98 protein-coding genes (1 of these 98 running past the window's edge) are annotated in these 115,343 nt (G+C 53.8%); 57 read left to right on the top strand and 41 right to left on the bottom strand.

Annotated elements, in window-relative coordinates; translation table 11 throughout:
• A protein-coding gene (locus tag ACRDCA_RS10965) for a helix-turn-helix domain-containing protein (protein WP_438689536.1) crosses the window boundary here: on the top strand, nucleotides 1-780 show its 3' portion. It extends 114 nt beyond the left edge of the window; 780 of the gene's 894 nt are visible here — the last part of the coding sequence; the start codon falls outside the window, past its left edge; it ends in the stop codon at nucleotides 778-780.
• Nucleotides 781-805: 25 nt separating this feature from the next.
• Here the strand turns inward: ACRDCA_RS10965 and rsxC are convergent, their stop codons facing one another.
• The 7 genes from rsxC to ACRDCA_RS10930 all read right to left on the bottom strand — a co-directional run bounded on the left by rsxC (nucleotide 806) and on the right by ACRDCA_RS10930 (nucleotide 9,654).
• The gene (rsxC, locus tag ACRDCA_RS10960) at nucleotides 806-2,872 is read right to left on the bottom strand and encodes an electron transport complex subunit RsxC (protein ID WP_438689535.1); all 2,067 of its coding nucleotides are present in this window, start codon (nucleotides 2,870-2,872) and stop codon (nucleotides 806-808) included.
• Complete coding sequence (gene rsxB / locus ACRDCA_RS10955) at nucleotides 2,865-3,440, bottom strand: electron transport complex subunit RsxB (RefSeq protein ID WP_438689534.1); 576 nt, start codon at nucleotides 3,438-3,440, stop codon at nucleotides 2,865-2,867. The genes rsxC and rsxB overlap by 8 nt, the downstream gene beginning before the upstream one ends.
• Nucleotides 3,440-4,021, bottom strand: coding sequence for an electron transport complex subunit RsxA (gene rsxA / locus ACRDCA_RS10950; RefSeq protein WP_021178056.1), 582 nt, complete (start codon nucleotides 4,019-4,021; stop codon nucleotides 3,440-3,442). The genes rsxB and rsxA overlap by 1 nt, the downstream gene beginning before the upstream one ends.
• A gap of 144 nt (nucleotides 4,022-4,165) precedes the next feature.
• Complete coding sequence (locus ACRDCA_RS10945) at nucleotides 4,166-4,606, bottom strand: DUF2569 domain-containing protein (protein ID WP_438689533.1); 441 nt, start codon at nucleotides 4,604-4,606, stop codon at nucleotides 4,166-4,168.
• A gap of 289 nt (nucleotides 4,607-4,895) precedes the next feature.
• Nucleotides 4,896-6,308 (bottom strand): glycoside hydrolase family 1 protein, encoded by a 1,413-nt coding sequence (locus ACRDCA_RS10940; RefSeq protein ID WP_438689532.1) that lies wholly within the window; start codon nucleotides 6,306-6,308, stop codon nucleotides 4,896-4,898.
• A 103-nt stretch (nucleotides 6,309-6,411) separates the two neighbouring features.
• Nucleotides 6,412-7,917, bottom strand: a complete 1,506-nt coding sequence (gene araA, locus ACRDCA_RS10935; RefSeq protein WP_438689531.1) for an L-arabinose isomerase — start codon at nucleotides 7,915-7,917, stop codon at nucleotides 6,412-6,414.
• A gap of 57 nt (nucleotides 7,918-7,974) precedes the next feature.
• Nucleotides 7,975-9,654: a ribulokinase gene (locus tag ACRDCA_RS10930; protein WP_438689530.1), complete on the bottom strand. Its 1,680-nt coding sequence runs from the start codon at nucleotides 9,652-9,654 to the stop codon at nucleotides 7,975-7,977.
• 359 nt (nucleotides 9,655-10,013) lie between these two features.
• On the opposite strand from ACRDCA_RS10930, the gene ACRDCA_RS10925 reads away from it, so the two are divergent.
• The 4 genes from ACRDCA_RS10925 (at nucleotide 10,014) to araC (ending at nucleotide 14,758) form a co-directional block, all read left to right on the top strand.
• Nucleotides 10,014-10,997 carry an arabinose ABC transporter substrate-binding protein gene (locus ACRDCA_RS10925; protein ID WP_438689529.1) on the top strand — a complete coding sequence of 328 codons (984 nt, stop codon included), beginning with the start codon at nucleotides 10,014-10,016 and terminating at the stop codon, nucleotides 10,995-10,997.
• Between the two features lie 60 nt (nucleotides 10,998-11,057).
• Complete coding sequence (araG, locus tag ACRDCA_RS10920; RefSeq protein WP_438689528.1) at nucleotides 11,058-12,581, top strand: L-arabinose ABC transporter ATP-binding protein AraG; 1,524 nt, start codon at nucleotides 11,058-11,060, stop codon at nucleotides 12,579-12,581.
• Between the two features lie 17 nt (nucleotides 12,582-12,598).
• Nucleotides 12,599-13,582, top strand: coding sequence for an L-arabinose ABC transporter permease AraH (araH, locus tag ACRDCA_RS10915; RefSeq protein WP_438689527.1), 984 nt, complete (start codon nucleotides 12,599-12,601; stop codon nucleotides 13,580-13,582).
• 258 nt (nucleotides 13,583-13,840) lie between these two features.
• Nucleotides 13,841-14,758, top strand: a complete 918-nt coding sequence (gene araC / locus ACRDCA_RS10910; RefSeq protein WP_025118896.1) for an arabinose operon transcriptional regulator AraC — start codon at nucleotides 13,841-13,843, stop codon at nucleotides 14,756-14,758.
• Between the two features lie 140 nt (nucleotides 14,759-14,898).
• On the opposite strand, the gene tnpA is transcribed toward araC, so the two are convergent.
• Nucleotides 14,899-15,318: an IS200/IS605 family transposase gene (gene tnpA, locus ACRDCA_RS10905; RefSeq protein WP_438690140.1), complete on the bottom strand. Its 420-nt coding sequence runs from the start codon at nucleotides 15,316-15,318 to the stop codon at nucleotides 14,899-14,901.
• 22 nt (nucleotides 15,319-15,340) lie between these two features.
• Between tnpA and ACRDCA_RS10900 the strand changes: the two genes are divergently transcribed.
• The 4 genes from ACRDCA_RS10900 to ACRDCA_RS10885 all read left to right on the top strand — a co-directional run bounded on the left by ACRDCA_RS10900 (nucleotide 15,341) and on the right by ACRDCA_RS10885 (nucleotide 19,203).
• Nucleotides 15,341-16,549, top strand: coding sequence for an RNA-guided endonuclease InsQ/TnpB family protein (locus ACRDCA_RS10900; protein WP_438689526.1), 1,209 nt, complete (start codon nucleotides 15,341-15,343; stop codon nucleotides 16,547-16,549).
• A 220-nt stretch (nucleotides 16,550-16,769) separates the two neighbouring features.
• The gene (locus ACRDCA_RS10895; RefSeq protein ID WP_438689525.1) at nucleotides 16,770-17,810 is read left to right on the top strand and encodes an oxidoreductase; all 1,041 of its coding nucleotides are present in this window, start codon (nucleotides 16,770-16,772) and stop codon (nucleotides 17,808-17,810) included.
• A gap of 74 nt (nucleotides 17,811-17,884) precedes the next feature.
• The gene (locus ACRDCA_RS10890; protein ID WP_438689524.1) at nucleotides 17,885-18,877 is read left to right on the top strand and encodes a bile acid:sodium symporter family protein; all 993 of its coding nucleotides are present in this window, start codon (nucleotides 17,885-17,887) and stop codon (nucleotides 18,875-18,877) included.
• Between the two features lie 20 nt (nucleotides 18,878-18,897).
• Complete coding sequence (locus tag ACRDCA_RS10885) at nucleotides 18,898-19,203, top strand: NIPSNAP family protein (protein WP_438689523.1); 306 nt, start codon at nucleotides 18,898-18,900, stop codon at nucleotides 19,201-19,203.
• A 46-nt stretch (nucleotides 19,204-19,249) separates the two neighbouring features.
• Here ACRDCA_RS10885 and add read toward each other — a convergent pair whose 3' ends face one another.
• Together add and ACRDCA_RS10875 are read right to left on the bottom strand one after the other, a co-directional pair.
• On the bottom strand, nucleotides 19,250-20,248 hold the full coding sequence (gene add / locus ACRDCA_RS10880) for an adenosine deaminase (RefSeq protein WP_438689522.1): 999 nt from the start codon (nucleotides 20,246-20,248) through the stop codon (nucleotides 19,250-19,252).
• A 165-nt stretch (nucleotides 20,249-20,413) separates the two neighbouring features.
• Nucleotides 20,414-21,169, bottom strand: coding sequence for a DeoR/GlpR family DNA-binding transcription regulator (locus tag ACRDCA_RS10875; RefSeq protein WP_438689521.1), 756 nt, complete (start codon nucleotides 21,167-21,169; stop codon nucleotides 20,414-20,416).
• A 100-nt stretch (nucleotides 21,170-21,269) separates the two neighbouring features.
• On the opposite strand from ACRDCA_RS10875, the gene ACRDCA_RS10870 reads away from it, so the two are divergent.
• Entirely contained in the window at nucleotides 21,270-21,860 is a 591-nt protein-coding gene (locus ACRDCA_RS10870; RefSeq protein WP_438690139.1) for an NUDIX domain-containing protein, read from the top strand.
• A gap of 38 nt (nucleotides 21,861-21,898) precedes the next feature.
• Here ACRDCA_RS10870 and ACRDCA_RS10865 read toward each other — a convergent pair whose 3' ends face one another.
• Complete coding sequence (locus ACRDCA_RS10865; RefSeq protein WP_438689520.1) at nucleotides 21,899-23,080, bottom strand: MalY/PatB family protein; 1,182 nt, start codon at nucleotides 23,078-23,080, stop codon at nucleotides 21,899-21,901.
• Between the two features lie 45 nt (nucleotides 23,081-23,125).
• Nucleotides 23,126-24,709: a maltose/glucose-specific PTS transporter subunit IIBC gene (malX, locus tag ACRDCA_RS10860; protein WP_438689519.1), complete on the bottom strand. Its 1,584-nt coding sequence runs from the start codon at nucleotides 24,707-24,709 to the stop codon at nucleotides 23,126-23,128.
• 224 nt (nucleotides 24,710-24,933) lie between these two features.
• Here malX and ACRDCA_RS10855 point away from each other — a divergent pair, with 224 nt between their 5' ends.
• On the top strand, nucleotides 24,934-25,965 hold the full coding sequence (locus ACRDCA_RS10855) for a Mal regulon transcriptional regulator MalI (protein WP_438690138.1): 1,032 nt from the start codon (nucleotides 24,934-24,936) through the stop codon (nucleotides 25,963-25,965).
• On the opposite strand, the gene ACRDCA_RS10850 is transcribed toward ACRDCA_RS10855, so the two are convergent.
• A complete protein-coding gene (locus ACRDCA_RS10850) occupies nucleotides 25,946-26,863 on the bottom strand; it encodes a LysR family transcriptional regulator (protein ID WP_438689518.1) in 918 nt (305 codons plus the stop codon). The genes ACRDCA_RS10855 and ACRDCA_RS10850 overlap by 20 nt on opposite strands.
• A 100-nt stretch (nucleotides 26,864-26,963) precedes the next feature.
• Between ACRDCA_RS10850 and ACRDCA_RS10845 the strand changes: the two genes are divergently transcribed.
• A complete protein-coding gene (locus ACRDCA_RS10845) occupies nucleotides 26,964-28,106 on the top strand; it encodes a serine hydrolase domain-containing protein (RefSeq protein WP_438689517.1) in 1,143 nt (380 codons plus the stop codon).
• A 38-nt stretch (nucleotides 28,107-28,144) separates the two neighbouring features.
• Here the strand turns inward: ACRDCA_RS10845 and ACRDCA_RS10840 are convergent, their stop codons facing one another.
• On the bottom strand, nucleotides 28,145-28,885 hold the full coding sequence (locus ACRDCA_RS10840) for an SDR family NAD(P)-dependent oxidoreductase (RefSeq protein WP_438689516.1): 741 nt from the start codon (nucleotides 28,883-28,885) through the stop codon (nucleotides 28,145-28,147).
• Nucleotides 28,886-29,014: 129 nt separating this feature from the next.
• Here ACRDCA_RS10840 and ACRDCA_RS10835 point away from each other — a divergent pair, with 129 nt between their 5' ends.
• Nucleotides 29,015-29,923 carry a LysR family transcriptional regulator gene (locus tag ACRDCA_RS10835; RefSeq protein WP_438689515.1) on the top strand — a complete coding sequence of 303 codons (909 nt, stop codon included), beginning with the start codon at nucleotides 29,015-29,017 and terminating at the stop codon, nucleotides 29,921-29,923.
• Between the two features lie 36 nt (nucleotides 29,924-29,959).
• On the opposite strand, the gene ACRDCA_RS10830 is transcribed toward ACRDCA_RS10835, so the two are convergent.
• The 3 genes from ACRDCA_RS10830 to manA all read right to left on the bottom strand — a co-directional run bounded on the left by ACRDCA_RS10830 (nucleotide 29,960) and on the right by manA (nucleotide 34,487).
• The gene (locus ACRDCA_RS10830; protein ID WP_438689514.1) at nucleotides 29,960-31,426 is read right to left on the bottom strand and encodes a YdgA family protein; all 1,467 of its coding nucleotides are present in this window, start codon (nucleotides 31,424-31,426) and stop codon (nucleotides 29,960-29,962) included.
• 187 nt (nucleotides 31,427-31,613) lie between these two features.
• Entirely contained in the window at nucleotides 31,614-33,176 is a 1,563-nt protein-coding gene (locus ACRDCA_RS10825) for a YdgA family protein (RefSeq protein WP_438689513.1), read from the bottom strand.
• A gap of 132 nt (nucleotides 33,177-33,308) precedes the next feature.
• Nucleotides 33,309-34,487 carry a mannose-6-phosphate isomerase gene (manA, locus tag ACRDCA_RS10820; protein ID WP_438689512.1) on the bottom strand — a complete coding sequence of 393 codons (1,179 nt, stop codon included), beginning with the start codon at nucleotides 34,485-34,487 and terminating at the stop codon, nucleotides 33,309-33,311.
• 204 nt (nucleotides 34,488-34,691) lie between these two features.
• Between manA and fumC the strand changes: the two genes are divergently transcribed.
• The 3 genes from fumC (at nucleotide 34,692) to ACRDCA_RS10805 (ending at nucleotide 37,351) form a co-directional block, all read left to right on the top strand.
• The gene (fumC, locus tag ACRDCA_RS10815) at nucleotides 34,692-36,089 is read left to right on the top strand and encodes a class II fumarate hydratase (RefSeq protein ID WP_438689511.1); all 1,398 of its coding nucleotides are present in this window, start codon (nucleotides 34,692-34,694) and stop codon (nucleotides 36,087-36,089) included.
• Nucleotides 36,090-36,202: 113 nt separating this feature from the next.
• Nucleotides 36,203-36,892, top strand: a complete 690-nt coding sequence (locus ACRDCA_RS10810) for a helix-turn-helix transcriptional regulator (protein WP_438689510.1) — start codon at nucleotides 36,203-36,205, stop codon at nucleotides 36,890-36,892.
• 81 nt (nucleotides 36,893-36,973) lie between these two features.
• A complete protein-coding gene (locus ACRDCA_RS10805) occupies nucleotides 36,974-37,351 on the top strand; it encodes a VOC family protein (protein ID WP_438689509.1) in 378 nt (125 codons plus the stop codon).
• A gap of 43 nt (nucleotides 37,352-37,394) precedes the next feature.
• Here ACRDCA_RS10805 and tus read toward each other — a convergent pair whose 3' ends face one another.
• The 5 genes from tus to ACRDCA_RS10780 form a co-directional block, all read right to left on the bottom strand.
• Nucleotides 37,395-38,330, bottom strand: coding sequence for a DNA replication terminus site-binding protein (tus, locus tag ACRDCA_RS10800; protein ID WP_438690137.1), 936 nt, complete (start codon nucleotides 38,328-38,330; stop codon nucleotides 37,395-37,397).
• A 182-nt stretch (nucleotides 38,331-38,512) separates the two neighbouring features.
• Nucleotides 38,513-39,580 carry a metal-dependent hydrolase gene (locus ACRDCA_RS10795; protein ID WP_438689508.1) on the bottom strand — a complete coding sequence of 356 codons (1,068 nt, stop codon included), beginning with the start codon at nucleotides 39,578-39,580 and terminating at the stop codon, nucleotides 38,513-38,515.
• On the bottom strand, nucleotides 39,568-40,008 hold the full coding sequence (locus ACRDCA_RS10790; RefSeq protein ID WP_438689507.1) for a hypothetical protein: 441 nt from the start codon (nucleotides 40,006-40,008) through the stop codon (nucleotides 39,568-39,570). The genes ACRDCA_RS10795 and ACRDCA_RS10790 overlap by 13 nt, the downstream gene beginning before the upstream one ends.
• Before the next feature lie 153 nt (nucleotides 40,009-40,161).
• The gene (locus ACRDCA_RS10785; RefSeq protein ID WP_438689506.1) at nucleotides 40,162-41,409 is read right to left on the bottom strand and encodes an MFS transporter; all 1,248 of its coding nucleotides are present in this window, start codon (nucleotides 41,407-41,409) and stop codon (nucleotides 40,162-40,164) included.
• Entirely contained in the window at nucleotides 41,402-42,121 is a 720-nt protein-coding gene (locus ACRDCA_RS10780) for an SDR family NAD(P)-dependent oxidoreductase (protein WP_438689505.1), read from the bottom strand. The genes ACRDCA_RS10785 and ACRDCA_RS10780 overlap by 8 nt, the downstream gene beginning before the upstream one ends.
• Nucleotides 42,122-42,228: 107 nt before the next feature.
• Between ACRDCA_RS10780 and ACRDCA_RS10775 the strand changes: the two genes are divergently transcribed.
• On the top strand, nucleotides 42,229-42,816 hold the full coding sequence (locus ACRDCA_RS10775) for a TetR family transcriptional regulator (RefSeq protein WP_438689504.1): 588 nt from the start codon (nucleotides 42,229-42,231) through the stop codon (nucleotides 42,814-42,816).
• Between the two features lie 127 nt (nucleotides 42,817-42,943).
• Here ACRDCA_RS10775 and ACRDCA_RS10770 read toward each other — a convergent pair whose 3' ends face one another.
• Nucleotides 42,944-44,230: an MFS transporter gene (locus tag ACRDCA_RS10770; protein ID WP_438689503.1), complete on the bottom strand. Its 1,287-nt coding sequence runs from the start codon at nucleotides 44,228-44,230 to the stop codon at nucleotides 42,944-42,946.
• A 114-nt stretch (nucleotides 44,231-44,344) separates the two neighbouring features.
• Here ACRDCA_RS10770 and ACRDCA_RS10765 point away from each other — a divergent pair, with 114 nt between their 5' ends.
• The 3 genes from ACRDCA_RS10765 (at nucleotide 44,345) to bioD (ending at nucleotide 47,577) form a co-directional block, all read left to right on the top strand.
• The gene (locus ACRDCA_RS10765; RefSeq protein WP_438689502.1) at nucleotides 44,345-45,247 is read left to right on the top strand and encodes a LysR family transcriptional regulator; all 903 of its coding nucleotides are present in this window, start codon (nucleotides 44,345-44,347) and stop codon (nucleotides 45,245-45,247) included.
• A 143-nt stretch (nucleotides 45,248-45,390) separates the two neighbouring features.
• Entirely contained in the window at nucleotides 45,391-46,608 is a 1,218-nt protein-coding gene (gene mlc / locus ACRDCA_RS10760; protein WP_438689501.1) for a sugar metabolism global transcriptional regulator Mlc, read from the top strand.
• Between the two features lie 288 nt (nucleotides 46,609-46,896).
• Nucleotides 46,897-47,577, top strand: coding sequence for a dethiobiotin synthase (gene bioD, locus ACRDCA_RS10755; RefSeq protein ID WP_438689500.1), 681 nt, complete (start codon nucleotides 46,897-46,899; stop codon nucleotides 47,575-47,577).
• Here bioD and clcB read toward each other — a convergent pair.
• Both clcB and ACRDCA_RS10745 read right to left on the bottom strand, forming a co-directional pair.
• Entirely contained in the window at nucleotides 47,565-48,845 is a 1,281-nt protein-coding gene (gene clcB / locus ACRDCA_RS10750; protein WP_438689499.1) for a voltage-gated ClC-type chloride channel ClcB, read from the bottom strand. The two genes, bioD and clcB, sit on opposite strands and share 13 nt — an antisense overlap.
• Before the next feature lie 108 nt (nucleotides 48,846-48,953).
• Nucleotides 48,954-50,327 (bottom strand): cytochrome c peroxidase, encoded by a 1,374-nt coding sequence (locus ACRDCA_RS10745; protein ID WP_438689498.1) that lies wholly within the window; start codon nucleotides 50,325-50,327, stop codon nucleotides 48,954-48,956.
• Between the two features lie 341 nt (nucleotides 50,328-50,668).
• Between ACRDCA_RS10745 and ACRDCA_RS10740 the strand changes: the two genes are divergently transcribed.
• Nucleotides 50,669-52,162, top strand: coding sequence for an MDR family MFS transporter (locus tag ACRDCA_RS10740; protein WP_438689497.1), 1,494 nt, complete (start codon nucleotides 50,669-50,671; stop codon nucleotides 52,160-52,162).
• 41 nt (nucleotides 52,163-52,203) lie between these two features.
• On the opposite strand, the gene ACRDCA_RS10735 is transcribed toward ACRDCA_RS10740, so the two are convergent.
• Both ACRDCA_RS10735 and ACRDCA_RS10730 read right to left on the bottom strand, forming a co-directional pair.
• A complete protein-coding gene (locus ACRDCA_RS10735; RefSeq protein ID WP_438689496.1) occupies nucleotides 52,204-52,506 on the bottom strand; it encodes a DUF1161 domain-containing protein in 303 nt (100 codons plus the stop codon).
• Between the two features lie 77 nt (nucleotides 52,507-52,583).
• Nucleotides 52,584-52,916 carry a DUF1283 family protein gene (locus ACRDCA_RS10730; RefSeq protein ID WP_438690136.1) on the bottom strand — a complete coding sequence of 111 codons (333 nt, stop codon included), beginning with the start codon at nucleotides 52,914-52,916 and terminating at the stop codon, nucleotides 52,584-52,586.
• Between the two features lie 161 nt (nucleotides 52,917-53,077).
• Between ACRDCA_RS10730 and ACRDCA_RS10725 the strand changes: the two genes are divergently transcribed.
• A complete protein-coding gene (locus tag ACRDCA_RS10725) occupies nucleotides 53,078-53,404 on the top strand; it encodes a YnfA family protein (RefSeq protein WP_438689495.1) in 327 nt (108 codons plus the stop codon).
• 40 nt (nucleotides 53,405-53,444) lie between these two features.
• Here ACRDCA_RS10725 and ydfG read toward each other — a convergent pair whose 3' ends face one another.
• The 4 genes from ydfG to ACRDCA_RS10705 all read right to left on the bottom strand — a co-directional run bounded on the left by ydfG (nucleotide 53,445) and on the right by ACRDCA_RS10705 (nucleotide 57,386).
• Nucleotides 53,445-54,191: a bifunctional NADP-dependent 3-hydroxy acid dehydrogenase/3-hydroxypropionate dehydrogenase YdfG gene (gene ydfG, locus ACRDCA_RS10720; RefSeq protein ID WP_438689494.1), complete on the bottom strand. Its 747-nt coding sequence runs from the start codon at nucleotides 54,189-54,191 to the stop codon at nucleotides 53,445-53,447.
• A 64-nt stretch (nucleotides 54,192-54,255) separates the two neighbouring features.
• Nucleotides 54,256-54,780, bottom strand: coding sequence for a GNAT family N-acetyltransferase (locus tag ACRDCA_RS10715; protein WP_438689493.1), 525 nt, complete (start codon nucleotides 54,778-54,780; stop codon nucleotides 54,256-54,258).
• Nucleotides 54,781-54,879: 99 nt separating this feature from the next.
• Nucleotides 54,880-55,938 carry an aldo/keto reductase gene (locus ACRDCA_RS10710; RefSeq protein ID WP_438689492.1) on the bottom strand — a complete coding sequence of 353 codons (1,059 nt, stop codon included), beginning with the start codon at nucleotides 55,936-55,938 and terminating at the stop codon, nucleotides 54,880-54,882.
• A gap of 2 nt (nucleotides 55,939-55,940) precedes the next feature.
• The gene (locus ACRDCA_RS10705) at nucleotides 55,941-57,386 is read right to left on the bottom strand and encodes an MFS transporter (protein WP_438689491.1); all 1,446 of its coding nucleotides are present in this window, start codon (nucleotides 57,384-57,386) and stop codon (nucleotides 55,941-55,943) included.
• A gap of 542 nt (nucleotides 57,387-57,928) precedes the next feature.
• On the opposite strand from ACRDCA_RS10705, the gene ACRDCA_RS10700 reads away from it, so the two are divergent.
• The 5 genes from ACRDCA_RS10700 to ACRDCA_RS10680 all read left to right on the top strand — a co-directional run bounded on the left by ACRDCA_RS10700 (nucleotide 57,929) and on the right by ACRDCA_RS10680 (nucleotide 65,953).
• Entirely contained in the window at nucleotides 57,929-59,692 is a 1,764-nt protein-coding gene (locus tag ACRDCA_RS10700; protein ID WP_438689490.1) for a glycosyl hydrolase family 28 protein, read from the top strand.
• Between the two features lie 285 nt (nucleotides 59,693-59,977).
• Nucleotides 59,978-62,140 (top strand): peptidyl-dipeptidase Dcp, encoded by a 2,163-nt coding sequence (dcp, locus tag ACRDCA_RS10695; RefSeq protein ID WP_438689489.1) that lies wholly within the window; start codon nucleotides 59,978-59,980, stop codon nucleotides 62,138-62,140.
• Between the two features lie 411 nt (nucleotides 62,141-62,551).
• Nucleotides 62,552-63,655, top strand: a complete 1,104-nt coding sequence (locus tag ACRDCA_RS10690) for a PfkB family carbohydrate kinase (protein WP_438689488.1) — start codon at nucleotides 62,552-62,554, stop codon at nucleotides 63,653-63,655.
• Nucleotides 63,640-64,578, top strand: a complete 939-nt coding sequence (locus ACRDCA_RS10685; protein WP_438689487.1) for a pseudouridine-5'-phosphate glycosidase — start codon at nucleotides 63,640-63,642, stop codon at nucleotides 64,576-64,578. The genes ACRDCA_RS10690 and ACRDCA_RS10685 overlap by 16 nt, the downstream gene beginning before the upstream one ends.
• Before the next feature lie 115 nt (nucleotides 64,579-64,693).
• Nucleotides 64,694-65,953 carry a NupC/NupG family nucleoside CNT transporter gene (locus ACRDCA_RS10680; protein ID WP_438689486.1) on the top strand — a complete coding sequence of 420 codons (1,260 nt, stop codon included), beginning with the start codon at nucleotides 64,694-64,696 and terminating at the stop codon, nucleotides 65,951-65,953.
• A 59-nt stretch (nucleotides 65,954-66,012) separates the two neighbouring features.
• On the opposite strand, the gene nudI is transcribed toward ACRDCA_RS10680, so the two are convergent.
• From nudI to ACRDCA_RS10655, 5 genes are all read right to left on the bottom strand, one after another.
• Nucleotides 66,013-66,441: a nucleoside triphosphatase NudI gene (gene nudI, locus ACRDCA_RS10675; RefSeq protein WP_438689485.1), complete on the bottom strand. Its 429-nt coding sequence runs from the start codon at nucleotides 66,439-66,441 to the stop codon at nucleotides 66,013-66,015.
• A 151-nt stretch (nucleotides 66,442-66,592) separates the two neighbouring features.
• Nucleotides 66,593-67,792: a TCR/Tet family MFS transporter gene (locus ACRDCA_RS10670; protein WP_438689484.1), complete on the bottom strand. Its 1,200-nt coding sequence runs from the start codon at nucleotides 67,790-67,792 to the stop codon at nucleotides 66,593-66,595.
• Between the two features lie 264 nt (nucleotides 67,793-68,056).
• On the bottom strand, nucleotides 68,057-68,590 hold the full coding sequence (locus ACRDCA_RS10665) for an SRPBCC family protein (RefSeq protein WP_438689483.1): 534 nt from the start codon (nucleotides 68,588-68,590) through the stop codon (nucleotides 68,057-68,059).
• A gap of 3 nt (nucleotides 68,591-68,593) precedes the next feature.
• Entirely contained in the window at nucleotides 68,594-68,941 is a 348-nt protein-coding gene (locus ACRDCA_RS10660) for an ArsR/SmtB family transcription factor (protein ID WP_025118848.1), read from the bottom strand.
• Between the two features lie 88 nt (nucleotides 68,942-69,029).
• Nucleotides 69,030-69,626, bottom strand: coding sequence for a TetR/AcrR family transcriptional regulator (locus ACRDCA_RS10655; protein ID WP_438689482.1), 597 nt, complete (start codon nucleotides 69,624-69,626; stop codon nucleotides 69,030-69,032).
• Nucleotides 69,627-69,764: 138 nt separating this feature from the next.
• On the opposite strand from ACRDCA_RS10655, the gene ACRDCA_RS10650 reads away from it, so the two are divergent.
• From ACRDCA_RS10650 to ACRDCA_RS10630, 5 genes are all read left to right on the top strand, one after another.
• The gene (locus ACRDCA_RS10650) at nucleotides 69,765-70,820 is read left to right on the top strand and encodes a sugar phosphate isomerase/epimerase family protein (RefSeq protein ID WP_438689481.1); all 1,056 of its coding nucleotides are present in this window, start codon (nucleotides 69,765-69,767) and stop codon (nucleotides 70,818-70,820) included.
• 15 nt (nucleotides 70,821-70,835) lie between these two features.
• Entirely contained in the window at nucleotides 70,836-71,735 is a 900-nt protein-coding gene (locus tag ACRDCA_RS10645) for an alpha/beta fold hydrolase (RefSeq protein WP_438689480.1), read from the top strand.
• The gene (locus ACRDCA_RS10640) at nucleotides 71,722-72,639 is read left to right on the top strand and encodes an alpha/beta hydrolase (protein WP_438689479.1); all 918 of its coding nucleotides are present in this window, start codon (nucleotides 71,722-71,724) and stop codon (nucleotides 72,637-72,639) included. The genes ACRDCA_RS10645 and ACRDCA_RS10640 overlap by 14 nt, the downstream gene beginning before the upstream one ends.
• A gap of 93 nt (nucleotides 72,640-72,732) precedes the next feature.
• Nucleotides 72,733-73,557: an AraC family ligand binding domain-containing protein gene (locus ACRDCA_RS10635; protein WP_438689478.1), complete on the top strand. Its 825-nt coding sequence runs from the start codon at nucleotides 72,733-72,735 to the stop codon at nucleotides 73,555-73,557.
• 95 nt (nucleotides 73,558-73,652) lie between these two features.
• Complete coding sequence (locus ACRDCA_RS10630; RefSeq protein WP_438689477.1) at nucleotides 73,653-74,618, top strand: DMT family transporter; 966 nt, start codon at nucleotides 73,653-73,655, stop codon at nucleotides 74,616-74,618.
• 56 nt (nucleotides 74,619-74,674) lie between these two features.
• On the opposite strand, the gene fusA is transcribed toward ACRDCA_RS10630, so the two are convergent.
• The gene (gene fusA, locus ACRDCA_RS10625; protein WP_438689476.1) at nucleotides 74,675-76,780 is read right to left on the bottom strand and encodes an elongation factor G; all 2,106 of its coding nucleotides are present in this window, start codon (nucleotides 76,778-76,780) and stop codon (nucleotides 74,675-74,677) included.
• A gap of 449 nt (nucleotides 76,781-77,229) precedes the next feature.
• Here fusA and ACRDCA_RS10620 point away from each other — a divergent pair, with 449 nt between their 5' ends.
• Both ACRDCA_RS10620 and ACRDCA_RS10615 read left to right on the top strand, forming a co-directional pair.
• Nucleotides 77,230-77,775: an Ail/Lom family outer membrane beta-barrel protein gene (locus ACRDCA_RS10620; protein ID WP_438689475.1), complete on the top strand. Its 546-nt coding sequence runs from the start codon at nucleotides 77,230-77,232 to the stop codon at nucleotides 77,773-77,775.
• 263 nt (nucleotides 77,776-78,038) lie between these two features.
• Complete coding sequence (locus tag ACRDCA_RS10615) at nucleotides 78,039-79,514, top strand: alpha/beta hydrolase (protein WP_438689474.1); 1,476 nt, start codon at nucleotides 78,039-78,041, stop codon at nucleotides 79,512-79,514.
• A gap of 967 nt (nucleotides 79,515-80,481) precedes the next feature.
• On the opposite strand, the gene ACRDCA_RS10610 is transcribed toward ACRDCA_RS10615, so the two are convergent.
• The 3 genes from ACRDCA_RS10610 to ACRDCA_RS10600 all read right to left on the bottom strand — a co-directional run bounded on the left by ACRDCA_RS10610 (nucleotide 80,482) and on the right by ACRDCA_RS10600 (nucleotide 83,340).
• The gene (locus ACRDCA_RS10610) at nucleotides 80,482-82,209 is read right to left on the bottom strand and encodes an ABC-F family ATP-binding cassette domain-containing protein (protein WP_438689473.1); all 1,728 of its coding nucleotides are present in this window, start codon (nucleotides 82,207-82,209) and stop codon (nucleotides 80,482-80,484) included.
• Nucleotides 82,210-82,536: 327 nt separating this feature from the next.
• Nucleotides 82,537-82,767, bottom strand: a complete 231-nt coding sequence (locus tag ACRDCA_RS10605; RefSeq protein WP_021804454.1) for a helix-turn-helix domain-containing protein — start codon at nucleotides 82,765-82,767, stop codon at nucleotides 82,537-82,539.
• 12 nt (nucleotides 82,768-82,779) lie between these two features.
• On the bottom strand, nucleotides 82,780-83,340 hold the full coding sequence (locus ACRDCA_RS10600; protein WP_438689472.1) for a DUF2975 domain-containing protein: 561 nt from the start codon (nucleotides 83,338-83,340) through the stop codon (nucleotides 82,780-82,782).
• Nucleotides 83,341-83,676: 336 nt separating this feature from the next.
• On the opposite strand from ACRDCA_RS10600, the gene ACRDCA_RS10595 reads away from it, so the two are divergent.
• From ACRDCA_RS10595 to ACRDCA_RS10550, 10 genes are all read left to right on the top strand, one after another.
• Complete coding sequence (locus ACRDCA_RS10595; RefSeq protein WP_438689471.1) at nucleotides 83,677-86,100, top strand: DUF3772 domain-containing protein; 2,424 nt, start codon at nucleotides 83,677-83,679, stop codon at nucleotides 86,098-86,100.
• Between the two features lie 13 nt (nucleotides 86,101-86,113).
• Nucleotides 86,114-86,719, top strand: coding sequence for a class I SAM-dependent DNA methyltransferase (locus tag ACRDCA_RS10590; protein WP_438690135.1), 606 nt, complete (start codon nucleotides 86,114-86,116; stop codon nucleotides 86,717-86,719).
• 46 nt (nucleotides 86,720-86,765) lie between these two features.
• On the top strand, nucleotides 86,766-87,281 hold the full coding sequence (locus tag ACRDCA_RS10585; RefSeq protein ID WP_438689470.1) for a hypothetical protein: 516 nt from the start codon (nucleotides 86,766-86,768) through the stop codon (nucleotides 87,279-87,281).
• Between the two features lie 51 nt (nucleotides 87,282-87,332).
• Nucleotides 87,333-88,517 carry a voltage-gated potassium channel protein gene (kch, locus tag ACRDCA_RS10580; protein WP_438690134.1) on the top strand — a complete coding sequence of 395 codons (1,185 nt, stop codon included), beginning with the start codon at nucleotides 87,333-87,335 and terminating at the stop codon, nucleotides 88,515-88,517.
• Nucleotides 88,518-89,029: 512 nt separating this feature from the next.
• Complete coding sequence (locus ACRDCA_RS10575) at nucleotides 89,030-89,557, top strand: fimbrial protein (protein WP_438689469.1); 528 nt, start codon at nucleotides 89,030-89,032, stop codon at nucleotides 89,555-89,557.
• 138 nt (nucleotides 89,558-89,695) lie between these two features.
• Nucleotides 89,696-92,293 carry a fimbria/pilus outer membrane usher protein gene (locus ACRDCA_RS10570; protein WP_438689468.1) on the top strand — a complete coding sequence of 866 codons (2,598 nt, stop codon included), beginning with the start codon at nucleotides 89,696-89,698 and terminating at the stop codon, nucleotides 92,291-92,293.
• Between the two features lie 121 nt (nucleotides 92,294-92,414).
• Entirely contained in the window at nucleotides 92,415-93,152 is a 738-nt protein-coding gene (locus ACRDCA_RS10565; RefSeq protein ID WP_438689467.1) for a fimbrial biogenesis chaperone, read from the top strand.
• A gap of 86 nt (nucleotides 93,153-93,238) precedes the next feature.
• Nucleotides 93,239-94,303: a fimbrial protein gene (locus ACRDCA_RS10560; protein WP_438689466.1), complete on the top strand. Its 1,065-nt coding sequence runs from the start codon at nucleotides 93,239-93,241 to the stop codon at nucleotides 94,301-94,303.
• A gap of 562 nt (nucleotides 94,304-94,865) precedes the next feature.
• Nucleotides 94,866-95,396 carry a fimbrial protein gene (locus ACRDCA_RS10555; RefSeq protein ID WP_438689465.1) on the top strand — a complete coding sequence of 177 codons (531 nt, stop codon included), beginning with the start codon at nucleotides 94,866-94,868 and terminating at the stop codon, nucleotides 95,394-95,396.
• Between the two features lie 130 nt (nucleotides 95,397-95,526).
• Nucleotides 95,527-98,136, top strand: coding sequence for a fimbria/pilus outer membrane usher protein (locus ACRDCA_RS10550; protein WP_438689464.1), 2,610 nt, complete (start codon nucleotides 95,527-95,529; stop codon nucleotides 98,134-98,136).
• Between the two features lie 32 nt (nucleotides 98,137-98,168).
• On the opposite strand, the gene ACRDCA_RS10545 is transcribed toward ACRDCA_RS10550, so the two are convergent.
• The gene (locus ACRDCA_RS10545; protein WP_438689463.1) at nucleotides 98,169-99,233 is read right to left on the bottom strand and encodes an efflux RND transporter periplasmic adaptor subunit; all 1,065 of its coding nucleotides are present in this window, start codon (nucleotides 99,231-99,233) and stop codon (nucleotides 98,169-98,171) included.
• A 333-nt stretch (nucleotides 99,234-99,566) separates the two neighbouring features.
• Here ACRDCA_RS10545 and evgA point away from each other — a divergent pair, with 333 nt between their 5' ends.
• The 13 genes from evgA to ACRDCA_RS10480 all read left to right on the top strand — a co-directional run bounded on the left by evgA (nucleotide 99,567) and on the right by ACRDCA_RS10480 (nucleotide 115,137).
• Nucleotides 99,567-100,199: an acid-sensing system DNA-binding response regulator EvgA gene (gene evgA, locus ACRDCA_RS10540; RefSeq protein WP_438689462.1), complete on the top strand. Its 633-nt coding sequence runs from the start codon at nucleotides 99,567-99,569 to the stop codon at nucleotides 100,197-100,199.
• A 4-nt stretch (nucleotides 100,200-100,203) separates the two neighbouring features.
• A complete protein-coding gene (locus ACRDCA_RS10535) occupies nucleotides 100,204-103,803 on the top strand; it encodes a response regulator (protein WP_438689461.1) in 3,600 nt (1,199 codons plus the stop codon).
• Between the two features lie 303 nt (nucleotides 103,804-104,106).
• Nucleotides 104,107-104,613: a fimbrial protein gene (locus ACRDCA_RS10530; RefSeq protein ID WP_438689460.1), complete on the top strand. Its 507-nt coding sequence runs from the start codon at nucleotides 104,107-104,109 to the stop codon at nucleotides 104,611-104,613.
• A gap of 89 nt (nucleotides 104,614-104,702) precedes the next feature.
• A complete protein-coding gene (locus tag ACRDCA_RS10525; RefSeq protein WP_438689459.1) occupies nucleotides 104,703-105,419 on the top strand; it encodes a fimbrial biogenesis chaperone in 717 nt (238 codons plus the stop codon).
• Nucleotides 105,403-105,939 (top strand): fimbrial protein, encoded by a 537-nt coding sequence (locus tag ACRDCA_RS10520; protein WP_438689458.1) that lies wholly within the window; start codon nucleotides 105,403-105,405, stop codon nucleotides 105,937-105,939. The genes ACRDCA_RS10525 and ACRDCA_RS10520 overlap by 17 nt, the downstream gene beginning before the upstream one ends.
• Nucleotides 105,940-105,961: 22 nt before the next feature.
• Nucleotides 105,962-106,525, top strand: coding sequence for a fimbrial protein (locus tag ACRDCA_RS10515; RefSeq protein ID WP_438689457.1), 564 nt, complete (start codon nucleotides 105,962-105,964; stop codon nucleotides 106,523-106,525).
• Between the two features lie 10 nt (nucleotides 106,526-106,535).
• Nucleotides 106,536-107,282, top strand: coding sequence for a fimbrial biogenesis chaperone (locus ACRDCA_RS10510; RefSeq protein ID WP_438689456.1), 747 nt, complete (start codon nucleotides 106,536-106,538; stop codon nucleotides 107,280-107,282).
• The gene (locus ACRDCA_RS10505) at nucleotides 107,279-108,034 is read left to right on the top strand and encodes a fimbrial biogenesis chaperone (protein ID WP_438689455.1); all 756 of its coding nucleotides are present in this window, start codon (nucleotides 107,279-107,281) and stop codon (nucleotides 108,032-108,034) included. The genes ACRDCA_RS10510 and ACRDCA_RS10505 overlap by 4 nt, the downstream gene beginning before the upstream one ends.
• Nucleotides 108,035-108,124: 90 nt before the next feature.
• Nucleotides 108,125-110,674: a fimbria/pilus outer membrane usher protein gene (locus tag ACRDCA_RS10500; protein WP_438689454.1), complete on the top strand. Its 2,550-nt coding sequence runs from the start codon at nucleotides 108,125-108,127 to the stop codon at nucleotides 110,672-110,674.
• 91 nt (nucleotides 110,675-110,765) lie between these two features.
• Nucleotides 110,766-111,950, top strand: coding sequence for a hypothetical protein (locus tag ACRDCA_RS10495; RefSeq protein WP_438689453.1), 1,185 nt, complete (start codon nucleotides 110,766-110,768; stop codon nucleotides 111,948-111,950).
• Nucleotides 111,951-112,106: 156 nt separating this feature from the next.
• The gene (locus ACRDCA_RS10490) at nucleotides 112,107-112,826 is read left to right on the top strand and encodes a LuxR C-terminal-related transcriptional regulator (protein ID WP_438689452.1); all 720 of its coding nucleotides are present in this window, start codon (nucleotides 112,107-112,109) and stop codon (nucleotides 112,824-112,826) included.
• Between the two features lie 142 nt (nucleotides 112,827-112,968).
• A complete protein-coding gene (locus tag ACRDCA_RS10485; protein WP_438689451.1) occupies nucleotides 112,969-114,285 on the top strand; it encodes a ferredoxin reductase family protein in 1,317 nt (438 codons plus the stop codon).
• Nucleotides 114,286-114,831: 546 nt separating this feature from the next.
• The gene (locus tag ACRDCA_RS10480) at nucleotides 114,832-115,137 is read left to right on the top strand and encodes a lysozyme inhibitor LprI family protein (protein WP_438689450.1); all 306 of its coding nucleotides are present in this window, start codon (nucleotides 114,832-114,834) and stop codon (nucleotides 115,135-115,137) included.
• Nucleotides 115,138-115,343: the final 206 nt, after the last annotated feature.

Raw genomic sequence — 115,343 nt, 5'->3', positions numbered from 1 at the left:
CACCTGCAGCGTAAGTTCAAACGGATCACCGGCATTCAACTTGCCACCTATATTCGCTCTCGTATTCTTACCCGGGCGGCTGTTGCGTTGCGCATCACGAACCGTACGATTATCGATATCTCCGATGAACTCGGTTTTGATTCACAGCAAACCTTCACCCGGATGTTTAAGCAGCGTTTTGGCATCACGCCTAACCGTTACCGCACCATGGATAAATGGGATGTGAAGAGCCTGATGCCGCGCTTCGACTTTGAAGCGGTGTACGAGGCCGGTTTTTACCCGGAAATACAACGGCTGAGGTTGCCGGATACGCATTTGGTCGGGTTTACGCGCGAGTTGGAGTTTGATGCCGGGCAGGAGATAGCCGTTTCTTCCTGTATCGCCATGAAGGGTGAAATCTTCAATGACTTCTTCAAAGGGTTGAATATGGAGTGCCACAAGGTTTACAGCATTCATTCAGCCCCTCAGCGTAGTGATGGCGAATGCTCGGTCGCGCATACGATGGCGGTGGAGCCGGAATTTAAAAAAGACATTCTGTCCGGCCACAAGATTGACGACATTCATCTGCCAACGCGTGAATATATTGCTATCGCCCATCAGGGGACGGCCAAAGAGTGCGTGAAATTTGTCTCTTATCTGATCTCACATGTGATGCCAGGGTTGCGTAACGAAGTGCGTGGGAGCGTGGAGATGGAGATGATCGAAGCCAAGGCGTGGAACCAGGATGCCAAATTGCGTCAGATCGATGTCAATTACACCTACCTGATTTCTATTGATTAAAGCGGGGTCTATGACCCCGCTTTAATCACTCTTTATCTACCGTTGCCAACTGCTGAGCAGCCTTTTTCGCCTTCACGCGGGCTAACGCTGCGGCAACCGCAGCCTTGCGAGGATCTTCAGTCTCAACCGTGGGTTCTGGCTGCGCAGCCGCTTCCTGCTGCGCCGCTTTCTTCGCTTTCACGCGGGCCAATGCTGCAGCAACCGCCGCCTTGCGGGGATCTTCTGCCTCAACCGTGGATTCTGGTTGCGCAGTCGCTTCCTGCTGCTGCGCCGCTTTTTTTGCTTTCACACGGGCTAATGCTGCGGCAACTGCGGCCTTGCGGGGATCTTCAGGCTCAGCGGTTGCTACCACGCTGTCAGCGTCTTGCGTCTGTGCCGCTTTCTTGGCTTTGACTCGAGCCAATGCCGCAGCCACGGCTGCTTTGCGTGGGTCTTCCTCTTGCCCGGCTGGTCGCGCAGAAATTTCATTTGCCTGCTCAAGCTTGCGCTCTCTGGCCTGTGCCTTACGCGCTTCGCGAGCAGCAATGGCGGCGCTGTTGTCCGGCTCCTGCCCGTTAACGGCGATGCCGGCAGCTTCACTGTTTTTACTGCGCACGCGAGCCAGCGCCGCCTGAACGGCATCTTGATCGCTATCGGTCAGTTTCACCGCGGCTTTTTTATGCCGCTCTTCGCGTGCCAGTTTCTCTCGCTCTAAACGAGCCTGCTTGGCTTCATAACGCGCCTTGGCTTCGGCGGTACGCGCCGCTTCCTGATCCAACGCGTTAATTTCGGCCTTCTCCTGGCGATAATATTGCACTAACGGAATATTGCTAGGGCAGACGTAGGCACAGGCACCACATTCGATGCAGTCGAACAGATTGTGCTGGCGCGCCTTCTCGTGTTCTTCGCCACGGCTGAACCAGTAAAGCTGCTGTGGCAGCAGCCCGGCAGGGCAGGCATCAACACACAGGCCACAGCGGATACAGGATTGCTCCGGTTCCTGCACGGCCATTTCGTCAACCGTAGGGGCCAGCAAGCAGTTGCTGATTTTGACGATCGGTACGTTCAGCGCGGGCAGCGTAAAGCCCATCAGTGGGCCACCCATGACCACCATCTGCTGGGGTTGAGGCTGATAACCGCCAAAGGCCAGCAAGTGTTGTACCGGCGTACCGAGGCGGGCCCAGACGTTGCCCGGTTGACTCATGGCCTCGCCGGTCAAGGTGACGACGCGTTCAATCAACGGCTCGCCATCGACAATCGCCCGCTTGATGGCAAAGGCGGTGCCCACGTTCTGCATCAGCACGCCGATGGTGGACGAGCGCTTGCCGTGAGGCACTTCTTTGCCCGTCAGGATCTTGGTTAACTGTTTAGCCCCGCCGGAAGGGTATTTGGTAGGGATCACCCGCAGGACGATATCATTCTGCCCGCGCAAGGCGACTTGCAAGGCGGCGATGGCTTCCGGTTTGTTATCTTCGATGCCGATCAGCGTCACCTTGGGTTGCAACAGGTGGCGCAGGATCTGGGTGCCCTCGATAATTTGCGCGGCCTGCTCTTGCATCAACCGATCGTCGGCGGTGATGTAAGGCTCGCATTCGGCGGCGTTGAGGATCAGCGTTTCTACTTCTTCACGCCCGCCTTGCAGCTTGCTGGCCGTCGGGAAACCCGCGCCCCCCAGACCGGCAATCCCGGCCTGATGAATACGTTGGATCAGCTCTGCCGCATCCAGTTGGCGATAGTCGGACACCGGCGTTAATTCGCACCAACGATCTTCCCCGTCAGGGTCGATAATGACGCACAGCTCTGCCAGCCCTGAAGGGTGGGCGGTAACGTGAGGCTCAATGGCGCGGATAGTGCCGGAGGTGGGCGCATGTACCGGTAAGGTGCGGCCACGGCCAAAGGTCAGTGGTTGACCTTTCAGGACGTGGTCACCGGCTTTGACGCACAGCTCACCTTCCGGCCCCAAATGCTGCTGCAAGGGGACGATAAAAATTTCTGGCAGGGGAGCCACGCGCAGTGGCACACCGCTGGACTGGGTCTTCATTTCTGGCGGATGGATACCGCCGTCAAAGTCCCAGATCCGATCTTTTTTCATAGCGGCGAACAGATTAAACATGTTGCTCCACGGGGATCACTTGCACCGGAATGGTTTTCATATCCCATTTCCAACTGGCGGTCGTGGTGGCGACCGGTTTCATTTCAATACAATCGGTTGGGCAGGGTGCAACGCACAGATCGCAGCCGGTACAGAGATCGGTAATGACCGTATGCATGGCGCGGGTAGCGCCCACGATGGCGTCGACCGGGCAGGCCTGAATACACTTGGTACAGCCGATACAATTGGCTTCGTCGATAAAGGCGACCTTGCGTACAGGTTCGGCCACGGCGGCACCGCCATCCAGCGGTTGTGGCTCGACATTAAGTAACTCGGCCAGTTTGAGCATGACCTGCTCGCCGCCAGGCGCACACTTGTTGATCATCTCACCGTTGGCCACGGCCTCGGCATATGGGCGGCAGCCGGGATAACCGCATTGGCCACACTGGCTCTGCGGCAGGATCTCGTCGATCTGTTCGGCAACCGGATCTTCTTCCACTTCAAAGCGGCGCGCGGCAAAGCCCAGCACCAGACCAAACAGCAGGCCCAGAGCGCTTAATGCCGCCACCGCAATCCACAACGCAGTCATTAGAATCGCACCAGCCCGGTAAAGCCCATAAAGGCCAGAGACATCAGGCCAGCGGTGATCAGGGCGATGGAAGAACCGCGAAACGGTGCGGGAACATCGGCCACGGCCAGGCGTTCACGGATGGCAGCAAACAGCACCATCACCAACGAGAAGCCCGCGGCGGCACTGAAGCCATATACCGCAGATTGCAGGAAGTTATACCCCAGGTTGACGTTGAGCAGCGCCACGCCCAATACGGCACAGTTGGTGGTGATCAACGGCAGGAAAATCCCCAGCAGGCGATACAGCGCCGGGCTGGTTTTACGCACCACCATTTCGGTGAACTGCACCACCACGGCGATCACCAGGATAAACGACAGCGTACGCAGGTAGACCAAATCCAGCGGGATCAGGATGAAGCTGTTGATCAGCCAGGCGCAGACCGAGGCCAGCGTCATCACAAAAGTGGTCGCCATGCCCATGCCGATGGCACTTTCCAGTTTTTTGGAAACGCCCATAAAGGGGCACAGGCCCAGGAATTTCACCAGGACAAAGTTGTTCACCAGTACGGTGCCAACAAACAACAGCAGGTATTCGGTCATTGCAAGGCCTAAAAAAAGAAAAGCCGCCTATTATCGGGAATCAGCGGCGTAACGACAACATACTAATCGCAAGGGTATTGCGCTTTTTTGCCAATTTTGCTGAAAATTTACACAGCAAGGCGTGCAAAACGTGCGTTGCTGCGGTTATTGCTCGGTGAAGGTGCCTTTCACCCGCTTGGAACGCTTGAAATACGGCACCAGCAGGGCCGCCATCACCAATGGCCATAACAGGCTACGAACGGCAAGCTCGTCGGGCACCGGAGCAAAGGCGAACGCTTTGATCGCCAGTAGCACGGTGATCAGCAACCAGACCAGAAACAGCTTCGGGAAACGTTGCGAACGTTGGCAGAACAGCCACAGCAGGTAAAGCGTAAAGCACCACATCACCAGCGTAGTCAGCACTGACAGATACCACTGGGTGGAGAAGGCCTGAGCATTGGTACTCAGATACTCGCGGGATTCCGGCATAAAAATGGCCATACCGTACAGGGCCAACATCAGGCTGGCGCTGAGCAGGGTAACGATCAGATAGGCCATCGGGGCGAGTAACCAACCGCCAATGCGCGTATATTCAGCTTGGGTCATACGGGATCCTGAGTGGTATTCCAACGAAGTAAGCCGCATAGCTTACTTAAATATGTGTCAATGCGCGAGGAGAAGGCGTTTTCACCACAAGAATGCCAGTCAGGAGGGGAGCGGCGAGAAAGGGTGCAACAGGTGGAAATCATGCAGAACGCCGACACGTTGTGAACCCGTCCCTGGGGGCTCGCAATTGCGCATCCCTGCGCTCAGCGGTCGGCTAACCTGCCATGAACCCCACCTGCCTCAAACTTCAGGTGCAGCGGTATTATGCCCAGCAACACCAGGAACGCGATTAACGTTCCGCACCGTTGCTGGCGATCAGCTTCTGGTACCAGAAGAAACTCTTCTTGCGCTGGCGAGCCAGATCCTGGTTGTGGTCAACGTAGATGAAACCGTACTGCTTCTGGAAGCCGTTGAGCCAGCTCAGCAGATCGATAAACGACCACGGATAATAGCCGCGTACGTCGGCACCCTGTTTGATGGCGTCTTCGATGGCGCCAATGTGCTGGCGCAGATAGTCGATGCGATCGTCATCCACTACCTCACCATCAATAATCGGGTCTTTGGCTCCCAGACCGTTTTCGGTGATGTAGATAGGAATATCGCCGTAACGTGCCTTGATGTTCATGATGCCTTCGGTAAGGCCCTGCGGATAAATCTCCCAGTCCCAGTCGGTATACACGCCGTTCGGGTTGCGCACGAACTTGAATAGCCCTTTAAAGCCGAATTCGTTGCCCTGCTGGTGGCCGCTGCCTTTCTCGCCGGTGGTGTTGATGGTCAGGCGTGATTCCTGATGATTGGCCGCAATGGTTTCACGCTTGTAGTAGTTCAGGCCAATGAAATCGCAGATATTGTCGCGCAGCAGTTGTTCATCACCCGGTGCGAATTGGGGTACGCCCCACAGCGCTTGAGTCTGGGCCAGCAGTTCGGCCGGATATTCGCCTTTCAGCACCGGATCGTACAACCAATGGGTAAAGATCCCTTCGGCCAATTGATAGGCCGCCAGGTCTTCCGCCGACTGGCTGAGCGGGGTATGGGTCTGCAACACGTTGACGAAGCCGATTTGGCCATCGATGCCGCTGGTGCGGAATGCCGCTACGGCTTTGGCGTGTGCCACAAATACGTGATGGCAGGCCTGGATGGCGCGCGCCGGGTTCTGTACGCCCGGTGGGTGACCGCCGGTGATGTAACCGAAGCCAATAAAGCACACGGTTTCATTGAAGGTAGACCACAGCTTGACGCGATCGCCGTAACGCTCATAACACAGGCGGGCATATTCTTCGAAGGCCTCGGCGGTGCTGCGTGCTTCCCAACCGCCTTCATCTTGCAGCGCCTGCGGCAGATCCCAATGATACAGGGTGATCATCGGTTCAATGTTGTGCTCCAGCAGCGCATCGATCAGATCGCTGTAGAACTTGACCCCGGCCTCATTGATGGCGCCACGGCCCTGTGGCAGCAGGCGTGGCCAGGAGATAGAGAACCGGTAGCTCTGCATCCCCATTTCGGCCATCAGCGCCACGTCCTCACGGAAGCGATGATAGTGATCGACGGCGACGTCGCCGTTGGTGCCTTGGTAGGTGGTACCCGGCAGGTGGGAGAAGGTATCCCAGATGGATGGGCCCTTACCGTCGGCATCGTGCGCGCCTTCAACCTGATACGCCGCGCTGGCCGCGCCCCAGAGGAACTCTTTCGGGAAAGCAGACATAACTATTCTCTCTCTGTACGTAAAATATAGAGTCTAGTTTAGGTCGGTTTGAAATGAGTTTGCAACCGGTTTCTGAAACCGGTTGCAGTATTGATATGGAAGATTAGCGACGGTTGATTTGATAGTAGGTTTCGTTCCAGCGGATTTCGTTCTTGAACGCTGGCAGGGTGGTGGCGTTGTCGATCAGCAGGAATTCGATGTTATGCATCTCGGCATACAGGCGCAGATAGTCGGCGTTCAATGAATGTGAGAACACCGTATGGTGCGCGCCGCCCGCCAGGATCCAGGCTTCGGCCGCCGTTTCCAGGGAAGGTTGAGCGCGCCAGATAGCCCGGGCGACCGGAAGTTTCGGCAACGGTTTCGGTTGTTCGATGGTATCAACCTGATTAACCAGCAGACGGAAACGGTCACCCATATCGATCAGGCTGGCGTTCACCGCCGGGCCTGCCGGGGTCGAGAAGATCAGACGAGCCGGATCGGCCTTGCCACCAATGCCCAGATATTGAATATCCAGCAGCGGTTTCTGCTCTTTGGCGATGGACGGGCAGACTTCCAGCATATGGGAACCCACCACCAGATCGTTACCCGGCTGGAAGTTGTAGGTGTAATCCTCCATAAACGAGGTCCCGCCGTTTAACCCGCTGCCCATCACTTTCATAATGCGCAGCAGGGCGGCGGTTTTCCAGTCGCCTTCGCCGGCAAAGCCGTAGCCTTGCTGCATCAGGCGCTGTACAGCCAAGCCTGGTAACTGCTTCATGCCGTGCAGCGTTTCAAAGTTGGTGGTGAAGGCGTGGAACTTACCCTGTTCGAGGAAGCGTTTCATGCCCAGTTCGATAGCGGCAGCGTCGATCAGATTCTGTCGTTTGGCCCCGTTAAGTTTTGCCACGTCGCTCAGCTCATAGCTGGCTTCGTACTCTTCGATCAGGGTAGCGATATCGCCTTTGCTCACTTCGTCGATCACGCTGACTAAATCGCCGATGCCGTAAGCATCCACGGAGTAGCCAAACTGGATCTGCGCGGCCACTTTGTCGCCATCGGTTACGGCGACCTGGCGCATGTTGTCACCAAAACGCGCGACTTTCAGCTGTTGGCTTTCCTGCTTGGCGGCAGCAACGCGCATCCATTGGGCAATGCGCTCCTGGGCGCGGTTGTCCTGCCAGTGGCCGGCGATCACGCTATGCTGTTGGCGCATACGCGCGCCGATAAACCCGAACTCACGGCCACCGTGGGCGGTCTGGTTGAGGTTCATAAAGTCCATATCCATGGTGTCCCAAGGCACCTCGGCGTTGAATTGGGTATGGAATTGCAGCAGCGGTTTATCGAGGATCGACAGGCCGGCGATCCACATTTTGGCCGGTGAGAAGGTGTGCAGCCAGGTCATGATGCCGATACAGTCCTGGTGATAATTGGCCTCCCGACAGACGGTGGTGATTTCGTCCGGCGTGGTGACCAGCGGCTTCAATACCAGCTTCACCGGTAAACCGGCTTCACGATTCAGGCTGTTCACCACCTGCTCGGCGTTGGCCGTCACCTGTTGCAGGGTTTTTGGCCCATAGAGATGCTGGCTGCCGATCACGAACCACACTTCACGTTGCTTAAAGATGTTCATCAAAAACTCCTGAATCTAGAGGTTTTATTGAGCCGGGGCAGAGCGCACCCCGGCGTATTAATTTTTGCCGGTTGGCGCAAAGCGCGGCTCGGCGGCCTGACACCACTGTTGGTAGCGTTCATAAAGTTGTTGATAGCGTGCGACATTGGCCGGGTCGGGCTGCAAAGTGCGTTCAATGCTGCAAGCCATATGCTGCTGGGCCTGCGGCACGTCGCTGAAATGCCCGGCGGCAACGGCGGCGAAGATGGCAGCCCCCAGCGCGCAACACTGGTCGGAGGCCACAATCTGTAGCGGGCGGTTCATCACGTCGGCACAGACCTGCATGATCACCGGTGATTTACGGGCGATGCCACCCAAAGCCAGCACGTTTTCAACCGGGATATCCTGCTGTTCAAAGCATTCCATGATGGCGCGAGCGCCAAAGGCCGTTGCGGCGATAAAGCCACCAAACAGCGTGGGAGCATCGGTACCGAGGTTGAGGTCGGTGATCACGCCTTTCAGGCGCTGGTTGGCGTAAGGAGTACGGCGGCCATTGAACCAGTCCAACACCACCGGCAGATGATCGAGCGACGGGTTTTTGGCCCAGGCAGCGGTCAGAGCGGCCAGCATGTCATGCTCGATTTGTTGCAACTGTGCCTGAAGCTGTGGCTGAGTCTTGGCTGCCTCACGCAGTGGCCAGCTCAGCAGGCGGCTGAACCAGGCGTACATATCGCCAAAAGCGGACTGTCCGGCCTCCATCCCGATGGTTTGTGGCACCACGCTGCCGTCTACCTGGCCGCAAATGCCGCTAATGGCACGATCGCCCACGCGCTCACGATCGGCGATCAGAATGTCGCAGGTCGAAGTACCTATCACCTTTACCAGCGTATAGGGCTGCGCACCGGCACCTACGGCCCCCATATGGCAATCGAAGGCTCCCCCGGACAGTACGACACTTTCTGACAGCCCAAGCCGCGCGGCCCACTCTTTGGTCAAGGTTCCCACCGGCAGATCGGCAGTATAGGAACCGGTGAACAGCGGATAGGGCAGATCTTCCACCAGCAATGGATCCAGCGCCGCAAAGAAGGCTTCTGGTGGCAAACCGCCCCAGTCTGGATGCCATAACGTTTTATGCCCAACGCTGCAACGGCCGCGCTTTAAGCTATCCGGCGCGGTGGTACCGGAAAGCAGTGCCGGTACCCAGTCACACAGCTCGACCCAAGAGGCAGCGGCGTGGCGCACCGCCTCATCCTGACGTGAGACGTGCAGGATCTTGGCCCAGAACCATTCAGAGGAGTAAACGCCGCCGATATAGCGCGAATAGTCGGGGAAATCGCCACGGCGGCACAGTTGGTTAATCTCCTCGGCTTCTTCAATGGAGGTGTGATCTTTCCACAGCACAAACATGGCGTTGGGATTACTGGCAAACTCAGGCCGTAACGCCAACACGTCGCCATGTTCATCGATTGGGGCGGGAGTTGAGCCGGTGCTATCTACGCCGATCCCGACCACCGCCTGCCGCTGCTCCAGAGTCATGCGCTGCACCACGGCGACGACGGCTTGTTCCATGGCGTCGATATAATCGAGCGGGTGGTGGCGGAACTGGTTCTGCGCGGCGTTACAGAAATCACCACGCTGCCAGCGAGGGTAGTAAACCACCTCGGTATCCAGTTCGTTGCCGTTATGACAGTCGACCGCCAGTACCCGCACTGAATCGCTGCCGAAGTCTAAACCCAGGGCAATAGCGCCTGCCGTCATGATGCTGACTCCTTACTTGTTAGATTGAGGTTAACGATAGGAGCGGGACGAGCAGGCAGGTGAGGAATCATTGGCTGGAAGTATGCACTTTTCTGCTTGCTACAGTGATTTTGTGATGGGTGTCAAAAGTTATCGCTTGGTTAAATTTGCTAAATGTATGCACATACCTGCTGTTATTCCGAGATGTGATAGCGCTCTACATTTAGGTAACAAATACCCGCTAAAACTGTTGGCGTCTTATCTGTGTCGACGACAAAGAACGCGGTGTAGAGCGACTGTCGTGACGAGAACCCATAATGATAACGTTTTCACGGCGGCCCGGTTTTTCCCCCGATGAAAGCCAAACAGCGGAGAGTACCATGCGTAAATTCACTAAGACGTTGGCAGTGATCGGTCTGGCGGCGGTTATGTCACATTCGGCTGTCGCAGAAACCATGAAACTGGGCTTTTTGGTTAAACAGCCTGAAGAACCCTGGTTCCAGACCGAATGGAAATTTGCCGACAAGGCGGGTAAAGACCTGGGCTTTGAAGTGATCAAGATTGCCGTGCCGGACGGCGAGAAAACCCTCAATGCCATCGACAGCCTGGCGGCCAGCGGGGCCAAAGGGTTTGTTATCTGCACGCCAGATCCCAAACTCGGCTCGGCGATTGTCGCCAAGGCGCGGAGTTACGATCTGAAAGTGATCGCGGTTGACGACCAGTTTGTAAACGCCAAAGGCAAACCGATGGACAGCGTGCCGCTGGTGATGATGGCCGCCACCAAGATTGGTGAACGCCAGGGTGAAGAGCTGTGGAAAGAGATGAACAAGCGCGGCTGGCAAGTGGCAGAGACGGGGGTCATGGCCATCACCTCTGATGAACTGGATACCGCACGTCGTCGTACCGGTGGTTCGATGGATGCATTGAAAGCTGCGGGCTTCCCAGAAAAACAGATCTACAAGGTACCGACCAAATCCAACGATATTCCAGGGGCGTTCGATGCCGCCAACTCAATGCTGGTGCAGCATCCTGAAGTGAAGAACTGGCTGATCGTCGGCATGAATGACAACACCGTGCTGGGCGGCGTGCGCGCCACCGAAGGTCAGGGCTTCAAAGCGCCTAACGTGATCGGTATTGGTATCAACGGCGTCGATGCGGTGAGCGAGCTTTCCAAGAAACAGGCCACCGGCTTCTACGGCTCGCTGCTGCCAAGCCCGGACATTCATGGCTACAAAAGCATCCAGATGCTGCATGACTGGGTAGAGAAAGGCGTGGAACCGCAGAAATTCACCGAAGTGACCGACGTGGTGCTGATCACCCGCGACAACTTCCAGGTGGAACTGCAGAAAAAAGGTCTGATGTAAGCCGTGTGCCGCCTGGTTCATTCAGGCGGCCGTCTATCGCACAGCATTGAGGAAAGCACTATGACTGCCGTCACGCCCTATCTGGCATTCAAAGGCATTGGTAAAAGCTTCCCTGGCGTCAAAGCGCTGGATGATATCAGTTTCAGCTGTCAGGCCGGGCAGATCCACGCGCTGATGGGGGAGAACGGCGCGGGGAAATCGACGCTGCTGAAAATTCTCAGCGGCAATTACGCCCCAAGCCAAGGGGAAATTCACCTTCAGGGGCAAGCGGTGCAGTTTGCCAACACCACCGATGCGTTGAACGCCGGGGTGGCGATTATCTATCAGGAACTGCATCTGGTGCCGGAAATGACCGTGGCAGAGAACATCTACCTGGGTCAGTTGCCGACCAAATATGGCCTGGTCGATCGCCAACTGCTGCGTTATGAGTCCCGCTTACAGCTGGAACACCTGGGGTTGGATATCGATCCGGATACTCCGTTGAAGTATCTGTCGATTGGCCAGTGGCAGATGGTGGAAATTGCCAAGGCCTTGGCGCGCAACGCCAAAGTGATTGCGTTTGATGAGCCGACCAGTTCGCTGTCGGCGCGTGAGATTGAGCAACTGTTCCGGGTGATCCGCGAGCTGCGGGCCGAAGGCAGGGTGATCCTGTATGTCTCACACCGTATGGAGGAGATCTTCGCGCTGAGTGATGCCATAACCGTGTTCAAGGATGGCCGCTATGTACGCACCTTCGACGATATGCAGCAGGTTAACAATGAAGTGCTGGTGCAGGCGATGGTTGGCCGCGATCTCGGCGATGTGTATGGCTACCAGCCACGAGAGCTGGGGGAAGTGCGGTTGCAACTCACCGCTTTGCAGGCCAGTGGGGTGAAAACGCCGATCAGCCTTGACGTGCGTGCGGGGGAGATTGTCGGTCTGTTTGGCTTGGTGGGGGCCGGGCGTAGCGAATTGATGAAAGGGATCTTTGGCGCGACGCGGGTCACCGCAGGCCAACTGACGCTGGATGGTCAGCGGCTCGATGTCCGTTCACCGATTGACGCCATCCGTGCTGGCGTAATGCTGTGCCCGGAGGACCGCAAAGCCGATGGCATCATTCCAGTCCATTCGGTGCGCGACAATATCAACATCAGCGCACGCCGTAAAAGTATCAAGGCGGGTTGCCTGATCGATAACGCCTGGGAAACCAGCAATGCCGATCACCATATCCGTGCGCTGAATATCAAAACCCCAACGGCCGAACAGCTGATCATGAACCTGTCCGGCGGCAATCAACAGAAGGCGATCCTGGGCCGCTGGCTGTCGGAAGAGATGAAAGTGATCCTGCTGGATGAGCCGACACGTGGCATCGACGTTGGCGCAAAACATGAAATCTACCACGTGATTTATCAACTGGCGCAACAGGGCATTGCCGTGCTGTTCGCTTCCAGCGACCTGCCCGAAGTGCTGGGGCTGGCGGATCGCATCATCGTGATGCGTGAAGGGGCGATTTCAGGCGAGTTGACTCATAGCGATGCCACTGAGGAAAAAGCCCTCAGCCTGGCGATGTTACGTACCCCCGATATTGCAGCGGCGATGGCCTGATTGTGAAGGAGTAAGAGATGTCGAGCATGACAACCAATTCTGTGAAAAACCGTGGCGGCTTTAGCCTGGCACGTATCTGGGATAGCTACGGTATGCTGGTGGTGTTCGCCGTGCTGTTTGTTGCCTGCGTGGTGTTTGTGCCGAATTTTGGCAGCTTTATCAATATGAAGGGCCTGGGGTTGGCGATCTCCATGTCCGGCATGGTGGCGTGTGGCATGCTGTTCTGCCTGGCCTCCGGCGATTTTGACCTGTCGGTCGCGTCGGTTATCGCCTGCGCCGGCGTCACCGCCGCCGTGGTGATCAACATGACCGAAAGCCTGTGGATCGGCGTGGCAGCCGGTTTGTTGTTGGGCGTGCTCTCGGGGCTGATCAATGGTTTTGTGATTGCCCGGCTGAAAATTAACGCGCTGATCACCACCTTGGCCACCATGCAGATCTTCCGTGGCCTGGCCTACATAATATCCGATGGTAAAGCGGTGGGGATCGAAGACGAGCGCTTCTTTGCGCTGGGCTACGCCAACTGGTTTGGATTGCCTGCGCCGATCTGGATCACCGTCGGGTGCCTGATCCTGTTCGGTTTCCTGCTCAATAAAACCACCTTTGGCCGTAATACCCTGGCTATTGGCGGCAACGAGGAAGCGGCCCGTTTGGCCGGGGTGCCGGTGGTACGCACCAAGATCATCATCTTTGTGCTTTCCGGGCTGGTATCCGCCGCGGCGGGTATCATTCTGGCTTCGCGGATGACCAGTGGCCAGCCGATGACCTCGATAGGCTATGAGCTGATCGTGATCTCCGCCTGCGTGCTGGGGGGCGTTTCGCTCAAGGGCGGCATCGGCAAGATTTCTTACGTTATCGCCGGGATCCTGATCCTGGGCACGGTGGAAAACGCCATGAACCTGCTGAACATCTCGCCGTTCTCGCAGTACGTGGTGCGCGGCGTGATCCTGCTGGCGGCGGTGATTTTTGACCGTTACAAGCAAAAAGCCAAGAGCAGGGCGTAAAGAGACATCACATTTTTGCGATTAGCTTCAGCAGTATTTTACCGGATGGGTAAACTTGTTGAGGGTGAGATAGCGTTCTGCCGGTTCGGCGATCCCTATTTCCTCCTTTCCCAACCCTCTCCGGTGTTGTGGGCAGACACCGGAGTCAACATGTAGCACGGACAGTCCCCTCACCCTGTGGAAGAGGGTTAGGGTGAGGGGAACAGACCACACATTTCGCCAAGTTTAGGCCAGTGACACGACACTTTTGGAGGCCAGATGTATCATCGCATGGTTCAGGAACCCCAACCGAACCCGTTGTTGCCGGGTTACACCTTTAACGCCTACCTGGTCGCCGGGCTGACGCCGATCATGGCGGACGGGCCGCTGGATTTCTTTATCGATCGCCCTGGCGGTATGAAGGGGTACATCCTCAACCTGACCATTAAAGGACAGGGCAAGGTGTTTGACGGCGAGGAAACACTTTACTGTAATCCTGGCGATCTACTGCTGTTCCCGCCCAAGGCGGCGCATAACTATGGCCGATCGCCGGATAGCGACTGCTGGTATCACCGTTGGGTCTATTTCCGCCCGCGTGCCTACTGGGCTGACTGGCTGGAATGGCACAGCAAGGCGCATCAGGTGGGGCGTCTGACGTTGCCCAATAATCAACTGCTGACCGAATTTGACCGCTTGTTTGCCAACATTGAGCAGACCCAGCGCTCAGGCCGGCGTTTTGCCGAAGAGATAGGCATGAACCTGCTGGAACGGCTCCTGCTTCGCGCGATGGAAGAGGATCCTCTCAGCCCGCAGAAGATTATGGATCCGCGGGTGATTGAAGCCTGCCAGTTTATTACCGGCAATCTGGCAGGGGAACTGCGTATCGATGAAGTGGCACGTCACGTTTGCCTTTCGCCTTCGCGGCTGGCCCATCTGTTCCGCGACCAGGTTGGGATAAATATTCTGCGTTGGCGTGAAGACCAGCGGGTGATCCGCGCCAAACTGTTGCTGCAAACCACTCAGGAGTCGATTGCCACCATTGGCCGGGTGGTGGGTTACGACGATCAGCTCTATTTTTCACGGGTGTTCCGCAAGCGGGTTGGCGTCAGCCCGAGCGATTTCCGCCGTCGTAGCCTGGAGATCAATTATCCTGCCAACCATTTCCAGGAGCGGCCATTGGTTACCGCGGTCCGTTAGCTGAATTCCTCTGTAGGGGCGCAGCATGTTGCGCCCGCTTGGTTGCCTATCACGTATGCTTCGCTGTATTGCCGGTTTGTTATCAGGTGCGCCGTAAAACCCCATCCTTCAGGGCGGGGATATAAGGCGCGGTTTTCCGACTAACTTGGTGTTTGCTGCTGCTGCTCGATGTATTGCCGGACGATCGATATTGGCGCTCCGCCACAACTGCTTGCAAAATAACTCGGTGTCCACAGAACGCCTTTGTAGTAATAGCGTTGGGCGATATCTGGGCGATCACGGCGAAGCAACCTGCTGGATACGCCCTTAAGACTGTTAACCAGATTCGATACTGCGAGCTTTGGCGGATAGTTGATCAGTAAATGCACGTGATCGCATTCGCCGTCCATCTCAACCAGTTTAACATCAAAATCAGCGCATACGCTGGCAAAGTAGCTGCGCAGCTTTTCGATGGCATCCAGATCAAATATCTTTCGTCGATATTTGGCGACGAATACCAAGTGAACATGCATCAGGAAAACACAGTGTCTTCCACGGCGAATATCAGTTTCTTTTGTCATAGACCAAAGTATAATGATAGCCATGAAACGATTTCAAGCCTTCAAATTCCAGTTAAGACCAAATGGTCAGCAGGAGCGCGATATGCGGCGCTTCGCAGGGGCTTGTCGGTTCGTTTTTAACCGTGCGCTGGCACTTCAGAATGAGAACCATGAAGCGGGGAATAAATATATCCCCTACACCAAAATGGCTTCATGGCTCATTGAGTGGAAATCACACCCTGATACCAAATGGCTAAAAGACGCTCCATCACAACCGCTGCAGCAGTCGCTGAAAGATCTGGAGCGCGGCTACAAAAATTTCTTCCAGAAGCGTGCTGCATTCCCTCGTTGCAAAAAACGAGGCCAAAACGACGCATTCCGCTACCCGCAAGGCGTGAAGTTCGATCAGGCCAACAATCGTATATCGCTTCCAAAGTTGGGATGGGTGCGCTACCGCAATAGCCGTGAAGTCATTGGCGAAGTGAAGAACGTCACGGTCAGCCAGTCATGCGGTAAATGGTACGTCAGTATCCAGACGGAATACGAAGTCGCTGATCCGGTTCACAACTCAGAGTCAATGGTCGGACTGGATGCCGGAGTCACGAAACTCGCAACGCTTTCAGATGGCACGGTCTATCAGCCCGTCAATAGCTTTAAAGGTAGCCAGCGCAAGCTGGCAGTGCTTCAGAAACAATTAAGTCGCAAAGAAAAGTTCAGTGCAAACTGGCAAAAACAGAAGCGAAAAATCCAGCGTCTTCACTCGCATATTGCCAATATCAGGCGCGACTACCTTCACAAAGTCACCAGTGAAATCAGCAAAAACCACGCGATGATCGTCATTGAGGATTTGAAGGTCAGTAACATGTCGAAATCGGCAAAAGGCTCGGCAGAGCAGCCTGGAAGAAATGTCCGAGCCAAATCTGGCCTGAACCGCGCGATACTTGATCAGGGCTGGTATGAAATGCGCCGCCAGCTTGAGTACAAGCAGCTCTGGCACGGTGGTCAGGTACTTGCCATACCTCCGGCATACACAAGCCAGCGTTGCGCCTGCTGCGGTCATACTGCGAAGGATAATCGTCAGTCACAAAGTAAATTCGAGTGCCAGATATGCGGCTACACCGCGAATGCTGATATCAACGGTGCCCGTAATATTTTAGCGGCAGGACATGCCGTGCTTGCCTGTGGAGGGATGGTGCAGTCAGGCCGCCCGTTGAAGCAGGAACCCGCTGAGGCGAGTCAGGCTTCGGTTTGAACGCTGTAGGAATCCCCGTCCTTTAGGACGGGGAGGATGTCAACAATCTGCATTTAGCGCTTGTTCCTGCCTGCATCATGGTGTCAAATCGAAGCCATCTCTAGTTCATCTTTTTCTAGCGGCAACACTCAGGGAGCGGGTTTTTCGTCCCAACTGACATGGACGTAGCATTTCAACTGCCTGGAAATGATGCGTATATCGCCCTGTATGAGGAAACAAGATGTCTGAAAAAATCCGCGTTGGTCTGGTGGGCTATGGTTACGCCAGCAAGACCTTTCATGCTCCGCTGATCGCGGGAACGTCTGGCATGGAATTGGCCGCCGTATCCAGCAGCGATGCTGGTAAAGTCCACGCTGACTGGCCGACGATGACGGTGGTCAGCGATCCGCAGGTATTATTTAACGATCCTACCATTGACCTGGTTGTGATCCCAACGCCGAACGATACCCACTTCCCGCTGGCGCAACAGGCGATGGCGGCAGGTAAACATGTGGTGGTGGATAAGCCGTTTACCGTGACACTGTCACAGGCACAGCAGTTACAACAGCAAGCGCAGCAGAGTGGACAGCTGCTTTCGGTGTTCCACAACCGCCGCTGGGACAGCGACTTCCTGACTTTAAAGGCGTTGCTGAAAGACGGCACGTTGGGCGAAGTCGTCTATTTTGAATCTCATTTCGATCGCTTCCGCCCGCAAGTGCGTCAGCGCTGGCGTGAGCAAGGTGGCGCTGGCAGCGGCATTTGGTATGATCTGGGGCCACATCTGATCGACCAGGCCTTGCAGCTGTTTGGCAAGCCACAAACGCTGTTTGTCGATCTCGGTGAGCTGCGCCCAGGATCACAATCGGTGGATTACTTCCATGCGGTGCTCAATTACGGCCACCGGCGTGTGGTGCTGCATGGCACGGTACTGGCTGCGGCGGAAACCGCCCGTTATATCGTGCATGGTACACAGGGCAGCTTCATCAAATATGGTCTGGATCCACAGGAAGACCGTCTGAAAGCCGGTGAGCGTTTGCCGCAGGCCGACTGGGGCTATGATATGCGTGATGGAGTCGTGACGTTGTCACGTGATGGCTTGCTGGCGGAGCAACCGCTGCTGACCATTCCGGGCAATTACCCGGCGTATTACGCCGCCATTCGTGATGCGATTTCCGGGGCTGGCGCCAATCCGGTTCCGGCCAGCGAGGCTATACAGGTAATGGAAATGATTGAGCTGGGCATCGAATCGGCCAAACAACAAAAAGCGCTGCCGGTGGTGTAACCGCAGCAACGACAATAGGGTTCAGGCTGGTTGCTGAACCTTTTTTACGTTTTAATGGCAAGGAATTGTGCAGGATGTCTTGGTTGCAACGTCTACGTATCGACAAGTTTTTACTGGTTCTGCTGATGGTGGTGCTGTTGGCCTCGTTATTTCCCTGTGAAGGGATTTGGCAGACCTTCTTCGAACATTTGACTACCGCCGCGATAGCCCTCTTGTTTTTCATGCACGGGGCAAAGCTCTCCCGTGAGGCAGTGGTCGCCGGGATGAGCCACTGGAAACTGCATCTGGTGGTGTTTCTCAGTACCTTCGCGCTTTTCCCGCTGTTAGGCTTGTCGATGAACCTACTGGTGCCGGGCTTGATGACGCCCACCGTGTATCTGGGTTTCCTCTACCTGTGCGCTCTGCCTGCCACGGTGCAATCGGCGATCGCTTTCACCTCTGCTGCCGGAGGGAACGTGGCGGCGGCGATTTGTAGCGCTTCGGCCTCCAGTATTCTTGGCGTATTTCTGTCTCCGCTATTGGTTGGCGCGTTGATGCATACGCAAGAAGGCAATACCGACGTGTTGCACGCTATCGGATCGATTATTCTGCAACTGATGGTGCCGTTTGTGATTGGCCATCTGGCGCGTCCGCTGATTGCCAAATGGATCGATCGCCACCGTAAACTGATTAACCTCACCGACCGTTCCTCGATCCTGCTGGTGGTATATACCGCGTTCAGCGCGGCGGTGGTTGAGGGGATTTGGCACACCATTGACGGCTGGTCACTGCTGACGATCCTGGTGATGTCGCTGGTGCTGTTGGTGGTGGTACTGGTTGTCAACACCTATGCCGCACGTTGGCTGGGCTTTGATACCGCCGATGAGATCACTATCGTGTTTTGCGGTTCGAAAAAGAGCCTGGCCAACGGTATTCCGATGGCCAACGTGCTGTTTCCGGCCGCCGCCGTTGGGGCGATGGTATTGCCCTTGATGATCTTCCATCAGGTACAACTGATGGTGTGTGCGGTGCTGGCTCAGCGCTATGCGCGCAAAACGGCCCAGCAGCAGGCTGCGGTCAATAAATAACGCAACAGACAGGGATGCCAATGAATCAGGTGGTAGAGATATTACAGTATCGGCTACAGGCAGGCAGTGGTGAGCGGTTTCACCACATCATGCAGCATGTCAGCGTGCCGTTACATAAAGAGGCCGGGATCACCGTGTTGGAGTGCGGTATTTCACTACACGATCCCGATGCCTATTACCTGCTGCGGCGGTTTGACGGTATGGCGGCAATGGAGCAGGTATTGCATGACTTCTACCGTAGCCAGGCCTGGTTGACAGGGCCACGTACGGAGATTGTGGCCCTGATTGAGGCGAGCCACCGGGTGGTATTGCCGTATCTACCTTGAGGTACAGGCTCAGTGACCCACCAGGCCGCTGAGCCTACGGCTGACTTTAGCCAAGCACTTTTGCGCGTAGCGCCTGCTTTTCCTGCTCGCTGAGGAAGGCCATCTTCAGGCCGTTTTCCTGCGCGGTACGGATTTCCTGTGGCGTTAACCCGGCCTGCGGGGCTGCTACGCGGTATTCATGCTCAATCTCTATACCCTGAACGGCCGGATCGTCGGTATTGATTGAGGCCACCACGCCGTGGCGCAGGAAGGTAGCCAGCGGATGTTGTGCCAACGAAGCGACGGTACTGGTCTGGATGTTCGACGTCAGGCAGGACTCAATGCCAATGGCATGCTCTGCCAGGAAATCCATCAGTGCCGGATCTTCCACTGCTTTAACGCCGTGGCCGATACGTTCGGCACCCAACTCGCGGATCGCCTGCCAGATGCTTTCCGGGCCAGCGGCTTCACCGGCATGCACGGTAATGCGCAGGCCAGCGTCGCGGGCACGATTGAAATGGCTGAGGAACAGACTGCCAGGGAAGCCCAGTTCATCACCGGCCAGATCCAGCGCGGTAATGCCATCGCGGTGGGCCAGCAAGGCGTCCAGCTCTTGCAGACAGGCGGCTTCGCCGAAGGTGCGGCTCATGATACCGATCAGGCGTACGTCAATATCGCGATCGCGGCAACCGGAGCGAATACCGTCAATCACCGCTTCCACCACGCCAGCGACCGGCAACTGATGCTTCATCGCCATGTAATACGGCGAGAAACGCAGTTCGGCATAGTGCAACCCGGCGTTGGCCGCGTCTTCCACGTTTTCATAGGCCACGCGACGGCAGGCATCCAGGTCGCCCAATACCGCCACGCCCCAATCCAGCTTTTGCAGGAAGCTCATCAGATCCGGTTCGGCATGGGTGATTTGTACGTGTGGCAGCAGGGCGGTAAGCTCGTTGGCAGGCAAGGCCAGATTGAACTGACGGCCCAGTTCGAGAATGGTTTGCGCACGGATGTTGCCGTCCAGGTGACGGTGAATATCGGTGAGAGGGAGACGGCGATCGATCATGATAGGCACTCGTTATTTGTTTAGATTAAGTGCAGAGCAGTATAAAAACAAATGGATGAAAATAGCCATTTAGTTGCATAAAAAAGTGATGGTAATCACGTTAAATCGCGATGCCGATCGCAGTTTCAGACAATACTGAGTGGGATGGTCTGCCCCACGCAGGCTTCAGGCTTTAATCACGGTCATGCCCGCCTGTTGTAGCGGTTCAATCAAGGCGTTATCGGTACTGCCTTCCACAATGATCGTCTGCGCCAGGGTCAGTTCGCCAATAGCGTATTGCGAAGCCGCATTCAGCTTGGCGGCAGAGGCTAGCACTACCGTTTCCGCCGATCGTGCGGCTAATGCACGCTTGATATAGGCTTCCTCCAGATCACCCGTGCTCAGCCCGGCAACGGGATGCACACCGGTGACCCCCATAAAGTACATATCTGCACGAATATGCGACATGGCTTCTACCGCTGCGGCACCCACGCAAACGATGGAGTGCTTGTACAAGCGTCCACCAATCATGATGACCTCAATGTTGGGGTATTCGACCAAACCCACCGCAACGCTCGGGCTGTGGGTCACAATCGTGGCCTGCAAATTGTGCGGCAGGTGCCGAACCAGCTCGGCTGAAGTGGTGCCACCATCCAGTATCACCACCTGCCCAGGCATAATCATGGCGACCGCCGCCTTGGCAATGGCGGTTTTGGCGGCGGATTCCAGGGTATTTCTTTCGGCAAAGCTGGCAATCGCGGATGAAACCGGCAGGGCGCCGCCATGGACCCGTTGTAGTAACCCCTCGCTGTCTAACTCCCGCAGATCCCGCCGTAAGGTATCTTCGGAAAGGCCAAAAAACTCACTCAGTTGCTTGGCAACAACCTGCCCATCCTGAGCCAGTTTTTCCAGAATGATTTTTTTGCGTTGGCTGGTAAGCATGGAGGATCCCTTGTTATTGCTGTTGCATGAATTATCTTGATCATACACGAAATTGCACGATAGTATCACTATTCCTTCCGGCGATAACGAGGTTGAACAGATGGTGACCACCAAAGACAGAGTGCGTATTGTTGCCAGCCAGGTGTTGTCTGATGATTGGTATGTGCTGAAAAAAACCACCTTTGATTTCCTGCGTAGCGATGGCCAATGGCAACGGCAAAGCCGTGAAACCTACGATCGGGGCGACGGAGCAACCATCTTGTTGTTTAATCGCCAACAGCAGACGGTGGTGCTGACGCGCCAGTTCCGTTTCCCGGTGTTCGTCAATGGCCACGACGGTATGCTGATAGAAGCGGCAGCCGGATTATTGGACAACGCTTCACCTGAAGCACGTATCCGGGCCGAGGCGGAAGAGGAAACCGGCTATTTCGTGCAAAACGTGCAGAAGGTGTTTGAGGCCTACATGAGTCCGGGTTCGGTCACTGAAAAGCTGCACTTTTTTATTGGCGAATACGATGCGCAAAGCAAAGTGGCCGCCGGTGGTGGCATTGAAGCGGAAGGTGAGGATCTGGAAGTACTTGAAATGTCGCTTGCAGAGGCGCTGAACGCAATTAGTCAGGGCGTGATCGTCGATGCCAAAACCATCATGCTGCTGCAATTTGTGGCGTTAAACCGCACGCTGGAAAAATGAGGGACAAACCAGGGGCGCAATACCCCTGGCGTTCAGAGCTATTTATTGTTCAGGACAAATTGCAACGCGGCAATCAGTTTATCCATCCCGGCTTCGACCTTGCTGCGTGGGCAACCGACATTCAGACGCAGGAAACCACGGCCTTCTTCACCGTAGGTGAAGCCTGGCATGATGGCAACTTTCTCGCGCTCGATCAGCACCTGCTGGAGTTGTTGGTCATCAATGCCCAATGGGCGAATATCGATCCATGCCAGATAGGTAGCCTGCGGTGGCTGCCAGTTTAGCTGCGGCAACGCCTGATTGAGGCGCTCGGCCACGTAGGTCAGGTTATCTTGCAGATAGTCGCGCAGGGCATCCAGCCAAGGTTCGCCGTGCCGGTAGGCTGCGATATGGGCCGCCACGGCCAACACCGCCGGGGAAGAAAGACCATCGCGGCTTTTTAGCGCCTGAACGTAACTGTCACGCGTGCTGTCATCGCTGATAATGCCATAGGCACCGGTAAGCGCCGGAATGTTGAAGGTTTTCGAACCGGAAGTCAGCAATGCCCACGGGGTCGTCGCCACCTGGCTCCATGGCGTATGACGATGTTCTCCCCACACCATATCCATATGGATCTCATCGCTGATCACCTTCACATCATGGCGTTCACAGAGTTCTGCCATCTGCTCCAGCTCTTGCTGAGTCCACACCTTGCCGGTAGGGTTCTGCGGGCTGCACAATAACAGGATCTTGGTTTGTGGCCGGGCCAGCAGGGCTTCAAGATGAGCCATATCACACTGCCAGTCGTTATCCACTTTGTGCAGCGGGCAAGGCAGTACCTGACGTTGATTACCCAGGATCACCTTATAGAACGCGTCATAGGCTGGCGTATGGGTAACCACGTATTCACCGGGAGCCGACCAGATGCGCACCAACTGCGCCACCATGTAAATTACCGAAGGGCCATAGACGGCTTTGCTGGTATCGATTGGGGCATTGAAACGCTGTTGATACCAATGGCGCACCGCGCCAAGAAAGTCTTCATGCTGCCAGCGGCTGTAGCCCAGCACGCCGTGTTGCAGGCGCTGTTGCAGGGCTTCAAGGATGCAGGGGGCGGTGGCGAAATCCATATCGGAAATGGTGAAAGGCAGCAGATCTGCAGTGCCAAACCGGTCGGCGATGTAGTCCCACTGGGTGCACCAGGTACCGTGACGATCTACCGGGGTAGAAAAATCAAACATGTGAAACTCCGAGCAAGGGCGCAGCAGGCTGCGCCCGGGGGAAGGTTATGCGGTGGCCATCAGCGATTCTAGCTCATCTTTCACCGATTGTACCTGCGGGCCGATCACCACTTGCAGGTTATGGTCATTAAGATGAACAACACCGATTGCCCGGTTGGCTTTCAGCAGTGCGTCATCCACCTTGCTCATGTCGTTAACCGACATACGCAGACGGGTAATGCAGTTATCCAGCGAGACGATGTTCTCTTTACCGCCCAACGCCGCCAGGATAGCAGGCACGTTATAACCGGACTTACCTACGGCGCCTATAGGAGCGCTCTGTGTCGCGGTAGTTTCAGTCTCACGGCCCGGCGTTTTGATGTTCCAGCGCTGGATGGCGAAACGGAAGATCGCATAGTAGGCAACAAACCAGATGGCGGCCACCAACGGTACCAGATACCACTTGGTTGCGGTGCCGTGCAGGATGCCAAATACCACGAAGTCGATGATGTTACCGTCGGTGTTACCGATGGTAACGCCCAGCAAGGCCATCACGGTGAAGCCCAGGCCGGTCAGGATGGCGTGGATCAGGTACAGGAACGGGGCCACAAACAGGAACAGGAATTCGATCGGTTCGGTAGTACCGCCGACCACACAGGCAACCACACCGGAAATCAGCAGCCCTTTGATCTTGTGACGGTTCTCTGGCTTGGCACAGTGGTACATGGCCAACGCCGCACCCGGCAGACCACCGAGGAAGGCCGGCATCTTACCCTGTGACAGGAAACGAGTGGCGCTTTCGGCAAAGCCGTGGGTGGTAGGGCAAGAGAGCTGCGCCTGGAAGATGGTCAAAGCACCGCTAACCTCGCGGCCACAGACGTCCAGCGTACCGCCCGCTTCGGTAAAGCGGATCAGCGCCACCAGAATGTGGTGCAGACCGAACGGCAGCAGCAGGCGCTCGCCGGAACCGAAAATCATCGGTCCAAACATGCCTGCGCCGTTAATCATCCGACCCAAACCGTTAATACCGGCAGCGAACCAAGGCCAGATCAGTGGAATGATCAGGCCGCACAGGCCCAGCACCACGGTGGTGACGATTGGCACAAAGCGGGTACCACCGAAGAACGCCAGTGCATCCGGCAGACGGATGGTGTTGAAACGCTCGTGCAGCAGGTAAACGATGATCCCGACGATCACCGCACCGAGGATGCCGGTATCGATAGACTGAATACCCAGGATGTTCTGGATGTTGTTGGCTTTCAGCACCAGCGGATCGACGGTAGGCAGCACACCTGAGGTGGTCAGGTAGAAGTTGGTCGCCAGGTTCAGCACGGCAAAGCCGACAAAACCAGAGAAGGCGGCCACGCCTTTGTTCTCACGCGCCATGCCCAGCGGAATGGCAATGGCGAACATCACCGGCAGGAAGCTGAAGGCAAAGGAGCCGATCTTGCTCATCCAGGTGAACAGCAGTTGGAAAGCCGGATGACCAATGAAAGGCAGCAGGGTGATCACGTCACGGCTGCTGAGTGAGCTACCGATCCCCAGCATGATGCCGCAGAATGAAAGCAGTGCGACGGGCAACATAAAAGTCTTGCCCAGGCTTTGGAAAAACTCCCAAAGCGTAATTTTTTGTTTTTTAGACGCTGGCATAACCGACGACTCCTGGCGAAAAAGCATGCAATGTTGTGTGTACCCGATTAGGTAAAAATAAGATAAAACGTTTTACCTAGTAAAAATGCGTCGCTAATCACAATTATGAACAGCGTTTTGCGGCGACAATACGAAAGGCGGTAAATCGTTTTACTGCATTGATAGATTAGGTATACCATTTGTTATCAGGGTGAAGCCCGCCCTGATAGGGCATTGCAGAGGTTATTCCCATCAAAAAGATCACTATCACTGACGTCGCACAGTTGGCAGGCGTTTCCGTCACTACCGTTTCCCTGGTATTGAGCGGTAAAGGTCGCATTTCTCCCACCACCATGACCCGTGTGAATCAGGCGATCGAGCAGCTTGGCTATGTCCGCAATCGCCAGGCCGCCACGCTGCGCGGTGGCGAGTCGGGCGTCGTGGGGCTGATCCTGCGTGATATCTGTGAGCCGTTTTATGCCGAGATGACCGCCGGGGTCAGTGAAGTACTGGAAGCCAATGGCAAAGTGCTGTTTCTCACCCAAAGCGGGCGCGAAGGCAAAGGGCTGATGCGCTGCTTTGATATGCTGCTGGAGCATGGCGTTGACGGCATGGTGCTGGCGGGGGGAGTGCGTACCGCGAAAGGGCTGAAAGAGAAAGCCGAAGCTCAGGGGGTGCCGCTGGTCTGTGCCGCGCGCTCCAATGGCTTGGAAGGCGTAGACGTGGTGCGGCCCGATAATATGCAGGCGGCGAAAATGGCCACCGAATTTCTGATCAAACGCGGCCATAGCCAGATCGCCTACCTCGGTGGGCAAAGCGATTCGCTCACCCGTGCCGAACGGCTGGGGGGATTCTGCGCCACCCTGGTGCAATATGGGCTGCCATTCCGTTCGGAGTGGATCGTCGAATGCGATTGTCATCAACGTGCGGCTGCAGAAGCCGCCGAAAACCTGCTACGTCAGTATCCTAATATCAGCGCGTTGGTGTGTCATAAGGCTTCAGTAGCGTTGGGAGCCTATTTTGGCATTGTGCGCAGTGGCCGCAGTATTGGCTCGGAAGGGATGGACAGTTTCTATGGTCAACAGGTGGCGCTGATCGGTTTTGGCGATGTGCCGGAGGCCGAGCTGACCGAACCCCCGCTGACCTTTATCTCCAGCTCTGCCCGTGAAGTGGGGCGCAGTGCCGCATTACGGCTGCTGCAACGTATTGGTGACGATTCCCTGGCACCACAGAATGTGATCTTGTCCCCTGAACTGATCAAGCGAGGATCGGCCTGATCTGCTGCTCACGTTTTTCCCGCATAAAATCGATAAAGGCGCGCAGCTTGAGCGGCATATGGCGGCCCGCCGGAAAATAGATAAAAAACCCTGGCGCCACGTGGCTGAAATTCTGCAAAACCTCTTGCAACTGTCCGCGCTGCAACTCCTGATATACGGCAGCCCGAAAGCGTTGGGAAAGCCCCATACCGGCAATCGCGGCATCTTTAAGTAGCTGGTTTTCATTGAAAATCAGCCGGCCATTGACCTCCAGTGCCAACTGCTCATTGCGGTCGTTGAAATACCAGGGTTCCAGTTTGCCGCTGCCGGGAAAACGGTAGTGCATACAGTCATGCTGCGGTAAATCCTGCGGCGTTTCGGGCTGGCCATGTTGTGCCAGGTAGGCCGGAGAAGCCACCACCACATGCTGTTGGCCGTGGTCGATAGGAATGGCCACCATATCTTTTTGCAACATGCGCTGCATGCGGATGCCCGCATCAAAATTATCCAGTACCAGATCGGCAAAACGATCGTCGGTAAACAACTCCAGCTTTAGTTCCGGATAGCGCGCATGGAACTCTGGCAGATAAGGCATGACCAACATCGAAGCAGCCAACTGCGGCAGGGTAATACGCAATAACCCGCTTGGTTCACCGCGTTGACTACTGGCACTTTCTGCCGCGACCTCAATCTGGTTCATGGCCGGGGCGATTTTCTCATAAAACGCCCGGCCTTCATCACTCAGCCGCACGGAACGGCTGGTGCGGTTGAACAGCCGCACCCCCAGTTGAGCCTCAAGAGCGCGGATATTTTGTGAAACCGCAGGGGGTGACACGCCCAACTGATTGGCCGCCAAGGTAAAACTGCCTAGCCTGGCGACGGCGGCAAAGTAGGGGAGTAATTGCAGTAATGAGCTCATCTATTAATAATTCCAGCTTAATGATGTATTAAATTTTAGCCTATTTTAATTAATAATAAAAACCTTACACTGGCCTCATTATCTCAGGAGGATCACAGTTATGGCTCAGGCATTGGCACAACGGATAGCGGCAGTGAATCACCAGGCGATCGACGAAGGGCGGATCGTGGGTAGCGTAGTGCTGGTGGCTCAACGGGGAGAGCTGATTTACGCCGGAGCCAGCGGCTATGCCGATCGTGAACGGCGGCGACCGATGCGGCGTGATAGCCAATTTCGCCTGTCATCGGTATCCAAACCCTACATCACGTTGGCAGCGATGCGCATGATAGAGCAGCAACTGCTGAGTCTGGACGATAACGTTAGCCAATGGCTGCCGTGGTTTACCCCGGCGCTGCCTGATGGACGGCGGCCCGCGATCGCTATTCGTCATTTGTTAACTCACACCGCCGGGTTGGATTACCGTTTCAATCAGCCGCAAGATGGGAGCTACCAGCGGTTGGGGATCCTGGATGGAATGGAACAATCCTCGTTAACGCTGGAGCAAAACCTGCGTCGCTTGGCGCAGGCACCGTTGCAGGCAGAGCCGGGAAGCGTCTTCGGCTACTCGCTGGCAATCGACGTATTAGGTGCGGTGCTGGAACAGGTAGCGGGTATGCCGTTACCGCAGCTGTTTGCACAGTGGGTTGGCCAACCATTAGGGCTGGGGAACACCGGTTTTTATACGTCGGACGCCGATAATCTGGCGACGGCTTATTACAATAGTGAACCGCAACCGGCAGTGATGTACGACGGCTTGCGGCAAACGCTTCCCGAGGGGTTTGGTTTTGAGGTGGAATTTGCGCCTTCACGCGCGCTCGATCGTCATGCTTATCCCTCGGCTGGCGCAGGTATGGTTGGGGACGCTGACGATGTGCTGCGTCTGGTGGAGACGTTGCGTAGTGGTTGTGAAGGGATTTTACAGCCGCACACTGCCGCATTGATGCGGCAGCCTCATGTCGGCGCACAGGCCGAAATTCAGGGGCCAGGCTGGGGATTTGGTTTTGGTGGCGCGGTGCTGGTGGATGCGGAACTGGCGTTAACACCGCAGAATAACGGCACCTTACAGTGGGGTGGCGTATATGGCCACAACTGGTTTTACGATCCGATTGCGCAGTTGAGCGTGGTCGCACTGACCAACACCGCCTTTGAGGGAATGAGCGGTTTATATCCCGTACAGATCCGCGATGCGGTCTATGGCGAATGAGGGAGGGACCCACAGACAGGGTCCCTGGGTGGCTAAGGTCACCAAACTCCGGCCGTTGAACCGCCATCCACCGGCAATATTGTGCCGGTAACGAAGGAGGCATCGGTCAGGTACAATACCGCGACGGCAACGTCTTGCGGTTCGCCGATCCGTTGGACGGGAGCCATAGACTGTAGCGCTTCACGCGCCTGTAAATTATCCGCGTGCATTGGGGTGGCGATAACTCCCGGGGCAACGGCATTCACCATGATATTGTGCGGGGACAGTTCAATCGCCAACGCCTTCACCGCCTGGTTCAAACCGCCTTTGGTCAGGACTGGCAATAGCGCAGGCAGGCTGGCGTTAGGCTGCATGCCAATCGCTGCCGTGACCGCGACGATATGACCGCCACCGTGATGCATCATATGTTTAGCGGCCGCCTGCGCGGGATAGATAAAACCGCGCAGATTGATATCCAACATGCGGGTAATATCCTCTTGCGTATATTCGGTCAGCGGTTTGGCAATAAATATTCCCGCATTAACGATCAGAATATCTACCCGCAAGCCATGTTGTTCGGCATAGCCGAACAGTTTTTCAGCCGTTGCCGATAATGAAATATCACCGGCGACGCCATGGAATCCATCAGGATTTCCCAGCTTTTCGCTGGCTCTGTCCAGGCTTGCTTGCGTCGTGGCATTGCCGATAACTTGATAACCACGCTTAAGATATGCGCTGGCAATAGCGAACCCCAAACCGCTGGATGCCCCGGTGATAATAACGGTTCTTGCTGTGTTCATGATGTTGTTCTCCGTTGAAATGAGTAAGTGGTGTTGATTGACCGCCACTTTACCGTTGCAACGACCATGGAAAAATATGCAATAATTAACTTCAATAATTACACCATGTAATAAATGGAACTGACCTTGATGAACCAGAAGCTCAGCGAAATTCAGCTAGGGAGTTTGGAGCTGTTTTGCCTTACGGCGGAAACCGGCAGTTTTACCGCTGCGGCCACGCTGGCAGCGCTTACCCCAGCGGCAGTCAGCCGTGCGGTTGCCCGGTTAGAGGCCCGTCTGGGGGCAAAATTGTTGCTCAGAACCACGCGTAGCATGCGATTGACTACCGAGGGCGAACAGTATTATCTACGGTGCAGGCAGGCATTGAATCAGCTCAACGACGCCGAAAAACAGTTGGCACAAGAGCAGGATACACCTTCCGGTTTATTAAGGATCAGCGTTCCGACCCCCTACGCCCATTACCGCCTATTGCCACAGTTGCCCGCATTCCGCCGCCTTTATCCGGAGGTGACTCTGGATATCCATGTCAGTAATCATAATGTCGATCTGACCGCTCAAGGCTACGATCTGGCCATTCGCGGCAATCATTTACCGGACTCGGGTCTGGTTGCCCGCAAACTGGAAGATGCCGCCTTATGCGTGGTCGCCGCACCGGATTATCTTGCGCAGTACGGCACACCAACGACGCCGGAGGCGTTAAAGCACCATGAGTGCATTCAGTTTGAGCTGCCGGGATCCGGGCGATTGATTCCTTGGGAATTTATGCTGTTCGGCCAAGCGGTACATTTGGATATTCAAGGCGGCGTGGTGTGTCGCGATGATTTTCTCTCGACCTTGACGCTGGCTAAAGCCGGGGGCGGATTGATGCAGGTTTACCGTTTTACCGTAGAAAAGGAGTTGGCAGAGGGCAAACTCATTGAGGTACTGACCGGCTATGATGGCGTCACGCGCCCGTTTTATATGCTGACGCCTTATTCACGCTATCAACCCTCCCGGCTTAAGGCATTGATACAGTTTCTGGTGGGACTTACTGCGTAGGGGCTTACATGCGCCCGCTTCAATAACAATACCCGCCTAATGACACTGAGCCGGTTGCTCTGGCGCGGTCTCGATTACCGGAGCGCCCCCGGCAAAGCGACTGATAAACGCCTGCAACGACATTTTGTTGCCATTGAGTTCCACCTGATTATCGGCATAGCGCAGGCTGCTGCCGATCACCGCGTCTTTCTGCGTGAGCAGGTTAAACTGCTGCGCCATGGCGACCAGGCCTTGCACCTGCTGTGGTGCCATCGCTTGTGCCTGTTGCACGCTGGCTCCTTGTAGTTGCGCCAACTGAGCCGAAGCTTCCGTTGCCATGGCTTCCGGGATCGTCAGATGCGCTACCAACCTTTTGATGGCCTGCGTCAGTTGCTGCTCCGGTGACGCGGCAGTACCTGTCTGCAGCGCTTCTTGCAGATCAAGATTAAAGGAGAAGCTGGCTTCGCCCTGGCTATTTTTCCAACTGAACGGCGCAATGCTGAGGGTTGGATAGCCTTTCAGCAACAGCGGCGTATTTTGTTCCACCAGCTTGGCCAACTGCTGCCGAGTGCCTTCATACTGTTGTAATAGATTGATACTTTCGCGATTGTAGAAATCGATAAACGTCTTCAACACCGTGGCGTCGACATTGTTAACGTTTATCCGTAATTGCCCCGAGCCAAGATCGTGTCCCTTGATTTTTAGCGCGTTGATGCGGTAATCGGCCTGACCATTCAGGTAGTTATCTTTACCATCGGTCTGGCTGGATATCGTAATACCTTCCAGTTCAACCGCGCCTGTCTGCGGTGTTAATACTTGCAACTGTTTCACTGCCAAAGACTGAGTGCCCAGCCTGAAATCGAAGGGATTTTTCCTGGTGTCACTGTTCCATGCCAGGCCACGTAACACGAATCTGCTGTGGGTTTTATCAGCGAAATCCAGACCGTCAGCGTTGAAGTCCAACCTGACATCTTTCATATCGTGGCTGATGCCGAGTGTCAGCTTGGCTCCGCTGAAGGTCAGCCGGTATTCGCCTTGCTGGTGATCCAGCGGGAGCATATCGACAACCGACGAAATATCTCCGCTGTAAGCAATACGCGTATCGGAAGTGATGGGGGACTTGCCTTTGGCGAGTTCAAACAGCGTATTGATAACCGGCGTATTTTCCAGTTCGGCGTGCACCGTGGCCATCGCCGGCAGCAGATTGAAATGGGTTAACTGGCTCAGCGGGAAAGGGCCGTGATCGATGGTGATCAACGATGTCACTTTGTCACCGGTGGCCTGCATGCCAAGAGCTTCATTATGGAGTACATAGCGCAGTTGGCTGCTAAAAATGCCGCGCCGGTAATTTTCAACGCTGAGTTTTACTCCGGTATCGGGCAGGTATTCTTTCAACCATTGGTTGGCGTTGGCGACCACCGTTGCCATCTGCTGCTCGATCAGCTTGCCGGTATACCAGGATGCGCCACTCCATGCAGCGCCAATGACGGCAATGAGGCTGACAGCGACTAATGACTTTTTCATGCGTTGTTGATTCCTTTCTACAGCGAGAGAAGGCCGGCAATACGGTCAAGATTGGGGATGATTGTGGTGGCAGGTGGGGTGGCTTGGCAATGGATTTGCGCGATATCGGCGAGAGTTTAAGAAAAATATGAGGCTAATCAATTTACCGACAATAGGGGCCTGGCATATCGCCAAGCCCCGGGTCGTCTTACTGCCCTTGGATCATAGGCTCTGGTGCTGCATCCGGAGCCGCATCCTGCGGATCGGTTGCCGGGGCACTCTCTTCATCTGGTGCGGAACCGCCTCCCAGCATACCGAACAGGCCAACGAACTGTTGCAGCGACATTTTCTCGCCATTCAGCTCAATCTGATTATCGGCATACTTGAAGCTGCTGCCAATCACGTTATTTTGCAACTTGGTGATCTTGAACATCTCGCCCATGGCCGCCAGGCTTTTCACCTGCTGCTCGGCTGCCTGCTGTGCTTCTGCTGCGCTGGTCCCTTGCAGCTGCGCCGCCTGAGCCATGGTTTCTTGCGCCATAGCTACAGGAATAGTCAGCTGGGCGTCGATTTTCTTCACCGAGCGGGCAAGCTGTTGATCCGGTGATTCGGCCGCCGCGCCAGCCTGAGCCGGATCCAGCAGATCGAGGTTCAGGGTAAAGGTGCTTTCACCCTTGGTATTTTTCCAGCTCAGCGGTGCGATGCTGATAGTCGGGTTGCCTTTCAGCAGCAGCGGCAGGTTCTGTACCAGCATTTCTGCGGTTTGCTGCTGGTAAGCTTCTGGCGACAGGGTTTCTGCCTGTTGCAGCAATTTCATCGCCTGCTGATTGTAACGATCGGCAAACTCTTTCAGGCCTTTACCATCCAGATTGTCGACTTTCAACAGCAGTCTGCCTGCGCCAAAATCGGTGCCCTGAACTTTCAGCGCCGACATGGTGTAATCCAACTGACCCGCCAGGCTGTTGCCTTTCTCGCCGAACTGGCTGGCCAGGTTGAAGCCTTCCATCGTCACGGCGTCTTTGCCGTCAACGGCTACGGTCAGTTGCTTCAGGCCCAGCGCCTGGTCGCCCAGGCTTAGATTGTATTGGCCCTGATGGGTGTTGCTTTTCAGCGTCAGCCCCTGCATCGTCATCTGTTCGTTCTGGCCGGACTCATTTGGGCCCGCGATCACGATGCTGTCACTGCTGGCATCAAGAACGGCGGTCTGCATATCTTTACCGATATCCGCGTCAATTTTCGCGCCGCTGAATTTCAGTGAGGATTTATCTTTCTGGTATTCCACCGGGATAACATCGATAGACGTGGCGATATCACCGCTATAGGCGATGCGCGAATCGGCGCTAAACAATGATTTCCCTTTGGTGATTTCAAACAGCGTTTTGACTTTCGGCGTGTTTTCCAGCTCGGTATGCACTGAGGCCATGCTGGGTATCAGGTTGAATTTTTTCAACTGGGCCAGCGGGAACGGGCCGTGATCGACAGTTTCAATGAAGGCCACTTCGTCACCGGATTTCAGCAGGGCATCATCAGTGGTGATGCTACCGTCGGCACGCAGTACATAACGGATCTGGCTGCTGAACAACCCGCGCTGATAATTTTCGTAGCTAAGTTTTACCCCGGCTTTCGGTAGCACGGCTTTTAACTGGCTATTGGCAGTGTCTACCATTTCCCCCATCCGTTGCTCGATCAGCTTGCCGGTGTACCAAGAGGCTCCAGTCCATGCTGCGCCGAGCACTACAATGACGCTGACAGCGACTAACGATTTTTTCATAGTTCTGTTCTTCCTTTCTTAAGCCGGTAGAGGGCAGGGCAATGTAGGGCTGCAAAAAAACGCCCGTAGGCGTTTTATTGTGTAGGTAAACTAATCATCTTAGCAACTCATTTGCCTCGATTTTACCACTAATTAAGACAACTGATTATAAACCCGGGCAATACGGCCGCTACCCACAACGTTAACCGGGGATTCAAAGGCGGCGATAAAGCAGGATTCGCCCGGTTGCAGAACCACCTGCTGGCCCTGTTTCTCCAGTGTGGCTTCACCTTCGACACAGAACACGATCGCGGCACTGTTTTGCGCCAGCGGTTGAGGTGAGGCATCCAGATCGTGCAATGAGAAGGCAAAGTCTTCCACTGGGATAGGGAAGAACAGCTCTTTGCCACGTTGCTCTGGCTGAGTCAGCAGGCCAGACGCCGGTTGTGGACGGAACTGCAGGTTGGCCAGCAGTTCAGGAATATCGATGAATTTTGGGGTCAGGCCGGCGCGCAGCACGTTATCCGAGTTGGCCATCACTTCCAGCGCAACGCCGTTCAGGTAGGCATGTGGGGTCTCGGCATACAGGAACATGGCTTCACCCGGTGCCAGCTTGACCACGTTCAACAGCAGTGGCGAGAACAGGCCGCTGTCGTCCGCATAAAAACGGGCGATAAAGCGAATGGTATCCCAAGGCTCACCTTGCTGGTTGTTTAATGCGGCTTTCAGCACGCCCAGCGCCAACGTTTTTTGCTCTCCGCTCATTCCCAGCAGGCTGGCAAACAGGGTCGCCAGGTGGGCGGTATCCGGCTGTTGCAGGAAGGCGGCAATATCGTGATGTGCGCCGGAAAGCGGCTGTAACAGCGCAACGATATCGTCCAGCTCGCGAAAGCCATTCATCGCCAGGAATGGCGTCAGGGCAAATACCAGCTCTGGCTTGTGGTTCGGATCCTTATAGTTGCGTTCTGCGGCGTCAAACGGAATACCGGCGGCATTCTCTTTGGCAAAACCCACCTCTGCGGCGGCCTTGCTCGGGTGGACCTGGATGGAGAGCGGCTGGTCAGCACACAGCACTTTGAACAGGAATGGCAGTTCACCAAAGCGTTGTGCCACTGCGGCACCCAGCTGTTTTGGCTGGTCGGCATCAATCACCTCACGCAGAGAACGCAGGTTCCCCGCCTGATCGGCCACCTGTGAGCTGCTTTTCGGGTGGGCACCCATCCACAGTTCGGCCATTGGTTTGCCTGCCGTATTGGCAATGCCATACAGCTTGGTTAACGCATCCGCGCTGCCCCAGGCGTAGTTTTGGATGGCATTAGTCATTTTTTGCATGATTGTATCCCTGCTATCTCAAGAAAATTGCGCTAAGTAAACAATGCGGCGCAGGCGCATGCAAGCCAAGATGTCTAAAAATGCTCTTTGTCCCAGACGTTAATGCGAATAGTTATTATCTAGCTATACTGAGGTGGCTCGCCAACGGGTTGTGGCCCGTTGGCAATACTCACTACTTTTAGGAATTGTGCTAAGGAGACCGTGATGGCAGGCGTTCGGATTGAAAAAGACTCAATGGGCCCCATCGAAGTACCCGCCGACCAGCTATGGGGCGCGCAAACTCAGCGTTCGCTGGAACATTTCCGTATCTCGTCAGAAAAAATGCCCCCGGCGCTGATCCATGCGCTGGCGATGACCAAGCGTGCAGCAGCCAGCGTCAATATGGATTTGGGATTGCTGTCCGCCGAGCGGGGTAAAGCCATTATCCAGGCTGCCGATGAAGTGCTGGCCGATCGGCATCCTGATGAATTCCCGCTGTCGATCTGGCAAACCGGCTCCGGTACCCAGACCAATATGAACATGAACGAAGTGCTGGCCAACCGTGCCAGCGAACTGCTGGGGGGCGAACGCGGTGAAGCGCGGCGGGTACATCCCAACGATGACGTCAACAAAAGCCAGAGTTCCAACGACGTTTTCCCGACAGCAATGCACGTTGCCGCCGTGATCGCGGTGCGTGAGCATCTGATCCCTGAGCTTAAGGCACTGCACCAGACGCTGCATGCCAAGGCAGAAGCCTTTCACGATATCGTCAAAATCGGCCGTACCCATCTGCAGGATGCTACGCCGTTGACGCTGGGCCAGGAAATCTCCGGCTGGGCGGCAATGCTGGCATACAACCTCAAACATATTGAGGCCAGCATACCGCATCTCAGTGAGCTGGCCTTAGGCGGCACGGCGGTGGGGACCGGGCTGAACACGCATCCCGAATATGCCGTCCGCGTGGCGAAGGCGTTGGCAGAGCTTACCGGGCAGCCGTTCGTGACTGCCCCGAACAAATTTGAAGCCTTGGCGACCTGCGATGCACTGGTGCATAGCCACGGGGCGTTGAAGGGATTGGCCGCTTCGTTGATGAAGATTGCCAACGATGTGCGCTGGCTGGCCTCTGGCCCACGCTGCGGCATTGGGGAGATCGCGATCCCTGAAAATGAGCCAGGCAGCTCGATCATGCCGGGGAAGGTCAATCCTACCCAGTGCGAAGCCATGATCATGCTCTGTGCGCAGGTGATGGGCAACGACGTAGCGGTGAACATTGGCGGAGCTTCCGGTAACTTTGAGCTGAACGTGTTCCGCCCGATGGTGATCCATAACTATCTGCAATCTATCCGCTTGCTGGCGGATGGCATGAGCGGTTTCAATGAACACTGCGCGGTGGGGATTGAACCGAATCGCGATCGCATTAGCCAGTTACTTAACGAGTCGCTGATGCTGGTTACTGCATTAAATACCCATATCGGCTATGACAAGGCGGCGGAAATCGCCAAGCAGGCGCATAAGGAAGGGCTGACCCTGAAAGCCTCGGCGCTGAAGTTGGGCTATCTGACCGAACAGCAGTTTGACGAATGGGTACGGCCAGAGGAGATGGTCGGCAGCATGAAGAAATAGACCGGCAACTCACCCTGTAGGGCGCTGCGCCTGTTTGGCAGCTCAGGTCGGCCCCTACAAATCCAGTGATATGTGTATAATCCTGCATATGTTTTTACCGACGAGTAACCCCTATGTCCCGTACTCAACGTCTGCTCGATCTGATGCAGATCCTGCGCCGCCATCGCTACCCGGTCGCCGGGCATTCCCTGGCCGAAGAGTTAGGGATCAGTATGCGTACCCTGTACCGCGATATAGCGACCTTGCAGCAGCAGGGGGCGGATATTGTTGGTGAAGTGGGTATCGGTTATGTATTGCGGCCGGGATTTATGCTGCCGCCGCTGATGTTCTCGCAGCAGGAGATCGAAGCGCTGGTGTTGGGGATGCGCTGGGTGGAACGCCGGGGTGATAGCCAACTTGCCGGTGCGGCAACCAATGCGTTGGCAAAGATTGCTGCCGTATTGCCTGCGGAGCTACGGGAAGAGCTGGATGCCAATACCTTGCTGATCGGACCGGTACCGACCGCCTATGTCGATGATGACATTCTGGTAACGATCCGTGAGGCCATCCGCCTTGAGCGTAAGATCACGGTGGAGTATCGGGATTATGCCGGTAACGGCAGCGAGCGTATTTTGTGGCCGTTTGCCATGGGCTATTTCGAGCAGGTACAGATCCTGATGGCCTGGTGTGAATTGCGTGGCGCAATCCGCCATTTCCGTCTTGACCGTATTGGCCGGTTAACGCCATTGCCGCAGCGTTATCCTGCTGGCCGCCGGGCATTGATGAAGCAATGGCGGGAAAGCGAGAATATTTCGCCCCGATGATCCTACTGCCAGAAACTGTCAGTAGGACGAATTAAAGTAACGTTATCAGAGCCAACCGGCTTTTATCACAAGGAAAACGTTATGAGCAACCCAACCCCAAGCATGACCATGATTTATGTCGATAGCCCGGAAAACAGCGCAGAATTTTATCGCCAACTGCTGGGGGCCGAACCTGTCGAACGGTCTCCTACCTTCGCCTTGTTTGTCTTGAACAACGGTTTCAAGCTGGGCATGTGGTCAAAACATACCGTTGAGCCAGCGGCGACGGCGACCGGGGGCGGTACTGAGATCTGCTTTATGTGCGAACAACCGCAACAGGTTGATGCGCTCTATCAGCGCTGGCAGGAACAAGGGTTAACCATCATACAAACTCCGGTCGAGCTGGACTTTGGCTACACCTTTGTGGCGCAGGATCTCGATGGTCACCGGCTGCGCGTTTATAAACTTAACGACCAATAATTCCTTTTATTGCTCGCTGGGCGCTGCATGCTGCGCCCGGTAGTCATCCCTCAATATCGGTATACAAATGCAGGCGTTGCACCAGCAAACGTAAGGGCTTGGCCTGCGGCTTGTATTTGTGTTTCACCGCCGTCACGTCGTAATTGAGCAACTCACCGATTTTGGGTACCTGTGCGCCCATCTCTGGTTGGCAGAGGGCAATCAGCGGCAGCGGGCAGGGGTGTTGTACCTGTTTTTGCTGCGGTTGATACCAGACGCGCGCGATGGGTTGTACCTTCACCGGCCGTTTGATTTTCAGCATCGCGTTCTGCGGTAGCCTGCTGACGTCGTCAATTTCACGGCTCACCAGTTGGGCCCATTGCTCGCGGTTGAAGGGCGGAACGGCGCGCCCGGCTTTCAGGCTTTTCTCCAACTGTGCCAGGATATCGTCTCGCTTCACCTTCTTGATGATGTGCTTGTTAGCCCAGCCAAAGCGGACGGAGTCGGGGTTAGTCAGCAGGGTGATGGAACGGTAGGCGCTGAGGGTGATCAAACCGTGCAGGTGGGTATGCACAAATTCAAAGCGTTGCTCGGGGGCCAGGCCGGACTCGACGGTGATGATCTGTTCCAACTCGGCTTTCAGCCGGTTGATTAGGGCGATCTGCTGCTGTAACGCCAGGTAATCGGCCCGCTCAGTCTCAAGGCAGATGACACCGGGCAACCTCACCGCTGCCTTACTGCTGATGTGCTGGCGGTTATGGTGGATAAACAGCCGCTGATAGTGCTCCAGAGCCAGATCGCGCGCGGCCTGGCCTACGTGCTGTTCCACTTCGATCTGCTCGATAGCGGCATGTTCCTGGCCTTTCTCGATTTCCGGCAGGCTGAACACCCGCGCGGCCAGTAATCGTAGTGGCAGAATTTGCTGGTGGAGCAGGGCCAGAGCCTGTTCCAACTCGCTAAAACGCGCATTCATTCTGCCGATCAGGTTGTACTTATCCATCATTATCTCGCATTTTAGTTACAACATACATTGTAGGGCAACATCACCAAGGTGGCAACTTCGGCCTAAGTGTAGGGGCCGCTTAGGAGCGGAAAATATCCCCTGCTTAATCCTGCCTGCATGCGGAGGCGAAGAGCACGAAACTAATCAAGCATGATTAGTGCTCCATCGATGCGCCCTAATCACGGTATTGCTTTACTGTCAAAAATGCGCCTCCACACCCAGCTTAGCGTGTTGGAGAAATTAGCAAATGTGGCTAATTGGGTAATTTCGGGGGTGACGGACCAAACGCCATGTTCATTTGTGCCAGCAATGTCATAACGGAAAAGGTAGTCGGGTTCTAATCCCATGCGTAGATCGGCAAGGATAAGGCGAAGCTCACCATCGTTTCTTTGCTGCGTGTGGGCAGCGAAGAATCCATGTGTGAACCACCGCAGACGTTCCAACTGGGGCGCGGATGTCAACTGCTCCAGTATAGCGTTGTCGCTTGGGTAAAAAGTAAATGACATTGCCTCTCGATCTGCAACAAGGGACCGGTCGCCGATCCAGTAACCTTTAGGTTCCATCACGATCACTCGCCATGCCAGGGTGTTGAACGGCAGGGGGGTTGAAAAACGTGGTGCGTTCTGTAAGTTCAGGACCGCCAGGCTTTGCGATGCCGCTCTGTCGATCAGTGCTTTGGCGCCGACACTCCACGCCAGGTAAACCGAGCTCACCAGCAAGCCCGCTACCAGCCAGTTGTGTGCTGCCCTGTCTCGGCCTGGCTCATTCGTTTGCTGCGAGGATTGGGAGGTTAGCCGCCAGGCAGCAATAACCCCTGTCAACAAGGGGACGGTATACAATGGATCAATGATGAAGATTGTCGCCCACATCACTGGCGGGGTCTTCATGGGCCAGAACAACTGGGTACCGTAGACGGTAAAAGCGTCCAGCAGAGGATGCGTTATCAAGGCAAGCCAGATCGCCAATAGCCACCGCAGCGGGGATCTTTGCACTAGGCTGCTGCGGGATTTAAGCACTAACCAGAGCAATAATCCCAACACCGTTAACAGCAAAAGTGAATGTGATGGCCCCCGATGCCAGGTCACTTCTGTAACAACATCACGGCTGAACAATTTAAACCAAACCACGTCCAGATCGGGCAAAGTCCCGAGTATACCGCCAGCCAGTATCGCCATGCGCCGATGGCGTGGAGGGGCGACAAGTGCAGCAACACTGCTGCCAAGAACAATTTGTGTTAATGAGTCCATGGTAGTTTCCAACGGTCTGTTTTATCGCCCTGTTGGGCAAGCTGTACTTTTATCCACCGGTCATGCAGCCATTGTTCCGATTTACGGCGAGCAAGTGGGGTTGCCCATTGCAAATCTCGCTCGAACAACATGGGTTTCTCATCGCTGCCGACTATGACCCAGAACCAACTCCCATCAGCAAGATTACGTGCCTTGAGTTTTACACCGGTGATCTGAACTGTCTCACTACGGCCAGCGTGAGTAATACGCACCGGTTCACTGTGGGGAGCGACAGAAGCCACCTTCATGTTGACCAGCAAATCGGGCGCAGCCCTGCGCAGGAATTCTGTTGCAATCTGCTCAGAGCGTTCTCGGGATGGTAAAGGTTTTCCTGCCAGCTCTAGCGAGATGTTAGCAAAACCTTTGAGTGTTCCATCGAGGGCGATCACAGTACTAAAGTGTTCACCCTCCAGGACGGCATTCCGTCCGTCACGCCTCTCGTAGCGGCTAAGCACTACGGCCTTACAATACCGATGTGGAGCACCAGGACAAAGCGGTGGAGGTTCCTCCAGACAGCGAGGACTGAAGTGAGCGAAGAACGTTTAGCGTTCATGATTTCCTCGGGGATGAGGCAGTGATGCGCTTTTCATCACGCAGATACTGGCCAGTAAAAGCGCCACCGTGAGCCCCGCAAGGAGCGGAACGAAACCGGGTACCCATGACGCGATAAGCGGGCCAATACTGGCACCGATGAACAAGACAAAGCCATTCAGTGCCATGCCAGCTGCGCGGTCAGGTAAGGCCAGATCGCCAAATCGGTTAATCATTGCCGGGACAGCCAAAGCGACACCGGTAACGAAGAGCAGGCTCCCGATGCCAATACCTATTATCGTCTGCGACAAAATCGCCTCAAGGGTGAGGCCGACAGCTGCAACCAGGTAACCCACACTTGCGACACCCGGCATCCCGAATCTGTATGCAAGCGGTCCAACCAGCAAGGCCATGAACATACCTGGCAATCCAGACAGGCGAAGTGCAATGACCAGGTCAGGATCCAGGTTCAACCCTGCCAAATGGGGTCCCAACAGTGTATACATCGCAACAAAAGACAGGAGAAGTGTGATATGCGCGCATGAAAGCAGCACAATGGCGGGCCGCACGGCAATCTTGCCTAGTGCGATGAAACGATTGCCTAGATGGCCATTAACGGCAGTGCGGACGGGTTCCTGGATCAGTAGCACAATGAATGGGAGTACGGCCATCAGGCCAGTTCCTGTTGCTATAAATACCCAGATCCAACCCCATTGTAGCGCCACCCAGGCAGTGAACACTTGCCCTAGGATACCCGTCACAAGAAAAGACGTAGACATGGCCCCGATGGCAATTGCCCGATGGCGTGGCAATACTGCTTCGGCAAGATAGGCCAGTGCCACAGGGGCGAAACTGGATGCAGCGAGCCCCTGCAACATCCGTAGCCCCGCCAACCAGGGCAAGGAAGGCGCAAAAACGCAGGCGAGAGTGGTAACCGACAGTGCACTCAGCCCGACCAGCATGATTAGCCGACGGCCATACTGATCGGATAACGGCCCCCAGAACAGGAATCCCCCAGCATAGGCAAGGCTGAAACAACTGGCTAGCGCGAACGTGACTGAGCCTGGTGTTGCCGAACCGAACGATTGAGCGACAGGTGTGAGTAGAGGGATTGCCAGATAAAGCTGGGTCAGCACCAACAACGCCACCACGACCAGTAACGTAACTTCACGTCCACTCGCGCTATGAGCTGGGTTTTGGTGGGTGTTGTTGCTGGCGGGGCCAACTGCCATATCTATAGTGTTGTTGTAATCAGCCATAGAATCCTGTTTCCGATACCGGAACGGCTCCTCCAACCATAACGGAGTGCACCTGACGTGCTGCGTGTAATTCCCAGAATTGTTCAGCGATTTCCGCCGGTGCGACGGTATCACTTTTTCCAATCCCGCCTGGCGTTCCCTCAACGAATCCATTTACGACCACTTCACCGACATGAATGTCACGTGGTGCGAGGGTATGCGCCAGGATATGGGTGGCTTTACGTTGCGCTGCAACACTGATGGCCAGCGCAGCATAATTGACGGCGAATGCATTGATTTGCGGGTGATCCAGTGCCATGACGCCGCTGGTCACCAGTACTGTCCCTTTCGATACTGCGAGGTCTTCCTGGCTCTCCTGTACGGCAGCGATATAACCAGCAACCCGAAGATCGAAACTCTTGCTCAGCTCCGTAGGAGAGGTGGACAGCAGGTCGCCTTCGATATCGAGAAAGACGTTCCAGTGCAGGATACCTATGGGCCCAAGTATCTCACGTACACTCTTGACGACATGCTGTATCGCCTTAACGTCGCTTAAATCGGCCGAGAAAGCCTTAACCTTGATACCTTCGGCCGTCAGCTCTGCTTCCGCTTTAGCAAGACGTTGAACATTACGTGCAATCAGGGCAACAGGATGACCAGCCTTGCCAAAACGGCGGGCAACCGCGTGAGATATGCCCGGGCCATATCCACAAATAAGAATGGTGTTCTTCATTGTCCATACTCCAGTTAACAGGTAAAATTACAACTCCAACGTTTTAGTTGGAAATTACTATAGTATGATTACGCAATAACCACAACCGATAGTTAAGAGAGTAAAAAATGGCCTGGGATACTGAAGGGACTAAACGTAAAATTCTGCAAGCAGCGATGGCTGAATTTGCCCAGTTTGGCCCGAATGGCACTACCCACGAACGGATCGCCAGACAGGCTGGAGTCAATAAAGAACGTGTTTACAATTACTTTGGCGACAAGCCGGCGTTATTCGCAGCCGTGTTACGCAATGAACTAGCCAAAGTGGCACTGGCTGTGCCTGTACAATCCTTTGCTGTTGAAGATATTGGAGATTACGCGGGGCGTGCTTATGACTATCACCTCGAAAACCCTGAGCTTAGCAGGCTTATGCGTTGGGAAGGGCTAGCTTACGACGGAGAGGTGCCGGACGAAGAACTGCGACGTGAATATTATGGCTATAAGGTTCAGGCCGTGACCGATGGGCAGCACCAGGGAGTTGTTACCCAGGCCCTTGATGCCGAATACCTGGCTTTTCTGATATTGGCTCTGGCCGGATGGTGGTCTGCAGTACCACAGGTCGCGCGTATGTTAACGGGGCCAGACAGCGTTGAAGAGCATGCCAGACGGAGAGCTTCTGTCGTTGAGGCTGCCCGGCGCCTGGCGACAGCCCCATAAAATGAATGTTGGAAAAAGCACGGGTAAAACCCATTAAGCAAAATCATGACAGTAGCTTTCCTCAGTCATAATAAGCGCAGAAGGGGCGTTGCATTTGTGCGCCCCTTGGTTTTCCCTGTGCAGGATATTAAATACGCGCGGCTTCCGGCAGTTGCTTCAGATAATGGGTAACCAGCAGGGCCAAGAACAGCATCACGCTGATAAAGGCGACGACGCCGACCCAGCCAAAGTTATGCCAGAACACCCCACCAAGCGTGCCTGCAACGCTAGAACCAGCGTAATAACAGAACAGATACAGAGAAGAAGCCTGGCCTTTGGCGCGGCGAGCGCGGCGGCCAATCCAGCTACTGGCAACCGAGTGGGCGGCAAAGAAACCGGCGGTAAACAGCATCATGCCAATAAAGACGGCGGCTATAGGAGTGAGGGCGGTGATCAGGATCCCGATCAGCATAATGATAATGGATGCCAGCAGCACCGGGCCACGGCCAAATCTGGAGGTCAGGGCTCCCGCCTTGGGAGAGCTGTACGAACCGGTGAGATACACCACCGACAGCAGGCCCACAATGGCCTGGCTAAGATGATAGGGATCGTTCAGCAGGCGGTAGCCGATGTAGTTGAACATGGTTACAAAGCTGCCCATCAGCAGAAAGCCTTCGGCAAACAACAGCGGTAGCCCTTTGTCGTGCCAATGCAGCTTAAAGTTGATTAGCAGGGTTCTGGGCCGCAATGAACTGGCGCGAAAGTGCCTGGAGGCGGGCAGAATGCGCCAGAACATGCAGGCCGCCGCCAGAGCAAACACCCCAATCACCGCCAGCGAAACGCGCCAGGAGAAGAAATCGGTCAACACCCCAGTGACCAGGCGCCCACTCATACCACCAATCGAATTACCGCTGATATACAGCCCCATTGAAAAGGCCACGAAGCTGGGATGGATCTCTTCGCTCAGATAGGTCATCCCTACCGCCGCAACCCCGCTCAGCGAAAGCCCAATCAGCGCTCGCATCAGCAATATACCGTGCCAACTGGTCATAAAAGCACAGATCAAGGTACAGATCGCCGCCAACAGCAAGGCCACCACCATCACCGACTTGCGGCCAATGGCATCGGACAGCGGGCCGGTAAACATCAGGCCAATGGCTAGCAGCCCAGTGGAGAAGGAGAGGGAAAGGCTGCTCTCGGCAGGGGAAATGCCAAAATCGTGCGAAAGCACCGGCAGGATCGGTTGTACACAGTACAGCAACGCAAAGGTAGCCAGCCCGGCAGAGAACAGCGCCAAGGTCACACGCATAAACTGCGGTGTGCCGCGTTCAATGTAGGGGAGTTTATTCAGCGTGGTGCGTTTGGTCTGTGGGGCACTGTCAGGAGCAGGCAGCGTTTTTGGCAAACTAGCCGCAGAACGCGAAGCGGTTGTCACAACGTTTCCTTACCGGGTTCGGGAGATGAAAAACACGTCTTGAATCACAAAATCATAGGGAGATGCGAGTTTTTTGTCTAATATATTAATCATCCTAATTAAGACGTTAAAAGTATGAATATCGAACTCAGACATCTGCGCTACTTTGTTGCCGTAGCCGAAGAGCTGCACTTTGGACGGGCGGCGGAACGGTTACGGATTTCCCAGCCGCCGCTTAGCCAGCAGATCCAGGCTCTGGAGGAAATGGTGGGCGCACGTTTGCTGGCGCGTAATAACCGCAATGTCGGCCTGACCCAGGCGGGGGAGATGTTCCTGAAAGAAGCCTACCAGGTGCTTGCCCAAGTCAACCGGGCTGCCGAGAAGGCGGCGCGCCTGGAGCGTGGAGAGCTGGGTGAACTGACCATTGGCTTTACCTCTTCAGCTCCGTTTATCAGCGTCGTTTCCCGTAGCCTGCGCGCGTTCCGCCAGTTATCACCGGATGTGCATATCAAAATGCGTGAGGTCAACACCAAGCAACAGCTTGAGCCGCTGCTAAACGGCGACCTGGATTTGGGCGTAATGCGCAACACGCGCTTACCGGATGCACTTGAGCACCAGCTGTTATTACGTGAACCTTTGCTGGCCGTAGTACCGAATGGCCACCCGTTGATCTTCAAGGCTCCGGGTACGCTGCGTTTCAACGATTTGGCCCAGGAACCTTTTGTGTTCTTTTCCCGCGAAGTAGGCACTGCGCTGTACGACGAAATTCTGGCATTGCTGGCCAATGCCGGGATTGCGCCCTATATCACACAGGAAGTGGGGGAAGCGATGACCATTATCGGCCTGGTCGCGGCCGGCCTGGGAATTTCGATCCTGCCAATGTCCTTTGGCCGGGTGAAGATCGACGGGGTGACCTATCTGCCCTTGGCCGAACCGGAGGCGATGACTGAGGTCTGGTTAGTGCATCATCGTAGCAGACCATTAACGGCAGCGGCCAAGGCGTTAATGGTGCTGATGCTGGCACCGGCAGCTGTGTAAATATGAGGCGTTTTCCGGTCAAATATCGGTGAATTTGTGCTGTTAATCACATAACGAATCAAATAGTTGACGCTGTATTCTAAAAGCCCCACCATAGCCTCTAATCTTTATTTAGAAGCGCGAAAAATAGTAGGAGCGGGTGTGTGATTGCGGATGGACAGCCTGGGCATATTGATCAGATCAAGCAAACCAATGCAGGGGCAGTTTACCGGCTGATAGATCGGCTGGGTCCGATTTCGCGCATCGAATTATCCAAGCGTGCACAGCTGGCGCCAGCCAGTATCACCAAGATCGTGCGTGAGCTGCTCGAAGCGCATCTGGTTAAAGAAACCGAATATCAGGAACTGGGTAGCCGTGGCCGCCCAGCCGTTGGCCTGGTGCTGGACACTGAGGCCTGGCACTACCTCTCTGCACGTATTAGTCGTGGCACCATTACCCTGGCGCTGCGCGATCTCAGCAGCAAAATGGTGGTTGAAGAACTGCTGCCGCTCAAAGCCGAACATTCCGAGCCTTTATTACAGCGCATCGTCAGCGAAGTTGACCAATTCTTTATCCGCCACCAAAGTAAACTGGAACGTTTAACCGCTATCGCCATTACGTTGCCCGGAATGATTGATACCGCTGCCGGTGTTGTTCACCGCATGCCGTTTTATGACGTCAATGAGATGGCGCTGGGGCCAGCGCTAGAGACTCTGACGGGGCTGCCGGTATACGTACAGCATGATATCTGTGCGTGGACAATGGCAGAGGCGTTGTATGGCGCCTCACGTGGCAGCCTGAACGTCATCCAGGTGGTCATCGATCACAACGTCGGCGCAGGGGTGATCACCAACGGGCGCGTGCTGCATGCGGGCAGCAGCAGCGTGGTGGAGATTGGTCATACACAGGTCGACCCTTACGGTAAACGCTGTTATTGCGGCAACCATGGTTGCCTGGAAACGGTCGCCAGCATTGAAAACATGCTGGAGATTGCCCAGCAACGGCTCGGCGGTTCAATGACTTCGACGCTTCATGGCGTACCTTTGACCGTGGAATCGCTGTGCGATGCGGCGATGGCCGGCGATCAGTTAGCCAAGGATATTATTCTTGGTGTTGGCCACAGCGTTGGGCGCATTGTGGCGATCATGGTTAACCTGTTCAACCCGGAAAAAATCCTGGTAGGCTCACCGCTGAATCGGGCCGCTGAAATCCTGCATCCGGCGATTGCCTCCTGCATTCGGCAGCAATCCTTACCTGCTTATAGCGAACATGTTCAGGTTGAATCCACCCGGTTTTTTAACCAGGGCACGATGCCGGGAGCCGCACTGGTGAAAGAGGCCATGTATAACGGTTCGCTGTTGGTCAAACTGTTGCAAGGTTGATTTACCCGTCGTCTTTCAAGCTGTAGCGTTGTTACCTGCGCTCGCTTACCTCAGTCACTTACTTTAGTAAGCTCCTGAGGATAAACGAGCTTGTCGCCTAGCTACAATTTGAAATCCATAGGGTACATTAAATATTCTTATCAGAGTTTCTTATTATTTACCGCCAAAAGATTGAGCTACCTCAAGCCCCCGTTGAGTTGCATCCCCTAGACTTTTCCCGTAGGACGACTCTCGTCGCAATTTACGGCGATTTTTCAGGTTAACGAGGCATCTCAAGGCAATCTATTCATGTTAAAGCGTTTATTTGTTACAGGCACAGATACCGACGTCGGTAAGACCGTGGTTTCTCGCGGTTTACTACAGGCTTTCGCCGCGCAAGGCCGTTCAGTGGCGGGTTATAAACCCATTGCGGCAAACTGCCAGGAAACCAGCGAAGGCATCCGCAATAGAGACGCTTTGGTTTTACAGGCCTCTTCCTCACTAGCGCTGTCCTACGATGAAATCAATCCGATCACCTGTCTGGATGAGGTGTTTCATGCCCATACGACCCAGGATATTGATTACGGGCTGATGAGCCGTGGTTTACAGCATCTGGCCAGCAAGGCCGATACGGTAGTGGTTGAAGGCAGCGGCGGCTGGCGCGTATTGATGAACGATCTCCGCCCTTATGCCGAGTGGGTGGTGCAGGAACAGTTGCCCGTCATTCTGGTGGTCGGGATCAAACTGGGCTGTGTCAGCCACGCGTTATTGACCGCACAGGCAATTATTAACGATGGCTTACCATTACTGGGCTGGGTCGCCAACCGTATCAACCCGGGGTTGGCACACTACGCAGAAACCATTGATGCGATGCAGCAGCGTATTCCCGCCCCGTTGCTGGGTGAAATCCCGTATTTGCCACGTGCGGAACAGCGTGAGTTGGCACAGTATCTGGACGTTTCTCAACTGGTTGATCGTTACGCGTTGTGATAGACCGACTGCGGGCGTAGCCCGCGAGCAATCGTCGTGGCGATAACGCAAGCCAATAGAATACCTGGCAGCAGGGTATATTCCCCGGTCATTTCAAACACCATTAATGCCGCCATAATGGGCGCATGCGTGGTGGCAGCCAGCAATGTCGCCATACCGGTCAGTGCCAGCAGAATTGGCACTGCAGTCCCCAACTCCGGCCACAGGCCAAACATCTGGCCCACGACCGATCCCAACGCGGCCCCCACGAATAACGTCGGCGTAAACACGCCACCTGGGGCACCCGAGCCGCTACTGGCCAGCAGGGCCAACAGTTTGCAAATCAGGATCGCCGTGACCAACAGCATCCCCGGTGGTGCCGTAAGTAAGGATTGCACCACGCTATAGCCATTCCCCCAAACTTCGGGATATAGCAGGGAAAGCAGCCCGACGATCAACCCGCCAAGCGCCAGCTGTAACGGGGGTTTGAGGTTGAGCGAGCGAAATGCTCTCCCGCTGGCCGCCATCGCCCATAAAAACAGCGGGCCACTAACTCCCGCCAGTATGCCCACCAAGGCCATTAACAGATACTGCACCGGCCAGGGCGCAGCAAGCGGTTCCACGCTATACAGCGGTGCCTGACCACCGTTCAGCAGATTGGTCATCAGCAATGCGCTCACTGCGGCGATCACCACCGGGCCGAGTGAGGCGAGCATCAGGGAACCAAACAGGATTTCTGCGATAAACAGGCTACCCGCCAATGGGGCGTGATAGGCGCTGGCCATCCCGGCCGCAGCCGCGCAAGCCACCCACAATTTCCATTCTTTCGCCGGAGTAAAACGCTGGGCAAAGACCGAACCGACCAAGGCACCCAACAAGATCATCGCCCCTTCGCGGCCAATGGTGCTACCGCTGGATACCACCAACAGCGAGGCCAGGCATTTTATCAGGCTGGCGTTAACGGCCAACCGGCCGTCCCCGGTTTCAATTGCTTCCATATAGTCGGTAGGCGCGCCGGGTTGTTGATGTTGGTAACGTTGATACATCCACAGCAAAAAGCCGGCGGCCAGCCCACCCAGCGCAGGCGTCAACGCTCTACGCCATCCAGGCAGTGCGGCTGCGGCAGCCACCAGGCTGCCTTCTTCGTGATCCAGCAGAAGCCATTCAAGCCCGAACATGGCGCGGTGAAATAACCACACGGCCAACGCAGCACCAATGCCGAGTAAGATGGCAATAAACAGATGGCGCAGCAGGGCGCGATAGTGATGCAGTGGGACCAATTGTTTCATGCGGCGGCAGATGATGAAAATTAAGAGGGTCAGGTGGGCATTGTGCTTGTCTACCCACCTGAAAACCAGCGAATCTTTACCCGATCCACTGGCGTTGTGGCGAAAGTATTAACCGCCCGGAGGCGTTGCCGGTTGATATTTACCGCTCATACCTTCCAATAGCGCGACCAGATCCTTGATATCGCTATCTGGCAAGCTCACGCCAACCTGGTAGGTCAGCATGTCGTTGACCGCCTGATGCAGTGAAGTCACGCTACCGTCATGGAAGTAAGGCGCGGTTTGGGCGATGTTACGCAACGTCGGGGTTTTGAAGCGGTGGCGATCGCCTTCATTTTTAGTGACATTGTAACGTCCGAGGTCAGCCTCGGTAGGATTACCGCGCGCGGTGAAGTAATCCGCTTTCAGCCCCATCACCTCATAGGATTGGCCGCCAAGGTTGACACCGGTATGGCAGGTGCCGCATTTATTTTGCTGGAACAGCTGGTAGCCATGTTTCTGTTGGGCCGTCAGTGCGTCGCTGTCACCCTTCAGGTAACGGTCAAATGGGCTATCTGGCGTGATCAGCGTTTTTTCGAACTCGGCAATGGCGTCGGTAATATTGTCGCCGGTGAAACCGTTAGCATAGACGCGCCGGAAATCGGCCTTCAGCAAGGCATCCTGATCCAGTTTTGCGATGATTTCGTCCCAGGAGTCTGAGGCCATCTCGATCGGATTCATCGGCGGGCCACCCGCCTGGGCCTGTAAGTCTGCCGCGCGGCCATCCCAGAACTGCACCATATTGAAGGCAGCATTAAACACCGTCGGGGCGTTGATGGGCCCTACCTGATCGTCGACGCCCAGCGATGAAACACGGCCATCTACGCCGCCTTCACCCAGCTTATGGCAATGGGCACAAGAGATGCTGTTATCTTTTGACAGGCGTGGGTCGTGGAACAGGCGGAAACCCAACGCCACTTTCTGCGGGTCTGTAGGCAGCGAAGCCGGCACTGGCCGTAAAGCGGCACCGCGCAGTTCGGCTGGCGTATCCGGTGGGGTGTAGAATTGCTCACGTTGTTGGCGTATCCAGCTCAACAGCTCATTGCGGTCAGCATCACTGACGTTCCCGGCCCAGTGGGCCACCTTGTAAAGTGGCGGTGGCATCTCCTGATTTTGCAGTACCGCTTCCAGTTTGGCCAGATCGACTTCCGGTACCGCCGTTTTCTGTTGTAGAGCGGAGCGGGTAGCATCGAGGTTGAAATGTTGATTCCCGCTGAAGACATCTTGCGCCATGATTTGCTTGGCGATAGGTAGCTCGGCATAGAAGGGCAGTTTTGCCGAGTTGGAGTGACAATAGTCGCAACCATTGCGGGTTAACAGGGTATCGATAGGGTTATCGGCAACGGCGGGCTGGCGTTGCTGATCGTAATGATAAATATAACCGACGGTGCCTAAGTAACCGACGACCGCCGTAACGGCACATCCCAGAATAATTTTTTTAATCATGTTCTCGCTCCAATGAGTTTACTGCCGGGTTGCCCAACATCGAAATAAGGTGATGAAAAACTGGGCAATCGGATTGTCACGGTCATGAGCCGTCAGCAACTTGATTAAAATCAATCACTATGATTGGCACATACTATCGTTCAGATAGGTTTTGACGATGAGGCAGTCGTGGCGCGGCCTACAGACTATTTGTAAGAAATTACCTATATATCAATCTGCTGGGGATTTTAGGGGGCGCTGCCACAAATCATTCAATGGATGCGGGTGACAGAATGTGTTCAGACTAACTGTGGCTGTTATACTTCGGGGAAAACAGAGATAGAGGGACACCTGATAACCTAATGATCACTAACACTTCTGCGGCCTCTGCCCCGATTGCCCATCGGCCAGTGATCCTGATCGCCTGCATGCTGGCGATGTTCATGTCGGCCATCGAAGCGACCATTGTCGCCACCGCCATGCCGACCATTATTAGCGACCTGGGTGGTTTTTCGTTGCTGGGCTGGGTGTTTTCAGTCTATTTGCTGGCGCAGGCCATCACCATCCCGATCTATGGGCGGTTGGCGGATCTGTATGGTCGCAAACCCGTCTTCTTCTTCGGGGCCACGCTGTTCCTGTTGGGGTCTGTGCTCTGTGGTTTCTCCTCCAATATGTATTGGCTGATCGCCTTCCGCCTGCTGCAAGGGCTGGGAGCAGGGGCAATCATGCCGATCGCCACTACCATCATCGGTGATATCTACAGCGCCACCGAGCGGCCTAAGGTGATGGGCTATCTTTCCAGCGTCTGGGGCGTTTCCGCTATCCTGGGTCCGTTGCTGGGTGCGTTTATCGTGCAGCATCTGTCTTGGGCGTTGGTATTCTGGGTCAATCTGCCCATAGGGCTGTTGGCGATGTATTTTCTTGGCCGCTACCTGCCTGACTTCAAGCAGGGGCGCAAACACGCGTTGGATTTGGCGGGCACCGCCTGGCTGACGATCTTTGTTGCCGCTTTGCTGTTGTCACTGTTGCAGGCGGAAATGCTGGGATGGTGGGTGATCCCGCTGTTGGCGTTGGCGCTACTGGCGTTGATCCTGCTTATTCGTCAGGAGCGCCGTGCTCCGGAACCGTTGTTCCCGTTGGCGCTGTGGCAAAACCGCGTCATTATCGCCGGCAATATTGGCGGCGTGGCGATCGGCGCCGCCATGATGGGCATCAGCGCCTTCCTGCCCACCTTTATTCAGGGCGTGAAGGGCGGAACGCCGCTGGAAGCCGGTACCACATTGGCTTTGATGTCGATTGGCTGGCCGCTGGCCAGTGCGCTGAGCGGTCGCTTGATGCTGCTGACCTCCTATCGCACCACGGCACTGCTCGGTGCGCTGCTGTTGGCGGCCGGTGGTTTCATTCTGTTGATGTTGCAACCTGTGGGGGGGTTATTATGGGGGCGGGTTGCGGCGTTCATCATTGGGGTCGGGATGGGGTTGTGTAATACCACGTTTCTGGTCTCGGTGCAGAATGCGGCACATTACAGTATCCGGGGTATTGCGACGGCCTGTACGGTATTTACCCGCATGGTCGGTTCGGCTATCGGCACCGCAATTCTCGGGGCCACGCTGAATATCAACTTGCATCTGCGTTTGCCAAACGTAGGCGATCCGTTACAACAGTTAATGGAGCCCTCTGCACGTAGCGCCATGCAGCCCGATGCATTAAGCCATCTCACTGGCCTGGTTGCCGCTTCGCTGCATTGGGTGTTCCTGGTGTCGGCCTTGATATCGTTGTGTGCTGTAGGCGCAGCCATGCTGATCCCGGCGAGCCATCGGCCACAGGGCGAAGGGGAAGAGGCGGAGCAAGCATAAGAAGGAAAAGGGCGCAGTAAAAAACTGCGCCTTGAAGGCGGTTACTGCGGAGCCGGGGTATCCTGGCTGGTGCCAGTTTGCGCCGCGTCGCCGCTGTCGTCGCCGTTAGTGAGGCGTGTATAAACAATTTTCTGGGTGTCTTGACCACAGTGGCCGACGACCTGCCCACCGCTTTGTTCAGCCTGATCGTTAGGGACGATCTCCAGCTTGAAGCCGGATTCTGGCACACCGTTATTGATAATCTTCTGGGCAATATCCGCCTTTATGCTCTCACACGAGGCAGCAAAAGCGGCCAGCGGCGCGGTGGCTAACAACAGTACACCTACTACAAGCGCTTTTTTCATCATTCCATCCTTTTTGAGACGAATAATCAGGGCCAGGATAGCAGCATCAGGTTGAATAGTTTACCCTTGCTGACCGATTACGGAGTTATCTGACGACCGGTGGTGCGATCCAGACATTTACGGGTTGAAGGTTCCCAATAGGCATTGACGTTGTAGCTGTTATCACAACGATCTTCGTCGTCAATGGCACGGTCAACCTTGTCAAACTCTTTCTCGACGCGGGTGTTGACCTTACTGCGCAGTGACTTGGTTTCGTTCCACTGCTCTTTGCTTTGGCGAGCCTGCTCATTGCTCATCGCTGCGCCGCCGCTGCCATCAACCGTGACGCAGGTGCTGCCCTGAGTACAGGAGGCTGCCAAGGCCGGAGCCTGCCAGGCACCGGCCAGCAGTAACATGGCCACCGGCAGCATCAGGCGTGGAAGGGAAAGTAATTTCATGGTTTCATCCTTATAAGTGAGTGTTGCATCCACCAGCAACACTGGCTCTAGCATCAGTTAAATATATCACCGTGCTGTTGCATTGCACCAGCACCGAGGCTTGTTCGTTTAATTAACAGAGAGAAAGACCGGCAATGTTGAAAACCACCTTACTGTTTTTTGCCACGGCACTGGCCGAAATCATTGGCTGTTTCCTGCCGTATCTGTGGTTAAAGAAGAGTGCCAGCGCCTGGTTGCTGCTGCCTGCGGCCGTCAGCCTGATGATATTTGTCTGGTTGTTGACGCTGCATCCGGCGGCCAGCGGGCGAGTGTATGCCGCCTATGGTGGCGTGTATGTGGCAACGGCGTTGCTTTGGCTGCGGGTGGTAGACGGTGTGAAGCTATCGACGATGGATTGGTTGGGGGCCGGGGTAGCTTTACTGGGAATGCTGATTATTGTCTCCGGCTGGCGGACAGCCTGAATTTTAAAAGTAGGGGCGCATGCTGCGCCCGCTAGGATCATCAGCCGCGATGAATGCTCAGACCGGCAAAGGACTGGCTGACCGGCATCATTTCCAGAGTATTGATATTGACGCGCGCCGGTAGCGTTGCTACCCAGAACACCGCTTCGGCAACATCATCCGGCGTCAGGGCATCAACCCCTTGATAGGTTTTATCGACCTTGCCGTCATCACCTTTAAAGCGCACGTTGGAGAACTCGGTGCCGCCTACCATGCCTGGTTCAATATCGGTAACGCGGATATGGGTGCCGTGCAGATCGGCGCGCAACCCCAGGCTGAACTGTTTAACAAAGGCCTTGGTCGCACCGTAAACGTTACCCCCGGCATAAGGCCAGTTGGCGGCGGTGGAGCCGATGTTGATCACATGGCCTACGTTGCGTTCTACCATGGCTGGCAGCAGCGCGCGGGTCATGTTGACCAGCCCTTTGGTATTGGTATCGATCATGGTTTCCCAGTCGTCCGCATTGGCTTTGTGCGCGGGCTCCAGGCCCAGCGCCAGGCCGGCGTTATTCACCAGCACGTCGACGTTACGCAGCGCTGCGGGTAACTCATCGATGGCCTGTTGGATCGCCGCACGGTTACGAACATCCAAACGCACGATATGCAGTGCTGCACCGAGTTCCGCCTGCAACGCTTCCAGGCGTTCTACACGACGACCAGAGGCAATCACCTGATGGCCTTCACCTACAAACTTGCGGGCAATCGCTTCACCAAAACCGGAGGTGGCGCCCGTGACAAAAATAATCATGCTGCTGTTCCTTAACTGTTTTTACCCTGCATCCACTCTAACGCGGTTGCGTTAACCCTGCAATTTAAACGGTGATGGCCGGCACGTGATATACCACACAATCATATTTGATATTCTCGCGACGGCCTTGCACGGCACCGCCCAGCGATTCGGCAATGCGGCGGCTTGGCGTGTTCTGCTCGGCGACGGGGTAGATAAAGTATGGTGGATGGTAGCGTTCGCTGGCCCACGTAGCCATGGCCTGCACGATTTCGCGTCCATAGCCTTTGCCATGCAGGTTTTCTTTCACCCAGATGCCCAGTTCAGGCGTCTGGCTGTGCAGATTATGTACGCCGCCCATGCCGACGAACTGTTTGCTGTCACGCAGCCGTGCCACAAAGATGACTTCTTCACCTTCACGGATCAACGGTAGCCAGCCTTCCCAGACGTTGGCAAACGCCTCGGGAGACTCTTCTGGTTCAAAGGTCATAAAACGCGTTAGCGTTGGGGTGATCGCCTGGTAAACATCGTCGGCGTCTGCTGCGGTAAAAGGGGCAATCAACAACCGGTCGGTATTCACACGGCACTGAGTAAGGTCACTGTGGATCATTATTATTTACCTCGCTTTTCAGGCCTGAAACGGCAAAAATCCGCCCCCGTTAAAACGGGGCGGATCATCGATATTACGTTGATTAGCGGCAGATGCGACTTATTTTTTTGCCAGGTGAGGAGCCAGTAGCAAAAGGTCGGCCTCGCTGAGGCGGTCGGGCGCGGTGGAGGCCTGGTGCCAGTACGGATAAATCAGCGATGGACGGCTTACTTCTTCCAGGCGCCGCAACTCTTCTTCGTTCAGGATCAGGTTGGCCGCGTGCAGGTTGTCTTTAAGCTGTTCCGCGTTACGGGCACCAATGATGACCGAGGTGATCGTTGGGCGTGCCAACAGCCAGGCCAGCGCGATTTGTGCCGCAGATATGCTGCGGGAGTGAGCGATGTCCACCAGCACCTCGACAATATCAAACAGCGCCTGTTGATCGCGTACCGGCGGTTCACCCCAGTTGGCCAGATGGCGGGTGCCTTCTGGCGTAGGTTGGTTACGGCGATATTTGCCCGACAGCAGGCCACCGGCCAATGGGCTCCAGACCAACACACCAAACCCCTGATCCTGAGCGATCGGCAGCAGTTCGTATTCGGCCTCACGTGCCTGAAGGCTGTAATGGATCTGCTGGCTGACCGGGCGCACCAATCCTAGCCGTTCGGCGCAGCCCTGATGCTTCATCAGATGCCAGCCGGAGAAGTTGGACAAGCCGGTATAGCGCACCTTACCGCTGCTCACCAGATCCTCCAGCGCCCGCAGCGTTTCCTCCACCGGAGTGATGCCGTCCCATTCGTGTAACTGATAGAGATCGAGATAGTCGGTATTCAGGCGTTTCAGGCTGGCTTCGCAGGCGCGGATCAGGTGGTGGCGTGACAGCCCGGCGTCGTTCGGGCCGCTGCCCATCGGGAAGCGGGCCTTGCTGGCGACCAGCACCTCGTGGCGTTTACTGCCCAATGCCTGGCCGAGGATCTCTTCCGATTGGCCTGCCGAGTAGACATCGGCGGTATCGAACAGGTTGATCCCGGCGTCTATGCACATGGCGATCTGATTACGCGCCTCGTTGACATCGGTCGTGCCGGTTTTGGCGAACTTGCCTTGCCCTCCAAAGGTCATGGTGCCCAAACTTAGCGCCGAAACTTTCAGGCCGGAACGGCCAAGTTGACGGTATTCCATCTTTAACTCCTTACCTTGGTTGCCATAGATTTTTCAGACGTAGCTGGCGCGTTTTTCTTCTGGCGGATTTCATTTCCTGCCTCCGCGCCCAACGTAAAGTTATCCAACACCGCCAACAGGGCGATGACGCCAATCACGACAAAGGCCAGTTGAAAATCGGCCAGCGATACCATGCCATGTTGTTGCGGCATCAGCATCTCTGCCAGCCGCAACGCCAGTGCGCCGATGGCGATCCCCAGGCCGCTGCCCATCTGCTGGGCCATGTTGAACAGCGTATTGGCTCCGCTCATGCGCGGCTGTGGCACTTCGGAAAACGCCAGCGTATTGAGCGCGGTGAACTGCATTGAACGCGTCAGGCCACTGATAAACAACAGCGCCAGGATCAGCCAGGTGGGGGTCTGCGGGGTCAGCAATGCACAGGCAAAGATGGTGGCCGCGTTGAGTAACCCGTTGACCACCAGCGTGGTGCGAAAACGAAACCGGTAAAGGATCGGTGAGGTAAACGGTTTCATCACCAGATTGCCCGCGAACACCGCCAGCACCAGTAGTCCTGCATCGAAGGCGTTCAACCCAAAGCCGATTTGAAACAGCAAGGGCAGCAGGAACGGCACGGCTCCGATAGCAATGCGGAATAGGGTACCGCCCTTAATGGTGACACTGTAACTTTTTATCCGCATTGCCCAGAGATCCATCAAGGGATAAGCGTGGCGTTTGGCATGGCGTATCGCCAGGCTTCCCAGTACCAGACTACCCAACAGACAAGACAGTGGCACCAGCCAGGAAAGCTGCGGGCTATTGATCAGATCCAGTCCAAACATCAGCCCAAAGCAGGCGACACCGGTAAGTGCAAAGCCCAATCCATCAAAGGGAACGCCTTTCTGCGCTGGCTCATAGGGGATCAGTCGCCAGGCGAAGAACAACGCTAGCAGGCCAAGCGGCACGTTGAGGATAAAAATCCAGTGCCAGGAGGCATAGGTGGTGATGAAACCGCCCACTGGTGGCCCCAGGATCGGGGCCGCCAGTCCTGGCCAGGTGATGGTGGCAATGGCGTTGATCAGATCGGGTTTGGCGGTATTGCGCAGTACCACCAGGCGGCCTACCGGCACCATGAGTGCGCCGCCAAAGCCTTGCAGGATACGAGCGGCGGTAAATTGCGGCAAGGTGGTGCTGAGGGCGCATAGCACCGAGGCCAGGGTAAAAATAACGATGGCGGCGGTGAAAATATTGCGGGCGCCAAAGCGGTTGGCGATCCAGCCGCTGGCGGGGATAAATACCGTCAGGGTGAGAATATAGGCAGAAACCCCGATGTTCATATCTACCGGATGTACGCCAAAGGCCGCCGCCATTTGCGGCATGGCGGTGACGATCACCGTGCCATCCAGGTTTTCCATAAAGAATGCCCCGGCGACCAGCAGAGGGAGCGCGCTAGCACGGGAGAACCAGGTCATGGACGGCTCCGGCTGGAGCACGTGAAACACGCAGGCATAACAGAAACCCCGTTTCAAAAATCGCAACGTCGGCAGAGTTTTTGAGCATAACGCATCACGGACAGGTTAAGAAGAGGTTAAGTGGGTGATTGATCGGCTAACGTTAACGCTCAACCGATCATCGGGCACGTAAACCGTAGTGGTTCGACAGCGCTGCTACTGTTTAATGAATTCAATCCTCGCGACCAAGTACGGTTAAAATAGCCAGGGGTAAAGCGAGTTAAACAATAAACATTAATATGGAGGGCGACTCACGTGCCGCTGATGCATTTTTTATGATGATCCCTATTTGACACCTATCACAGATTAACAAACTAGCGTGTTGATTTTAATGAAACATCGTTTCTTTTATTTTAAGTGAGCAGCAAAAGGGATAACATTCAATGCGCTGATTACAGCGACCTTGACTGTGCTTCTAGTGATAAGGGATCCCCATGAGAATATCGCTCTCACCTTCCTATAAAACGATTAAGACTATGCTTTTGTTGATGGCAACCGGTTTAATGGCAACCACTCCACAGGCGTCTGCCGCGCCAATGAACAAACCAGCCCCGCAGCAATTACAGGTTCCAACGCTGTCGCCTGACGACAGTAGCTTGATGTTGGTGTGGCAAGCGCCAGAGGATACCGGCGAGATCGTTGACTATCTGGTTTACTCAGAAGGGCAACTGTTGGGTAAGGCGAGTGAAAATAACGATCGGTTTTCGCCTGCCAAACCTTACATCAATCAATTTTATGCCAATGACAAAGATAAGTTCTCGCAACGGATCGTGATCCAGAATTTCAAAGTAACGGGTTTAAAGCCCGAGAGTCAGTATTCGTTTACCGTCAAAGCGCTCTATGCCGATGGTACGCAGTCAGACGCCAGTCAAAGCATTACGGCCAAAACCACCCCGTTACCGACAGTGATTAATATCACGGATTTTGGTGCAAAAGGGGATAGCACCACGCTGAATACCAAAGCGATTCAACAGGCGATTGATGCTTGCCAACCTGGCTGCCGGCTTGATGTTCCTGCGGGAGTTTATAAAACGGGAGCGCTATGGTTGAAAAGTGATATGACGCTCAACCTGCAAGCGGGTTCGACCTTGCTGGGTTCTGATGACCCGGCAGATTATCCGCCAGCTTACCGGCTGTATAGCTATTCCACAGAAATGCGGCCCGCCTCCTTGCTTAATGCCATTGACCCGGAACACGCAGAGCCGGGAACTTTCCACAATATCCGCATTGTTGGGCCTGGCGTGATTGACGGCAATGGCTGGTTACGCCAGAAAAGCGCCGAGATTGTCGATGAGGTGGGGAACCGCCTGCCACAGTATATTTCCAGTAACAACCGGGAGGTCCATAACGATGGCATCCTGGCTAAACATCAGGTTGCCAAAGCGGTGGCCGAAGGTGTACCGCTACAAATCGCTTACGGGCAGCGCCGATCCAGCCTGGTGACATTACGTGGCGTCGAGAATGTTTACCTGGCCGACTTTACAGCACGCAATCCGGCTTTCCACGGCGTCATGCTGTTGGAAAGCCACAATGTAACTGCCAATAACCTGATCCATCAGACCTTTGATGCCAACAATGGCGACGGTATCGAGTTTGGTAACAGTCAGAATGTGATCGTGATGAATAACTTCTTTGATACGGGTGATGACTGCATCAACTTCGCGGCAGGCACCGGTGAAAAAGCGCGCGAGCAACCTTCAATGAAGGGGGCCTGGTTATTCAACAACTATCTGCGCCGGGGGCATGGTGCGGTGGTGACGGGCAGCCATACCGGGGCCTGGATTGAGGACATTCTGGCCGAAAACAACGTCATCTACCTGACCGATGTCGGTTTGCGCGCCAAGAGCACCACGGATATCGGCGGTGGGGCCCGTAACATCACCTTCCGCAATAATGCCATGCGGGATATTCTCCGCCAGCCGGTGATCCTGACGTTGAATTACTCCGATCCTAACGCCAAGATTGATTACCCTGCGGCGAAGGAACCGGCTCAGTTTTATAATGTCCTGGTGCAGAACGTCACGGTACAGGGAACGTTGGGGGATAAGCCAGCCATCGAAATCAAAGGGAATAGTGAAAAGAATGCCTGGCATCGACAGATCCGCTTCAACAATGTGCATTTCGATAATGTGCCGCCCACTGCCATCAGCGATTTAGCAGACAGCCAGTTTGACCACGTGACGTTTAGCCACTTACGTGGCGATGATCCTTGGCATTTCAACGCTGTCCGGAACGTGACCATCGATGGTAAGCCTGTAGTACCATAATGAACTTCAAGAGTCTGTCAGGCAGGGTTTTCCCTGCCTGTTAACCCACCCGTTCCAGCAGCTCGGGCATCATAACGAGCCAAATCCCAACGTCTCTTGCCGGTTAACCGCTGCTAAATGTGCAAAAAAAGAGTTACGGGACACATCCAGGTGTGATTGCAACTTATCTTTGCTCAAATGACCATCTGGGCCTAAGCTAGGCTATGTTGCTGAATTTGCAGCTTCTATCCAAGTGGACGCCGCGTAACGCGTTGCCACATGACGACATGGAGGAGTTTCGATTTGATGCGTTTATCAACCCTGATGCTGGCGATCGGCGTTGCGTTAAGCACGCCCGCGCTGGCAGAAACGAACACCCAGACTAAGGAGGCGAATGTGAGCGGAGAAGTTAATCAGGATAAGCGGGGAGAAAACCCGTTCTTTACCGCCAGTCAGTTGCCATTCCAGGCTCCTCGTTTTGATGCCATCAGCGAAAGCGACTATGCCCCGGCCATCGCCGCCGGTATCCAGCAAAAACTTGCGCAAATCGAGCAGATTGCCAATAACCCGGCAGCGCCCACCTTCGAAAATACCTTTGTGGCGCTGGAAAAAAGTGGCGCGCTGCTGACGCGCACCATGAACGTTTTTAGCGCGATGACCTCCGCCAACACCAGCGACGCCTTGCAAAAACTGGATGAAGAAACCTCGCCGAAGCTGGCCGCGTTAGACGATGCCATTATGCTGAACAGCAAGCTGTTTGCGCGCATCAAGGCGATTTACGACCAGCGGGATAGCCTGAAACTGGATGCCGAATCCCTGCGGTTGGTTGAAGTGACCTACAAGAACTACGTGCTGGCCGGTGCCAACCTTTCTGATGCGGACAAAACCCAACTGAAAGCGTTAAACCAGGAAGCGGCGACGCTGAGCACCCAGTTCACCAATAAATTACTGGCCGCCAGCAAAAATGGCGCATTGGCGATCGGTGATAAAAGCCTGCTGGCCGGTCTTTCAGACGGCGAGTTAGCGGCAGCCGCTCAGGCCGCCAGCGAGCGCAAGCTGGATAAGCAGTGGCTGTTGGTGTTACAGAACACCACGCAGCAGCCCGATCTGCAAAGCCTGCAAAATCGCGATACTCGGCAAAAGTTGTTTGAAGCGTCGATCAATCGGGCAGAAAAAAATGATGCCAACGATACCCGCCAAACCCTGGCGCGGTTAGCCAAAGTGCGTGCCGAGCAGGCCAAACTGCTGGGCTTCCCGAACTATGCCGCCTGGAAGTTGCAAAACCAGATGGCGAAAACCCCGGATGCGGCGCTGGCGTTTATGCGTGATATCGTGCCTGCCGCCACCGGCCGGGCAGAGCGCGAAGCCAAAGATATTCAGGCGATGATCGATCGACAGAATGGCGGTTTTAAACTGGCCGCCTGGGATTGGCAGTTCTACGCCGAGCAGGTGCGTAAAGAGAAGTACGATCTGGATGAGTCACAGATCAAACCTTACTTTGAGATAAACAACGTGCTGCATAATGGCGTGTTCTACGCTGCCAATCTGTTGTACGGCATCAGCTTTAAAGAGCGCAAAGATATCCCGGTCTATCATCCTGACGTGCGCGTGTACGAGGTATTTGATAAAGACGGCCAATCCCTGGCGCTGTTCTACACCGATTTCTTCAAGCGTGATAACAAAGGCGGTGGTGCCTGGATGAGCAACTTCGTTGAGCAGTCCAAACTCAACGGCACCAAACCGGTGATCTACAATGTCTCCAACTTTACCAAGCCCGCGGCGGGGCAGCCGGCGTTGTTGTCCTACGATGATGTGATCACCATGTTCCATGAGTTCGGCCATGCGCTGCACGGCATGTTTGCCGATCAGCAATACCCGAGCCTGTCTGGGACCAATACCGCCCGCGATTTTGTTGAGTTCCCGTCGCAGTTTAACGAGCACTGGGCCAGCGATCCCAAGGTATTCGCCCACTTCGCCAAGCATTACCAAACCGGCGCGGCAATGCCGCAGGAGTTGGTCGATAAGATTAACAAAGCCGACAAGTTCAACAAGGGCTATGCCATGACCGAGCTGTTGGCCGCCGCGCTGCTGGACATGCACTGGCATATGTTGACGGCCGACCAACCCCAGCAGGACGTCGACAAGTTCGAGGCCGCATCGTTGCGTCAGGACAAGATCGATCTCAGCTATGTACCACCGCGCTATCGTTCCAGCTATTTCCAGCATATCTGGGGCAACGGCTATGCCGCGGGTTATTACGCCTATCTGTGGACGGAGATGTTGGCGGATGATGCCTTCCAGTGGTTCAGCGATAACGGCGGATTAACGGCAGAGAATGGCCAGCGCTTCCGCGATCAAATATTGTCGCAGGGCAACAGCCAGGATCTGGAGAAGCTGTATGTGAAGTGGCGTGGGCAAGAACCGAGCATTGAACCCATGCTGATCAACCGTGGGCTGAAAGATAAGTAAGCCCCGTTTTGCATGCTCCGGGGGCAGGTGACCGCCTCCGGATTTTGAGCAGCGAGACAAGCAAAGCAGATTATGTGAAGCCGATCGTTTTTCCATGTAAGCGAAATTAACCATGACAAGATTAATCCTGGTAATTAATAGGGCTACCAACACTTGTTGGTTAATATAACTAAAAAATCCATCCCTTTGTTTTAATGCGTTTATCTTCAGCACAAAATTTTGGCCCCGCCTAAAAGCCATAAAAAACGGCGCTTCAAGCCTGGATTAATATGATTAGCATCACAGATTAATCACTGAAAGCCGCGTGAAGGCAAGTTACGATCATAATCTCAACTCCTGCAATTGCCGCTTTACTGTTGTCGGTTGCCGATTTAAAACAAACACCTGTTTAAAAACAAACAAGTGTTAACTATGACCAATCGGGAAAAACAGATACTGCAACTCCTTCGGCGGGACCCGTTGATTCAACAACACGAAATCGCCGACATTCTAGGTATTAGCCGTTCTGGTGTGGCGGGGCACATCATGAATCTAATGAATAAAGGTTATATTAAAGGTAAAGGCTATATTCTGTCCGAACATCGTTATGTGGTCACCGTGGGTTCGGTCAATATGGACGTTTGCGGCTATGCCAATACGCAATTGGTTTATGAAGATTCCAACCCAGGGAAAATAAAATGTACCCCGGGTGGCGTTGGCCGCAATATATCACAAAATATTGCGTTATTAGGGGCCGAATGCCACCTGGTTTCCGTCGTCGGCGATGATTTTTACGGCACGACGTTGCTGGAACAGGCAAAATTGGCCGGTGTCAACGTGGATAATTGCCACCGGTTGCACGGTGAAAGCACCTCGACCTATGTTTCGCTGCTAGATGGTCATGGCGAAATGCTGGTTGCGATTAATGACATGCGCATCCTGGAAAAATTGACTCCGGCGCTGTTATCCCATTCCAAGGATTTAATTCAGCACAGCGGCGTATTGGTGCTGGATTGCAACCTGACCGAAGACGCGCTGGCCTGGCTATTTACCCATGCCGGTAACGTGCCGGTATTTGTCGATACGGTTTCCGCCTTTAAAGCGCCGAAAATCAAAAACTGGCTCTCGCATATTCATACCTTGAAGCCGAACCGGATTGAGGCGGAGATCCTCAGCGGGATGAAAATCTCCCAGACCAGTGACGCACCGGCGGTGGCCCAATGGTTCCACCAGCAAGGGGTACAGCGTTTGGCGCTGAGTATGGGCAGCCACGGCGTTTATTACAGTGAAATGGACGGCCAGCAAGGCTGGTCGGCACCGCTGCCAACCCAGGTGGTCAACGTCACCGGAGCCGGGGATGCCATGATGGCGGGGCTGGTGAGCTGCTGGCTGGAGGATTTCCCACTCGATTACAGTATTCGTTTTGCCCAGGGCTGTTCGGCAATGACCCTGGCTTCTGAGTTCACCAATAACCCGAATCTGTCGCAAGGCAGCGTTCAAAAACTTTTGGAATTACAATCATGCAAAATAGCCTAATCACCAATCAATATCTGGATATTGCTCCAGAAGTAGCGCAGGCCCTGGCAGAGAATCGCCCGGTAGTGGCATTGGAATCAACGATTATTTCCCACGGCATGCCTTACCCGCAGAACGTTGAAACCGCCTTGCAGGTCGAGGACAAGATCCGGGCCAATGGCGCGGTGCCGGCGACCATTGCGGTGATCAATGGGCGGATGAAAGCGGGGCTTTCCCATGATGAGATCGAAACACTGGGCCGTGAAGGACACCGGGTCGCCAAAGTGAGCCGCCGCGACTTGCCCTTCGTGATTGCCAGCGGCAAAAACGGCGCGACAACGGTGGCCTCAACCATGATCATTGCTGAACTGGCCGGGATCAGCGTGTTCGCCACCGGGGGAATAGGTGGTGTGCACCGTGGTGCTCAGCAGACGTTTGATATTTCGGCCGATTTACAGGAATTGGCACAAACCAACGTGGCGGTGGTTTGCGCCGGTGCCAAATCGATCCTGGATCTTGGTTTGACCGCCGAATACCTGGAGACACATGGTGTGCCTCTGGTGGGTTATGGCACGGACAGCTTGCCCGCATTCTTCAGCCGAACCAGCCCTTACTCCGTCAGCGTGCGCCTGGATACGCCACAGGACATTGCCCGGGCGATGGCCGCCAAGTGGGCTGCTGGCTTGCAGGGGGGGATGGTGATTGCCAATCCAATCCCAGAGCAGTACGCCATGCCAGAAGATAAGATCAATCAGGCGATCGGGCAGGCTGTAAAAGAAGCGGAGGAACAGGGTATATCCGGTAAGGAGAGCACGCCGTTCCTGCTGGCCAGGGTAGCCGAATTGACCGGGGGCGACAGTTTGCAGGCCAATATTCAGCTGGTGTTTAATAATGCCGAGTTGGCGGCCAAGATTGCCGGTCACTATCAGCTAAATTGCGCATAACGTTTTAATCTGTACGCTACGTTTGTCCTTAATAAATCGCTTCTGCCTCGGCAGACGGTACGCTATTGCCGTTTGTTGAGGCATGAAATGAATAAACAAAACAGAAGGGGGCATTATGGATTTATTGCGCAGTTTGGCAGGTATTATCATCCTGTTATTGATTGGATTTGTTTTTTCGGTAAATAAAAAGAAAATCAGCCTGCGTACGGTAGGTGCCGCATTATTACTGCAGATATTGCTCGGTGCGATCATGTTGTATGTTCCCGCGGGAAAATGGGCAATTAACGCTATTGCCAGCGGTGTCAATCGCGTTATCTCTTACAGCGATGCGGGGAGCGCATTTATTTTTGGCGGCCTGGTAGGGCCGAAAATGAATGAGCTTTTCGATGGCGCAGGTTTTGTCTTTGCCTTTCACGTTTTGCCTGCCATTATTTTTATCACTTCGCTGATCTCTATTTTATATTACCTTGGGGTGATGAAGTGGGTGATCAATATCCTTGGCTATGTGTTCCAGCGGTTGATGAATATCAGCAAGGTGGAGTCCTTTGCCGCCGTCACCACCATTTTCCTGGGGCAGAATGAGTTACCTGCGGTGCTGAAGCCGTTTGTCAAACACATGAATCGCAATGAACTGTTCACGGTGATCTGTAGCGGCATGGCCTCGATTGCCGGTTCGATGCTGGTTGGTTATGCCGGCTTGGGCGTCCCCATTGAGTATCTGTTGGCTGCCTCCCTGATGGCTATCCCTGGGGGGATCCTGTTTGCCCGCTTGCTTAGCCCGGCGACGGAGCCTTCCCGCGTTGAGTTCAACGAAATGTCATTCAGCGATAAACGTCCCGCCAGCATTATCGAAGCGGCGGCCAATGGCGCCATGTTGGGGCTGAAAATTGCGGTGGGTGTTGCCACGGTGGTGATGGCCTTTGTGGCACTGATCGCGCTGATCAACGGCATCATTGGCGGCGTGGGCGGCCTGTTTGGCGTTGAAAGCGTCAGCCTGCAAAGCCTGCTGGGCTATCTGTTTGCTCCGTTGGCCTACATTATGGGCGTAAGCTGGGAACACGCCGATCTGGCCGGGGGGCTGATTGGTCAGAAACTGGCAATTAACGAGTTTGTTGCCTATCTCAGTTTCTCTCCTTATCTGCAAGAAAGCGCGATGCTGCTCGATCCGAAAACCATTGCGGTGATCTCGTTTGCCCTGTGTGGTTTTGCCAATTTTGGCTCTATAGCCGTGGTGGTGGGGGCGTTTAGCGCGGTGGTGCCGGAAAGGGCCTCCGAAATTGCTCAGTTGGGATTCCGTGCCTTACTGGCGGCGACGCTTTCTAATCTGATGAGTGCCACCATAGCCGGGTTGTTTATCGGCCTGGGTGGCGTTTAGATAGCACTCCGGGGCGATCCTGGGCCAGAAAGTAGGGGCGCTGCATCCAGCGCCCGTCACTATTCCAATAACCCACGCTGGCGTAAAGTGAATCGGGTCGCTTCGTTCAAATCGTAGCTGGCCAGCTCATCCTTCGGCACCCAGGCATAATCTTCAAACTCATCATTTATCGTAATGGTGCGATTGGCGGCGTGGCAGTCAAAAATCAGGTAAATCATATAAATTTGCTCTTTGCTGCCGTCTTCATAGGTCTTGACCCGCACGTCGTCGCGGAATGTCCAGGGTTGGATGCGATCGAGTATCAGCTCGCTCCCCAGTTCTTCACACACCTCACGGCGCAATGCTTCCTCGATGGTTTCCCCTGGTTCGGTGCCGCCACCAGAGAGCGCCCACTGGCCGGGGAAGACGCCCTTATGGGAAGCCATTTTGCATAGCAGATAGGCGTTATCGTTTTCGATTAACGGGCAGACAATAATACGTTGACGCATCGTAACTCCATTTTTCAAGGACATCTGACTGATGAGGATAGGGGCAATGGTGCACGTTTAAAACCCCTATTGGCTGAAGTTATACGTTTCATAAAGCCTGATCGTGCGGCGATTTTGCTCCGCAATCGAACCGGGTTATGTTGATTGAGTTTTAAACAGCCGGGTGGTCAGTGGCCTTGGTTTTAGCATGGGTACTCTGAAGGACTAGCGGTATCGCAATCAAATAAACAGCGGCTACCGAAAGCCACACAGCACCAGGCCATTCCTGTTGGACGGCGAAATAGACGGTTGAGAAAAAAAGTGGTGCGACGATCGATGCCAAGCTGATCGCCGAGGTTAGCACCCCCTGCAACTGACCCTGGCGATCGGGATCGACCTGGCGGGTAACCAGCGCCTGTAGTGCCGGGTTCCCAATACCGCCGAGTGCAAAGATAGGCATGATAACAAACACCATCCAGCCTTCACGGACGAAGGCCAATGCAACAAGCGCTGAGCAGGCACAGGCGATACCAATGAGAATCGCGCCACGCTCGCCAAATAGTCTGGTCGCAGGTCCGGGTAGGAAAATTTGCACCAACGTCTGAAAGACCCCAAATGCCCCCAGCGAGAGTCCAATCCAAAAACCATTCCATTGGAACGCATCATATCCCCACAGCGCCCAGCATATGCCATAAGCCTCCCCGGTAGCGCTAAGGATAAAAAAGGTCATGACAATCGGCAGCAGCCCTCTGATGGAAAAGGCCCAGCGCAGTGGTCTGAGTGGGTTGAGCGCGGAGAGATTGATCTTTTCACGACTGGGGGGGCGGGATTCGGGTAGTACGAACCAGGCCATCAGAAAATTGCAGCCATTGAGGACAGCTGCCGCAATGAAAGGGAGCCGCAACCAATGATCACCCAGGACACCGCCAAGTACCGGTCCAATAATAAAACCCATACCGAACATTGCGTTGAACAAACCAAAACGACGCGCTCGTTTTTCAGGCGGAGTGATATCGGTAATGTAGGCCATGGCTACCGCCACATTGGCGCTGGTCATTCCTGCGATGGCTCGGCCAAGCAATAACATCCACAGATGGGGCGAAAAGGTGAGGAACAGGTAGTTAAGGACTGCACCGCCAAGGGAGATCATCAACACCGGTTTGCGCCCCAGACGGTCACTCAAAGCACCGAGCACTGGGGCGAAAATAAACTGCATGACGGCATAGAGGGCCGTCATGATGCCAATATAGAGTGCAACGTTGCTGGTATGGGTAAGGTCTTTGAGCAGTGAGGGCAGGATTGGGAAAATAATACCGATGCCAATCGCATCAAGGACAATGGTGGTGAAAATAATAATAAGAGGTTTGTTCATTCAACGTTCCTGTCGAAACTCAGATTTAGCACACAAGACATTAAATCTGTGACGGTGCCTGAAATTTTTCAGACGATAAAGGAAAACGCTGGCCGATCCAAGTACATAACGCACTGCTGGCGTGTTCGTCGCTCACCTAAGTGGACGATTTTTCGCGAGATCGGTACCTTTATACTTTACTGGGGGTTATGGCAACATCGGCTCGGAGCATTTTGCGAATTGCCAAAACAATGGGATGAGAACAGGAATCCTCACCCCGCAGGTTTACAGTTTTGCCCGGTACTCGTCTTCCCATTGGCTCATTGAAGCCCAGAACGGGCGCGGTGTGCGCTTTTGCAGCAGGTCGAGCAGAAGATCCAGATGAGTGTGCCAGCCACTGGCGACGCTGAGCATGGTTTCACGATTGGCCAAGCGGCGGTGGGTCAGGGTCAACAGCACATTATCCCCTTGCTCGGTCAGCTCAATCGTGACTTCCGAAGGGCGGGTTTCCCCCGTCTCTGCCCAGGTAAAGCTCACCAGATGCGGCGGAAGTATGCAGGTGATATGGCCAACCTGAGTGACTTTACCGGCGCAGGATTTGTATTTTGCCGGCGGCTTTTCGTCCTCACCGGCCAAATCGGCATTGCAGAACAAAAGCTCAATCTTGGCCCCGACCTGCATTGGCATCTCACCAGCGGCCAGCCAACTGGCACGTTTATCCGATTCAATCAGGTAGGCCCAGACGCGTTTGAGTGGGCCGGGCAGCAACCGCTGGATACGCAGCGTACCGGTTTCAATAATCATACCGTAGTCGTTCATGATTCACTCCGTCGGTGGAGACGAGTCGGCCTGTAGCAGCGCAAGCTCTAGCGCGTCCAACCGCTCATTCCAGAAATGTTCGTAGGTTTGCAGCCAGTGCATGGCCTGCGCCATCGGCTCGGGAGCGAGCCGGCAGATATGGTTTCTTCCCTGCACGGTGCGTTGCACCAGCCCGGCCTGCTCAAGCGCTTTGATATGCTTGGAAGCACCGGCAAACGACATCTCGAACGGGGCAGCCAGTTCACCGATGCTATGTTCGCCTTCGGCCAACGTACGCAGAATGGCACGCCTGGTGGGGTCGGCCAGCGCATGAAAAATGGCGTCTAGCGGTGAGGAAGATAATTTAACCATATGGTTAAATATAGAACGCCAACGGCAATACTCAACCTGTTCGTTGAATATTTTTTAACCTTGTCACATAAAAATTGTGGGTAAGGCATTACATCGGGGGATGATCCAGCATGGTGAGGGCGGTCTTAACCGCTTGCTTCAGGCGGGCCTGGCTGACACCATCGCGAGCCTGAATGGATAAGCCATGCAAAAACGCGGCAAAATAATCGCCGAGGCTCTCGGCATCGGTGTTGGCGGGCAGCTCTCCAGCCTGTACCGCAGCCTTTACCTGGTCAATGATACCTTGGGTACGCTGTTGGCGGTGTTCCATCAACCAGTTGCGTATGCCCTGATTGTCCTCGCTGACGCTGGCCGCGGAAGAAACCACCATGCAGCCTTGGGGGAGAGCAACGTCGCTATACAGCGTAGCCGCGTCATTCAGCATTTGTTCGAGTGCAGCCCTTATATTGGCGTTTTCCGTAAAAGCGCGCTCGGCAAAGCCGCCTTCGTGGGCCTCGTAATGTTCTATCGCTTCACGGAACAACAACTCTTTTGATCCAAAGGCTTTGTAGATCCGCGCCGAAGCAATGCCCAATTCGGCCACCAGGTCAGACATTGAAGTGCCTTCAAATCCTTGCCGCCAAAATAAATCCCGTGCTTTCAGGAGTGCCTGTTCACGGTCGAACTCCCTTGGTCTACCTGCCATTGTCATCTTCTCCGGTGTTCTGCTGCGGGCTATAGGATCGCTTAAATCGTGGATAACGCCAACGAATTTCAAAAATCCGCTTGCCGATAATCCGATTTAAGCCTATTGTTTGTCAACCGACAAACAATAGGAAAGACGATGAAAACGATTAAAGGCCCCAGCCTCCACCTTGCCCAATTTAGCGATGCCACCGCTCCATTTGACAGCCTGCCTGCCATTGCTGCCTGGGCGAAGGAAACCGGCTTTAAAGCCTTGCAGATCCCGGCATGGGATAGCCGGTTGTTTGATGTTAAAACGGCGGCAGAGAGCCAAAGTTATTGCGATGACGTCACCGGTATGTTGGCCGAACACGGGCTGGTCGTCAGCGAATTAACCACGCATATCTTTGGCCAACTGATGGCGGTACATCCCGCCTATGACGCGCTATGCGACAGCTTTGTACCGGAAGGATTGCGCGGTAATCCTCATGCTCGAACGCAGTGGGCGAAAGAAAACCTGCTGCTGGCGGCAAAAGCTTCCGCACGGCTAGGCCTGACGGAAATGGGCACCTTCTCCGGTTCATTGGCGTGGCCCTACCTGTTCCCATTTCCACAACGCCCAGAAGGGTTGATTGAAACCGCCTTCGATGAGCTGGCCAAGCGTTGGCTACCGGTGCTCGACGCCTGTGATGAGCAGGGCATCAACCTGTGTTATGAGATCCACCCCAGCGAAGATCTGCATGACGGCATTACCTTTGAGATGTTCCATCAGCGCGTTGCGGGCCACCCACGTTGCCAAATGCTGTTCGATCCTAGCCATTTCGTGTTGCAACAGCTTAACTATCTGGAATTTATTGATATCTATAAAGATCACATCCGCATGTTTCACGTCAAGGATGCAGAGTTCAACCCTATCGGTCGGCAGGGGATTTACGGCGGCTATCAGTCGTGGGCGGATCGTGCCGGGCGCTTCCGTTCATTAGGTGATGGGCAAGTGGACTTTAAAGGGATCTTCTCCAAGTTGACGCAGTACGACTATGCCGGCTGGGCGACGCTGGAATGGGAATGCTGCCTGAAGCATCCACAAACCGGGGCGCAAGAAGGAGCGGCGTTTATCCGCAACCATATTATTCCCGTCACGGATAAAGTGTTCGACGACTTTGCCGGTGCGCCGGTCAATCAACAACAAATCAACGCCTTACTGGGCATTCGCTAACTTCCGGAGCACCTTATGACTATGCAAACTCACGGGCCATTATCCAATGGGCTCGAGGCCGAACACGTCTATCTCAAGATCAACGGCAACCGTATCCACTGCGCCATTGCCGGTAGCGGCCAGCCGGTATTGCTGCTCCCTGGCTGGCCACAAACCTGGTACACCTGGCGTTACGTCATGCAGGCGTTAGCTAGTGCGGGTTTTCAGGCGATTGCGGTAGATCCCCCTGGAATGGGTGATTCGGACAAACCCCTTGGCGGCTATGACACCGGCAGCGTGGCAGAAAAACTCCATCAGGTCATGGCGCAACTGGGGCATCAGCGTTATGCGGTGATCGGCCATGATATTGGCATGTGGCTGGGTTACGCGCTGGCCAGTGATTATCCGCAGACGGTCAGCAGGCTGGTTTTGACCGAGGCGGTGATCCCCGGGTTGGCGGAAGCTCCACCGATCTTTGTTCCCGCCGAGGACAACATTTTCCTGTGGCATTTCATGTTTAACCAATTAACCGACCTGCCCGAAGCCTTGACCACCGGCAGAGAGGCGGAGTATTTGGGGTATATTTTCAACCGCTGGTCTTTCCGCCGCGATCGCGTCGCCGCAGAAACCTATATAGCGGCTTATTCGGTGCCAGGTAGTTTGCGGGCCGGTTTTGATTATTACCGGGCTATCCCGGAAACCATCCGGCAAAACCAGCAGCGGGCTAAAACCCAGCTGCCGATGCCGGTGCTGACGATAGGTGCCGAGCATGCTACTCGTGATGCACCGTTCCTTACCTTGCAAGGTAAAGCTTGCCATCTTCAAGGGGAAATGGTGCCCGGCTGTGGGCATTTTATTACCGAGGAAAGCCATGAGGGATTTATCGCCCTGATCCTGCCTTTTTTACTGGAGGGCAAAGATCATGCCGCTGGATAAGCAGATCGCGCTGTTTTTGCAGCAACAGGCCGATGCGACTGCGCCATCTTCATTGGAGGCACTGCGCACGCAGACGGCGGTTGGGTTACGGAGCTTGCAGGGAGAGCCACAGCCCGTCCAGGGAATATCGGAATTCCACATCCCGGTCAGCGGTGGGCAGACTATTGCCGTGCGTGGTTATATTCCCTTGAATGCCTTAGTGGATGAACCGCTTGCGTCAATGGTGTTCGCACACGGTGGCGGTTGGTGTCTGGGGTCGCTAGACGTTTATGATGTGCCTTGCCGCGCGTTGGCCAATGCGACTGGGCGAATGATCCTGTCCGTCGATTATCGTCTGGCGCCGGAATATCCTTTTCCGACGCCATTGGATGATGTTTATCAGGCGCTCTGCTGGGCTTCGGAACAAGCCACCCACATCGGTATCGATCCTCTGCGGATCGCGCTAGGCGGGGATAGTGCAGGAGGGAATCTGGCTGCGGCAGTCGCTCTGATGGCCAGAGATCGCGCGGGGCCAACCGTAGAACATCAATATCTGCTTTATCCGGCTCTCGATAGCGGGATGACGATGCCAAGCTTTAGCCAATATGGCGAGGGTTATTATCTGACGCAGGAGGTGATGAGCTGGTGCTGGGAGAATTATTTAGGGCAGGAGTCGGATCGACAGCAGCCTTATGCGTCACCATGGTATGCAGAAACCGTGGCAGATTTGCCGCCTGCCACGATCCTGGTTTGTGAATACGATCCGCTGCGGGATGAGGGCGAACGCTATGCGCAGCGCTTACAGGCAGCAGGCATTAGCGTGAAATGCCAACGCTTGCCCGGTATGGTGCATGCCTGTATGCATATGACCGGCTTGACCCCAGCGGCCCAGTCTTTATTTACTGCGCTGGAGACATCGGCTTAACTTTGTTGCCTGCCAGGGAATGGCGGGACAAAGCGGCATTAAAATGATAAATCTGATGTTGATGACTCCGAGAAAGAGTAAGGAACCCGATAAGTGCAAGGTGTGCCAGAACAGTTTCCGTTTGAAAAAGACCGCGCCCAGTTCCGGCATTTGCCGCAGCTGCCGGGCGTGGAGCTTTATCAGGCCCATATCGATCGCTACGCGTTTGAACCGCACGCCCATGATGCGTTTGGCATCGGCACGGTGGAGGCGGGCGCGGAGCGCTTTCGCTACCGGGGGGCACAGCATCTGGCCGCACCCGGATCCTTGGTGTTGATGAACCCGGATGAGCTGCATACCGGTGAAGCGGAAACCGCAGGTGGCTGGAACTATCGCATGATCTATCTGGAAGCGGCGGCGCTGGAGCGAATTTCCGGCGAGAAGGGCTGCTGGTTTAATGAAGTGATCCATCATGATGCGGCAGCGGCCAAACGGCTGTCGCAAACCTTGGCGGCGCTATGGCAAACCCGCGACAGCTTGGCGCTCGATAGCTTGTTGCTCTCCGTGGTTAATATTTTCCGGCCCTATACGCGCATTGCTCAGCCACAACAGAATGAAGCCGCTCACCGCATGACCATCGTGAAGGAGTATTTGCGGGATAACTTCGCCTCACCGATCACGTTGAGCGATCTGGCGGCTTTGGTGTCGCTTAGCCCTTACCATTTCCAGCGTAAATTCAAGACTCAATTCCACGTGACCCCACATCAGATGCTGATGGCGATCCGGCTTGAGCGGGCCAAACAGATGCTCGGGCGGGGAATGCCCGCTGCTCAGGTGGCTGTGGCGGTCGGGCTGGCCGATCAGGCACATCTCACCAAAGCGCTGGTTAATCGTTACGGTGTCACGCCAGCCCGCTACCAAAAACAGGTCATGGGCTGATTTCCGGCGCAAAACAGCAACCTGGTACAATATTCTGCTCGCGCCACTCTCTATCCTGACGCCACTTGAGAATTTCTGTTGTTGATGGAGTGATTATGTTTGTCGGCGTGTTGTTTGCCCTGATTGCCGGGTTGATGTGGGGCCTGATCTTTATTGGCCCGGTATTGGTGCCGGACTACCCAGCCGCGTTGCAGTCTACCGGGCGCTATCTGGCTTTTGGGCTTATCGTGCTGCCGCTGGCCTGGTTGGATCGCCGCCGTCTGCGTCAACTGCTGGCTAAAGATTGGCTAGAGGCGCTGAAACTGACCGCGATCGGCAATTTGTTGTATTACCTGTGCCTGGCCAGTGCGATCCAACGTACCGGTGCGCCGGTATCGACCATGATTATCGGCACGTTGCCGGTGGTGATCTCGGTGGCCGCCAATCTGTTTTATGGCCACCACGACGGCCGTCTTTCCTGGCGTAAGTTGACCCCGGCTTTGCTGATGATTGCCCTTGGGTTGGTGTTGGTTAACGTCGCGGAATTGCAAGGCACTAGCGAACCCATTGATGTCTGGCGTTACAGCAGCGGGTTGGGATTGGCGCTGTTGGCGGTGATGTGCTGGACCTGGTTTCCTCTGCGTAACGCGCGCTGGCTTCGTGATAACCCGGATAAACGACCCGCGACCTGGGCCACGGCACAGGGGATTGTGACCTTGCCTTTGGCATTGGTGGGCTATGTGCTGGTTTGTGGGCAACTGGCGTTGACACAACCGCAGTTCACGCTGCCGTTTGGCCCCAGACCGGGAGTGTTTATCCCGCTGATGATCGCCATCGGGGTGCTGTGTTCCTGGCTGGGTACATTGTGCTGGAACGAGGCGAGCCAGCGTTTGCCGACGGTACTGGTAGGGCCGCTGATCGTGTTCGAGATCTTGGCCGGGTTAGCCTATACCTTCATGCTGCGCCATAGCTGGCCGCCGCTGCTGACGCTATGCGGTATTGCCTGCTTGATGGTGGGTGTGATTTACGCCATGCGTCTCAAACTGGAGCCGAGGGTTGTTTCATTGGAAGAGAAAAGTTGAAGGCTGCTCGATAGGGCGCTGTCTGAGGCTACGGGTTTCCCCGTAGCCAGTATCAGTTAACGTTTGCTGTGTTGGATGATCTCTTCGGCCACATTGCGTGGGGCTTCAGCGTAGTGGCTGAACTCCATGGTATAGGTGGCCCGGCCTTGCGACATGGAGCGCAGCGTGGTGGAATAACCGAACATCTCCGACAGCGGCACCTTGGCATGGATCACTTTGCCGCCACCACCAGGGATATCTTCCATCCCTTGCACCATCCCACGCCGTGACGACAGATCGCCCATCACGTTACCGGCATAATCCTCCGGTGTTTCGACTTCGACCGCCATGATTGGCTCCAGAATTGCCGGGCTGGCCAGGCGACAGGCTTCTCTAAAACCAAAGATGGCCGCCATGCGAAACGCCTGTTCGGAGGAGTCCACGTCATGGTAGGAACCAAAGGTCAGATGCACTTTGACATCGACCATCTGATACCCCGCCAGCACGCCATTATTCAACGCCTCCAGCACGCCTTTTTTCACCGCCGGAATATATTCGCCGGGGATCACGCCGCCTTTGATCTCATCAAAGAATTCAAAGCCTTTACCCGGTTCATTGGGTTCCACCGTCAGCACCACGTGGCCATATTGGCCTTTACCGCCGGACTGGCGCACAAATTTCCCTTCAATATCGGTCACTTTCTGGCGGATGGTTTCGCGGTAAGAGACCTGCGGTTTGCCGGTGTTGGTTTCGACGCCAAACTCGCGTCGCATACGGTCGACAATGATCTCCAGGTGCAATTCGCCCATACCATAGATGATGGTCTGGCCGGAGTCTTCATCGGTACGCACCCGCAGCGAAGGATCTTCCGACGTCAGGCGTTGCAGCGCAATCCCCATTTTCTCTTGATCGGCCTTGGTTTTCGGCTCGATAGCCTGCGCAATCACCGGCTCCGGGAACACCATGCGTTCCAAGGTAATGATGGCGTTAGGGTCGCATAGCGTATCACCAGTGGTCACATCCTTCAGACCGACGCAGGCGGCGATATCCCCGGCGTGCAGTTCATCGACTTCCTTGCGATCGTTGGCGTGCATCTGCACGATGCGGCCAATACGCTCTTTTTTGCCTTTCACCGGGTTATAGACGCTATCGCCCTTGGCCACGATGCCGGAATAGACGCGGATGAAGGTCAACTGGCCCACAAACGGGTCGGTCATCAGCTTGAACGCCAGTGCCGAGAACTTTTCACTATCATCGGCCTTGCGGGTGATGATGTTATCGCGCTCGTCATGGCCTTCCATGGGGGGCACATCCAGCGGAGAGGGCATCAGTTCGATCACCGCGTCCAGCATGCGTTGGATGCCTTTGTTACGGAATGCCGAACCGCACAGCATCGGCTGGATCTCACCGGCAACGGTACGCGCACGAAGCCCCTGGACGATCTCCTCATTGGTCAATTCGACCTGGTTGAGGTATTTGTCCATCAGCGCTTCGGAGCCTTCCGCCGCCGCTTCAATCATCTTGTCACGCCATTCTTTGGCAGATTCGAGCATTTCAGCCGGAATTGCCTCGAAACGATAGGTCATCCCTTGGGTGGCTTCATCCCAAAAGATGGCCTGCATGCGGATCAGGTCCACCACGCCAGCGAAATGGTCTTCCGCGCCGATGGGGATCACCACCGGCACCGGGTTGGCTTTCAGGCGCTCGATCATCATATTGCGCACGCGGAAAAAGTCGGCGCCGGTGCGGTCCATTTTGTTGACGAAGGCCAGCCGGGGCACCTTATATTTATTAGCCTGACGCCACACGGTTTCGGACTGCGGTTGCACGCCGCCGACCGAGTCATACACCATCACCGCGCCGTCCAGCACGCGCATTGAACGCTCCACCTCGATGGTGAAATCGACGTGCCCGGGGGTATCGATGATATTGATCCGGTGCTGAGGATAATTATGCTCCATGCCGTTCCAGAAGCAGGTGGTTGCGGCGGAGGTAATGGTGATCCCGCGCTCCTGTTCCTGCGCCATCCAGTCCATGGTAGCGGCGCCGTCATGGACTTCGCCCAGCTTGTGACTGACCCCGGTGTAAAACAGAATCCGCTCGGTCGTCGTGGTTTTGCCGGCATCAATGTGCGCCGAGATGCCGATATTGCGGTAGCGTTCGATGGGGGTAGTACGTGCCATAATCAACCTTTCTTAGCCTTGTGGCGTGCGGCTTTAACCGTTTAAGTAATAATGATATCCCTCAATGGGTTATCAACCAGACCTGCAATGACAGCGTCATGCGGCCCTAGAGTAATCGTAGTGGATAGTATTGACTTTATTAACCTATGACTGTGATAGGTCGTTTAAAAATCAAACACTACAGAAAGCAGGGGTGTACCGCACAGAGGGTTTGCGCGCAGGGGCAGGGAATACACGGCTGCATAGGAAACTAATATTAATCTCGCCAATAACGAGAGTTTTTGCTCGTTTAACGTGCGATAAGAAATATATCCTTGTGAAACTTCATAGAGATCAAATCTGGCTAGAGACATTCAACAAACTTTATGGTTAGATCATCGCGTCGCCCGGTATATAAATTATTTACCGGGTAGGACGAACTTTATCTACTCATGGATTAAGAGCTTAAAATGCAAAAAACAACTTTATCAGTACTTCTGGCTGGCGCAATGGCGCTGTCTTTCGGTGTGCAAGCTGCGGGTGAAAGCACCCTTTCTTTAGGTTATGCTCAAAGCCATGTGAAGGTTGACGGCAATAATCTGGATGAGAACCCAAAGGGTTTTAACCTGAAGTATCGCTATGAAATTGATAGTAATTTAGGTTTTATCACTTCCTTCACCTACACCAAGCAGTCGTATGACTATTATCTTGGTCGTTACAAGGTGGGTGATGCGGATTTAAAATATTACTCCCTGACCGCTGGCCCAGCCTATCGCTTTAATGATTATATCAGTGCCTATGGTTTAATCGGTCTGGGTCACGGTAAATCCACTGCCAACGTATCCTATGCGGGTTATTCCGCTAACGCAGATGAAAGCAAAACCAGCATCGCTTATGGTGCAGGTTTACAATTGAATGTCACCCCTAATATTGCGCTGGATGCTCATTATGAATATTCCAAACTGGGTGATTTTAAAGTCGGGACCTGGACCGTTGGTGCTGGCTATCGTTTCTGATAGCAGAGAGTTATTAGAAAGGGTTTTGAGAGAGCATCAGCACACCACTACCCGCTGGTAAACATGAGCTGGTCTTCTCGAAATCACGGAACCGACGCCCAGGTGAGTATGGCGTTGGTTCTGGTTATATGTCACCTTTCCCGCCAATCCTTCCTGCCGTTTGCTGCCAAAAATATGTAAACATCACTTCCACATTCGGTTGGCGGGCGGTTTAATGTTGCAGTGTTAAAATCCCAAGTAACCGATTGCTGAAAGGACTCGTCATGTCTGCGTTTCGTGTTCTGTTGTTGCTGGCCGTCACGGCGCAAATGCCGGCCTATGCCAAGCCGTTGTTCAAAACACCCGTGACTTCGCCAGGCACGATTAACTGGCAACCATGCAGCAGCACTGCCTTCCAACACTGGTTCAGTGATGAACCCCCTCCGGCCGCGTTGCAATGTGGTTATGTTGATGCGCCACTGAGTTATCAGAATGCCACACAAAGCGTTCGGTTGGCCCTCACGCGCTTACCTGCGGCAGGTCCTAAAAAAGGCAGCGTGGTGATCATCGCCGATGGCCCGGGAACACCTGGGATCAATCCGCATATCGCCGGGCAGGGGCCTGCTTGGCGGTTGCAAAAATCTTACGATATCATCGGTTATGATCCCCGTGGTGTTGGACAATCGACGCCCAAAATTTCCTGCCAACTGACCGCCAGTGAGGAAACACCGTCACCGGATGAAAACGATATTCCTGGGGCAGAGCAACAAGCCCGGGATATGGCGGCGGCCTGCATCAAGCAGACTGGAGTCGAAGTGGTGCAACACATGGGCACCCATGAAGCGGTTAACGATCTTGATGCCATCCGCCGGGCTTTAGGTGAGCCTGCATTAACCGCCGTGGCTTACTCTTACGGCACCAAAGTTGCAGAGTTGTATGCGGAGCGTTTCCCAAAGAAAATCCGCGCGTTGGTGCTGGATGGTGTGGTGAACCTGAAGGAAGATGATTTTACCCAGCGTATTAACCAGCAGCACGGCTTTCAACAAAGCTTCCTGCGCTTTGCGGATGAGTGCGAGAAAAGCGGTTCATGCCCGTTAACCAGCGAACCCAACAGGGCGATCCAGTTGTACCATGTACTGTTGCGCAGGTTGCACGATACCCCCTTTATTACCCCGGCAGGTTATGAAATCTCTGCCGATGATGCGATCACCCTGACGCGTAATCTGCTGCCAAAACGAGAGCGTTGGCCCGAGCTGGCCGCAGCCTTGCGTAAAATTGATGAGGGCAAAGCCGATGATGCGGTGGCCACGCTGATCGATGAAAGTTACACTCCAGATGCCGATGATGCGCGAACGGTGATCGAGTGCGCAGATCTGGCAAAACCTGACGCCGATCGGCTGTTATTACGCCGACAACGCCAACAAATCAATAGCGCAGCTTCATTCCCCAACTACTTGCCGCTGCATGAGTATCCCCTCGAAACCTGTGATTTCTGGCCATACCCTGGTCATCAGCAACCACATACGCCGGTGATCTCTGCAATACTGCCACCGCTGCTGTTTGTTACCCAACGCTATGATCCGGTGACGCCTTACCGTGATGCTCGTGAGATGGCCTCAGCCTTTAAAAGCCCGCTGATCACTCGCGAGGGGGATGGCCATACGCTGGTGTTGACAGGGGTGAACAGCTGTGTGGATGAAGAGGTCGTGGATTATCTGTTGATACCGAAAAAACCGCGGCGGGATAAAAGCTGCCGTTGAAGCGCAATGGGTAGATAATTATATGTGCCTGAGCAATGTGACAGGATATTTTACCAAATAAGTCCTGAAGCTTATCGTTCAGAGGGCGTTTCTCAAATCTGCTAAGCAGGGGCAGCCTCGGCATTTATGCCAAGAAGGTTCTGCCCCGTGGCGTAGTACATGATCAGGCTGAGTGTCTGGTAGGAATACAGATTTTGCCATTAATGATGTGTGCATCCTGGCGGATCCACTCATTTACTTTGTAGACACTGGTTCTGTGCAGTTGTGCGAAGGTTTTAATATCTCCGTCATGTTTTTTATATATAAATTCCCTGACGCTGGTCAATGTGCGGCTCTCCATGAGATGTGGCTTCCTAGCTAGTTGGTTGTTGGCGCTTATCCATTATTGAGTGGGTGCATTATAGGAGATAGCGTAGCACAAAGAATTAAATACAGGAATCAAACTTTAAGATGCTTTAAATATTCAGACTATCGATATTTGATTAGAGATACTTAAGCGATGTAGTAAGTTAAACGTAGTCAATATTATTTGTCATACTTACTGCCAACCAATAAAACCCATATATTTCATATGGATGAAATTAAGCTCTTGTCTTTTTCATAACATTTACGGGGCAATCACTGTGTGGAATTATTACCAGAAAGTAAGGGGCGATTAGTTATATCAGCGTTTTTGAGCACGATGTGAGGCAAAAAAAGATAATCAGGCAATAGCAATAAAGCTGGGAATTTTCTTATTGTCGGCGTGGATGAGTTTTTTCTTGGACTAATTAAGGGATATAGCGAGAATAATCTTAATTTAAAATGAGTCAGGTCATTACCAGAGATTTGTCTGAACTTAGCAGTCATGAGCGTTCTATGAGGTGTTTTCCTGTGACACTGAGGCCGCAGAAAACACTAAAGAGTGAGCGCATTCCGCTTACGACCGAACCGAATTTCGGCCATAGGTCAGCTGCGCTCACGGGAGTTAATTCAACCCAAGCCTACCAGTAATTTCCGCGATTTCACGCCGCCATTGCTGCTGTAACTGCGGCTTTTGATGTTTGGGTTTACGCAGTAAATCCTCCTCAAGTTTGTGTTCAAGATCGACCAATGTGGCCAGCAGGTGATCCTCATTGGTCGATATTGCAGGTTCAGAAAGCGGTTGTTGATCAAAAGATAACGCCAGCTCGGCATGACTACTCCCCCCAAGGAGGGTGTAGACCGCTGAAAGGTCGTGCCATTCGGTCAATTTACGATCGTCAATCAGCCAATAGCGATTACAGCTTTGTTCCATCAGCGTGCGATCGTGAGTGACCAACAGCACGGCTCCCGCAAATTGTTGCAGCGTTTCAGCCAACTCCTCCTTACCTGCCATATCCAGATGGTTGGTCGGTTCATCAAGCAGCAGCAGTGAGTAGTTGGCCAGGGTAAGCCCAACAAACAGCAAGCGCGAACGCTCGCCACCGCTCAACGTACACACCTTCTGTTGATGACGCAGGTAAGGGAAACCGGCTCCGATCAGCGCCATTTTCCGCTGGTCTTCGGTCAGCGGCGCGAAGTGGCTCAGGGCATCGCTAAGCGAATCCCGATCGTTAAGCTGTTGCAGACTCTGATCGTAATAGCCAATACGCACTCGAGGGTGGAAAATCGCACCCTGGCAATTAGCTTGTTGGTATTCCTGCCACAGGAAGTGCAGCAGGGATGACTTGCCACAGCCGTTACGGCCTACCAGCGCAATACGATCGCCACTTTTAACCTTAAGATGATCCAGGTTAAACAGCACCGGCGCAGCAGGAGCAGGGCGAATGGCTAGCGTTTCCAACGCCAGCAGACGATCAGCAGGTAGAGCTTCACCACTGAGCCGTAGCCGCCACTGGTTGCCTGCGCTCAAGGTGGTTTGCTGATCCTTCAATCGCACTACCTGTTTTTCCATCTGCTTGGCTTTGCGCGATAGGTCTTCGTTGTCATACACCTGGCCCCAGACGGCCAGGCGTTTGGCACTTTTCTCCACGCGGTCGATTTCCTTTTGCTCAGCCTGATGACGGCGCTCATCAGCCAGGTCTTGCTCTTGCAGAGCGACGCGCGCCTGCGAACAGGGCAATTGGAAATACTGGAGCGTTTTATCACGCAGGATCCAGGTACAGTTGGTTACGCTATCGAGCAAACGGCCATCGTGGGAAACCAGCACGAAGCTGCCGTTCCAGCCATTAAGAAATTGCTCCAGCCACAGCAGCGTCGGTAAGTCCAGATGGTTACTGGGTTCATCGAGCAGCAGTAAATCAGGCTGGCGGATCAGCGCCCGGGCTAACAGCAACCGGGTATGTTGGCCACCGCTCAGGGTTCCGGCCGTCAGATCCCATGCCGCTCGTTCGAACCCCAGTTCGGCAAGCAACACTTCACCTTGCCAACGTTCTGGCTGATGTTCACCGTCAGCCAGTCCTGTCAGAACGGCTTCCAACAGCGTGCTGTGATACAGGGCTTCGGGCAGGTGTTGTTCCACCCGGGCCATCAGGCATTGGTGTGATGGGGTGACGCTACCGGCGCCGGCAGGCAGATCGCCGCTGAGAATTTTAAGCAGGGTGCTTTTACCGCAACCGTTGTGGCCGATTAAACCGATACGGTCGCCTTTTTTCAGACTAAAGGAAACCTCAGCCAACAGCGGGCCGAAAGCGGTATCAACACCAACAGATTGTGCAGCAAGTAATGTCGTCATAGTGCTTACTCAAGGTTACAGGCATGCAGATGCCTATCGTCAAAAAATTGCCGACGATAACCCGGTAAGCCGGAGGGAAGAACTTTGATGTGAGTACACTTCGCTCAAGCTTAGGTTATCGCAGCACGATACCGGTAATGCTTGAGCAGTGACGATCGCCAAGGTGATGTGAAAGTATAAACCATTCACAAGACAGCATTGGGGACCTCCTTTTCATCGTTATAGGTTGATAGGTGAGCGAATTATAGAGGGGATTTACGGTTTCGGCTACTGACGGATAAAAGGAGACGTAACAGGCAGGTCACCTGCCTGTTACGTCTGGAGCGATCACTCATCTTCTGCGTAGATTTCTGGATCCTGAATATGTTCCAGCACGTCCCCCGGCTGACAGTCAAGATAGCGACAGATAGCGTCCAGCGTTGCAAAACGTATCCCTTTCACCTTGCCCTGTTTTAACAGTGAGAGATTTTGTTCGGTGATTCCGGCAGCGGCGGCCAGGTCTTTGGATTTGACTTTGCGTGTGGCTAACAACACGTCTAACCGGACGATGATCGACATAATGGGCTAACCTCACACGAACTGTTGATTTTCACAATGCAACTTGCTGGCCTGCTTCAGGATCTGTGCAATGACGGCAATACAGGCTGCCAGAAACAGGGCAACGATATTTCCCGTATCGATACCGAGCGTCACCATCCGTTGGCCAACAGGCTCCTGCATGGTGAGCCAATAGCTGAGTAACGGCTGACACAATAGCTCTAACACGGTCCAAATAGCGACATATTGGCCCATTTTCCCCAGATGATGGGCGGCAATATCTGAGAAATAGGCGCGTTGAGCATAGGTTTGGAACAGCTTGCGCAAGTGATTTAAGCCAAGCGCCAGTGCCACAAGTGGTACGCTCGATAAGATAATGCCCCCGGTAATTTGCCACCATGGGAAGCTGTACAAATCAGCCCCCATGGCGTTGATTAAACTGTTTGAGATGGAAAATTCAAATCCATAACCCTCATTGGCAGCGAGACTTGGGAATAACCAATAGGCAGCATTCAGCAGCAACATGGCGAGGAGTAAGCACAAGGTGATAGTAGCCATGCGTTGGCTGAAGCGAGTAAGGCGATCTAATGTCATAAAACCCTCGAGTCGTTGAGTAGAAGTCGCCGTAACTTTAGCGCTTTAATTATCGTAAAACAATAATAAATTATCAAAATTCGATCATTAAAGTTCGAGGCCTTGAAGATAACCTGAAAACGGTTGTTTTTTTGATCGCCAGCCAATCGTGATGAGGGGCACGGTGGGGATCCGTCAGGCGTCAGGTAATATTTCTGCTAACCTTCTCGGATTAATGCGCTTTTTCACTGAATAGCTTGTTATTATAATCGCCGCTTATTGTTGATCAGGCGCAGTGATAGCCATCGTTGCGCCTGTTGCGTTTTATCGCCAACCCCATGCTGAGCATTCACCGTTATGATCAAGTCATTACAGATTTTCCTGTTCACCTTTTTGTTGTTCGGCTTACCGCTGGTTCCACTGGCCAATGCCACACCGCAGGGCGCTACGGTTGAGCTTAGCCAACAAGATATTGCAGCTGCCATAAAAAGTTATCAAAAACAGCTGGATACCATTAAACAGCAGGTCTCGAAGGCGAGCACCGACGGCCAGTTGAACAAACTGTTTGAGGCCACTCAGGTATTGGCTACCGATGCAGAAAAGCTGACCACCGACCTGCAACCCGTACAGGCGAAGTTACAGGCACAGCTCGACGTGCTTGGCCCGCAGCCTGAGCCTGGGGTAATGACCGAAACCGCCAGCGTGGTGCAACAACGTAACACGCTCAATAATGCCAAAAAACAGTTGGACGATGCCGTCAAACGTTCGCACGCCATCAGAACCGGTGCGTTCGACCTTGGCCAGCAAATTACCGATCTGCGTCGCGTGGCGTTCAAATCCCAGTTGGCGTTGAATACCGGCAGCATTCTTAGTTCGCAATTCTGGTTACCAGAGTCGTCCTCACAGGCTGAGGATTTAGCGCGCCTGAATGACTTCAAGCAGCAACTGGAACAAACCCTGGATAACAGTTGGCAGGAGGAGTGGCGCTACGGAACGTTAGCTTTACTGATACTGGCTGCGGCTAGCTGGTCACTAGGCCGCTATTTCGTCGAACAGTTATTTTCCTGGGTGTGTATCCGCTATTTACCCGATGGCCGTTTACGCCGCAGTTTTATGGCATTAATGACGGTGCTGATCACGCTGTTCGCCACCACGCTGGCGCTGAATCTACTTACCTTCGCGTTTTCTCGTGTGCAGCCGCTGACGCCCCAAGTGCAGGATTTCGCCGATGGCTTCATGCAACTGGGTATTTTCTGCGCGCTGATCGCGGGGTTAGGCAGGGCTTATCTTTCGTTGAACCGTCCATCATGGCGTCTGGCGCAGATGGATGATGCCATTGCGAGCGGCATGCGTTTCCTATCGCCGCTCTTGGCCGGCTTGGCCATGGCCTTTGGTACCGTGGAACTGGTTAATAACGTGATTAGCTCCAGTCTTGGCAGCACCGTGCTGGGTAATGGACTGGCTACCGCACTGATGGCATTAATCCTGTTTGCGATACCGATCCGGGCGCGGCGTATTCGCTTCAGGCTAGAGCAGCAGGGGATGCATCTGGAAAAACGCTCTGCCATTGCCGGGATAATCCATATCGTCATTATGGTATCGGCAATCGTGATCCTGTTCTCACTGTTGATTGGCTATGTGGCTTTCGCACGCTTCCTGACCTATCAGTTGATTTGGGTTGCATTGGTCTTGATGGCGTTCTATTTCCTGGTGATTTTTACCACCGACTTCTGTGCGGCCATCTTTTCCCCCCAGACAGCCAGCGGGCGGGCGCTGAAAAAATCGCTGCACCTCAAAGATCGCCATCTTGAACAGATGACCGTCATCTTCACGGCATTGTCCAAATGCTCATTGATATTATTGATGATTGTGGCCCTGATTAATGGGTCTTTTGGTACAACCACACCGAACTCCTTGCTGCAAAAAATCATCGCTATCCTCAGTGGTGAAGGGCTAAGACGGCTGAATATCGTTCCAAGCAACCTGCTGAACGCGGTGATTTGCCTGGGGATAGGCATCTATGTGCTGCGGGTAACACAGCGTTGGTTAAGCCTCGAGTTGCTGCCAAAAACCATCAGCGATATCGGTATCCGCGCTTCGCTGGTGACGTTGTTCAGCAACGTCGGTTATGTGCTGCTGATCCTGATCACGCTGGCGACGCTGGGTATTCAGTGGAACAACCTGGCCTGGATCGTCAGTGCGCTATCGGTGGGTATCGGTTTCGGCCTGCAGGAAATCGTGAAGAACTTTATTTCAGGCCTGATCCTGTTGACCGAGCGCCCGGTAAAAGTCGGGGACATGATTGGCATCGGCGGGGTTGAAGGAGATGTGCGGCGCATCAACGTACGCGCCACCGAAATCCAGCTCAGCGATCGCTCAACCATGATTGTGCCTAACTCTCAGCTGATCTCGCAGAACGTGCGTAATGCCACCATGGGGAATGCTCAAGGGGTAGTCACCGTTGCGCTGACTTTTCCCACCGATATCGATCCCGAGCAGGTACGCAATGTGTTGCTAAGCGCCTACCATGAACACGATGCCATTCTGGAAACGCCTGCGCCTTACGTTCGCTTCAGCCAGCTCGGTCCAGACGGGATTATCCTCAGCGTGACCGGCTATGTTGCCAGCCCACGCATGGTTGGCTCCACCAAGAGCGACCTGTTGTTCAATATCCTGAAGCTGTTGCGTGCCAATAGCGTCAATCTTTCCAGCCCGAAAGAAGTGGTATTTATGAAGCAACGAGCAAAAACCCTGGCTGATGAAGAAGAGCATTCATCCTGAAGAGACAACATTAATGAGCCATTCGCTGGCGGATAACATCATCGGCATCTATCAACGGCATGCCGGTGCATTTGAGCAGAAGCGGTCTACCACTCTGTTTGAGAAGACTTGGTTGGACCGCTTTATGAACCCGTTACCCGCCAATGGGCGGATCCTGGATATCGGCTGTGGCAACGGTATGCCGATCGCCGATTATTTTATCCGGCAGGGCTTTCAGGTGACAGGAGTGGATAGCTCGCCTCAGATGATCGATCGTTGCCTGCAACGCTTTCCCGAGCAGCGGTGGGTAGTGGCAGATATGAGATCCTTGGCGCTGGCGGACACGTTTGATGGGCTTATTGCCTGGGACAGTTTTTTCCATCTGACGCGTGATGCTCAGCGTCGGATGTTTAACATTTTCCGGCAACATGCCAATAGCATGGCCACATTGATGTTCACCAGCGGCACCAGCAATGGTGAAGCTATCGGCAGCTTCGAAGGCGAAGCCCTTTATCATGCCAGCCTGGCACCTGAAGAATATCGGCAGTTATTGCAGGAGCAGGGGTTTAGCGTGGTGAAAACGGTGATAGAAGATCCCGACTGCGGTGGACGTACCGTTTGGTTGGCGCAACGCGGCTAGTACGATCGGTCGTGATTGAGGATGGACTGGCGAAAGGAGAGCGAAGGTGATCGAATTTGTTTATGCCATTGTGACTAAAACCCCCTTGTGGGTTTATGTGCTTTTTATCTTCCTGATACTCAGAGGGCTAAAAGCTCGGAAGCCCGCTATAGTTTCCCTCGAAAAACTGGCGATCATTCCGCTCATCTTTCTGCTTTGGGACATCTATGATCTGGTGGAACGACATCAGATCACCGTTATCGTGCTGTTGATGTGGTGCACCGGCCTGGCTTTCGGGGCTTTCATCGGCTATGGGCTGGTAAACTCGGCACGAATCGAAGCGAGCAATGAGCCGCGCAGCATAAGCCGACCTGCTGACTATTCGGTTTTACCTCTGATGATGATCGCGTTTGTCACCAAGTATATTCTAGGTGTCATCGCTTCAATATCGCCAGACACATTGCAGCAACCCAACTGGCTCGCTTTGGCGATCGTTTCTGGCGGACTATTTGCAGGCATATTCGTTGGCAAGTTTATTCACTATGTAAGATGCTATTTTTTGGTCACAAAGCGGGCGCGCTAAGCCACAGTCCGCTATAAATAGGTCATCACTCAGGAATTGGTGTTGAGAAAAATGCACGTAATCAGAAGAATCGTGAGAAAGATAGAAAAATACGTACCGGTCACCTTTATCCTGGCGTTGATGGTTGCGCATAACGGCTACTTGATTCTTAGCCCGATCCTTTGGCACGGGTTACAACATTCTGATGATTTTTTGCAAAACTTCAGCTCCTGGCAACAGGCGCTGGGATTTCTCGACGCGACGGACATTCCGCGCTTTATGATTGGCATTGTGCTGTTCTTTATGGCGGGTATGTTGTTGTTAAGGACGCGTATTGCCTGGATTTTCTCACTGTTGTTACTCAGCTGTATCGTCATTGTTGATATCGTTATCTTTAATCAGATCACTGCGTTGGTGGGATATTCACTACTCACTCTATTAGGGCTGTTAATCTGCTGGCGCCGTTTCGACCAGCGTAAACTGGCGAGTACCGGCTTTTTTGCCGTCACCAGCGTAGCCTCATTGATTGTCTACAGTATGTTAGGCACGCTGTACATTGGCGATCAATTCACACCTGCGGTCACCGATCTGCCAACGGCGTTTTACTTTGCCGTTGTCTGTATGTCTACAGTCGGCTTTGGCGATATTATTCCCCATACTACAGCCGCGCGGATGTTCACACTCACGGTGATTATCTTTGGGATCACGGTTTTTGCCGCATCCCTGGCATCGGTTGCTGGCGTGCTAATCAGTCAAAATCTTCAACGCATAATCAAAGGGCGGTTCTCTCATATGGTGCGTAAAAATCATTATATTATTGTTGGTACGTCGTCATTGGCACAAAACGTCTATCAGGGATTGATCGACAGCGGCGGAAACGTAACCATTGTTTGTGAGCCCGGTAATAAACAACATTATCCTGAACATGCGGATGTGGTTGAGGGCGATTCTTCAGCGGTAGCGACGCTGTCATTAGCCGGAGCCGAAAAGGCGAAGTACATTGTTGCCTTGACGGAAAGCGACGCGGTTAACGCGTTCATCATTTTGGCTGCTAAAGAAGTCGGCGGACCAGAGACCAAAACTATTACGTTGGTTAATGAAAGCCAGAATATGAACAAGATTAAACGCGTCAAACCCGATGCGGTACTCTCTTTGCAGCTGTTAGGCAGCGAATTACTGGTGCGGTCGCTCAATGGTGAGGTGGTGAATCACGATCTGAAGATTGATTCGTTTTTTAGCAACGGGGAGGCTAAGTAACCTGGATTTTCTGCTACCGATCAACGCAGGCAACAGCTCGAGGGCCTATCACGCCAGTCACTGGGGGTAGGCTCAGGCTCAACATTGTCGAAATGCGCCATCTGATGTTAGCTTACCTGGAGCTATTTTTTTATTAAAAAATATCATCAGGCTTAATCAAGGTTTTAAAATTCCATAATAAAATATAATTGCAGCCTCACTTTCCATTACCTTTTTATAATAATATCAAGAATAGGATTAATCTTGATTTATTATTTGGACTTCATTTTGTTTCTCATGTTAGGATTTTCCTGCGTTATCGCACTGCACTTATTACAGGGAGGTAGTAAAGTGAGAATAAGGATGTCCTTATTGATTTACCCTCCCTGGATATAAGAAGCTAAGGCTACCGCGCACTAATCAATGGTTCATAATATTAACCATTATTAATCTAATGCAGTTTAAAAATGAAGAAGGCACAGCAAATGATTTGCTGTGTTTATTTAACACTAGTGTAAACAAGGAATATATACATGAAAGCAATCTCCATCAAAACGACTCTGGCAACCCTTTTCCTGGCCGGTCTGTCCAGCAACGCCTTTGCCTACGATGCGCAAATCAATATCACTGGCGAACTGACGGAAACCACCTGCGTAATCAATGGTAGCACCACTGGCCCGGCAGTCCAGAACATCACTCTGCCAACCTTGTCCAAATCTTCACTGACCGGTGCAGACTCTTGGGCTGGCCGCGTACCTGTCACTTTCACATTTACCGATTGTGACGCCTCAACCGCAACAGCCACCTTTGAAAACGGCACCAACATCAGCGCTGATGGCAACATGAAAAACCTGGCTACCGTCACCCCGGCAACCAATGTTGAAGTTCAGCTGTTGAATGCTGCGGGTACCGTGCTCAACCTGGCGTCAGACACCGTGTCTACCCCAATCGTCAACGAAACTGGCGCGCTGAAGTTCTTTGCCCAGTATTACTCTAAAGATGGTGCTGCTACTGCCGGTAAGGTGGTTTCACACGTCGAATTCTCAATGAATTACAACTAATTCCCCTGGGGGATACCTGAGGTTTCGGTATCCCTCTTTTTTTAAGGGCATCAGTAATAAGGTGCCCTTAAAAAAATGGAATTTGGTCATTGTTGGTTATCCCTTCCCTTGACCCCACCAATCTTTGGAGAAATAGTCATGTTCGCTGGCTTTCTACTTGTAGTGACTCCTCGCCAGACACGGCGGATATTCATGACCAGCCTGTTGGCGATGGCGGTAAGTTCGACTGTGCACGCGGCTTCGGAGCTTGCAGAATTCGATCCCGGCTTTTTCCGCGGGCTCAGTGGCCAAGCGGTCGATCTCTCTCGCTTCAGCAAAGGCAACGCCCTGGCCCCCGGGCATTATCGCTTTGATGTGTACGTTAATGACCTGTGGGTGGGCCGTCAGGAAATCGCTGTCACCCTGACCGTCCCAGAAGCGGGGATGAGTTATTGCTTTACCCCTGAACAAGTACGGCAATGGGGATTGGATGTCAGCAAACTCCCTGAGGCCATCCTGGCCCAGCAGGCGTTAAAAAACGAGAAGTGCTTTGACGCCGAGAAATTTATTCCTGGCTTTAAGCTCAGTGCCAACACCGGCGAACTGATGCTGGAGATCACCATTCCCCAGGCCTTTATCGGATCACGCCGTGGCGTTGTGGCCTCCGAACTTTGGGATCATGGCGTCACCGCCGGTTTTGTCGGCTATAACCTGAACACATTCCGCACCAATAACCGGGATACTGGCAATACTACTCAGTATTTTGGTGGTTTTAACAGCGGGGTTAATCTCGGGGCTTGGCGGTTACGCCATAACAGCAGCTACACCCGGGCTAGCGGTAACGACAGTACCGGCCACTATCAATCCATCAGTACCTATGCTCAGCGCTCTATCGCGCCGCTTAAAGCACAGCTTACTGTGGGGCAATATTTCACGCCGGGCGATCAGTTTGACAGCGTGCCGTTTACCGGCGTGCAGTTGACCAGTGATACCCGCATGAACCCCGATAGCGAGAATGGCTTTGCGCCGGTGATCCGCGGGATCGCCAACTCCAATGCCAAGGTCACCATTCGCCAAGGTAACAATGTAATCCACGAAACCAGCGTGCCGCCCGGCCCGTTTGCCATCGACGATCTCCACAGTACCGGCTATTCCGGCGATCTGCAGGTGAGCGTAACCGAAGCCGACGGCCAGACCCGTATCTTTACCGTGGCCTATGCGGCGGTACCTCAAATGTTGCGGCCGGGGATTTCACGTTTCAACCTGTCCGCTGGGAAATATCGTGACAGCACACTCGACAGTGTTCCCAGTCTGTTGTTGGGCACTTGGCAGCACGGGATATCCAACCTGGTGACTGTCTATACGGGTGGCATTGTGGCAGAGAAATATCAGTCGTTGCAGGGCGGGCTGGCATTGAACACCGGCATCGGCGCGTTTGCAATGGATCTTACCCAGTCCTGGGCTAGCGGCCTGAAAGGCAATGCCACCGGGATCGATGAGCATATGCAGGGGCAAAGTTACCGGGCAACTTACAGCAAACTGCTGTACGAGACGCGCACCAACTTTACCCTGGCGGCGTACCGTTTTTCGAGTGAGGGCTACCTGAGTTTCGGTGACTTTGCCCGGGCGCGTAGCACCCAGACTCCGACGTTTAACGAGGTGAGCAGTCTGCCCGGTCTGATTGGCACTGTTGCCGAGTCTGCCCGGCCACGGAACCGCTATCAACTGAACATCAACCAGCCTTTAGCCGATGGCTACGGCAGTCTGTTCTTCAGCGGTTCGGCACAGAACTATTGGCATAGCGGTGGAGGCACCAGTACCACCTTCCAGGCGGGTTATGGTAACAGCTATCGTTGGGGGAGCTTCAACGTAGGCATCAGCCGGACTCTTGGCTCGGCGGGCCAGTCGGATACGCAGTACCTGGTCAGCATCAGCATTCCTCTCGGTAGCCGGGCTCGTGCGCCTATGCTGACCACCTCGCTGAACTACAGTGACAGCAAGAACACCACGGCGCAAACCACCCTGAGCGGTACTGTGGGCGAAGATAATCAACTGAGCTACAACGCATTTGGCAGCAACAACAGGGCGGACAGCCACAGCGCCAATTCGTTGGGTGGCAACCTACAGTACAGCTCACCGTATGCGGTGATGAGCGGTGGGGCCAGCAGTGGTAATGGCACCCGGCAGTTGAGTCTGGGGCTGAACGGCAGCGTCGTTGCCCACCCGGGGGGTGTCAACTTCACACAGTACCAGGGGGAAACCATGGCGGTGGTCCAGGCCAAAGGCGCGCAAGGGGCAACCATCAGCAGCAACGTTGGTGCGGCAGTTCAGGGTAACGGCTTCGGGGTGGTCTCCGGGTTGATGCCATACCGCCAGAACGAAATCGCACTCGATCCGAAAGGGACATCACAGAACGTGGAGATCCAGGGTAGTTCCCAGCAGGTGGCTCCCAGCGCTGGGGCGATCACGATGCTGAAATACGAGACCCAGACCGGTACGCCGGTGATGTTGCAGGCTACCCGTACCGACGGCAAGCCGATCCCGTTAGGGGCCGAAGTGCTGGGTGACAAGGGGCAGTATCTGGCGATGGTGGGTCAGGGCGACCTGATCTTCGTGCGCGGTTTGGATCCTCAAGGGCGACTGGTAGTGAAATGGGGGCCGGACACCAACCAGCGTTGTTCACTGCTGTACCGTTTACCTGCCAATCTGGACAAGCTACCGGACTACCCAAAAATCGCTGCGAAGTGCGAGCTGTAAACACGATTTCTGCCCGGTAATGCCGGGCGGAAATCCGAATCCTGCATAGTTGTTTTTAAGCGCTATGATTATTTAAAGCACTGTTTTTCTCTTATTCATTTTTTGTTGGAAGATATCAATCATGAACAGATCGCGAGTTATCGCCTTTCTCTTTGCCGTGCTGTGCAGCTGGGTATTTCAGGTGCAGGCCAACGTGGTTATTTCCGGTACCCGGCTGGTTTATCCGGCTAAAGATCGGGAAATCACCGTAAAAACAACCAATATGGGTAAAGAACCCTCAATGGTTCAGGTGTGGATCGATCGTGGCGACCCTAATAGCCGTGCCGATACCGCCAACGCCCCGTTCCTGGTGACGCCACCGCTGGTGCGTATTGATCCTAACAAAGGGCAAGCATTCCGCGTGGTGTTTACCGGTGCAGCACTGCCTAAAGATCGGGAGTCTATCTTCTGGTTCAACCTGCTCGACGTGCCGCCGCTGCCAAAAGATGCCGATGCCAATGTGATGCAGGTGGCCTATCGTTCGCGCATCAAACTGTTTTATCGCCCAGAAGGATTGGCGGGTAACCCGGTCAAGGCCGCCGAGTCTCTGACCTGGTCACGGGGAGCGTCTGGTAAAAGCGGCGTTGAACTACAGGTGCGTAACAACAGCCCGTTCTATGTCTCGTTGTCCAATGTCGCCCTGAAAAGTGGCAGTGCAGCGTTTAAAAATGCCGAAGGGAAAACCCTGGCACCGTTCAGCACTCAGAATCTCACGCTGAAAGGGGTGGGTACGCTACCGGCCGGGCAAGCCAACGTGACGTACAGCTGGGTCAACGACTACGGTGCTGCTGTTACGCAAACCACGCCGCTGACGCTCTGATAAACCGGTTTCAGCAGGGGTGACACCGGCTGGCCGATCTCACGAGTTCGAATATGAATACCGACTTTCAGAAGATGATAAATAAAATGAAAATAAAGCAAGCATCGCGTACCAGGCTGTGCGCGCTATCCCTGTGTGGCGTGGCTTTGACGTTGCTGGGCACTTCCCAGGCTTATGCTTTTATATGCAACTCGCCGCCACCCATTTCTCTCACGTTCCCGCCGCTGGTTTTTGAAGGGGGGGCGGACGGCCCTACCATTGGTCAGCCTATTTCCAGCGGCTGGGGAGCAACCATGACCAGCCCCAATTTCCTGACCGGCGGTGCCGACTGCCTAATTAGTCATGGTATTACCTTACCTACGATGGGGACAAGAGTTCCGGGTATCACTTATACCGAGGATGGTGTCACTTATCCGATATTTGGAACCAATATCCCGAGTCTCGGCATCATTATGGGGATCAAAGCCACCTCGGGGGCGGGTTACACGCCGGTAAACTACCCATTTACTTCGTTCTTGCCTAACCCCAGTCCTTCATTAGGCATGGGGATAAGCATAAATGCTAAACTGATCGTCATTGGCCGTTTGACCAGCGGTGTTTACCAAATTGCCAGGCAGAGTCCGCTTTATGTCTATGCTAATGGGCCTAACTCAACGGTTACCGATACTAGCGATTTGATACTCAACGCCAGCACGGTGACCATTAAGGCCAGTACCTGCCAGATGATGGGTGCAACCTCCCAGAACGTTCCGCTGTTGCCGGTCGGCAAAACACAGTTCAACGGTGTGGGTTCTACGGCAGGTGCCCCGGCTGATTTCTCGCTGCGGACACTGTGCGACAGCGGCGTCAAGCTGTATGCCACCATGACCGATGGCTCCGATCCCGGCAATACCGGTAATATACTCAAGCCCGCCGAGGGCACCACCGCGTCTGGCGTTGGCGTGCAGATATTCCGCGATGGTTTGCCCATCTCCTTTGGCCCCGATTCTTCGGCCTCGGGGAATACCAATCAGTGGTATATCGGCTCCGCTAGCAGCGGAGGGAGTGAGGTCTTTACCATCCCCCTGAAAGCCAGATATGTGCAGACAGAGCAGAATATGGTGGCTGGCAGCGTGAAGGCCAGAGCCACGGTGACGTTCTCTTATCAGTAACAATATTGCAGCCAAAAAAACCGGTGAATCTACCGGTTTTTTTATTGGTTGAACAAAAATGCCTACGCAGGTCTTTTTTCATGTAAGGTATTTACACCCCAGAATCAGCAATAAACAAAAAAATAATTCAGCCCGAAATAAGGTTTTCCTTATATCAATTCTCTGCATTTAAATAAATAGGCATGCGCTGGCATTGCAATAATCGTTGTGCTTATTTTTGTTTTCTGATTTTGTTTTTATAACAAATTGATTTTATTTTGATTTTAATGTTAATTTTGATTTAAATCATATTGGGGATTTTCTGTTTAGTTTCCGTTTATAATTATGTTGTTATTATTTTCTGGCGTTACCTGATCCGCCCGTTATCACTGGGGAGTAATGAAATAAGGCTATCCTTATTTACCCCGCTCAGCAATGTGGCAATATATTAAAACCCTGAGACATTCCCATTCAGGGGTCTTTCGTAATCATGAATCAATAGCATTAATCATCGTTAATTTTAATCAACAGCAAACCATTAGTGGCGCTGAATACTCTCTAGTAAAACCAAGGAATATAAAACATGAAAGCAATCTCTATCAAAACCGCCCTGGCAACCCTTTTGCTGGCTGGCCTGGCAAGCAACGCCTTTGCCTACGACGCGCAGATCAACATTACCGGTGAATTGACCGAAAGCACCTGCCTGATTAATGGTGCCAGCAGCCCGGCGGTCAAGAACGTGACTTTGCCAACCTTGTCCAAGTCTGCACTGGCTGGTGCTGGTTCATGGGCTGGTCGCGTGCCTGTGACTTTCGAACTGTCTGGTTGTGATGTGGGTACCACCGGCGCCACTGCCACCTTCGAAAATGGCCCGAACATCAGTGCGGAAGGCAACATGAAAAACCTGGCCTCCACCAACGCAGCCACTAACGTAGAAGTTCAGTTGCTGGATGCAGCGGGTACCGCGCTCAACCTGGCGTCAGACACAGTAACTACCCCAATCGTGGGTGAAGAAGGGACCCTGAAGTTCTTTGCCCAGTATTTCTCCAAAGATGGCGGTGCGTCTGCAGGTCAGGTGGTCTCACACGTTGAATTCTCAATGAACTACAACTAATCCCCTGGGGATACCCGTAATTACGGTGTCCCCCCATTTTTTAAGGGCATCCACCATGGGGTGCCTTTAAAAAATACATTTACTCACTGTTTAGTCGCCCTCAGAACTCCCCATCTCCGGAGGAATATTTATGTTTGCTCGTGTCTTAAACGCATTTACTCCTCGCCAGACTCGTCAGATCTTTGTGACCAGCCTGTTGGCGATGGCGGTAAGTACGGCTGCCCATGCCACAGACCAGAATTCTCCGGAGCTGGCAGAGTTCGACGCCGGTTTTTTCCGTGGGCTCAGTGGCCAGGCGGCCGATCTCTCTCGCTTCAGCAAAGGCAATACCCTGACCCCTGGCCATTATCGCTTTGATGTGTACGTCAATGAACTGTGGGTGGGCCGCCAGGAGATCGCCGTGACTCATACTGTCCCCGAAGCGGGGGTGAACTATTGCTTTACGCCTGAGCAGGTACTGCAATGGGGTCTGGATGCCAGCAAACTCCCAGAGGCGGCGCTGGCCCAACAGGCGTTGAAGAATGATAAGTGCTTTGACGCCGGGAAATTTATCCCCGGTTTCAAGTTAAGCGCCAATACCGGTGAACTGATGTTGGAGATCACCGTCCCTCAGGCTTTTATCGGTTCCCGCCGTGGCGTGGTCGCGCCCGAACTGTGGGATCATGGCGTCACTGCCGGTTTTGTCGGTTACAACCTCAATGCCTTCCACACCGATAACCGGGATGCGGGCAATACTACCCAGTATTTTGGCGGTTTTAACAGCGGGATCAATCTGGGGGCCTGGCGGTTACGGCATAACAGCAGTTACACCCGGACGGATGAGGGCAACAATACCGGCCACTATCAGGCTATCAGTAGCTACGCTCAGCGGTCGATCGCACCGCTCAGGGCACAGTTCTCGGTGGGGCAATACTTCACGCCGGGCGATCAGTTTGACAGCGTGCCGTTCACCGGTCTGCAGTTGACCAGTGACACCCGCATGAACCCCGATACCGAGAACGGCTTTGCGCCGGTGATCCGTGGCATTGCCAACTCCAATGCCAAAGTTACCGTCCGCCAGGGCAACAATGTGATCCACGAGACCAGCGTACCGCCAGGGCCGTTTGCCATCGACGATCTCCATAGCACTGGCTACTCCGGCGATCTGCTGGTGACGGTGACCGAAGCTGACGGCCAAACCCGCAGCTTTACCGTGGCCTATGCGGCGGTGCCGCAGATGTTGCGGCCGGGAATTTCTCGTTTCAACCTGTCGATGGGGCAATACCGCGACAGCACGCTCGACGCTACCCCCAACTTCTTGCTGGGTACCTGGCAGCAGGGGATTTCCAACCTGGTGACCGCCTACACGGGTGGCATTGTCGCCGACAAGTACCAGGCGGTGCAGGGTGGGCTGGCGCTGAACACCGGCTTGGGTGCGGTAGCGGTAGATATTACCCAGTCCTGGGCTAGCGGTTTAAAGGGCAATACCACCGGGATCGATGAGCATATGCAGGGGCAGAGTTACCGGGCGACCTACAGCAAATTACTGCCTGAAACGCGCACCAACTTTACCCTGGCAGCCTACCGTTTTTCGAGCGACGGTTACCTGAGTTTCGGTGATTTCGCTCGGGCACGCAGTAGCGAGGCGCCCAAGTTTAACGAGGTAGGGGATCTACCTGGTCTGACAGGCGGTGTTGTCGAGTCTTCCCGGCCGCGTAATCGCTATCAACTGAACGTCAACCAACCGTTGGCCGAAGGTTATGGCAACCTGTTCTTCAGCGGCTCGGCGCAGAATTACTGGCATAACGGTGGTGGCACCAGCACCACGTTCCAGGCCGGTTACGGCAACAGCTACAAATGGGGTAACTTCAATGTTGGTGTCAGCAGGACGCTGGGCTCGGCGGGCCAGTCGGATACACAGTACCAGGCTAGCGTCAGCATCCCATTGGGCGGCCAGTCGCGGGCACCGATGCTGACGACGTCGCTCAATTACAGCGACAGCAAGAACACCACCGCGCAAACGACCCTGAGCGGTACCGCGGGTGAGAATAACCAACTGAGCTACAACGTGTTTGGCAGCAGCAACCGGGCCGATGGCCACGGCACCAATTCGTTGGGCGGCAATGTGCAATACAATTCACCGTATGCGGTGATGAGCGGTGGGGCCAGCAGTGGTAATAGCACTCGGCAACTGAACCTGGGGCTGAGCGGCAGCGTCGTCGCCCATCCGGGGGGTGTCAACTTTACGCAGTACCAGGGGGAAACCATGGCAGTGGTAGAGGCCAAAGGCGCGGCAGGGGCAACCATCAGCAGCAACGTTGGCGCGGCAGTTCAGGGTAACGGCTTCGGGGTCGTCTCCGGGCTGATGCCATACCGCCAGAACGAAATCGCGCTCGATCCGAAAGGGACATCGCAAAATGTAGAGATCCAGGGCAGTTCCCAGCAGGTTGCTCCCAGCGCCGGGGCCATCACGATGCTGAAATACGAGACCGAAATCGGTGCACCAGTGATGTTGCAGGCCAGTCGCTCGGATGGCAAACCGATCCCACTGGGTGCCGAGGTGCTGGACGACAAGGGCAAATATCTGGCGATGGTGGGCCAGGGCGACCTGATCTTTGCGCGCGGTTTGGCACCGCAGGGGCAATTGGTGGTGAAATGGGGGCAGGGAGCCAATCAGCGTTGTTCGCTGAATTATCGTTTACCGGCCAACATTGCCACTATGCAGGACTACCCGAAAGTGGCTGCCAAGTGCGTGGTGTGATTTCGTACCGCCGAAGCTGTGTTGTGAAAGGGCTAGTACGCCGCCAGGTGAGAATAGCCCTCAAGCAACATCACCTGGGTGGCTGAGCCCAATCGCAACGGATACTGGCTCATTTGTATCGGATCAATGGCAATCCGTACCGGTATCCGTTGCAAATCATTGCCCCATTTACCCGCCTCGCTCTGAACTGAGCTGACGATATCAGCACCCTGATTGATCCCTTCAACCACGCCATCAAAGACGACGTCACGACCATATTGATTGGTAATGATCGCCACTCTCTGGCCGACAAGCGTATTGGACACCTGCGTCGCTTTAAAGTTGGCGTCTATCCATACCTGATCTGCGGGTACGATAGACATCAATGCCTGCCCTGGAGTGATGGAAGCACCGGCATGGACATTAAGCTGAGTGACATAACCGTTTACAGGGCTACGAACCTCGGTATGCTTGAGTGCCTCACTGGCTTCACGTAACTCTTCCGCAGCCTGCGACAACGCCTGTTGCTGTGCCTTATTCAGTGCATACAGCAATTGCTGATTTTGATGATATTGCCGAATAGCCGCATCCAGTAAGTTTTTGCTGCTGTTAACGGTTTTGAGAGCTTGCTTGAGATCTTCTGCCGAAAGTAGCGATATATTATTTGGCTGGGTCTGGCGATTATAGCTTCTCAGTGCTTGCTGGTAGGCCATTTGGGCTTTCATGATGTTGGTATTATTCTGGCAAAGGGTAGCATAGTGTTCTTTGGTCACTTTTATCCTCGCTGCTAGTTTCTTTTCTACCTCTTTATAGTTAATCATGGCTTCGGTATTATCCATACGTACCAGCACATCTCCTTTTTTCACCAGTTCAATGCGCGCCGAATTAACGTAAGTTACTCGTCCACTCACCGATGAGGAAATGGAGACTTCATTTCCAGAGATGTAGGCATCGTTGGTACTAGGCGCATGGAATGAATTAATTGTCACGCCTACTGCGGAAAGAATACAGGAGATAAAAATGAACACGGCACTGACTTGCCGTAATTTATTTCCCTTTACTGAGAAGGGTTTGATGGTGTGACTCCCTGTAGCATGTCGATTTTTTATGAGAAGCATTAATTCTTCCATCCATAGAAAGAATAATTTTTATTAAATTTTTGGGGGTATTTATTGCGATACTAATCTTTATTACAAGCAAAATAAATCAGACACGTCAGAAAATTTTGAAGGTGGAATCCTACGAGTGAAGTCCAAATAAATAAGCTTGAATTAAACTAGTGGCAAATATAATCTGTAAGTGTTTTCTTAAAAACGTTAGTGAACAAGTAAATTTATACCCAAGGCCTTTAACGCGTTAAGTACTGCAATTTCCTCAGATCTTCTCTGCAATGAACGTGAAGGGAAAGTAGATCTAATTCAGGCCATCTATCCAAGGCGAAAATCTTCAATATGAAAAAAATCAATATGTTAAATGCCATTATTGTTGACGATCATCCGTTAGCCCGTATGGCGATTAGAAACCTGTTGGAAAAGGAAGGCATTACTATCGTCGGCGAGGCTGGGGACGGTGCGCAGGCGTTGCTGGCTATTACACAACTGGATCCAGATTTGATCATCGTTGATGTGGATATTCCACAGGTGAGCGGTATCGATGTCGTAGAAAAACTTAGGAAGCAGGCATTTAGCCAAATAATTATTGTGGTATCGGCCAAAAACGATCTCTTTTACGGTAAGCGTAGTGCAGATGCTGGCGCTAATGCCTTCATCAGCAAACAGACAGGGATGACCAATATTATTGCCGCCATTAACGCCGCCATGAATGGTTACAGCTATTTCCCCTCATCGCCAGACGTTCTAATGAGGACACTCTCTTGCGAACAACAAATGCTACATTCACTTTCAAGCCAGGAAATCAAGGTGATGCGCTATATCTTAAAGGGGGCCGACAATATAAAGATCGCCGAGGAAATGTGTATCAGCAATAAAACTGTGAGCACCTATAAGAGTCGCTTAATGGAAAAGTTAAACTGCAAAACGTTGATGGATCTTTTTTCATTTTCACAGCGTAATAAAATCGGATAACCTCATGAAAACCAGGATTATTGCATCCTTTTTCATCCTGTTGTTGGTTCTGTGCCCCGCGCAGGCGGCAACAACTGAACCGATAACATTAACCCTTGCCAGCGATTATCAGGTATTTACGCCAGCTCTGCCGCTAAGCCACTATGATATGTTGTGGCTGGCGGCTAAAAAGACGCTGACGGTGGCGGTTTATGGTATCGAAGAACCGCCACTCAGCCTGAACTCTGTTGCCGATCGCTACCGGGGGATGAATGCAGACTATCTGCTTTTGCTGGAAGACTCGCTGAAAATCAAGGTGGTCATCCAGCATTACGTTGATAAGGCGCACGCCTATGCCGCACTGACCGCTGGAAATGTGGATCTGGTTCTGACTCCACTCGCCAGCGATGAAGCGTTAACGGAACCTTTTGTTGCCTCACTTTCATTGGTGCGTGCTTACCCGACGCTGGTAACGCGCCAGGCAGACTTGATGAAACCACTGTCCAATGAACATGACGAAGTCAGGGTTGCGATTAAACAAGGCTATCCTTCAGAGCAATTTATTAAAATGATCTTCCCCAAGGCGGAAATTACGTCATATACGGATAACTACCTGGCGATGTTCTCGGTTTTCACGAAGGAGAATGACTACTTTTTGGGGGATAATCTTACTTCCGGTTCCATGATTAGCAGTGATTTTTACCAGTCGCTGGAAATGGTCAAGTTCTGGCGTGAACCTCAAATGGATCAACACTTTGTGGCCATGAAAAACCAGCAGCAACTGCTAGGTATTATCGACACTTTTATCAGCTCTCTGAGCGAGGAAACCGATAAGCAAATTGCCCAGTCATGGCTGGCTGGTGGCAACATTTCATTTTTAAACAAAACCATAAAATTTACGCCTGGGGAACAGCGCTGGATGGCGAAAAAGCCGGTGCTGCACGTCCTGATCAATCCGTATTATCCCCCGTTCAGCATGGTGGATGACAACCAGGAAATCAGAGGATTGCTTGGCGATATCCTGAATCTGATACAACTGCAAACCGGTTTGGCTTTCCAACCGGTGATGGTCAACTCCAACACTGACATAGCCGATATCATGCGTAAGGGCGGATGGGATGTCATGCCTTCTGCCACTTACAGCGTTGAGCGCGAAACCAACATGCTATTCACTCACCCCTTCATTACCACGCCTTATGTCATGGTGACACGCACCATATCCGGGCAAGCGGATGTGCTGATGCCAGGCTCCAGGATTGCCATCCCGGCTTTCCATCCCCGCAGTGAAGTATTACGCAAGAAATACCCCGGTGTTCAGTGGGTGGTGACCAAAAACACCAGTACGGCGCTCAGTAAACTTATGATGAATGATGTCGACGGGGTGGTTTCTACCCAACTCGCAGCCCGCTTTATTATCGATCACTACTATCCCGGTGCGATGGTCTATACCCGGATCCCCGACGAACCCTTGGCACAAATCAGCTTTGCCGTTCGGCGTAACGCCCCCGAGCTACAAAGCATTTTGAACAAGGCGTTGGATAATATTCCCCCGAAAGAAATACTTAATCTGGCGACTAAATGGGTCAAAGCCCCTGATGTCAAAATCAGCACCTGGAATCTCTATAACCGCCCGTTTTATTGGGTGATAGGGCTTGCGATACTACTGGTTTTCAGCAGCCTGCTGTGGGGCGTGTACCTGCTGCGTGCGATACGTAGAGGCAAAGCGGCACAGGCTGCACTCAGTTATCAGCTGATGTTTCGCCAGACGTTATCCAACTCGATGCCAGTGCCGGTTTATGTCATCACTCTTGAAGGGGAAGTGGAGAATTACAACCGCGCTTTCGGTGAGTTCTTTACCCCTGAACTGCGTGAAGCGATGAGTCATTCCCTTTTTGATCGCCGTAACCCGTTGGGCGGTATTTTTCCTGCCGTTCAACAGGAGATCCAGCAGGGGCTGACGCCGGATACCGTGATCACGCACCAGTTGGTACTCAATAATGGCGAGGAAGATCGCCTTATTTTGCATTGGTTAACGTTATGTCTGATGCCAGAAAATATGCCCGCCACGCTGATTTGTGGCTGGCAGGACATCACTGAATCCAGGCAGTTGATGAAGGCGTTGCAGATCGAGAAAGATAAAGCGATTGATGCCAGCCAGGCAAAAAGCCAGTTTTTAGCCAGCATGAGCCATGAAATCCGAACCCCGGTCAGCGCCATTATGGGGTTCCTGGAGCTGCTGACCACCCGTAGACTAAGCCCGGAGGAGGTGCAGGAGTCGGTTCAACTGGCGTATAACACCGCCCAGTCGCTGGTCGGCCTGATTGGCGACGTGCTGGATATGGAGAAAATTGAGTCGGGTCACTTTACCCTTGCACCGGAATGGGTGGATCTTGAAGCGCTGATAAACACGACGGTGGCTAACTTTGCCGGCCTGGCCAGCCAGAAGAAGCTCAAGTTGACGGTCAGTTGCCGTCTCGAGTATGGCGAATTGCTCTGGTTGGATCCGCAGGCGATGAGGCAGGTGCTGTCGAATCTGTTGAGTAATGCGATCAAGTTCACCAACGTGGGTGGAATAGAGGTGATTGCTCACACGCAGGCGTTGGGAGAGGAAAGGGGACATCTGACGCTTAGCGTCAGAGATTCCGGTGTAGGGATTAGCCTTGAGGAGCAACAGCAACTGTTTAAACCGTTCAGCCAGACTCGCGTTGGTAAAAAACATATCGGCTCAGGACTTGGGTTGGCAATTTGCCGTGAAATGGTCGAACGCATGGCGGGGCAAATCACTATGTTCAGCCAACCCGGCGTGGGTACGACGATGACCGTGACTCTGGAAACCCGTATTTCTAACACGGCCCCGGCCTTGTTGTTAATGCCGGAGGATGTTTCCAGCTTACCCGCAGTGCTCAAGATCCTGATTGTTGACGATCACCCTACCAACCGCCTGTTGCTCCGCCGTCAGTTGGATCTGCTGGGATACCACGTTGATGAGGCCGAAGATGGCGTTCAGGCGCTCGACTTGATCCAAAAGCAGGATTACGACCTGCTGATCACCGATCTGAATATGCCCAATATGTGCGGTATGACGCTGACCCGGCGGGTACGCGAGTTTAATCGGCAGATCGTTATTTGGGGATTAACCGCTAATGCACAAAACGATGAAAAAGAGCGCTGTCTGGCAATGGGGATGGATCTCTGTCTGTTTAAACCCGTGGACCTGCAACAGCTCAAGGCAGCCTTAAGCAGCGTAGACTCGGCACCAGAGGAGCATTCGTTAGGCGAGTTTATCGATATGCAGGCCCTTGAGGTATATAGCCGTGGGGACAAAAAACTCATGCGCCAGATGCTAGAGAAGTCACGAACAGAAAATGACAAAGACCTGGCAGCCGCCTTGCGGGCATTGAACCATCAGGAATGGGACGTCCTGAGGCAGCATTTGCACCGGATCAACGGTTCGATGCAATTGCTCGGCGCAACGGAGTTGTATCAGTTGGCGGAAAAGTTGGAAAACCAGTTGTCAGCTGGCCAACATAATCCGGATTTTGAACCAGGTATGGAGCAGCTTGAACAGCAACTCCGGGCGTTTAGTGCGTCAATAGAGGCTTTTTTCAGAATGACTAGATACTGAGGGGGCTATTTTTTCAGTCCACCCTCTGCATAAAAGGCGGCAAATTGTTACCTAACCCCACGTAAATGTGGGGTTTGTCGTTTTCGCTGCAGGTTTAATTCTATCGGTTTTGGTGTTAGTTTATTTAGGGCTGCCGAGGGGAGAACATGATTGCCTACATGCGTAGCTCCCATCCTTCATTTAAATAATCCCTGTCCTATATTTTACGACGTGCCTACCAAGTATTATTTACCCATCAGCCGCGTAGGTTGATAAACAGTTTTTAATCGTGTACTAAACTCTATATCTATAAAGGATGTCGTAATGAAAAAGATTTTCACCCTTGCACCAGTTGCTTTGATTTTGGGTATTGTTGGTAACGTTCAGGCTGCAACTCAGGCTGATGTTACTCTGCAAGGGACTATTGTAGAAACTACTTGTGAAGTTACTGCAAATAACGGCGCTGCAACACTGAACGTGGGTTCTTTCTCCAAGACTGACTTTATCTCTGCTTTACAGCAGGTTGGTGATGAGTCTCTGGTTGTTACCCTGAAAAACTGTACTGAAGATGAAGAAGGCGCACTGCAAGTATCTGGTATCGTAGCTGGCAACAACAATCTGTTCTTGAGCGATGTTGCCAAGACTGCTGGCTTCATGCTGAAAGCAGAAAATGGTACTCAGGTAACCAACAACACCAGCATCCCTGTTACAGCGGGTGAAGATGGTTCGTTGACCTATACCCTCGACGCAGGCATGGGCGTAGTATCCACTTCTGGTATCCAGGCTGGTGCTTACAACGCTCCGATCAAAATTTCTTTCGTAAGCAACTAATAGTAAATAACGAATAGCCCGACGCTAATCGTGCAGAAAGAGAGGCACTTTGCGGCCTCTCTTTTTCAATTTAACTATCAGAGAATATTATGAAGTTTTATCACCAGTTAGGCGTTGTCTTAAGCCTGTGTACCCTATTGGTTCAGCCAGCGCTGGCGGGTATCAGCATTGGCGCATCCCGCATTATTTTCAGCGGCACGGACAGCAGCCAGAGCGTCGACATCATTAATCGCTCGCATAATCAGCCTTATCTTATTAACGTCGGTGTCTCAGACAGCCTTGCGGCAAAAACAGCCAGCAACGCTTTCATGCCAGCGCCGGCATTATTCCGTATCGAATCTGATGCGACCAATAAAATCCGCATCCTGAAGAAAGTAAATTCGCTGCCGAGTGACCGGGAATCGATATTTTATTTAAACATTACAGCCATTCCAACCGGTAAAGCAGGCCAGGGCAACAATGATAATAAGCTCGGTGGCACTCTACAGGTGGCGACCGGGAATACCATCAAGCTGTTCTACCGCCCGGATAATTTAGCCATGACCCAGAAAGAGGCCATGGGTAAATTACAGTTCTCCAGAGCGGGCAACGGTATCAAAGTGTCTAATCCGACACCTTATTTTATTTCAATGAAGACGCTGCAGATCGATGGCAAGAAAGTCAAACTGGATGTGATTAAAGGCACCAGCATGATTGCGCCTTTTGCCAGCAACGTCTATCCGGTAACCGCTGGGCAGGGTAAAGCAGAGTGGGCAGCGATTAACGATTTTGGTGGAGTGGAGACGTTCCGTGGCAGCGTTAATTAAACTCTCGGGCATATTGCTGGTGTTATCCGGCATGCCGATCGGTCAGGCTTTTGCTGCGACGACTGACATTAAAGCCAGGATTGTGGATGGCAGTTGTCAGGTTTCGTTCGACAAGGCCAGCATCACCTTTGACAACAAGAATACGACCCAATTTGCCACCGGCACGGCTGAAGTGCTGCCGCTGGCCGTCAATCTGGACTGCGTTGAAATGCAGGGCAAAGCGCCCGCAATGAAAGTGACTGGCGAATCAGTAGGGCTAAGTGATACCCGGTTGTTCCGCGCAGGCAGTTCAACGGCCAGCTACGTCGGTTTTATGCTGAAAAAGGGCACGCTCACCAGCCTGGCCGATTTCTATAACGCCGCAGACACCGTCGCGCCAGGGGATACGGTATCGATCAGTCAGGATGAAGGGATCTCAGCCCAACCTTTTTCTGTGGGGCTGGTGCGCAGTGCCGGCGATCCGATGCTGACCGGCGGAGCGGTTAACGCCAGGATAACGTTCTCCTTTATTTTCCCTTAACGCTTTCAACAGACAGACATTGATGAAAACTCACAACACTCTATCAAGGCAATTCATTGCCCTGAGGGTCCCTCTTTGCCTGTGTCTGCTGACGATAACCGCCAGCGCTCAGGCAGCCGATGTGACGTTCAGTGCGAATTTTCAGGCACCAACCTGCCAGGTGTCGGCCCCTGCCTCCCTTGATTTCGACACGGTGCTGTCATCCGACATCCGTCAGGGCATCAGTCTGGCAAACCCATTAACTCTGGAAATCACTGTATCGCAGTGCGCCGGGTTTATTGGTTCGGTGCAAAAGCCGGGCGTCAAAGTGACTGGCTCGGGCAATACGGACTCCGGTGATTTCCTGTTCCGGCTCTCCGCGACCTCCGAGGCGGTGAACTACGGCGTGCGTATTGCCACTGCTACCGGGAACGTGGTGGCAGCTAACAGCTTCCTGCCATTGAGCCTGAGCTCGGCAACCTTTGACGGTGGCAGCACCAGCATTCCTCTAAAAGCTGCCTTGTCCTGCGGTAACAAATGCAACGACGCCACCACCAAGTCCGGAATGCTGAATGCCACTGTGACCTTCGATTTCGCCTATCAGTAAGGAGGGCTACGTGCATTTTAACGCTTTGTTGTTACGCCGAGCCCTGCTGATGGCAGGAGTCATGGTGGCGATGTGCCAAGGAGCGACCGCTGCGGAGGGGGGGATCAGCCTCAGCCGTACGCGCGTCGTTTTCCTATCCACGGACAACGCACAGACGCTGACCCTGCAAAACCACGGCACGCGGCCCTATCTGGTGCAGTCGGCCGTGGTGGCAAGCCCAGAAGGGCATGAACCGGCGCCTTTTCTCACTACGCCACCGCTGTTCCGGCTAGAAGCCAACAGCAAGAACACCATTCGCATTTTGCGTAAGGGTGACGCTGTGCTGCCTACCGATCGTGAGTCGGTGTTTTATTTTACCGCGATCGCGGTGCCAGCAATGACACCGCCGAAAGAGACGGATGACTCCTCGCTGGCGGCACGTATTTCCGTGGGAATTCAAAACACCATCAAGCTGTTCTACCGTCCTGCGGGGCTGGCGATGGTGCCGGAAGAAGCGGAAGGGCGTTTAACCTTTTATCAGCAGGGTGGCAAGGTTCAGGTGCACAACCCCACGCCCTATTACCTGACCTTCTCACGTCTGGCGTTTGATGGCACCGAATTCAAGGTACGCGATAGCGTATCGATGATTGCCCCGTTCTCGCAGGTCAGTTATCCGGTTACGGGTCACGTTCGACAGGCGCAATGGTCGGTGATTAATGACTACGGTGGTACCAGCCAGCAGTACCAATCCGCAGTGCTAACCGGAGGAAAACCATGATGTTTTCTCCGAGGATGCCATTGCTTATCGCTGTGCTTATCGGTGCAGCGCCGTGCTTTGCCACAGCAGAAAAACCGGCGGGTCTTTCGTTCAACCAATTTCGGCTGGTTTATCCGGCAGCTGAAAAGAAGGGCATTACCTGGTCACTGACCAATAACACCGATCGCCCGTATCTGATGCAGTCCTGGGTTCGTCCTATGGACTTCACCACCGGTTTGCCAGTAGCGGAAGAGGCCAACAAAGCCCCGGCAGCGACTATTCCGCTGATGGTCACACCGCCGTTAAAGCGCGTGGATCCGGGGGAACAGTTAACGCTGCGTATCCGCCTCACCGAAATGTCGCTGCCGCAGGATAGGGAGTCGGTGTTTTATCTGTCGGTGAAAGCCATTCCGTCAATACCGGATAAGGCCAGCCAGACCGGTGGGCAATTGGTGGTCGCCGTAGTGAACAACATGAAGCTGTTTTACCGCCCGGAAGGCTTGCCAGCAGGCGGTGTGGTTAAAGCGTCCAGTCAGCTGCGTTTCAGTTTGCAAAATGATGCCCTGGTGGTCGACAACCCCACGCCTTTTTACATCAATTTCAGCCAGGTGACCGTGGGTGGCAGACCGATCCCTGCTGGCGAGCTGAGCAAACTGGTTCCCCCTAAAGGTCAGCAGCGCTATCCCGTCGCCAGTGGCGTTCGCGGCACGGTGGAATGGCAGTTGCTGGATGAAGACAGCCAAAGAACAACATTACAGCGACAGGCATTGTAGCGCCGGGAACTGCCCGGACGGGAAAAACCAATTACAGAGCAGGGAAAGATCTTGAGTAAGAAATTGACATCCTGTTTAAGGACAAATGGCATGGCTAATAACACACGTACCTTCCCGCGTAAAACGCTGGCGCTTTTCGTACTGCTAAGCTGCCAGGGCGCGTGGGCAGAAGATTACTTTGACCCAGGATTGCTATTGTTGGGAACAGGGACTGCAGAGGTGGATTTATCCACTTTTGCCCATGCGGGGGGCGTGGCCGCAGGCGATTACCCGGTCACCATTTTTGTTAATCAGCGCGAAGCGGTTTCCCGCGATCTGGTATTCAGCAAGAATGCGCAGGGTAATGTGGTGCCGGAACTGACCCCGGAGTTACTTGAAGCGCTAGGCGTTAACGTTAGCCAGTTGCCATCCCTGAAGGACTTGCCGAAAAACCAGCCGGTTGCCAACCTGGCCACGCTGATCCCGCAATCCACGGTGAAGTTTGATTTGGCGCGTCTGCGCCTGGATATCAGCATCCCGCAGATAGCCATGCAACCGGGTAAAGACAGCCAGATCAACCCGGAGCAATGGGATGATGGGATTATGGCGATGTTGTTTAACTACAACCTTAGCGCCGGGCGCAATGAGCAAACGCTGAATAATGACTCGCGCGCGACCAATAACCTGTTTGCTAACGTACAGACCGGTGCCAATGCAGGTGCGTGGCGTCTGCGCAGCACCATTACCTATAGCCATTCCGATGCGGAAGGTAGCAACAACAATAACGGCACGCGTTTTTCCAATACCTATCTGTCGCGTGATATTCGCGACTGGCGCTCCCGCCTGACGATGGGGGAAGCCAACACCGGCAGTGAAGTGCTGGACGGCGTACCGTTCCGTGGTATCCAGTTGCGTTCAACCGATCAGATGATGCCTGCCCGCCTGCGTGGCTTTGCTCCGCAGATTAACGGCGTGGCCAACAGTAATGCCCGCGTCACCATACGGCAGAATGGTTTTGTGGTGTATGAGACTTATGTAGCTCCAGGCCCGTTCGAGATCAAAGACCTTTATCAAGCGGGTTTGTCCGGCGACCTCGACGTGTCGGTGACTGAAGCCGACGGCAGCGTACGCAGCTTTGTGGTGCCTTATTCGACTTTGCCGGTGATGGTACGCCCTGGGGCATTCAAATATGAGGCCACCACCGGGCGCTATGACGGTGGTACCACACAGGGTTCACGCCAGTCAGAGTTTGTGCTGGCCACCCTGATTTACGGTTTACCCAAAAACCTGACGCTCTACGGCGGGGGGCTGGCATCGCAAAACTACAGCACGCTGAGCATGGGGACCGGGGTTTCGTTGGGAAGTTTTGGCGCAATGTCTGCTGATGGCACGTTTTCCAGCGCGAAATTTGAAGATAAGTCACGCCAGACCGGTGGCTCATGGCGGCTACGTTATTCAAAAAGTATGTTGACCACCGGCACGTCGGTAGATCTGACCGCGCTGCGTTATTCGACCCGCAACTACTACAGCTTTGCAGAATACAACAGCATGGGCTATGCACCGCGTGAAGACGTGTCCCCGTGGACATTGAGCCGCCGTCGCAGCAGTTTCCAGACTCAGTTGACTCAGCAACTTGGCAGCTATGGTTCACTCAGCCTTCGCGCTAATCGTGATGATTACTGGGGCTCGACCAAAACGCTGACCAGCCTGTCGGCAGGTTATAACAATAGTTATCGCGGTGTCAGCTACGGGCTTTACTACACGGTTGACCGGATGAAAGGCAACGGCGACTGGCCGGAGAACCGTCAGGTTTCGTTTAACCTGAACGTGCCGTTCAGCATCTTCAGCTATTCACCTGCGCTGCAAAACAGTTATGCCAGCAGCCAGATCACCCATGACAACCAAGGGCGTACCCAGAATCAGGCCGGGATTGTCGGCAGTAATGCGGACGGCGCTTTCTCTTATAGCGTGTTGCAAGGCTGGGGAAATCAGGATCAGGTCAGTAACAGCAACCTCAACCTGGGCTATCAAGGCAGCAAAGGCACCGTTTCAGCGGGTTACGGCTACTCGAGTGACATGCGTTCGATGAACCTGAACATGAGTGGCGGCATGATTGCGCATGCGCAAGGCGTTACGTTGTCACGTACGTTGGGTAGTTCGGTCGCACTGATCAGCGCACCTGGCGCAGAAGGGGTAAGCCTGACTAGCGGCGGTGGCAAGACGGACTCACGCGGTTTCGCCGTAGTGCCGTACCTGTCGGATTACACCCGCAACAATATTGGCCTGGACCCGAGCACATTACCTGACAACGTCGATTTACCGCAGAACCAGCAAACCGTTTATCCGACCAACGGTGCCGTCGTGAAGGCCAATTTTGTCACCCGCATCGGCTATCAGGTGTTAATGACCCTGACGCGAGCCAGCGGTGCAGTGCCGTTTGGGGCCACCGTCTCCCTGTTGGAAAACGCGGCCAGTGAGGAAATCACCGGCATCGTGGGGGATAACGGCCAGGTCTATCTGGCAGGTCTGCCGGAAAAAGGAGTGCTATCAGTCACATGGGGGAAAGGCAACGACAGGCAGTGCCGCGTCAGCTACAACCTCAACGGTCAGAAACCGACGGCGCAGATGCCGGTTATCCAACTGCATGGCGAGTGCCGCTAACCAAAGCCGTGCCCGGACGCGCGGCCTTAATTAACCATGAATTCCGGCGTTGGGGCAGTGAAGCCTGCCCTGAGCCGAAAAGGAGCAAGAAATGACAGCAGTAACCACCAAACGGGGTCAATTGACATGCTGGGTACGCTGCCTGTTGGGCGCAGCGACTCTGGCCTGGGCAGCAAACAGTTCTGCCTTGGAACTCAGATCTGGCTATCAGGTGATCAGTGAGGCGGAGAGTAAAACCCTGCCGTGGACCACCGGAGGCATTGTGCCCGGTAATAAACCCGGCTGGTATTATTCAACCAACATGGTGCCATTCCTGGGATATGGCCAGGTCGGTACCGTGCTGGTTTCCGCCGCGCCACTCGCCACCGGGGAGTGCGTCAATATGTTTCCGATGGCAAGCTACGACGGTTATCGTGGTTACGAAATCGCCGCCGGCATCCTGGTTATCCCCTTTGGCACCATGACAGGCAAGATGGTCCTCACTGCCGGGACGATGAACCCTTCCACCAACGGCGGCACATTTACCCCTAACGCCAACCCTGGTCTGAACGTTACGTCGAGCGCTTCCTGGGACAAGTTCGGCACGGGCAGCGGAGATTTGTCGACTCGTAGCGACTGTTTCGGTGTTGGGACAACTTACACCGTGGCCAATGCCGTGGTCGAAATGAATACCGATGGGGGCACGCAGGCGGTGATTGGTTACGGGGTGTATGTCAAACCCGGTACAGCAAAAATGCCGACCAAGACCGTCTATTTGCAAGCCGCACGTGGCTATCGTTGGAATGCCACGCCATCGACGTTTGATGTCCGGACATTTGCACTGACCTGGAGCGGGATGGACTGTACCCTGAGTACAGATGCATCGATTCCATTTGGTGATATCACTCCTGCTGATGTGGGTACCCCTGGCGGTATAAGCGTCGCGTCAACGCTGGATATGAACTGTAGCAATCCGTCGGGCAACGCGATCCCTGTTTCCTATTCAGTGGTACCTAAGACCCAGGCTGGCGACCATTACAGCGTTCCGCTGATGTCGGAAACGCAAAATGGCACGGTGAATGGGGATGTGCGCGGTTTCCTGGGCGCGACCGCCTCCGCAGATGCCGGCTGTGTGGATAAGGGTAGCTCAATGCCTATGGATGGAACAAAAACCAGTCTGCGTACCGTCACCACGGGAACGTCATGGTCTGATCCTCTGGTCTGGGTGCTATGCCCGAGTGCTGCCGCCGCGCCTGGTCCCGCCAAAGCAACAGTGACCCTTGATCTTAACTGGTGACAATGCTGCAATAAATAAGGTAATTAGGGGAGGGTAATCCCCTAATTCACCTATTGGCAATCACCACCTGATATTAATGCCAGGCCTTGGTTTACTTTTTTAGCTATAAGTTAGCAATTTAATTATGTGCTGAATTTATTAAATTGAGGGGGTTTTATGAATGAAAATAAAAGTATGAACAGCGATCAAACCAATATGCACGGAACGCGTACCCTGGTCTTTTTTAGTGACTTTGCTGCTGGTATGGGATTGGAATATATACTGAAAAATAGATCATCAGTTGATCCTCTGCGTTGTAGTCAAGAGTACTTTGATAGGGAAACCGAGCAGCATGCCATGCCGGCGTACGAACTTATCAACTATTTATTGAAGTTAAACAGTATCCAGCCCAAAAATAAAATCATTGTTTTAACTGAAAATAATGATCACATTTTTTTAAAATTACTTGCGTCATTTGATTTATTTTATTTACTGTCAAAAAAAGAGAGCCTACAATTTATCCATCATGCTGTCTCTGAACCCACCGACGTTTTCGAACGACGTGCAAGCCCGGATATTATAAGTAAAATAGGGGGGCGTTGGGAAAATGAACGCCTTACCCATCGACAATGGTTCGTTTTAAACCAGTTGGCGAAATCGCTATCGCCAGCGGTTATCGGCGGGATTTGGGGATTGCACGTAAAGACCATCAGTACACATAAAACCAATATCATGAAGAAGTTGGGTTTTACGCCTTGGCAGTTTACTCAATTATTAATGATGTTGGGTGAGGTAAGAGAATTTAGCAGCATGGAAATTAAAACCCCATATTATCACGAGGTTAAACATGGAGTAGCTTATCCAGAACGCGACTGTAATTTTACTGCGGTGTTTTGAGCAAGGGGTTTTGGAGAGATTGGCGTTGACTGCTAGCCAGGGCAACGGGCCTCTTTTTGTGGTGCTCATATGCTGAGTGGCAGAGCGAAAATCCAGAGCTGACTTATACTTGGTATCAATATATGTGATACGGAGTATCCCAATGAACTACCAGATGCGTAGTGTCAGTTGGCTCTTGATTTACCTGTTTTTCATTCTGGCTCCTCTGTTTGCACTCTTGCTGGGAGCAATGCCAAGCACCCGCGATTTCTGGACCGAGTTTTCGGTTGCTTTAGGCTACGCTGGCTTGGGCATCATGGGGTTGCAGTTTGGCCTGACGGCGCGTTTTCGCTACGTAACCGAGCCACTTGGCGAAGATGTTATCTATCATTTTCACCGTCAGATATCACTTATCGCCGTCGGGTTGGTGATTGCCCATCCGATCATTCTGTTTATCGCTCGTCCAGAACTGCTGGCATTGCTCAATTTTATCGAGGCACCGTGGCGCGCCCGTTTTGCCGCACTTTCGACTTATTCACTGATCGCACTAGTAATCATGGCTCTCTGGCGTGTGCCGTTGAAAATAAGTTACGAAACCTGGCATCTCACGCATATTATTTTGGCGCTAGTCGCTCTGGTCGCCGGGATTTTTCACATGATTGGCTGGAGTTACTATCTGGGCAACCCTTGGAAACGTGGGTTGTGGATAGCGTTAATCATTCTCTGGCTTGGTCTGCTGCTGTATGTTCGCATTATCAAGCCGCTGTTTATGTTGAGAAAACCTTACCGAATCGCGGAAGTTCGGCAGGAACGCGGGGAGACCACGACCTTATTGATGAAGCCGGAAGGGCACGTGGGTTTTCGTTTCTCTCCTGGTCAGTTTGGTTGGTTGACCGTTTGGGGCAGCCCGTTCAGCATTACCGGTCATCCATTCTCATTTTCCTCCAGCGCAGAGGTGCAGGATGGACGTGTTGAAATGTCTATTCGTAACCTGGGCGATTTCACCAGCAGCATAAGCACATTGAAGGTGGGACAACGCGTGTATCTTGATGGCCCATATGGCGCGTTCACGCTTGGCCAGCAGTCGGATATGCGTGTTTTGATTGCCGGTGGTGTGGGCATTACGCCGATGATAAGCATGATCCGGACGCTTGCCGATCGCGGCGACCGCCAGCCGGTGATCCTGATCTATGGCAGTAAAGATTGGGAGTCGATCACCTTTAGAGAAGAGCTGGAGGCTTTGCAAGCCAGAGTGAATCTGACCGTGGTCCACGTGCTGACTCAGCCACCGGAGGATTGGTCTGGTGAACGCGGGTTTATCAATGCAGACCTGTTTAAACGCCATCTGCCGCCAGTCTATGCCGATCATGAATATTTTATCTGTGGGCCAAACGTGATGATGGATGCCATAGAGAAGACGCTGTCTGAGCTGGATGTGCCGATGTCACAGTATCATTCAGAGCGTTATAACTTTGCCTGAGGAGAGACGCGATGCGCCGCCAGTATGCCGATCGTTTAGCGATAGCCACCGCAGTGATTGTTATTTTGCTGGCCTTACTGTTTGCTTATTTGCGAGTGAGTTAACAGGAAAAACACGTGAGCGATGCCAAGTAAGGCTGGCTCTAAGCTCCTTCTTCAGCACGGCGGGTTTTCCATCGCCGAAATGGTAGTGCTATTTCGCTAAGTTTGCTTTGAACAAGCCAGGATCGGCCAGAACCGAGCAGGGGATTTTGAGCTGATCATGGGAGGCTCTAGTGAAATCTGATGGGGAATGATAGCCATTAGTTCTCAGATTTCACGTAGCACGATCAATAAAACGGGGGTTGATATAGAGTTCCGTTGGCGATCTATACATCACCTTGGTATGGTTGCTTTTGCCTGATATGGGCAATCGACGCTAAATTGAATAGAGACATTTCCAATGCTTAGAAGTCCACATTCTTGTCGCCTGATGGTCGTTGCAAGTCTTTTCGCGTTATCCAGTGCCGTACATGCTCAGGGATGTCCAAAAGATGATCTGTCACCAATGTGTGAGGACCAACGCGCCCAGGCTGTTTACCAACAGGCGGACAATGAACTCAATACGGTTTACCAGCAGTTGTTGAAAAGGATGTCGAAGTCACAGAGTGAATATATTGACTACCCGACGCTCAAGGTTAAGTTCATCGAAGCACAACGGCAGTGGCTGCGCTTTCGAAACAGCGAGTGCGATGCCTGGTACGTGATCAATCAAGCGGGTACGGGACGTAACGCCGATCAGATGTCCTGTCTGGTCACGAGGACGAAAGACCGAACCAAACAACTGAAAGAATGGGCCGCGTATTTGCCATAAGCAGTTTCAAGTAATGACCAACAAACACATGACCGTGCCAAGCAGCCAGATTTCATCTATCGTTATCTTTGTCTACCCGATGTTGAAATGTCACCCTGGTTTCCAATTTTAAAATGTCACCTTTTGCTGCAGATTTAAAAAGAGAAGGGCGTTAGCGTTTGAGGCTTGCTCTGAATTCTTCAGGGTTGGCCAGAACTGGATTGATG

It is taken from the genome of Serratia sp. (in: enterobacteria), assembly GCF_051654945.1.
Lineage (GTDB): Bacteria > Pseudomonadota > Gammaproteobacteria > Enterobacterales > Enterobacteriaceae > Chania.
Note: the sequence above shows the minus strand (reverse complement) of the source record. Positions and strands in the feature narration are given on the sequence as shown.

Excerpts from the sequence above, each read along its gene's own strand:
- evgA (WP_438689462.1), top strand. The coding sequence starts at position 99,567 with ATGAAAAAAATCAATATGTTAAATGCCATTATTGTTGACGATCATCCG.
- nudI (WP_438689485.1), bottom strand. The coding sequence starts at position 66,441 with ATGCGTCAACGTATTATTGTCTGCCCGTTAATCGAAAACGATAACGCC.
- ACRDCA_RS10565 (WP_438689467.1), top strand. The coding sequence starts at position 92,415 with ATGAACAGATCGCGAGTTATCGCCTTTCTCTTTGCCGTGCTGTGCAGC.
- ACRDCA_RS10840 (WP_438689516.1), bottom strand. The coding sequence starts at position 28,885 with ATGAACACAGCAAGAACCGTTATTATCACCGGGGCATCCAGCGGTTTG.
- tus (WP_438690137.1), bottom strand. The coding sequence starts at position 38,330 with ATGGATAAGTACAACCTGATCGGCAGAATGAATGCGCGTTTTAGCGAG.
- ACRDCA_RS10575 (WP_438689469.1), top strand. The coding sequence starts at position 89,030 with ATGAAAGCAATCTCCATCAAAACGACTCTGGCAACCCTTTTCCTGGCC.
- ACRDCA_RS10640 (WP_438689479.1), top strand. The coding sequence starts at position 71,722 with ATGCCGCTGGATAAGCAGATCGCGCTGTTTTTGCAGCAACAGGCCGAT.
- ACRDCA_RS10530 (WP_438689460.1), top strand. The coding sequence starts at position 104,107 with ATGAAAAAGATTTTCACCCTTGCACCAGTTGCTTTGATTTTGGGTATT.
- fusA (WP_438689476.1), bottom strand. The coding sequence starts at position 76,780 with ATGGCACGTACTACCCCCATCGAACGCTACCGCAATATCGGCATCTCG.
- ACRDCA_RS10485 (WP_438689451.1), top strand. The coding sequence starts at position 112,969 with ATGAACTACCAGATGCGTAGTGTCAGTTGGCTCTTGATTTACCTGTTT.
- ACRDCA_RS10550 (WP_438689464.1), top strand. The coding sequence starts at position 95,527 with ATGTTTGCTCGTGTCTTAAACGCATTTACTCCTCGCCAGACTCGTCAG.
- tnpA (WP_438690140.1), bottom strand. The coding sequence starts at position 15,318 with ATGACAAAAGAAACTGATATTCGCCGTGGAAGACACTGTGTTTTCCTG.
- ACRDCA_RS10870 (WP_438690139.1), top strand. The coding sequence starts at position 21,270 with ATGGTGACCACCAAAGACAGAGTGCGTATTGTTGCCAGCCAGGTGTTG.
- ACRDCA_RS10505 (WP_438689455.1), top strand. The coding sequence starts at position 107,279 with ATGATGTTTTCTCCGAGGATGCCATTGCTTATCGCTGTGCTTATCGGT.
- araH (WP_438689527.1), top strand. The coding sequence starts at position 12,599 with ATGTCGAGCATGACAACCAATTCTGTGAAAAACCGTGGCGGCTTTAGC.
- ACRDCA_RS10590 (WP_438690135.1), top strand. The coding sequence starts at position 86,114 with ATGAGCCATTCGCTGGCGGATAACATCATCGGCATCTATCAACGGCAT.
- ACRDCA_RS10685 (WP_438689487.1), top strand. The coding sequence starts at position 63,640 with ATGCAAAATAGCCTAATCACCAATCAATATCTGGATATTGCTCCAGAA.
- ACRDCA_RS10830 (WP_438689514.1), bottom strand. The coding sequence starts at position 31,426 with ATGAAAAAGTCATTAGTCGCTGTCAGCCTCATTGCCGTCATTGGCGCT.
- ACRDCA_RS10655 (WP_438689482.1), bottom strand. The coding sequence starts at position 69,626 with ATGGCAGGTAGACCAAGGGAGTTCGACCGTGAACAGGCACTCCTGAAA.
- ydfG (WP_438689494.1), bottom strand. The coding sequence starts at position 54,191 with ATGATTATTTTTGTCACGGGCGCCACCTCCGGTTTTGGTGAAGCGATT.
- dcp (WP_438689489.1), top strand. The coding sequence starts at position 59,978 with ATGCGTTTATCAACCCTGATGCTGGCGATCGGCGTTGCGTTAAGCACG.
- araG (WP_438689528.1), top strand. The coding sequence starts at position 11,058 with ATGACTGCCGTCACGCCCTATCTGGCATTCAAAGGCATTGGTAAAAGC.
- ACRDCA_RS10810 (WP_438689510.1), top strand. The coding sequence starts at position 36,203 with ATGTCCCGTACTCAACGTCTGCTCGATCTGATGCAGATCCTGCGCCGC.
- bioD (WP_438689500.1), top strand. The coding sequence starts at position 46,897 with ATGTTAAAGCGTTTATTTGTTACAGGCACAGATACCGACGTCGGTAAG.
- ACRDCA_RS10535 (WP_438689461.1), top strand. The coding sequence starts at position 100,204 with ATGAAAACCAGGATTATTGCATCCTTTTTCATCCTGTTGTTGGTTCTG.
- kch (WP_438690134.1), top strand. The coding sequence starts at position 87,333 with ATGCACGTAATCAGAAGAATCGTGAGAAAGATAGAAAAATACGTACCG.
- ACRDCA_RS10900 (WP_438689526.1), top strand. The coding sequence starts at position 15,341 with ATGAAACGATTTCAAGCCTTCAAATTCCAGTTAAGACCAAATGGTCAG.
- ACRDCA_RS10945 (WP_438689533.1), bottom strand. The coding sequence starts at position 4,606 with ATGACCCAAGCTGAATATACGCGCATTGGCGGTTGGTTACTCGCCCCG.
- ACRDCA_RS10620 (WP_438689475.1), top strand. The coding sequence starts at position 77,230 with ATGCAAAAAACAACTTTATCAGTACTTCTGGCTGGCGCAATGGCGCTG.
- ACRDCA_RS10835 (WP_438689515.1), top strand. The coding sequence starts at position 29,015 with ATGAACCAGAAGCTCAGCGAAATTCAGCTAGGGAGTTTGGAGCTGTTT.
- ACRDCA_RS10715 (WP_438689493.1), bottom strand. The coding sequence starts at position 54,780 with ATGATCCACAGTGACCTTACTCAGTGCCGTGTGAATACCGACCGGTTG.
- ACRDCA_RS10825 (WP_438689513.1), bottom strand. The coding sequence starts at position 33,176 with ATGAAAAAATCGTTAGTCGCTGTCAGCGTCATTGTAGTGCTCGGCGCA.
- ACRDCA_RS10660 (WP_025118848.1), bottom strand. The coding sequence starts at position 68,941 with ATGGTTAAATTATCTTCCTCACCGCTAGACGCCATTTTTCATGCGCTG.
- ACRDCA_RS10700 (WP_438689490.1), top strand. The coding sequence starts at position 57,929 with ATGGCAACCACTCCACAGGCGTCTGCCGCGCCAATGAACAAACCAGCC.
- ACRDCA_RS10560 (WP_438689466.1), top strand. The coding sequence starts at position 93,239 with ATGAAAATAAAGCAAGCATCGCGTACCAGGCTGTGCGCGCTATCCCTG.
- ACRDCA_RS10480 (WP_438689450.1), top strand. The coding sequence starts at position 114,832 with ATGTGTGAGGACCAACGCGCCCAGGCTGTTTACCAACAGGCGGACAAT.
- fumC (WP_438689511.1), top strand. The coding sequence starts at position 34,692 with ATGGCAGGCGTTCGGATTGAAAAAGACTCAATGGGCCCCATCGAAGTA.
- ACRDCA_RS10930 (WP_438689530.1), bottom strand. The coding sequence starts at position 9,654 with ATGACGGCAGGCGCTATTGCCCTGGGTTTAGACTTCGGCAGCGATTCA.
- ACRDCA_RS10895 (WP_438689525.1), top strand. The coding sequence starts at position 16,770 with ATGTCTGAAAAAATCCGCGTTGGTCTGGTGGGCTATGGTTACGCCAGC.
- ACRDCA_RS10555 (WP_438689465.1), top strand. The coding sequence starts at position 94,866 with ATGAAAGCAATCTCTATCAAAACCGCCCTGGCAACCCTTTTGCTGGCT.
- ACRDCA_RS10725 (WP_438689495.1), top strand. The coding sequence starts at position 53,078 with ATGTTGAAAACCACCTTACTGTTTTTTGCCACGGCACTGGCCGAAATC.
- ACRDCA_RS10745 (WP_438689498.1), bottom strand. The coding sequence starts at position 50,327 with ATGATTAAAAAAATTATTCTGGGATGTGCCGTTACGGCGGTCGTCGGT.
- ACRDCA_RS10875 (WP_438689521.1), bottom strand. The coding sequence starts at position 21,169 with ATGCTTACCAGCCAACGCAAAAAAATCATTCTGGAAAAACTGGCTCAG.
- add (WP_438689522.1), bottom strand. The coding sequence starts at position 20,248 with ATGATCGATCGCCGTCTCCCTCTCACCGATATTCACCGTCACCTGGAC.
- rsxA (WP_021178056.1), bottom strand. The coding sequence starts at position 4,021 with ATGACCGAATACCTGCTGTTGTTTGTTGGCACCGTACTGGTGAACAAC.
- ACRDCA_RS10545 (WP_438689463.1), bottom strand. The coding sequence starts at position 99,233 with ATGCTTCTCATAAAAAATCGACATGCTACAGGGAGTCACACCATCAAA.
- ACRDCA_RS10730 (WP_438690136.1), bottom strand. The coding sequence starts at position 52,916 with ATGCTGCCGGTGGCCATGTTACTGCTGGCCGGTGCCTGGCAGGCTCCG.
- ACRDCA_RS10775 (WP_438689504.1), top strand. The coding sequence starts at position 42,229 with ATGGCCTGGGATACTGAAGGGACTAAACGTAAAATTCTGCAAGCAGCG.
- ACRDCA_RS10525 (WP_438689459.1), top strand. The coding sequence starts at position 104,703 with ATGAAGTTTTATCACCAGTTAGGCGTTGTCTTAAGCCTGTGTACCCTA.
- ACRDCA_RS10740 (WP_438689497.1), top strand. The coding sequence starts at position 50,669 with ATGATCACTAACACTTCTGCGGCCTCTGCCCCGATTGCCCATCGGCCA.
- ACRDCA_RS10890 (WP_438689524.1), top strand. The coding sequence starts at position 17,885 with ATGTCTTGGTTGCAACGTCTACGTATCGACAAGTTTTTACTGGTTCTG.
- rsxB (WP_438689534.1), bottom strand. The coding sequence starts at position 3,440 with ATGACTGCGTTGTGGATTGCGGTGGCGGCATTAAGCGCTCTGGGCCTG.
- araA (WP_438689531.1), bottom strand. The coding sequence starts at position 7,917 with ATGAACATCTTTAAGCAACGTGAAGTGTGGTTCGTGATCGGCAGCCAG.
- ACRDCA_RS10885 (WP_438689523.1), top strand. The coding sequence starts at position 18,898 with ATGAATCAGGTGGTAGAGATATTACAGTATCGGCTACAGGCAGGCAGT.
- ACRDCA_RS10670 (WP_438689484.1), bottom strand. The coding sequence starts at position 67,792 with ATGAACAAACCTCTTATTATTATTTTCACCACCATTGTCCTTGATGCG.
- ACRDCA_RS10495 (WP_438689453.1), top strand. The coding sequence starts at position 110,766 with ATGACAGCAGTAACCACCAAACGGGGTCAATTGACATGCTGGGTACGC.
- araC (WP_025118896.1), top strand. The coding sequence starts at position 13,841 with ATGTATCATCGCATGGTTCAGGAACCCCAACCGAACCCGTTGTTGCCG.
- ACRDCA_RS10610 (WP_438689473.1), bottom strand. The coding sequence starts at position 82,209 with ATGACGACATTACTTGCTGCACAATCTGTTGGTGTTGATACCGCTTTC.
- ACRDCA_RS10515 (WP_438689457.1), top strand. The coding sequence starts at position 105,962 with ATGAAAACTCACAACACTCTATCAAGGCAATTCATTGCCCTGAGGGTC.
- ACRDCA_RS10500 (WP_438689454.1), top strand. The coding sequence starts at position 108,125 with ATGGCTAATAACACACGTACCTTCCCGCGTAAAACGCTGGCGCTTTTC.
- ACRDCA_RS10780 (WP_438689505.1), bottom strand. The coding sequence starts at position 42,121 with ATGAAGAACACCATTCTTATTTGTGGATATGGCCCGGGCATATCTCAC.
- ACRDCA_RS10645 (WP_438689480.1), top strand. The coding sequence starts at position 70,836 with ATGACTATGCAAACTCACGGGCCATTATCCAATGGGCTCGAGGCCGAA.
- ACRDCA_RS10605 (WP_021804454.1), bottom strand. The coding sequence starts at position 82,767 with ATGTCGATCATCGTCCGGTTAGACGTGTTGTTAGCCACACGCAAAGTC.
- ACRDCA_RS10735 (WP_438689496.1), bottom strand. The coding sequence starts at position 52,506 with ATGAAAAAAGCGCTTGTAGTAGGTGTACTGTTGTTAGCCACCGCGCCG.
- ACRDCA_RS10710 (WP_438689492.1), bottom strand. The coding sequence starts at position 55,938 with ATGGAATACCGTCAACTTGGCCGTTCCGGCCTGAAAGTTTCGGCGCTA.
- clcB (WP_438689499.1), bottom strand. The coding sequence starts at position 48,845 with ATGAAACAATTGGTCCCACTGCATCACTATCGCGCCCTGCTGCGCCAT.
- ACRDCA_RS10600 (WP_438689472.1), bottom strand. The coding sequence starts at position 83,340 with ATGACATTAGATCGCCTTACTCGCTTCAGCCAACGCATGGCTACTATC.
- ACRDCA_RS10785 (WP_438689506.1), bottom strand. The coding sequence starts at position 41,409 with ATGGCTGATTACAACAACACTATAGATATGGCAGTTGGCCCCGCCAGC.
- ACRDCA_RS10690 (WP_438689488.1), top strand. The coding sequence starts at position 62,552 with ATGACCAATCGGGAAAAACAGATACTGCAACTCCTTCGGCGGGACCCG.
- ACRDCA_RS10865 (WP_438689520.1), bottom strand. The coding sequence starts at position 23,080 with ATGTTTGATTTTTCTACCCCGGTAGATCGTCACGGTACCTGGTGCACC.
- ACRDCA_RS10805 (WP_438689509.1), top strand. The coding sequence starts at position 36,974 with ATGAGCAACCCAACCCCAAGCATGACCATGATTTATGTCGATAGCCCG.
- ACRDCA_RS10850 (WP_438689518.1), bottom strand. The coding sequence starts at position 26,863 with ATGAGCTCATTACTGCAATTACTCCCCTACTTTGCCGCCGTCGCCAGG.
- ACRDCA_RS10630 (WP_438689477.1), top strand. The coding sequence starts at position 73,653 with ATGTTTGTCGGCGTGTTGTTTGCCCTGATTGCCGGGTTGATGTGGGGC.
- ACRDCA_RS10925 (WP_438689529.1), top strand. The coding sequence starts at position 10,014 with ATGCGTAAATTCACTAAGACGTTGGCAGTGATCGGTCTGGCGGCGGTT.
- ACRDCA_RS10765 (WP_438689502.1), top strand. The coding sequence starts at position 44,345 with ATGAATATCGAACTCAGACATCTGCGCTACTTTGTTGCCGTAGCCGAA.
- ACRDCA_RS10795 (WP_438689508.1), bottom strand. The coding sequence starts at position 39,580 with ATGGACTCATTAACACAAATTGTTCTTGGCAGCAGTGTTGCTGCACTT.
- ACRDCA_RS10665 (WP_438689483.1), bottom strand. The coding sequence starts at position 68,590 with ATGAACGACTACGGTATGATTATTGAAACCGGTACGCTGCGTATCCAG.
- ACRDCA_RS10615 (WP_438689474.1), top strand. The coding sequence starts at position 78,039 with ATGTCTGCGTTTCGTGTTCTGTTGTTGCTGGCCGTCACGGCGCAAATG.
- rsxC (WP_438689535.1), bottom strand. The coding sequence starts at position 2,872 with ATGTTTAATCTGTTCGCCGCTATGAAAAAAGATCGGATCTGGGACTTT.
- manA (WP_438689512.1), bottom strand. The coding sequence starts at position 34,487 with ATGCAAAAAATGACTAATGCCATCCAAAACTACGCCTGGGGCAGCGCG.
- ACRDCA_RS10705 (WP_438689491.1), bottom strand. The coding sequence starts at position 57,386 with ATGACCTGGTTCTCCCGTGCTAGCGCGCTCCCTCTGCTGGTCGCCGGG.
- ACRDCA_RS10570 (WP_438689468.1), top strand. The coding sequence starts at position 89,696 with ATGTTCGCTGGCTTTCTACTTGTAGTGACTCCTCGCCAGACACGGCGG.
- ACRDCA_RS10650 (WP_438689481.1), top strand. The coding sequence starts at position 69,765 with ATGAAAACGATTAAAGGCCCCAGCCTCCACCTTGCCCAATTTAGCGAT.
- ACRDCA_RS10490 (WP_438689452.1), top strand. The coding sequence starts at position 112,107 with ATGAATGAAAATAAAAGTATGAACAGCGATCAAACCAATATGCACGGA.
- malX (WP_438689519.1), bottom strand. The coding sequence starts at position 24,709 with ATGCCAGCGTCTAAAAAACAAAAAATTACGCTTTGGGAGTTTTTCCAA.
- ACRDCA_RS10940 (WP_438689532.1), bottom strand. The coding sequence starts at position 6,308 with ATGTCTGCTTTCCCGAAAGAGTTCCTCTGGGGCGCGGCCAGCGCGGCG.
- ACRDCA_RS10595 (WP_438689471.1), top strand. The coding sequence starts at position 83,677 with ATGATCAAGTCATTACAGATTTTCCTGTTCACCTTTTTGTTGTTCGGC.
- ACRDCA_RS10845 (WP_438689517.1), top strand. The coding sequence starts at position 26,964 with ATGGCTCAGGCATTGGCACAACGGATAGCGGCAGTGAATCACCAGGCG.
- ACRDCA_RS10680 (WP_438689486.1), top strand. The coding sequence starts at position 64,694 with ATGGATTTATTGCGCAGTTTGGCAGGTATTATCATCCTGTTATTGATT.